This is a genomic window from Amycolatopsis sp. lyj-108 (assembly GCF_046549005.1).
Lineage (GTDB): Bacteria > Actinomycetota > Actinomycetes > Mycobacteriales > Pseudonocardiaceae > Amycolatopsis.
The window spans coordinates 56,027-168,808 of record NZ_JAJPWQ010000001.1 but is presented as its reverse complement, the minus strand read 5'-3'; the positions used below and the strand labels follow the sequence as shown (position 1 = coordinate 168,808).

At 67.9% G+C, this 112,782-nt stretch carries 109 protein-coding genes, 1 tRNA gene and 1 pseudogene (2 of these 111 only partly in view); 63 read left to right on the top strand and 48 right to left on the bottom strand.

The window, feature by feature from the left end:
- Together ACLJO0_RS00835 and ACLJO0_RS00830 are read left to right on the top strand one after the other, a co-directional pair.
- Positions 1-136, top strand: the final stretch of a protein-coding gene (locus ACLJO0_RS00835; RefSeq protein ID WP_410576146.1) for an amino acid deaminase/aldolase. Its footprint begins 1,049 nt before the window's first position; only the last 136 of its 1,185 coding nucleotides appear in the window; its start codon lies beyond the left edge, outside the window; it ends in the stop codon at positions 134-136.
- A gap of 313 nt (positions 137-449) precedes the next feature.
- A complete protein-coding gene (locus tag ACLJO0_RS00830; RefSeq protein WP_410576145.1) occupies positions 450-2,054 on the top strand; it encodes a recombinase family protein in 1,605 nt (534 codons plus the stop codon).
- 59 nt (positions 2,055-2,113) lie between these two features.
- Here the strand turns inward: ACLJO0_RS00830 and ACLJO0_RS00825 are convergent, their stop codons facing one another.
- The 5 genes from ACLJO0_RS00825 to ACLJO0_RS00805 all read right to left on the bottom strand — a co-directional run bounded on the left by ACLJO0_RS00825 (position 2,114) and on the right by ACLJO0_RS00805 (position 7,575).
- Complete coding sequence (locus ACLJO0_RS00825) at positions 2,114-2,362, bottom strand: hypothetical protein (protein ID WP_410576144.1); 249 nt, start codon at positions 2,360-2,362, stop codon at positions 2,114-2,116.
- Between the two features lie 89 nt (positions 2,363-2,451).
- A complete protein-coding gene (locus ACLJO0_RS00820) occupies positions 2,452-2,718 on the bottom strand; it encodes a hypothetical protein (protein ID WP_410576143.1) in 267 nt (88 codons plus the stop codon).
- Between the two features lie 130 nt (positions 2,719-2,848).
- A complete protein-coding gene (locus ACLJO0_RS00815) occupies positions 2,849-4,702 on the bottom strand; it encodes an AAA family ATPase (RefSeq protein WP_410576142.1) in 1,854 nt (617 codons plus the stop codon).
- A gap of 275 nt (positions 4,703-4,977) precedes the next feature.
- Positions 4,978-5,256, bottom strand: a complete 279-nt coding sequence (locus tag ACLJO0_RS00810; RefSeq protein WP_410576141.1) for a hypothetical protein — start codon at positions 5,254-5,256, stop codon at positions 4,978-4,980.
- 894 nt (positions 5,257-6,150) lie between these two features.
- Positions 6,151-7,575 carry an XRE family transcriptional regulator gene (locus ACLJO0_RS00805; RefSeq protein WP_410576140.1) on the bottom strand — a complete coding sequence of 475 codons (1,425 nt, stop codon included), beginning with the start codon at positions 7,573-7,575 and terminating at the stop codon, positions 6,151-6,153.
- 467 nt (positions 7,576-8,042) lie between these two features.
- On the opposite strand from ACLJO0_RS00805, the gene ACLJO0_RS00800 reads away from it, so the two are divergent.
- Positions 8,043-8,300, top strand: a complete 258-nt coding sequence (locus tag ACLJO0_RS00800; protein WP_410576139.1) for a hypothetical protein — start codon at positions 8,043-8,045, stop codon at positions 8,298-8,300.
- A gap of 88 nt (positions 8,301-8,388) precedes the next feature.
- On the opposite strand, the gene ACLJO0_RS00795 is transcribed toward ACLJO0_RS00800, so the two are convergent.
- The 7 genes from ACLJO0_RS00795 to ACLJO0_RS00765 all read right to left on the bottom strand — a co-directional run bounded on the left by ACLJO0_RS00795 (position 8,389) and on the right by ACLJO0_RS00765 (position 14,310).
- A complete protein-coding gene (locus ACLJO0_RS00795; protein ID WP_410576138.1) occupies positions 8,389-8,859 on the bottom strand; it encodes a DUF397 domain-containing protein in 471 nt (156 codons plus the stop codon).
- A complete protein-coding gene (locus ACLJO0_RS00790) occupies positions 8,810-9,700 on the bottom strand; it encodes a Scr1 family TA system antitoxin-like transcriptional regulator (RefSeq protein WP_410576137.1) in 891 nt (296 codons plus the stop codon). The genes ACLJO0_RS00795 and ACLJO0_RS00790 overlap by 50 nt, the downstream gene beginning before the upstream one ends.
- A gap of 790 nt (positions 9,701-10,490) precedes the next feature.
- Complete coding sequence (locus ACLJO0_RS00785) at positions 10,491-11,249, bottom strand: ESX secretion-associated protein EspG (RefSeq protein ID WP_410576136.1); 759 nt, start codon at positions 11,247-11,249, stop codon at positions 10,491-10,493.
- A gap of 100 nt (positions 11,250-11,349) precedes the next feature.
- Positions 11,350-12,642, bottom strand: a complete 1,293-nt coding sequence (locus ACLJO0_RS00780; RefSeq protein ID WP_410576135.1) for a hypothetical protein — start codon at positions 12,640-12,642, stop codon at positions 11,350-11,352.
- Positions 12,639-13,274, bottom strand: coding sequence for a DUF3558 domain-containing protein (locus ACLJO0_RS00775; RefSeq protein ID WP_410576134.1), 636 nt, complete (start codon positions 13,272-13,274; stop codon positions 12,639-12,641). The genes ACLJO0_RS00780 and ACLJO0_RS00775 overlap by 4 nt, the downstream gene beginning before the upstream one ends.
- Positions 13,271-13,780 (bottom strand): hypothetical protein, encoded by a 510-nt coding sequence (locus ACLJO0_RS00770; protein ID WP_410576133.1) that lies wholly within the window; start codon positions 13,778-13,780, stop codon positions 13,271-13,273. Before ACLJO0_RS00770 ends, ACLJO0_RS00775 begins: the two co-directional genes overlap by 4 nt.
- Before the next feature lie 260 nt (positions 13,781-14,040).
- Positions 14,041-14,310 carry a helix-turn-helix domain-containing protein gene (locus tag ACLJO0_RS00765; RefSeq protein WP_410576132.1) on the bottom strand — a complete coding sequence of 90 codons (270 nt, stop codon included), beginning with the start codon at positions 14,308-14,310 and terminating at the stop codon, positions 14,041-14,043.
- 365 nt (positions 14,311-14,675) lie between these two features.
- Here ACLJO0_RS00765 and ACLJO0_RS00760 point away from each other — a divergent pair, with 365 nt between their 5' ends.
- Both ACLJO0_RS00760 and ACLJO0_RS00755 read left to right on the top strand, forming a co-directional pair.
- Positions 14,676-15,626 (top strand): hypothetical protein, encoded by a 951-nt coding sequence (locus ACLJO0_RS00760; protein WP_410576131.1) that lies wholly within the window; start codon positions 14,676-14,678, stop codon positions 15,624-15,626.
- Positions 15,627-15,761: 135 nt separating this feature from the next.
- The gene (locus ACLJO0_RS00755; RefSeq protein WP_410576130.1) at positions 15,762-16,160 is read left to right on the top strand and encodes a hypothetical protein; all 399 of its coding nucleotides are present in this window, start codon (positions 15,762-15,764) and stop codon (positions 16,158-16,160) included.
- Between the two features lie 331 nt (positions 16,161-16,491).
- On the opposite strand, the gene ACLJO0_RS00750 is transcribed toward ACLJO0_RS00755, so the two are convergent.
- A complete protein-coding gene (locus tag ACLJO0_RS00750; RefSeq protein WP_125781677.1) occupies positions 16,492-17,136 on the bottom strand; it encodes a TetR/AcrR family transcriptional regulator in 645 nt (214 codons plus the stop codon).
- A gap of 126 nt (positions 17,137-17,262) precedes the next feature.
- Between ACLJO0_RS00750 and ACLJO0_RS00745 the strand changes: the two genes are divergently transcribed.
- Together ACLJO0_RS00745 and ACLJO0_RS00740 are read left to right on the top strand one after the other, a co-directional pair.
- Entirely contained in the window at positions 17,263-18,585 is a 1,323-nt protein-coding gene (locus ACLJO0_RS00745) for a GH1 family beta-glucosidase (protein ID WP_410576129.1), read from the top strand.
- Positions 18,578-19,834: an MFS transporter gene (locus tag ACLJO0_RS00740; RefSeq protein ID WP_410576128.1), complete on the top strand. Its 1,257-nt coding sequence runs from the start codon at positions 18,578-18,580 to the stop codon at positions 19,832-19,834. Before ACLJO0_RS00745 ends, ACLJO0_RS00740 begins: the two co-directional genes overlap by 8 nt.
- A 312-nt stretch (positions 19,835-20,146) precedes the next feature.
- Here ACLJO0_RS00740 and ACLJO0_RS00735 read toward each other — a convergent pair whose 3' ends face one another.
- On the bottom strand, positions 20,147-20,569 hold the full coding sequence (locus ACLJO0_RS00735) for a hypothetical protein (protein ID WP_410576127.1): 423 nt from the start codon (positions 20,567-20,569) through the stop codon (positions 20,147-20,149).
- Between the two features lie 13 nt (positions 20,570-20,582).
- The gene (locus tag ACLJO0_RS00730) at positions 20,583-20,957 is read right to left on the bottom strand and encodes a hypothetical protein (protein ID WP_125781694.1); all 375 of its coding nucleotides are present in this window, start codon (positions 20,955-20,957) and stop codon (positions 20,583-20,585) included.
- 440 nt (positions 20,958-21,397) lie between these two features.
- Between ACLJO0_RS00730 and ACLJO0_RS00725 the strand changes: the two genes are divergently transcribed.
- Positions 21,398-22,705, top strand: coding sequence for a helix-turn-helix domain-containing protein (locus tag ACLJO0_RS00725; protein WP_199746212.1), 1,308 nt, complete (start codon positions 21,398-21,400; stop codon positions 22,703-22,705).
- Positions 22,665-23,603, top strand: coding sequence for a phosphotransferase (locus ACLJO0_RS00720; protein WP_410576126.1), 939 nt, complete (start codon positions 22,665-22,667; stop codon positions 23,601-23,603). Before ACLJO0_RS00725 ends, ACLJO0_RS00720 begins: the two co-directional genes overlap by 41 nt.
- Before the next feature lie 213 nt (positions 23,604-23,816).
- On the opposite strand, the gene ACLJO0_RS00715 is transcribed toward ACLJO0_RS00720, so the two are convergent.
- On the bottom strand, positions 23,817-25,778 hold the full coding sequence (locus ACLJO0_RS00715; protein ID WP_410576125.1) for a tetratricopeptide repeat protein: 1,962 nt from the start codon (positions 25,776-25,778) through the stop codon (positions 23,817-23,819).
- A gap of 296 nt (positions 25,779-26,074) precedes the next feature.
- Between ACLJO0_RS00715 and ACLJO0_RS00710 the strand changes: the two genes are divergently transcribed.
- A complete protein-coding gene (locus ACLJO0_RS00710; protein WP_410576124.1) occupies positions 26,075-26,785 on the top strand; it encodes a class I SAM-dependent methyltransferase in 711 nt (236 codons plus the stop codon).
- 6 nt (positions 26,786-26,791) lie between these two features.
- Here ACLJO0_RS00710 and ACLJO0_RS00705 read toward each other — a convergent pair whose 3' ends face one another.
- The 4 genes from ACLJO0_RS00705 to ACLJO0_RS00690 all read right to left on the bottom strand — a co-directional run bounded on the left by ACLJO0_RS00705 (position 26,792) and on the right by ACLJO0_RS00690 (position 29,717).
- Positions 26,792-27,823, bottom strand: coding sequence for a copper resistance D family protein (locus ACLJO0_RS00705; protein ID WP_410576123.1), 1,032 nt, complete (start codon positions 27,821-27,823; stop codon positions 26,792-26,794).
- The gene (locus tag ACLJO0_RS00700) at positions 27,820-28,383 is read right to left on the bottom strand and encodes a copper resistance protein CopC (RefSeq protein WP_125781702.1); all 564 of its coding nucleotides are present in this window, start codon (positions 28,381-28,383) and stop codon (positions 27,820-27,822) included. Before ACLJO0_RS00700 ends, ACLJO0_RS00705 begins: the two co-directional genes overlap by 4 nt.
- Positions 28,384-29,157, bottom strand: coding sequence for a YcnI family protein (locus ACLJO0_RS00695; protein ID WP_410576122.1), 774 nt, complete (start codon positions 29,155-29,157; stop codon positions 28,384-28,386).
- A 71-nt stretch (positions 29,158-29,228) separates the two neighbouring features.
- Positions 29,229-29,717: a hypothetical protein gene (locus tag ACLJO0_RS00690; RefSeq protein ID WP_410576932.1), complete on the bottom strand. Its 489-nt coding sequence runs from the start codon at positions 29,715-29,717 to the stop codon at positions 29,229-29,231.
- Between the two features lie 302 nt (positions 29,718-30,019).
- On the opposite strand from ACLJO0_RS00690, the gene ACLJO0_RS00685 reads away from it, so the two are divergent.
- Genes ACLJO0_RS00685 through ACLJO0_RS00670 form a run of 4 tightly spaced genes read left to right on the top strand, consistent with a single transcriptional unit; the run spans position 30,020 to position 33,572 of the window.
- The gene (locus ACLJO0_RS00685) at positions 30,020-30,667 is read left to right on the top strand and encodes an ABC transporter permease (RefSeq protein WP_037308875.1); all 648 of its coding nucleotides are present in this window, start codon (positions 30,020-30,022) and stop codon (positions 30,665-30,667) included.
- On the top strand, positions 30,654-31,838 hold the full coding sequence (locus tag ACLJO0_RS00680; protein ID WP_370310633.1) for an ABC transporter ATP-binding protein: 1,185 nt from the start codon (positions 30,654-30,656) through the stop codon (positions 31,836-31,838). Before ACLJO0_RS00685 ends, ACLJO0_RS00680 begins: the two co-directional genes overlap by 14 nt.
- Positions 31,835-32,611 (top strand): ABC transporter permease, encoded by a 777-nt coding sequence (locus ACLJO0_RS00675; RefSeq protein WP_125790616.1) that lies wholly within the window; start codon positions 31,835-31,837, stop codon positions 32,609-32,611. The genes ACLJO0_RS00680 and ACLJO0_RS00675 overlap by 4 nt, the downstream gene beginning before the upstream one ends.
- Position 32,612: 1 nt before the next feature.
- Positions 32,613-33,572 (top strand): glycine betaine ABC transporter substrate-binding protein, encoded by a 960-nt coding sequence (locus ACLJO0_RS00670; RefSeq protein WP_410576121.1) that lies wholly within the window; start codon positions 32,613-32,615, stop codon positions 33,570-33,572.
- 286 nt (positions 33,573-33,858) lie between these two features.
- Here the strand turns inward: ACLJO0_RS00670 and ACLJO0_RS00665 are convergent, their stop codons facing one another.
- Complete coding sequence (locus tag ACLJO0_RS00665) at positions 33,859-34,323, bottom strand: DUF6474 family protein (protein ID WP_125781711.1); 465 nt, start codon at positions 34,321-34,323, stop codon at positions 33,859-33,861.
- A 54-nt stretch (positions 34,324-34,377) separates the two neighbouring features.
- Here ACLJO0_RS00665 and ACLJO0_RS00660 point away from each other — a divergent pair, with 54 nt between their 5' ends.
- The 3 genes and pseudogenes from ACLJO0_RS00660 to ACLJO0_RS00650 all read left to right on the top strand — a co-directional run bounded on the left by ACLJO0_RS00660 (position 34,378) and on the right by ACLJO0_RS00650 (position 37,541).
- Entirely contained in the window at positions 34,378-36,060 is a 1,683-nt protein-coding gene (locus tag ACLJO0_RS00660) for a TM0106 family RecB-like putative nuclease (RefSeq protein WP_410576931.1), read from the top strand.
- Between the two features lie 80 nt (positions 36,061-36,140).
- Positions 36,141-36,749 (top strand): PadR family transcriptional regulator, encoded by a 609-nt coding sequence (locus ACLJO0_RS00655; RefSeq protein ID WP_125781715.1) that lies wholly within the window; start codon positions 36,141-36,143, stop codon positions 36,747-36,749.
- Between the two features lie 118 nt (positions 36,750-36,867).
- Positions 36,868-37,541: pseudogene (locus ACLJO0_RS00650) on the top strand (class I SAM-dependent methyltransferase).
- A gap of 70 nt (positions 37,542-37,611) precedes the next feature.
- Here ACLJO0_RS00650 and ACLJO0_RS00645 read toward each other — a convergent pair.
- Entirely contained in the window at positions 37,612-38,370 is a 759-nt protein-coding gene (locus ACLJO0_RS00645; protein WP_410576120.1) for an SDR family NAD(P)-dependent oxidoreductase, read from the bottom strand.
- A gap of 160 nt (positions 38,371-38,530) precedes the next feature.
- On the opposite strand from ACLJO0_RS00645, the gene ACLJO0_RS00640 reads away from it, so the two are divergent.
- Positions 38,531-39,841 carry a UDP-glucose dehydrogenase family protein gene (locus tag ACLJO0_RS00640; protein ID WP_410576119.1) on the top strand — a complete coding sequence of 437 codons (1,311 nt, stop codon included), beginning with the start codon at positions 38,531-38,533 and terminating at the stop codon, positions 39,839-39,841.
- Positions 39,842-39,907: 66 nt separating this feature from the next.
- On the opposite strand, the gene ACLJO0_RS00635 is transcribed toward ACLJO0_RS00640, so the two are convergent.
- Complete coding sequence (locus ACLJO0_RS00635) at positions 39,908-40,486, bottom strand: TetR/AcrR family transcriptional regulator (RefSeq protein ID WP_410576118.1); 579 nt, start codon at positions 40,484-40,486, stop codon at positions 39,908-39,910.
- 112 nt (positions 40,487-40,598) lie between these two features.
- Here ACLJO0_RS00635 and ACLJO0_RS00630 point away from each other — a divergent pair, with 112 nt between their 5' ends.
- Together ACLJO0_RS00630 and ACLJO0_RS00625 are read left to right on the top strand one after the other, a co-directional pair.
- A complete protein-coding gene (locus ACLJO0_RS00630) occupies positions 40,599-41,792 on the top strand; it encodes an FAD-dependent monooxygenase (protein WP_410576117.1) in 1,194 nt (397 codons plus the stop codon).
- 184 nt (positions 41,793-41,976) lie between these two features.
- Positions 41,977-43,740 carry a gamma-glutamyltransferase family protein gene (locus tag ACLJO0_RS00625; protein WP_125790606.1) on the top strand — a complete coding sequence of 588 codons (1,764 nt, stop codon included), beginning with the start codon at positions 41,977-41,979 and terminating at the stop codon, positions 43,738-43,740.
- Between the two features lie 201 nt (positions 43,741-43,941).
- Here ACLJO0_RS00625 and ACLJO0_RS00620 read toward each other — a convergent pair whose 3' ends face one another.
- Genes ACLJO0_RS00620 through ACLJO0_RS00610 form a run of 3 tightly spaced genes read right to left on the bottom strand, consistent with a single transcriptional unit; the run spans position 43,942 to position 46,815 of the window.
- On the bottom strand, positions 43,942-44,820 hold the full coding sequence (locus ACLJO0_RS00620; protein ID WP_410576116.1) for a VOC family protein: 879 nt from the start codon (positions 44,818-44,820) through the stop codon (positions 43,942-43,944).
- Entirely contained in the window at positions 44,813-45,331 is a 519-nt protein-coding gene (locus tag ACLJO0_RS00615; RefSeq protein WP_396554460.1) for an RNA polymerase sigma factor, read from the bottom strand. Before ACLJO0_RS00615 ends, ACLJO0_RS00620 begins: the two co-directional genes overlap by 8 nt.
- Before the next feature lie 53 nt (positions 45,332-45,384).
- A complete protein-coding gene (locus ACLJO0_RS00610; protein ID WP_410576115.1) occupies positions 45,385-46,815 on the bottom strand; it encodes an MFS transporter in 1,431 nt (476 codons plus the stop codon).
- A 108-nt stretch (positions 46,816-46,923) separates the two neighbouring features.
- Here ACLJO0_RS00610 and ACLJO0_RS00605 point away from each other — a divergent pair, with 108 nt between their 5' ends.
- The 6 genes from ACLJO0_RS00605 (at position 46,924) to ACLJO0_RS00580 (ending at position 52,032) form a co-directional block, all read left to right on the top strand.
- The gene (locus tag ACLJO0_RS00605) at positions 46,924-47,757 is read left to right on the top strand and encodes a helix-turn-helix transcriptional regulator (protein WP_410576114.1); all 834 of its coding nucleotides are present in this window, start codon (positions 46,924-46,926) and stop codon (positions 47,755-47,757) included.
- A 63-nt stretch (positions 47,758-47,820) separates the two neighbouring features.
- Positions 47,821-48,669 carry a hypothetical protein gene (locus ACLJO0_RS00600; RefSeq protein WP_410576113.1) on the top strand — a complete coding sequence of 283 codons (849 nt, stop codon included), beginning with the start codon at positions 47,821-47,823 and terminating at the stop codon, positions 48,667-48,669.
- A 58-nt stretch (positions 48,670-48,727) separates the two neighbouring features.
- The gene (locus tag ACLJO0_RS00595) at positions 48,728-49,870 is read left to right on the top strand and encodes a sensor histidine kinase (RefSeq protein WP_410576112.1); all 1,143 of its coding nucleotides are present in this window, start codon (positions 48,728-48,730) and stop codon (positions 49,868-49,870) included.
- 19 nt (positions 49,871-49,889) lie between these two features.
- A complete protein-coding gene (locus ACLJO0_RS00590) occupies positions 49,890-50,558 on the top strand; it encodes a response regulator (RefSeq protein WP_410576111.1) in 669 nt (222 codons plus the stop codon).
- Positions 50,559-51,136: 578 nt separating this feature from the next.
- The gene (locus ACLJO0_RS00585) at positions 51,137-51,307 is read left to right on the top strand and encodes a hypothetical protein (RefSeq protein ID WP_158632582.1); all 171 of its coding nucleotides are present in this window, start codon (positions 51,137-51,139) and stop codon (positions 51,305-51,307) included.
- On the top strand, positions 51,307-52,032 hold the full coding sequence (locus ACLJO0_RS00580) for a Crp/Fnr family transcriptional regulator (protein ID WP_410576110.1): 726 nt from the start codon (positions 51,307-51,309) through the stop codon (positions 52,030-52,032). Before ACLJO0_RS00585 ends, ACLJO0_RS00580 begins: the two co-directional genes overlap by 1 nt.
- Positions 52,033-52,042: 10 nt before the next feature.
- On the opposite strand, the gene ACLJO0_RS00575 is transcribed toward ACLJO0_RS00580, so the two are convergent.
- The 7 genes from ACLJO0_RS00575 to ACLJO0_RS00545 form a co-directional block, all read right to left on the bottom strand.
- Positions 52,043-52,171, bottom strand: a complete 129-nt coding sequence (locus ACLJO0_RS00575; protein WP_410576109.1) for a hypothetical protein — start codon at positions 52,169-52,171, stop codon at positions 52,043-52,045.
- A gap of 143 nt (positions 52,172-52,314) precedes the next feature.
- Complete coding sequence (locus ACLJO0_RS00570; RefSeq protein WP_410576108.1) at positions 52,315-54,084, bottom strand: glycosyltransferase; 1,770 nt, start codon at positions 54,082-54,084, stop codon at positions 52,315-52,317.
- Positions 54,081-54,620, bottom strand: a complete 540-nt coding sequence (locus tag ACLJO0_RS00565; protein WP_410576107.1) for a hypothetical protein — start codon at positions 54,618-54,620, stop codon at positions 54,081-54,083. Before ACLJO0_RS00565 ends, ACLJO0_RS00570 begins: the two co-directional genes overlap by 4 nt.
- Positions 54,613-56,514 (bottom strand): glycosyltransferase family 4 protein, encoded by a 1,902-nt coding sequence (locus ACLJO0_RS00560; protein WP_410576106.1) that lies wholly within the window; start codon positions 56,512-56,514, stop codon positions 54,613-54,615. Before ACLJO0_RS00560 ends, ACLJO0_RS00565 begins: the two co-directional genes overlap by 8 nt.
- A complete protein-coding gene (locus ACLJO0_RS00555; RefSeq protein WP_410576105.1) occupies positions 56,511-57,854 on the bottom strand; it encodes a methyltransferase in 1,344 nt (447 codons plus the stop codon). The genes ACLJO0_RS00560 and ACLJO0_RS00555 overlap by 4 nt, the downstream gene beginning before the upstream one ends.
- Positions 57,855-57,857: 3 nt before the next feature.
- Positions 57,858-59,192 carry a flagellar basal body-associated protein FliL gene (gene fliL / locus ACLJO0_RS00550; RefSeq protein WP_410576104.1) on the bottom strand — a complete coding sequence of 445 codons (1,335 nt, stop codon included), beginning with the start codon at positions 59,190-59,192 and terminating at the stop codon, positions 57,858-57,860.
- A gap of 143 nt (positions 59,193-59,335) precedes the next feature.
- Entirely contained in the window at positions 59,336-60,484 is a 1,149-nt protein-coding gene (locus ACLJO0_RS00545) for a hypothetical protein (protein WP_410576103.1), read from the bottom strand.
- Positions 60,485-60,751: 267 nt separating this feature from the next.
- On the opposite strand from ACLJO0_RS00545, the gene ACLJO0_RS00540 reads away from it, so the two are divergent.
- The 6 genes from ACLJO0_RS00540 to ACLJO0_RS00515 all read left to right on the top strand — a co-directional run bounded on the left by ACLJO0_RS00540 (position 60,752) and on the right by ACLJO0_RS00515 (position 64,230).
- The gene (locus ACLJO0_RS00540) at positions 60,752-61,258 is read left to right on the top strand and encodes a hypothetical protein (RefSeq protein ID WP_410576102.1); all 507 of its coding nucleotides are present in this window, start codon (positions 60,752-60,754) and stop codon (positions 61,256-61,258) included.
- A gap of 75 nt (positions 61,259-61,333) precedes the next feature.
- Positions 61,334-61,942, top strand: coding sequence for a hypothetical protein (locus ACLJO0_RS00535; protein WP_410576101.1), 609 nt, complete (start codon positions 61,334-61,336; stop codon positions 61,940-61,942).
- A gap of 187 nt (positions 61,943-62,129) precedes the next feature.
- On the top strand, positions 62,130-62,669 hold the full coding sequence (locus ACLJO0_RS00530; RefSeq protein WP_410576100.1) for a DUF2716 domain-containing protein: 540 nt from the start codon (positions 62,130-62,132) through the stop codon (positions 62,667-62,669).
- Between the two features lie 38 nt (positions 62,670-62,707).
- Complete coding sequence (locus tag ACLJO0_RS00525) at positions 62,708-63,109, top strand: immunity 7 family protein (RefSeq protein WP_410576099.1); 402 nt, start codon at positions 62,708-62,710, stop codon at positions 63,107-63,109.
- 489 nt (positions 63,110-63,598) lie between these two features.
- A complete protein-coding gene (locus tag ACLJO0_RS00520; RefSeq protein WP_410576098.1) occupies positions 63,599-63,814 on the top strand; it encodes a hypothetical protein in 216 nt (71 codons plus the stop codon).
- A gap of 122 nt (positions 63,815-63,936) precedes the next feature.
- Positions 63,937-64,230, top strand: coding sequence for a YiaA/YiaB family inner membrane protein (locus ACLJO0_RS00515; protein WP_395862095.1), 294 nt, complete (start codon positions 63,937-63,939; stop codon positions 64,228-64,230).
- On the opposite strand, the gene ACLJO0_RS00510 is transcribed toward ACLJO0_RS00515, so the two are convergent.
- Complete coding sequence (locus tag ACLJO0_RS00510) at positions 64,227-65,984, bottom strand: hypothetical protein (RefSeq protein WP_410576097.1); 1,758 nt, start codon at positions 65,982-65,984, stop codon at positions 64,227-64,229. The two genes, ACLJO0_RS00515 and ACLJO0_RS00510, sit on opposite strands and share 4 nt — an antisense overlap.
- Positions 65,985-66,299: 315 nt before the next feature.
- Positions 66,300-66,372: transfer RNA gene (locus tag ACLJO0_RS00505), tRNA-Gly, on the bottom strand.
- 200 nt (positions 66,373-66,572) lie between these two features.
- On the opposite strand from ACLJO0_RS00505, the gene ACLJO0_RS00500 reads away from it, so the two are divergent.
- The 3 genes from ACLJO0_RS00500 (at position 66,573) to ACLJO0_RS00490 (ending at position 69,571) form a co-directional block, all read left to right on the top strand.
- A complete protein-coding gene (locus tag ACLJO0_RS00500; protein ID WP_410576096.1) occupies positions 66,573-68,129 on the top strand; it encodes a sigma-70 family RNA polymerase sigma factor in 1,557 nt (518 codons plus the stop codon).
- A gap of 105 nt (positions 68,130-68,234) precedes the next feature.
- Entirely contained in the window at positions 68,235-68,675 is a 441-nt protein-coding gene (locus tag ACLJO0_RS00495; protein WP_410576095.1) for a DUF983 domain-containing protein, read from the top strand.
- Between the two features lie 32 nt (positions 68,676-68,707).
- Complete coding sequence (locus ACLJO0_RS00490; protein ID WP_125790580.1) at positions 68,708-69,571, top strand: Fpg/Nei family DNA glycosylase; 864 nt, start codon at positions 68,708-68,710, stop codon at positions 69,569-69,571.
- A gap of 1 nt (position 69,572) precedes the next feature.
- Here the strand turns inward: ACLJO0_RS00490 and ACLJO0_RS00485 are convergent, their stop codons facing one another.
- Positions 69,573-70,691, bottom strand: a complete 1,119-nt coding sequence (locus tag ACLJO0_RS00485) for a serine hydrolase domain-containing protein (RefSeq protein WP_410576094.1) — start codon at positions 70,689-70,691, stop codon at positions 69,573-69,575.
- A 169-nt stretch (positions 70,692-70,860) separates the two neighbouring features.
- Between ACLJO0_RS00485 and ACLJO0_RS00480 the strand changes: the two genes are divergently transcribed.
- The 11 genes from ACLJO0_RS00480 to ACLJO0_RS00430 all read left to right on the top strand — a co-directional run bounded on the left by ACLJO0_RS00480 (position 70,861) and on the right by ACLJO0_RS00430 (position 81,894).
- Positions 70,861-72,156: a histidine kinase gene (locus ACLJO0_RS00480; RefSeq protein WP_125781783.1), complete on the top strand. Its 1,296-nt coding sequence runs from the start codon at positions 70,861-70,863 to the stop codon at positions 72,154-72,156.
- Positions 72,157-72,175: 19 nt separating this feature from the next.
- Complete coding sequence (locus ACLJO0_RS00475) at positions 72,176-73,021, top strand: S49 family peptidase (RefSeq protein ID WP_125781785.1); 846 nt, start codon at positions 72,176-72,178, stop codon at positions 73,019-73,021.
- 185 nt (positions 73,022-73,206) lie between these two features.
- Positions 73,207-74,643: a carbohydrate-binding protein gene (locus tag ACLJO0_RS00470; RefSeq protein ID WP_410576093.1), complete on the top strand. Its 1,437-nt coding sequence runs from the start codon at positions 73,207-73,209 to the stop codon at positions 74,641-74,643.
- Positions 74,644-74,787: 144 nt separating this feature from the next.
- On the top strand, positions 74,788-75,624 hold the full coding sequence (locus ACLJO0_RS00465) for a LytR/AlgR family response regulator transcription factor (RefSeq protein WP_199748753.1): 837 nt from the start codon (positions 74,788-74,790) through the stop codon (positions 75,622-75,624).
- Positions 75,621-76,139 carry a hypothetical protein gene (locus ACLJO0_RS00460; RefSeq protein ID WP_125797881.1) on the top strand — a complete coding sequence of 173 codons (519 nt, stop codon included), beginning with the start codon at positions 75,621-75,623 and terminating at the stop codon, positions 76,137-76,139. The genes ACLJO0_RS00465 and ACLJO0_RS00460 overlap by 4 nt, the downstream gene beginning before the upstream one ends.
- Before the next feature lie 31 nt (positions 76,140-76,170).
- The gene (locus ACLJO0_RS00455) at positions 76,171-77,970 is read left to right on the top strand and encodes a cation acetate symporter (protein ID WP_125790576.1); all 1,800 of its coding nucleotides are present in this window, start codon (positions 76,171-76,173) and stop codon (positions 77,968-77,970) included.
- A 140-nt stretch (positions 77,971-78,110) separates the two neighbouring features.
- Entirely contained in the window at positions 78,111-78,455 is a 345-nt protein-coding gene (locus ACLJO0_RS00450; protein WP_410576092.1) for a DUF485 domain-containing protein, read from the top strand.
- Positions 78,452-80,083, top strand: a complete 1,632-nt coding sequence (locus ACLJO0_RS00445; RefSeq protein WP_410576091.1) for a cation acetate symporter — start codon at positions 78,452-78,454, stop codon at positions 80,081-80,083. The genes ACLJO0_RS00450 and ACLJO0_RS00445 overlap by 4 nt, the downstream gene beginning before the upstream one ends.
- A gap of 47 nt (positions 80,084-80,130) precedes the next feature.
- The gene (locus ACLJO0_RS00440; RefSeq protein WP_410576090.1) at positions 80,131-80,481 is read left to right on the top strand and encodes a rhodanese-like domain-containing protein; all 351 of its coding nucleotides are present in this window, start codon (positions 80,131-80,133) and stop codon (positions 80,479-80,481) included.
- Between the two features lie 44 nt (positions 80,482-80,525).
- Positions 80,526-81,452, top strand: a complete 927-nt coding sequence (locus ACLJO0_RS00435; protein WP_410576930.1) for a DUF4328 domain-containing protein — start codon at positions 80,526-80,528, stop codon at positions 81,450-81,452.
- A 133-nt stretch (positions 81,453-81,585) separates the two neighbouring features.
- Positions 81,586-81,894 carry an antibiotic biosynthesis monooxygenase family protein gene (locus ACLJO0_RS00430; RefSeq protein WP_125790572.1) on the top strand — a complete coding sequence of 103 codons (309 nt, stop codon included), beginning with the start codon at positions 81,586-81,588 and terminating at the stop codon, positions 81,892-81,894.
- Here the strand turns inward: ACLJO0_RS00430 and ACLJO0_RS00425 are convergent.
- Positions 81,891-83,060 (bottom strand): cytochrome P450, encoded by a 1,170-nt coding sequence (locus ACLJO0_RS00425; RefSeq protein ID WP_410576089.1) that lies wholly within the window; start codon positions 83,058-83,060, stop codon positions 81,891-81,893. The two genes, ACLJO0_RS00430 and ACLJO0_RS00425, sit on opposite strands and share 4 nt — an antisense overlap.
- 49 nt (positions 83,061-83,109) lie before the next feature.
- Positions 83,110-83,337 (bottom strand): hypothetical protein, encoded by a 228-nt coding sequence (locus tag ACLJO0_RS00420; RefSeq protein ID WP_410576088.1) that lies wholly within the window; start codon positions 83,335-83,337, stop codon positions 83,110-83,112.
- Positions 83,338-83,627: 290 nt separating this feature from the next.
- On the opposite strand from ACLJO0_RS00420, the gene ACLJO0_RS00415 reads away from it, so the two are divergent.
- From ACLJO0_RS00415 to ACLJO0_RS00400, 4 genes are all read left to right on the top strand, one after another.
- On the top strand, positions 83,628-84,512 hold the full coding sequence (locus ACLJO0_RS00415) for a DUF5926 family protein (protein ID WP_410576087.1): 885 nt from the start codon (positions 83,628-83,630) through the stop codon (positions 84,510-84,512).
- Between the two features lie 88 nt (positions 84,513-84,600).
- On the top strand, positions 84,601-84,954 hold the full coding sequence (locus ACLJO0_RS00410; protein ID WP_125790568.1) for a DUF952 domain-containing protein: 354 nt from the start codon (positions 84,601-84,603) through the stop codon (positions 84,952-84,954).
- A gap of 205 nt (positions 84,955-85,159) precedes the next feature.
- Positions 85,160-85,672, top strand: coding sequence for a SigE family RNA polymerase sigma factor (locus tag ACLJO0_RS00405; RefSeq protein WP_396554791.1), 513 nt, complete (start codon positions 85,160-85,162; stop codon positions 85,670-85,672).
- Positions 85,669-86,514, top strand: a complete 846-nt coding sequence (locus tag ACLJO0_RS00400; RefSeq protein WP_410576086.1) for a hypothetical protein — start codon at positions 85,669-85,671, stop codon at positions 86,512-86,514. Before ACLJO0_RS00405 ends, ACLJO0_RS00400 begins: the two co-directional genes overlap by 4 nt.
- Before the next feature lie 81 nt (positions 86,515-86,595).
- Here ACLJO0_RS00400 and ACLJO0_RS00395 read toward each other — a convergent pair whose 3' ends face one another.
- The 3 genes from ACLJO0_RS00395 to ACLJO0_RS00385 all read right to left on the bottom strand — a co-directional run bounded on the left by ACLJO0_RS00395 (position 86,596) and on the right by ACLJO0_RS00385 (position 89,326).
- Entirely contained in the window at positions 86,596-87,147 is a 552-nt protein-coding gene (locus ACLJO0_RS00395) for a ferritin (RefSeq protein WP_076163986.1), read from the bottom strand.
- Positions 87,148-87,303: 156 nt separating this feature from the next.
- Positions 87,304-88,515, bottom strand: a complete 1,212-nt coding sequence (locus ACLJO0_RS00390) for an arginine deiminase (protein ID WP_125790566.1) — start codon at positions 88,513-88,515, stop codon at positions 87,304-87,306.
- Positions 88,516-88,528: 13 nt separating this feature from the next.
- Positions 88,529-89,326, bottom strand: a complete 798-nt coding sequence (locus ACLJO0_RS00385) for a CPBP family intramembrane glutamic endopeptidase (RefSeq protein ID WP_410576085.1) — start codon at positions 89,324-89,326, stop codon at positions 88,529-88,531.
- 200 nt (positions 89,327-89,526) lie between these two features.
- Here ACLJO0_RS00385 and ACLJO0_RS00380 point away from each other — a divergent pair, with 200 nt between their 5' ends.
- Positions 89,527-89,988, top strand: coding sequence for a PPOX class F420-dependent oxidoreductase (locus ACLJO0_RS00380; protein ID WP_410576084.1), 462 nt, complete (start codon positions 89,527-89,529; stop codon positions 89,986-89,988).
- Here ACLJO0_RS00380 and ACLJO0_RS00375 read toward each other — a convergent pair.
- The gene (locus ACLJO0_RS00375) at positions 89,985-90,776 is read right to left on the bottom strand and encodes a DUF2470 domain-containing protein (RefSeq protein WP_410576083.1); all 792 of its coding nucleotides are present in this window, start codon (positions 90,774-90,776) and stop codon (positions 89,985-89,987) included. The two genes, ACLJO0_RS00380 and ACLJO0_RS00375, sit on opposite strands and share 4 nt — an antisense overlap.
- A gap of 94 nt (positions 90,777-90,870) precedes the next feature.
- Here ACLJO0_RS00375 and ACLJO0_RS00370 point away from each other — a divergent pair, with 94 nt between their 5' ends.
- Positions 90,871-91,878 carry a hypothetical protein gene (locus tag ACLJO0_RS00370; RefSeq protein ID WP_410576082.1) on the top strand — a complete coding sequence of 336 codons (1,008 nt, stop codon included), beginning with the start codon at positions 90,871-90,873 and terminating at the stop codon, positions 91,876-91,878.
- Positions 91,879-91,908: 30 nt separating this feature from the next.
- Here ACLJO0_RS00370 and ACLJO0_RS00365 read toward each other — a convergent pair whose 3' ends face one another.
- The 3 genes from ACLJO0_RS00365 to ACLJO0_RS00355 form a co-directional block, all read right to left on the bottom strand.
- Entirely contained in the window at positions 91,909-92,649 is a 741-nt protein-coding gene (locus ACLJO0_RS00365; RefSeq protein ID WP_125790561.1) for a hypothetical protein, read from the bottom strand.
- A gap of 11 nt (positions 92,650-92,660) precedes the next feature.
- Complete coding sequence (locus ACLJO0_RS00360) at positions 92,661-94,478, bottom strand: substrate-binding and vWA domain-containing protein (RefSeq protein WP_410576929.1); 1,818 nt, start codon at positions 94,476-94,478, stop codon at positions 92,661-92,663.
- A gap of 189 nt (positions 94,479-94,667) precedes the next feature.
- The gene (locus ACLJO0_RS00355; protein WP_125790559.1) at positions 94,668-95,837 is read right to left on the bottom strand and encodes a homogentisate 1,2-dioxygenase; all 1,170 of its coding nucleotides are present in this window, start codon (positions 95,835-95,837) and stop codon (positions 94,668-94,670) included.
- Between the two features lie 85 nt (positions 95,838-95,922).
- On the opposite strand from ACLJO0_RS00355, the gene ACLJO0_RS00350 reads away from it, so the two are divergent.
- Together ACLJO0_RS00350 and ACLJO0_RS00345 are read left to right on the top strand one after the other, a co-directional pair.
- Entirely contained in the window at positions 95,923-96,777 is an 855-nt protein-coding gene (locus tag ACLJO0_RS00350; protein WP_410576928.1) for a hypothetical protein, read from the top strand.
- Positions 96,774-97,412, top strand: a complete 639-nt coding sequence (locus ACLJO0_RS00345) for an IclR family transcriptional regulator (RefSeq protein ID WP_125780461.1) — start codon at positions 96,774-96,776, stop codon at positions 97,410-97,412. The genes ACLJO0_RS00350 and ACLJO0_RS00345 overlap by 4 nt, the downstream gene beginning before the upstream one ends.
- A 4-nt stretch (positions 97,413-97,416) precedes the next feature.
- On the opposite strand, the gene ACLJO0_RS00340 is transcribed toward ACLJO0_RS00345, so the two are convergent.
- Together ACLJO0_RS00340 and ACLJO0_RS00335 are read right to left on the bottom strand one after the other, a co-directional pair.
- The gene (locus tag ACLJO0_RS00340; protein ID WP_410576081.1) at positions 97,417-98,088 is read right to left on the bottom strand and encodes a DUF998 domain-containing protein; all 672 of its coding nucleotides are present in this window, start codon (positions 98,086-98,088) and stop codon (positions 97,417-97,419) included.
- Positions 98,089-98,175: 87 nt separating this feature from the next.
- Positions 98,176-98,763, bottom strand: a complete 588-nt coding sequence (locus ACLJO0_RS00335) for a TMEM165/GDT1 family protein (protein WP_125791520.1) — start codon at positions 98,761-98,763, stop codon at positions 98,176-98,178.
- Positions 98,764-98,951: 188 nt separating this feature from the next.
- Between ACLJO0_RS00335 and ACLJO0_RS00330 the strand changes: the two genes are divergently transcribed.
- The 9 genes from ACLJO0_RS00330 (at position 98,952) to ACLJO0_RS00290 (ending at position 111,456) form a co-directional block, all read left to right on the top strand.
- Positions 98,952-99,905 (top strand): S41 family peptidase, encoded by a 954-nt coding sequence (locus ACLJO0_RS00330; protein ID WP_410576080.1) that lies wholly within the window; start codon positions 98,952-98,954, stop codon positions 99,903-99,905.
- 81 nt (positions 99,906-99,986) lie between these two features.
- Positions 99,987-101,498: a cytochrome ubiquinol oxidase subunit I gene (locus ACLJO0_RS00325; RefSeq protein ID WP_410576079.1), complete on the top strand. Its 1,512-nt coding sequence runs from the start codon at positions 99,987-99,989 to the stop codon at positions 101,496-101,498.
- A 372-nt stretch (positions 101,499-101,870) separates the two neighbouring features.
- Positions 101,871-102,878 carry a cytochrome d ubiquinol oxidase subunit II gene (gene cydB, locus ACLJO0_RS00320; protein WP_410576078.1) on the top strand — a complete coding sequence of 336 codons (1,008 nt, stop codon included), beginning with the start codon at positions 101,871-101,873 and terminating at the stop codon, positions 102,876-102,878.
- Positions 102,875-106,126, top strand: coding sequence for a thiol reductant ABC exporter subunit CydC (cydC, locus tag ACLJO0_RS00315; protein WP_410576077.1), 3,252 nt, complete (start codon positions 102,875-102,877; stop codon positions 106,124-106,126). The genes cydB and cydC overlap by 4 nt, the downstream gene beginning before the upstream one ends.
- Before the next feature lie 14 nt (positions 106,127-106,140).
- On the top strand, positions 106,141-107,286 hold the full coding sequence (locus ACLJO0_RS00310; protein ID WP_410576076.1) for a GAF domain-containing sensor histidine kinase: 1,146 nt from the start codon (positions 106,141-106,143) through the stop codon (positions 107,284-107,286).
- 133 nt (positions 107,287-107,419) lie between these two features.
- Complete coding sequence (locus ACLJO0_RS00305; protein WP_410576075.1) at positions 107,420-108,028, top strand: excalibur calcium-binding domain-containing protein; 609 nt, start codon at positions 107,420-107,422, stop codon at positions 108,026-108,028.
- Positions 108,025-108,645, top strand: a complete 621-nt coding sequence (locus ACLJO0_RS00300) for a class F sortase (RefSeq protein WP_410576074.1) — start codon at positions 108,025-108,027, stop codon at positions 108,643-108,645. Before ACLJO0_RS00305 ends, ACLJO0_RS00300 begins: the two co-directional genes overlap by 4 nt.
- A 9-nt stretch (positions 108,646-108,654) precedes the next feature.
- Complete coding sequence (locus ACLJO0_RS00295; RefSeq protein ID WP_410576073.1) at positions 108,655-109,281, top strand: histidine phosphatase family protein; 627 nt, start codon at positions 108,655-108,657, stop codon at positions 109,279-109,281.
- 33 nt (positions 109,282-109,314) lie between these two features.
- Positions 109,315-111,456, top strand: coding sequence for a hypothetical protein (locus tag ACLJO0_RS00290; RefSeq protein ID WP_410576072.1), 2,142 nt, complete (start codon positions 109,315-109,317; stop codon positions 111,454-111,456).
- Here the strand turns inward: ACLJO0_RS00290 and ACLJO0_RS00285 are convergent.
- On the bottom strand, positions 111,443-112,782 hold the 3' portion of the coding sequence (locus ACLJO0_RS00285; RefSeq protein ID WP_410576071.1) for a hypothetical protein. 193 nt of this gene lie beyond the right edge of the window; 1,340 of the gene's 1,533 nt are visible here — the last part of the coding sequence; its start codon lies beyond the right edge, outside the window; the stop codon is at positions 111,443-111,445. The genes ACLJO0_RS00290 and ACLJO0_RS00285 overlap by 14 nt on opposite strands.

Genomic DNA, 112,782 nt, shown 5'->3' with positions numbered 1-112,782 from the left:
CGGCGACCGCGTCTGGCTGCGCCACGCGAAAGCAGGCGAACTCGCCGAACGCTTCACGCACTACCACGTCGTCGTCGGCGACCGCGTCGACCGAACCGTCCCCACCTACCGAGGCGAGTCCCAAAACTTCGGCTGATCCCGCGCGACCCCACCCCCCACCCATCCCTGGGGGGCGCGCCCCGCACCAGCGTATCGGGAGGGGGTGTCGGGGAGGGCGGTTCCGCAGGGTGAGGGGCGAGGTTGTCCACAACTGTGGGTGGGTGTGGACAACTTATGTGGACAAGTCGGTAAGGCCAGGTCAGCGTGGGTGGCGACGTGGTTGTTGGGGGTCGTGTGACTAGTGGGGCATGGGATCCGGGCGTCGGTGGACACGAATGGAGCAAGGGGGATCCGCCGGTGACGCGAAGGTGCCCTTGGGGAGTCGGGTTTTCTAGACATACCGTCAGGTCATGGTTACTCTTGATGACGACATGCCCACCTCTAGCGACGGAAGGACCCCGGTTTACGACTCGTACGCGCGGCTTTCGCGAGTACCGGAGACGGGCGAGCTAGAGAAGATCGAAACCCAGCACGAGGACAACGCAACCGCTATCAAGCGGCGCGGCGGCGTGGTTGGGGAACCTCTCGATGATGGTCTTTCAGCGTGGAAGAAGGGCGCGCGCCGCCCCGGCTGGGAAAAGCTCCTAAAGCGGATTCAGGCCGGGGTGGTCGACGGGCTCTGTGTCTGGCACTTGGACAGGCTTTTCCGGCAGCCTAAGGACCTGGAAAAGCTGGTGGAGTTGGCCACGGCGGGTTTCAAGATCATGTCCGCGCACGGCACGCGTGACATCTCCAACCCCGACGATCTGTTTATTCTGCGTATCGAGGTCGCGCACGCTGCCCGCTCTTCGGATGACACCAGCCGCAGGATTAAGAGGCGGTTTAAGACGTTCCGGTCCCAGGGCCGTATCACCGGAGGTATGCGCCGGTTGGGGTTCGGCGGGTGGGATCTTCACGAGCGTGGCCCGAACGGTGAGCGCGTGCCCGTGCCGGATGCGGTGGTGGAGCATGAGCGCGCCATGCTCCGCGAAGCGGCCAAGTTGCTGCTTGCGGGCAAGTCACAAGAGGACATCGCAAAAAGGTGGAACGCGATCGGGTTCTATCAGGTGACCGGTCGGGAGTGGATCCCGAAAACGGTCTCGGCCACCATGCAACGGGAATCCCTGGGTGGGTGGATCGTGCATGACGGGGTGATCATGGGACGCATCGATGAGCCCGACCACATCCTCGACCCCAACACCTATGACCGGTTGCAAGCTCTTTTCAAGGGCCGTAAGCGGGGCCGCCAGTCGGGCACGGTGGGCCGGAAATACGTCGGCACGGGGATTCTTCGGTGTGTGTGCGGGGTGAAGATGTCCGCGCACACCCAGAGCCCGAAGACCTACCCCGACGGAACCGTTCGCGCTACCTACTATTGCGCGAAGTCGCGCCGGGGATGCGGGAAGGTGTACGCGGACATGCGCGGCACTGACGAGGCGTTGATGGTGTTCACGGTGCGCCGGTTGTCTGACCCTAAGTTCGCGTCGGCTCTCGCGTCGGCACGCGAGCAGGTGTCGGACGAACTCGCTCATGTGGAAACCGAACTGACAGTGTGCCGACAGCTCAAAGAAGCCTTGGCGGACAAGCTCGGACGTCGAAAGATGACCCTTGCGGAGTGGGAAGCGGCGAGCGAACCCCTAGCCGAACAGATCACGGACCTAGAGAGGCGGCGCGCGGAGTTGTCCAACGGGGCGAGCGAGGGCGAGCCGATCAAACCCGAAACCAAGGAAGTTCTCATGGATCGGTGGCTATCCAACGGCCCGGACGTCAAACGCGCCATGTTGGTACAAGCGTTGGAGCGGTCGCGGGTGGTGGTGTTCCCGAACGAGAAAAAGGGGAAGCGGGTGTTTGACTCCGAGCGGGTACGGATCATCCCGCCTGAGGACGCCAACCCGCTCACGCTCGTACGCGGCACCGGAGCCCCAAAGAATACGGGCGAGGTTGCCGAAGCGGTCGCACTTCCCGAAGCCGCTTAGGCAGCACCACACAGTGAGGGGCGCTCCCGATGGGGAGCGCCCCTCACTGCGTCTGCCGGTTAGTCGGTGGATCGTTGTTGGTCTAGCTCGCGGAAGATGAGCCCTAGCGCCGCGATGGCGTCCGGGCTCATCGGTGGCATCTTCGCGCACTGGCGGCCCCAATAAACCCAGGCTTGCCGGGAGATCCCCGGTGGCGGTTCGTCGTCATCCTCGACCGGTTCACGCGGTGCGGGGATACGCGGCGCGTCATCCGGCGCGCGTGTGGGCTCGCGCTCGTTCTCGTTCTCCTTCCTGTCGTTGTTGGTCATACATGGCGTCCTCCTTTCATTGTGGTGTAAGGGTTTTTAGTTATGGGTGGTGTGCCCGCGTGGTGAGCGGGCACACCACCGGAGGCGGGCTAGCTGAACACGCTGACAATCGACAGCGTCAACTGCCGCACGATCTCCACGACGGTGCCCGCGATGTTCTTGCCCATCGGGGTGGCTCCGAGCAGGCAGCCGACCACGAACCCAAGAAACGCCGTTCCGAGCCTGTGTCGCTTGTGCTTGACCAGATAGAGCACGAGCACGATCAGCCCGAGCGTGATCAACATGGTCGTGCTCGCGCCTGCCGGGGCCGCTTGGGCCAGGTGTGCCGTCTCGGCCTGAATCAGGGGATGAGGCATATTTTCACCCCCTTTCGCCCCGCGCCTCTACCGGCGCTAATCCACTGGTAGAGGGCGGTTTTTGGGGGTCTACGGGTAGTGCCTGCCGGGTCTACCGGGTAGAGCCGGGTAGAGCCCCTAGCGAGCCGGGTCATGGGCGCTCACCTGCCCGCCACGCCCGCCACGCGGCGGAGATCTCCGCGCGCACGTATCCGTTGCGGTTCACCCCGTCAACCTTGACCCCGGTGGGGGTGATCTCCAGCGGGCGTAGCACGCTCGCGAGGGTTTCCGGGGTCCACTCGCGATAGCGAGTGTCGAGCGTGGCGAGCCGCGTCAAGAGATCCACGGTGTGCAGCCGGGGCAGATTGTCGAACACACCGAGGATGTCCACGACGGCGCGCCCGTCGATCACCGGCGCGTCTTCGGGCTCGTCCTCCATCACTGCCAGGCGGGCAGCGGCTGCGATGGTGTCAGCGTCGAGCACCGGCAGGCCGTGCGCTGCGCGTTCGGCACCCACGCGCGCGGCGTGGTCGCGGTCTACGGTGCGGATTTTCGATACCAGCGGGTCACGCGAGCCCGGCGCAAAGATAAACGCCTTGCCCGCGTCCTCAGGGATAGCGAGCCGATCAGGTCGCCAGCCTTCCGCTAGACGGGTCGGCCCGAGAACCTGCGGCACGTCTACGTTGCGGGCGGCGAGCATGATCCGCACCGCAACCGACGAGGCGATAGCAGCCCCGAGCGCGTCCGTGGTTGCCTCGTGCGAGGCCAGCACGATTGAAACCCTGGCTTTACGCCCGACTCGCAACAGTCGCACCGCAAGAGCTTTGGCCCGATCCGACAGCAACGGGAATTCGTCGATGACCAGCACGAGCGCGGGCCGGTCCGGGCTTGGCTGCCACGCGTCACCCATCCCCAATTCATGGAGCAAGCTAGGGCGGGCCAGCGCGTACGCCAGCGCGTAGGTGAGCAGCCGTTCGATATCGCGGGGGCTGCGGGCTCGCCGGTCGACCGCCTCCCCAAAAATGTCGAGGCCCGCTCCGGCGGGGTCGAGATCCCACACCAGCACATCACCACAGGCGGTGAGCGCGTCCACCAGCGCGCGCAGCGCCGTGGTCTTGCCCGCGCCGGGGACACCGATCACCACCACATGCGCGCCCTCGACGGTCACCGCTAGATCGGTGCCGTCCATCCGGCGCGCGATCACCAACGGGCGGGTGATCGAGGCCGAACCGGGCGCGCGGTAGTCCACCGGGGGCAACCCAGCGAACGGGTCACGAATCGCGAGCCGTAGATCGACGCGGGCGCGGCGCGTGTGGGCGGGGGTGGCCATCACACCCCCAGCGGGCAAGTCCAAGACCGTTTCTAGGTCGGTGAGCTTGTCGAGGAGATCGGCGGGCGTGCCTTTGGCGAGGATGACCGCGACATGCCACCCCCACGGTTCACGCCGCACCGCCTCAGTCCCGCGTAGTCGCACACCTTCAGCGGTGACCGCGCGGGCGACTGCGTCGGCGGCTTCGGCGCGGGTGTGCGCGTCCGCGATCGGAAACGGCGCGCCTTTCGCCTTGTCGACTTCGGCCGTGGTGCGCTCCTCGCGTCGAGTCGCGAACCGTCCGACCACCGCGAAAACCGCCACCACTAGCGCACCCGCCAGCGGCCACACCAGCGGGCCGCGTTGGGCAGCCCAGCCGGCCAACATCAGCCAGCCAAGCACCCCGATCACGGCGGCACCGATGAGGCGGCGCGCGATGGTGCGCCGCCGCTCGCGCCGTAGTTTCGCCACCGTCAGCGCTTGCCGGTTCTCGGCGGCTTCGGCGATCACCCCGGCGTACTCGACGGACGCGGCGAGGTAGGCGGCCAGGCGCGGCCCCATCCAGCGGGCACCGGTGGCCGCGTCACGCCAGAGCGGACCCCAGCAATACCGCCAGCCGCCAGCGACCGCGCCCGCCGCAATCCTCGGTGCCGTGCGGGTGATCCACCCGAGCGCGTCGAGCGCCTGCTGTCGCATATGGACAGACCACACCCGACGCACCAACCGCCACACCCGCCGCGCAAAAATTGCGGTTTGTGTTGCGGTGCAACGGGTAGCGCGCCCAACGTGGTAAGCCGCGGTGGTGGTGGTGGCGTGGGCCGCCATACGTGCCCACGCCACCACCGCTCGCCCCGCCGCTACCGCGCAGGGGTTAGCCGCTATCGATCCCGCGACCGCGAGAAATATCCGGGATAGGAGCGCGCCGAGCACGCGCCACCAACCCGCCACAAGCCTTATGAGGTAACGAAAATTCATTCATTGTCGCCACGCTTCCCACCCCGGCGGGGGTCGCGCGGCTTCGGGATCGGACGGAAGGTATCCGGCTGCTTCGTCTCGATCAGCGGGCGTTCTGCCCGCCAGGTGTCCGGGTCCTGCGGTGCCGGGTGGTGTCGGTCGTACGCCGCTGCCGTCTCTGCCTGCTCGATGTAGGCGCGTACCACCGCCACCAGCGCGGTCAGCTCGCGGTCAAGCTCCCGGTAGAGCCATGCGCTACCGATCGGGTTGTTCATGAAATCGGGCAGAAGCTCCATGAGTCCCGCCGCGTGGACGAACCTTTCGTACAGGTCCTCCCACCTCTGCCAATCTCCTGATGTCGTCAAATTCGATAACTTCCTTTCATAGTTGGATTTTTTGTGTTGATCACCTGCTTTTCTTGCTCGCCCGCTTTCGCCTCGCGGCGTGGCGGGGTGGTTCCTCTGTTGTCACGGCGTGCGCATCGAGGATCGCTCGTTGTGTGACGCCGAGATAACAGACAGCACGCGCACAGTTACGGTTCCGTGTACCTGATCATTGGGAGATGCGGCACACACGGCTAACAAGTGGGCGTTCCACGGGTGGGTTACACCCGCCGCCTGACTTACCGCGCAGCGTGTATCAGGTGCCGCGTTGATCGACACGGTGAGCCCGTGCCTCTGCTCTGTTGAGTTGTCACGTGCTCACCTCCTCGTGTCGGGGACCGCTGCGGCGAGGTCTAAACCTCTCGCGGTCTGTTACTAGTGTGCGGCGCAGGGTGATCGCAGCGCCATCATGTTGCCCGTGACAAGCCGCACGAGTGGCGCGGGTGCCCAGTGACAGGCGTTTACCTCACCGCGCGGTGACCGATCCGGCCCTGCCAGCCCGCCGCGTTGGCCTAGCGCTACGGCATTCGTGCCGGACCTGCTCACACATCGTGCGAGTAGGGGTCTTTTCGATCATTGATCGGCACGAATGCCAAACACAATTGGGCCATCGGCGACACGCCCCCTTGACATACCGCTGCTCCGATCACCCCGTTGTGATGCCCGGCGGGCGTGTTCGCCACTTGGGCCTTCTACGGTGTAGACACGAAACACCGTTACGGTTACCGCACGCGACGAAGCCCGAAGATGAAAGCGGCCTCGACGGGGTGCCGTCGAGGCCGCCTCTTGACAAGGAACTGAGCGCGGTTAGGTGGCTTGGTGGTGGTCGCGGCGGGCGGTGGTGATGTCGGCGACCAGCTGCCGCGCGTCGGCGCTCTTGGGGTAGAGCGCGGCGGCCTGGCTGATCCAGGCGAGCCGATCAGTCAGCCGCTGCGAGTGCAGGCCCGCCACGGCAGGCAGCGCCTCGCGTGCGGCGGCAAGTCCTGCGGCGGGGTCGCCCGCGCGGAGGGTGTTCGCCGCGACCGCCACGAGATCACTGGTGCGTGAGCGGGTGTCGGACTCCGGGCGTGCCTCGCGTGAGCGGGTCGCGTACTCAAGGGCTTGTTCGGCGTGGGCGCGGTCATGGGACGCCAGAGCATTGAAGGTCATGCCAGTGATGCCGTCGATTTCAGCGGGTCCCATGAACGCCAACCACGACGGCGACTGTGCCGGGTCCTGTTCGCGGGCGAGGGTGTCCCCGGCACGGGCGAGCATTTCGGCGGCCTGCTTCGGCATGGCCAGTTCGGCATAGGCCCATCCGGCGTTGAGGGTCAGCAACGCGGCGGCGCGCGGGGAGTGCGCGTCATCAGCGGACGCTTGCCCCAGCTGAAAAATCTTGAGCGCTCCGTTGGGGTCCTGGTCGTGCAGCAGCACCCGCCCGGCCTGGAAAAGGACCTTGGCCGCCAGGTCAGGCCGCCCGGCTTCCTTGGCCAAAACTAAGCCGTTGGCGAAATGGTGCTTGGCGGTGTCGTGGTCTCCCGCGTCGAAACTCGCCCACCCCGCGACCGAGTGCAGATCCGCCAGCGCGGTCACCACCCGCGCCCGCACTTGATCGGTTGCGGTGGGCGCGTCGAGCAGGCTCACCGCCCAGTTCAGGTGTCCGGTCACCGCCGAGCGGACCGCGCCCCCGCCAAGGGCGTCATCCTGCGCCCGGTAGAACACCACCGAGTTCTCTAGTGCCACGGCGTCGGCCGCGCCGAGCTGCCCCACGGCGGCCGGGCTGGTCGAGCGGATCCGGATGCGGTCCCACTCGCTCGCCGACAGTCCTACCAGCGCCGCTTGTGCGGCCAAGGCGATAAACGCGCGTCGCTCCACCTCGGAACCTCCTTCACCCCCCACGCCACCAGTGCCCAACCAGGATGAAGCGCCGCCCCGCCCGGGCGCTAGCCATTGACCGCGCGCGGGATCAGCTCCCGGCGCGTACGCGAGCCCCATGTATCCACGCGGGATCTGAAGACCGGTCGCGATGCGCGAGAGAACCTCATATGCCATGACGACCCGGCCCCGCACGATGTCGGAGACCTCCGGTTGGGACTGCCCGGTCAAGGACGCGATACGGCGTTGACTGACCCCACATGCTTTGAGCAGCCGAAACACGGCCGCGATGTCGCGCGCGGCGAGCGCGGCGCGCATCCGCGGCCCCTCCCACACCTGCGGATCGGGCGGTCCCTGCTCGTAGATCGTCGCGCCCATCGCTTAGCCCCTCGCCCGGCTCGGTCTAGACGTAAACAGTTGGACTCACCAGCCCATAGTAAACGCGACGCGACGCGGTGTAGAGCACAACGGCGCCCGGTGATAGGCGCGGACGATATGCCCGACCTATCACCGGGCTACGCCACCCGGGTGAGCCGGCGGGATGCCGGCGATCGGCCCGACCGATCACCACCGGCCTATATCCGGGCGACACCTCGCCCCGCACCACCGCGAGCGGACAGCCTCGTGGGGCGTGGCCGTTCAGCCTCCCGGCCACACCCGGTCAGACACCCGCGAGCCGAACCCCGCCAGCACCACCGATACGGCCGGATGCCTGACCCACGACCGAAGGGGAGCGCGCTCGACCAGCCCGACCGGCATGCCCGCGCGGGGTTGTCCCGGGCGGTACCGACCGCGCCCCCTTCGGTCCTCCACCGCGAGGACGGGACGCAGAGGAAAGGGCGGGCGTGGACACGATGCGGCTATGGTTGGTCGCCCTGCTCATCCTCGCCCCACCAGCCGCCTACGCGGCCGGGATCCTGATCTACAACACGCGGCGACGAGCCAAGCGGAACACCGCGCGGCCCACCGTCGCCGACATTGTCGCTCGCATCCACGCCGAACAAGACGAAACCGAAAAAGCCGAACCCGGCAAGGAAACCGAACCGCCACCCCTACCGCCCGGTTGGCACTGGCCCACCCGCGAGCGGGACCAAGAAAACTGAGAGAGTTGGTCGCGCAGCCCGAAATTCTGCGCGACACCGACGCGGCGGGCATCAAGATTGAGATGCCCGCAAATAGTGCGAGTTTCAGTCATCCGCAACCGGCAGGCGTTAAGGCGGGCAAGAATTCATTACGTCGAATTCCATCAATAAATGCACGCCATTCGTCGACAGTAAAGACAAGTACGTTCACAGACTCACCCGCGCACCGGACTACAACATATGCAGCTTGACTGACGGAAATAAATCCGAACTCAAGTGCGCCAGCATCGGGAGGACCCGAGGAGCGACACCAATAAACATCAGACCCGGGAATCATAGTGCGGACTTTTGTCTTGTCTAAAGTTGCTTTAGTTGTCACGAGTTCTTTAGCGTCGGCAAAATCCAAGACCGACTGCATAAAGGCTAGCCATTGTCGCATCGGAACTCTGAATGATGGACCCAAGGGATCTTGAGAGTCCCTGATTCCTGCCGAGGTGACCCCTACAGATACCTCAACGCAGTCTCCGTCATTAAGGCTGCGGCTGCTCTTGTACCACTTTTCGCGATTTCTCACGTTCATGAGAATTTCTCCTGTGTTCTCCTGACCGAGCACGCAGTAGCTCGATCGAGTGAGCAAAGGGTAATGCCATTGCTGCAAGTTCGGCCCAGTCCTCCCCTGTGCGACGTACACGCTGTTCGTTCTCAATGAACAGGCCGCCCTCGCGACCGTCTATCCCGACCACTCGGAAACCATCACGGAGGTTGAAGAGCGTGAAAGGCTTACCCAAGCTTTGATGCGCGCCAGCAGCGAGCGGTAAGACTTGAATGGAGACGCTTGCCAGACGTGTGAGATCAATTAGTTGATCGATTTGGTCGGCCATAACGTCGTGTCCGCCAATAGGGCGCAAGAGAGCGGCTTCGTCGATAATTGCCCACACTTTGACGTTGTTCTTTCGAATCTGTTGTTGTCGTTCCATTCGCGCTTCAACGCGTCTGGATATCGCTTCTTCGGTGGCGAGCGGTACATCTGCCCTTATGACCGCTTCGCAGTAGTCGGCTGTTTGCAGAAGTCCTGGAATGAGGTCAATCGTAAAGGAGAAGATTCCGTCGGAATCGGCTTCAAGTTCGATATAGTCAGCACTGCCGAGGATATCTGAGTATGACCGCCACCAGTTCGACTGTTTGGCTTGCCTCGCCAGCTCCATGAGCTTGTCTTTGACTTCCTCTGGAACATCGAGTGCATGGCAGATTAGGTCAACGTCGACATCGCGGACGCCTGAATCCGCCGATTCGATTCGAGACATTTTGGCGTTGCTAAAGCCAACAATTTTCGCGACCTCAAGAAGGCCGATCCCTTTTTCTTCGCGCGCTTGTTGCAGTAGTCGCGCTAGTCGCCTTTGTCTCCATGAGGCGTTCGCCATGTGACACCCTCGCTCGCCCGATCGGGTCAATAATCAAAGAAATGAAATATTCCTACTTGAAACATTACACATTTCCGTGCTTCTATTGCGTTTAGCGTAAGGGCAACTACTAGTCGCTACCGACTCGGATAACAGGGGACACGATCACTGGAACGAATTCGGTTCGGGCTGAACGTTGCAGCGAGCGTCGAGTTACCAGCCATGTGCCCAAGGTTGCCTTTGCGCATGGCAAACCTAGACCGCCAGTTGGTCGGCATACGCAGTTGCCGTCAGATTGGTATTGAGGAAAGGCATCGCGCGACCGGGGCGCGTGCAACAGGGTTCCTCTGCGGTCCCACCTGCCGGAGGTGGAGCCGTAGGTCTTGGCTGCCGCGCTAACCCCCGATATATGCGGCAGCCAAGACCACCCACCCGCTTTTCCCTGATATCGCGCTTGGCTCGATGCGCAATAAACCCTACGGAGGCAAGAAGTCATGGCGACGACCACACTTCGCGCGCTCAAACATGACACCGGATACCTCGACAAATACCCGCGCCGCCCGGTCTGTCAAGGCTTCTGCAATGCGCAGCCGCGCGAGGTGTCTAATGTGTAAGAACGAACGGTTGCGGGTGCGGTCATGACTGCACGAGTGTGGAGATAGAAACCTATACCACACATAAAAAATGTGTCGTCGAGATCGACAAACTCGACGGCGAACTATATGAAATCACACTGCATTCAGGCGAGAACGGCAGCGTCCTCAAGCTTGGAAAAACCGTCATGTTTAACCTACGTGAGGAACTGGGGAAGCTACGCCTCTAACCCGCTTGCGGTGTCGTTGAGGGTTTTTACTACCTCGCGCGGCGTGCCCGAGGTGAGCAAAATTTCACCGTCGCCGGTGAGATACGTCAAGACCCGCCCGCCGTCGGTCAGATCAAGCGCCGTTACCGGGGTGCTGCGCCGCCGCTCCCCGGCTCCGTCGCGAGTGGCGGTATAGAGCTGATGCACCGCGTCCCGCTCACGCCCCATCGCCGCGTTGAGATAGTCGATATCGCGGGTGTCGATTGGATCGGACAGCGGCCCGGAACGGGCGCTTTCCGGGTCGTTATAGAAATCTTGGGGCACGCACACGGTGCGCACATCCGCCCCGTCCAGATCCGGCAACGCGTCCAGCAACTTACTAGCGAGCCATTTAGCGGGTACCGGCTCTATCGCTACGGTGGTGTCATCGGCGAGCACCCGCACCGCGTCATCACCGTGTGCGGCAACAAGAATGCCACCGTGGGAGCCGTCCCCAAGATACTGCGACCACCCGTAAAACTCACGACCCGGCGAGGCGAGCACCCCCAGGGTGCGTGTCCACAGTGGAGAGAGCCGGTCACCGCGGGCTAGCCGATGCTCCCGAAGCAGTTCCATCGTGCGGGTGTGCATTTGACGGCTAGCGTCGTCATCGGCCCAAAAATGAATGTCGGTCCCGAAAATCGGGTGCAACTCGCCGAGATCGAGCATCCCCCACGCGGTCAGGAAGACCCTTTTCGGCAGCGCCACGGGCGCGTCGATCACGCTCACGGTGAAACACCCTCCACGAAAAAGCAAGACAGGGCAAGGGAAACCAAACAAACCGCGACCGTAGCCCCCGAACATGACGCGGGGGCTACGGCACGGTCAGTCAGGCACCGATCGTCGGCGGGGCGACAGGCAACCCAGTCACCGGATCCACCGTTTTACCGTCCTCATCGGTAAACAGGGATCGGTCATCCAGGCCGTATTTACGTTTGTGTTCGGTGTCCTCTTCGGTCTTCCCGCGCCCAGCGGCCGGAGCCATCCCAGCGGGGCCGGTCTGGAGCCGGTTACCCGCCCGCGTGGCACCGGCGGGACCTTGCCCGCCGTGCGCACCCTCAGCGGGGCCGCGTAGACCGGTCTGCCGACCCGCGCCCGGAGCGCCCGAACCCGCACCGCCCGGCGTTTTCCCGCCCGCGCTATCAGCGCCGCCGGGATACCCGAGACCGCCCACCGCGTACGGCGACGGCGGGACGGTGGTCCCCGAGCCCGGCCCAACGGTGGGACCGAGCGGGAGGAGGGGGTTCACGCCACCGCCGGGAGGCGTGCCGGGGTTGTATCCGGCGGCGGTGGTCTCGTCATGAGCGGTGGGACTAGACACCGGCACATTCCCGGCGTGACCTGGGGTGCCACCAGGCGGAATCACGCCGCCTGAGTGGGTCGGCGAGCCTGGCCCGCCCGGTGGTGAGGCGACCGCCTGGCCGGGAGGCGGCGCGGTCGCGGTATCCGGGGCGCGATGTTTGCCCCCGCCACCGTCGTCGCCGCGAAACGGCGTCACCGGCGGCGCGGGGTCGTTGCTGCCCACCGTGATAGAGCCCGCGTTGAACCCTTCAAGCTTTCCGTAATCAGCCGACAGACTGCTGCCGCTGGACGTGCCGTGAGCCGCGTACTTATTGAACAGCTCGTTGTTATGCTTTTGCTTGGCGTTGTAATCGGCGACCATCGCCTCAGTGTCGATGGCCCACAAAATACCCATATCCTTGAGTGCCTTATCCGGCGGATTGTCCGGCACATCAATAAAGTTGCGTTGGGTGTAGTCGAAGTATTCGGCGTTGCCGCGCAGGTTGCGCGCATTGTCGTCATAGGTGCGGGACGTATTGCGGAGCGCGTACCCGAACGCATCCAGACGTGCAATAGCAGCGTCGGAGGCTTTGCCGCTCCACGCAGCCCGTAACGTGGAGCCAACCTGGAGCGTTTCGGTCGCTAGATCGTGGATTTGTTCGCTGATACTGCTACCCTTGTCCGCGCTTTCGTGCCAACCCCCAGAATTCCCGGCCCGGATCAACTTCACTTGTGGTGGGACCGGCACGTTCGCCAAAAGATTCTGATCCGCATAGGCCGCACGCGCTGCCGCACCACCGGAAGACTGTCCTGCCGACGTGCTCCAAAAACTCGACATCACGCCCCCGCCTTCTTCTTTAGCGTGGCCACGACTAACTCCGCGACCTGGGGAGCCACCTCGCATGGATCGGTTTTGCCGCCCCCTTTGTTAAGGCCAAGGTGAGTTGTAACGTCAACCGAGCGGTCATCAGCAAAACCGATGCTAACTTGGCAACTTGACGTCACCTTGTTGTGTGCAACAGCAGGAAACCCGTGCATAAGGGGAAGCTCTTTCCATGAACTGTCGCCCGATTTACTGTTTTGGTAGAGGCCACTGAGACCCACGCGCGTTTCCGTCACAAAGGTAACTGTGACTTTTCCTGTCGTGTCGCGGTTAAACCATTCGCAAGACGGGCCGATTTTGTCGATCTTGTTCGGTTCGCCCTGCACCTGCGCACCTAGCGCCTGCATGACTTGTTCTGTCGTGAGTGCGTCAGTACACGGATCTCCGGACAGTGCCGATGACGGCAGTGGCACCGCAACTTTTGGAGCGCCCGCAAACGGCAACGTAGACGTAGCCGGGGGAGTCTCTGTCGACACCGACATAGGCGAGCTTGACGGCGTAACACCAGATGTTCCATTAGTCGAACTATCCGAGCAGGCCGCAACCAGCGCCACCATGCCGATGATCCCTACAAGTGCGCGGTGGCTCATCCGACCATACCCCCAGGTTTCTGCTCTTGTGGCTGCCCCGTCTTTTCCAAGACTTCCCCGTTATGCGCGTCGGTCGACTTTGTCTTACCAAGCGCCAGGTTTAGCTTGTCGATATAAGCGGCGAGGTATTCGACAGCATCATTAAGCTGGCTGGCCCCAGCATCAAAAGCAGCACCTGCTCCAAATGGGCTATAGGTTGAAACATAACCCCCGTTAGTGAGCTTTCTATTGTAAGCCGTGCTCACCAGATCTTCCGCAGCAGGTGTCACCTGCTGAAGCGTTTGCGCAGTGGACTGCACGCGCAGCAGTTTAGTCATTAGGTCTTGGGCGCGGCCGAGAACCGCGTTAGCCATTTCCGGTTCTAGTCGGATGTTCTCGCCCGGCGTGATGCTGCTCGCTGCGAACGACGCGCCGATGTCGTCGGCCATGCTCGTCATGTTTGCACCGACTTGACGCCAGGCATCGCCCAGCTTATCGCCGATCCCCTCGCCGGGTGGCTCTGTCATCGCCCCTCGTGTCCCCTCTAGCCCCTCAACATGGACGCCCGCGTCGTGATCGGCGCGGCCTATCGCGGTGTGATCGGTTGGGCCGATCAGCCGCGCATATACCGTAGCGGATCGCTCACCCGCTGTGGGCTGTTACGAACCAGTAGGTCACTGCGGGTTCACCAAGGCCGAGCGGGGGCGTCTGTTGGAAGGGTTAGGCCGTTAGGGTGAGCCGGCCAGGCGACCGCCAAGACAGGTGAACTGCCGGAACGCGGGCAGTGCTACCAGACGGGTTTCTCCTCGATTGGCGGCACCGGCAGTCCCGCCACCAGAGCGCCCGCGTCCAGCTCCAGCCCATACGCGATCTTGAGCAAGTTGAGCACCGAGACGTTGCGCTTGCCGCGCTCCACGTGGCCGATCATCGTCCAGTGCAACCCCACGCGTAGCCCTAGCCGCTCCTGGCTGATACCTAGCTCAGCGCGGCGGGCTTTGATGCGTTTGCCCAGCTCAGCGAGCGACTCGCTGCCGGGGTCCTTGGGTGTCTTAGGCATGGCCGACTCATTCAAATCTGCCTGCGCGCCCTGGTCCAGAGCATCTATAGCTGTGCCGTATAGGCACGGCATATTGGTGACTCAGCTGTTTATGTCTAACCTGGCTGCTACCCCGCGCGGCGGGGCGCGCCAGGACGCACACGGGCGACCTGGCGGGACCGTGAGCACCACACGACAGGAGGACCCCTGATGACCTTCATGCCGGGCGGCGAAAGCGGCGGCACCCAAGGCAACACGCACACGTCGACCGACCCCGACAAGAAGTAACACCCGCTACCCGCGCGGCAACCCCCGGCGCGCGATTCGCCGGGGGTTGCCGCGTCTCATGATTCCACAATTAAAGTAATGCGTTATCGTCCGCTTTTATGGCATCCGGCGCACGCAATGACACCGAAGCTGACAGAGCCTCGTTACTGTTTCGGTTGCATCGCGCACGACTGGCCATTATCGGACTGCTGCTGATTATCGCCGGTATCGCTCTGCTTTATCTCGACGCGGGCCGGATCAGTGACGCAATCGCTGAAGCGCTACTGACAACGGGTCTTGTTGGGCTGGGTAGCGATTTCGCTGCCCGTGTACTTGCTGACGCCCGGATCATCGAGAAAGTCAAAGACGTATTCACCACCGTGATACACGGGCCGTTTCGCACGTTGTTTGACCGGATGAACCGCGCGCCCGGTAAGCGGTTTGACGTGCGGATCGATGTCACCCTGACCGAATCCGGAGACGGCCGCGAGGATATGTTTATCGCGTTGGTGCGAAACGCGTTTCGCACCAACGCTCCCCTAGGGGAGCGGGTATTTATGTGTTCTCCCAAGACTTTTAGCCGCGAGGCATTCGCAGGTCGAAACGTGGTCGACTACTGGATTGTGAACCCGACGAACGGGCAAGCCGCCGACGATCCCGACACCTACGCGGTACTGAAGTACTCCCTCAACGGCCGCCCCTGTGACCTCGTCCGCACTGTGGAAAACGGTCGGCAGATCTACACCGCCACGCCCCGCAAAACCGACATTAAACGGGACGAGATCTACTACGAGGAATACACCTATCGCGTGCTGATTCCCCGTGCGGCGGGGTGGTTACGGTTCACCGTGGATGACCCTACGCAAGGTTTCGCGCTCGATGTGGCCCAATTCAAGACCAACATCAACCGACTAGAAGTAGTGCCGTTCTTCGCAGCCGAAACAGAACCACGCATGAATGCGAGTACCGCAACGGTTCCCGCGCCCGCCTCCGTGACGGTTGACGGCTGGATAGCCCCCGGATCAGGTGCCGCTATTATCTGGAATCTCAACACCACAAGCGCCTCCTGAATCGCCGCGCGCGCCAACGCCGTCTAGCTCCCTCCCTCAAAAGAACCAACTGTCATGCAATCGCGAAACATCCCAGGCCGTGTCACCTACGCTAGGAATCACATAAACGAAAGTCGCGACCAAAAGGGGCAGACGGTGAGCCAGCTCGATTTCAACAGGAAGTTCGCAAAGATGTTTTCTGAATTATCGCGGAAATACGAGAACGAAACTGCTCACGCGAGATTCGCCAAAGGCGTGCAACGCCTCCGTGAAACCCAGCCACCCTCCACAAGTCAGCCGCTCGAACCTCACCCGATCCCCCGAAGCGACCGCGACGCGCTGCGCTACGCCGCACAACGGCTCGAATCCCTCGCAGCACTGCTGCGCACGATAGCGACCGAGCCGACCAGCGTCGCCGACGCCTACGACGAACTAGGCGAAGCCCTCATCGAAGACCTCGACCCCGTGCGCACCGCCATCGAAACCGCCTGGCTCCACCTCGGTAGCGCCCTGCCCGACACCCTCAATGATCCCTCTGACTCGTCGCACCGGTGACCTGCACAAACACCCGAAACCACCGTTTGCGCATGTCACGGGTATGTCACAATTAGGCGTGTCCCCTTTGGGACGTTGAGCGTCTCAAAGGGCACCTTCGTGACGTCCGGGCAGTGGGGCCGCGAGTCCATAGTGGACTGATGGGCCGAAGGCGTCCTTCGCCGCATCAGACGCGGGGAAAGCGTCCTTCAGCGCCAGGCGGGCCGAGCTGCGCGTTCCCAATGTCGCATCAGGGACGCTCAGCGACTCAAATGCGACATTGGGAACCTCGCCGAACGCCGGCCGGGCGAGCAGAGCCGAGCAGAGCCGAGCAGAGCCGCCGAAGAAACCCTCAGGCTTCCCCGAACTTGCTCGCCAAGTACCCCTTCACCACCGACTTCGCCTCCGCCACGATCCGCTCGTCCCCGCGCGGGTCACGGCGGAAGGCCAGCTTCAGCAACGCGTCGGCCGTCTCGTTCGCGATCGTCAAAGCGAACCGGATGTCGTCCGGCGGCGACTGGATCCGCGCGGAAAGCACGTCGGTGAGCGCGTCGACGATGACGGCGTTGTTGTCGCGGGTCTCGTCCAAGAGCTGCCGGTCGACGACGTCACCGAAGTGGACCTTCGAGAAGCCGGGGACCTCGCGGTGCATGGCGAGGTAGATGTCGAGGATCGAGTCCACGACGTCCCACCAGTGTTCGGGCGCGAGCTCGTTCAGCGTTTCCGACACCGAGGCGACGAAGCGTTCGAGGTTCCGCTGCGTCAGCGCCTGCACCACGGCCCGTTTGTCGGGGAAGAACTGGTACAGCGAACCGACGGCCACTCCGGCGCGCTTCGCGATCAGCGTGGTCGTCAGTGCGTCGTAACCGAGTTCGTCGATCAGCTGGGCGCTGGCGTCGAGCATCTGCTCCACCCGCTTGGCGCTGCGCTGCTGGACGGGCTGCCGCCGGAGCGGAGTGGTCTCCGCTGGTGGTTTCGCGGCCTGGATGTCGGACACTCGGGCTCCTCCTTCGCTGATCTGCGACTTTATCGTGCCGACAGGGTTCCCCCCGGTCGAGTGAAGGCATAGTATCTGAGAACTTTTCATGTTCGGCCGAGTCTGAAGAGGAAAGGTGTGCCGCCGGTGGAGAATCCGACCTTCCCGTCCGAATTCCTGTGGGGTGTTTCGACCTCCGCCTTCCAGATCGAGGGGGCGACCGGGGAAGGCGGCCGAGGACAGTCCATTTGGGACACTTTCACCGAAACAGCGGGAAAGATCGCGCGGGCTGAGCACGCCAAGGTAGCGGCCGATCACTTCCACCGCTACTCCGAGGACATCGCGCTGATGGCCGAACTCGGCGTCGGCGCCTACCGCATGTCCTTCGCCTGGCCCAGGATCCAGCCCGACGGTGAAGGCAAGCCCAACGCCGAAGGCCTTGCCTTTTATGACGAACTCATCGACGAGGTCTGTGCCGCCGGCATCGCGCCGACGGGGACGCTCTTCCATTGGGACCTCCCGCAGGCGCTCGAGGACAAGGGTGGCTGGCTCTCCCGTGATACCGCCGAACGCTTCGCGGAGTACGCCGCCATCCTGGGCGAGCGGTTCTCCGATCGGGTGAAAATGTGGATTCCGCTCAACGAGCCGATGGTCATGTCGATCTTCGGCTACGCGATCGGCGAATACGCGCCGGGCAAGACACTCCTGCTCGACGCCTTGCCCACCGCGCACTACCAGAATCTCGCGCACGGTCTCGCCGTCCAGGCCCTCCGCGCGGCCGGCGCTCGCAGTGTCGGCACGGCCAACAACCATTCGCCGATCTGGCCCGCCTCCGATTCGCCGGAGGACAAGGCCGCGGGCGAATGGATCGACGCTCTCATCAATCGCACTTACGCGGATCCGGTGCTGCTGGGCCGTTATCCCGAACAAGTCGTCGAACATCTCCCGGCCGGCTTCGCCGACGATCTGCCCACGATCGCGCAGCCGCTCGACTTCTACGGCGTGAACTACTACGAGCCGCAGGGCGTCGCGGCGCCGGGCGAGGGCAATCCGCTGCCCTTCGAGCTTCGCGCGATCGAGGGCTATCCCATGACCACCAACGATTCCCCGATCGTCCCGCATGGCCTGCGCGAACTGCTCGTCGGTTTCCACGAGCGCTACCGCGAGCACCTCCCGCCCGTCTACATCACCGAAAACGGGTGCAGTTTCGACGACGTCGTCACCGAAGACGGGCAGGTCCACGATCAGGAGCGCATCGACTTCCTCGACAGCCACCTGGTCGCGGTGCGCGAAGCGATGGACGCAGGAGTCGACATCCTCGGGTACTTCGTCTGGTCGCTGATGGACAACTTCGAATGGTCGAAGGGCTACCAGCCGCGGTTCGGCCTGGTGCACATCGACTACGAGACGCTGAAGCGGACACCGAAGGATTCCTTCGGCTGGTACCGAAAACTGATCCGCCATGAGTGAGGTCAGGGAGCTGCCCGAGGCGCTCGCGGAGCCGGTCGCCAGGGTCCGCGCGGGCTGGATGAGCCTGCTGTTCTTCGCGAACATCGCGCTCTGGCTCGGCGTCTACGCGCCCATCCAGGTTCTCCTGCCGAAACAGGCCGAACTGCTGGACGCGGCCAACAAGGAAGCGGTGTTCAGCCTGGTCACCGGCATCGGCGCGGTCGTCGCGCTGATCGCCAACCCGGCCGTCGGACTGCTTTCGGACCGCACCTGCTCCGCCCGTGGCCGCCGTCATCCGTGGACGGCGGCCGGGGCGGCGGTCGCCGCGGCCGGGCTGCTCGTCCTCGCGTTCGCGCCGAACGTCGCGGTCATGGTGCTCGGCTGGTGCCTGGTCCAGGCCGGACTGAACGGAATGCTCGCGATGCTGGTCTCGGCCATCGCGGACCGGGTGCCCGTGCCGCAGCGCGCGCAGGTCGGCGGGCTGGTCGGCATCGCCCAGATGCTCGGGACCGTGCTCGGCGCCGTGGTGGTCGTGGTGATGCTCGACCTCGCCGGTCTCCCGCTGGGCTACGCGGTGTGCGCGGCCATCGTGCTGGCCGGCGCGGCGGCGTTCGTCCTGCGTACGCCGGACGCGCGGCTGCCGGTCGCGTACCGGCCGTCGGCCAGGGCCAAGGACGTACTGGCGAACTTGTGGATCTCGCCCCGCAAGCATCCCGACTTCGCCTGGGCGTGGGCCTGCCACTTCATGATCAACCTCGGCAACGCCTTCGGGACGCTGTACCTGTTGTTCTTCTTGAAAGACGCGGTGCACTACGAAGATCCGGACACCGGGCTGCTGATCATGATGGGGCTCTACGGCGCCGCCCTCATCGTCGGCGCGCTCATCGCCGGGCACTTCTCCGACAAGTCGGGACGGCGCAAGCCTTACGTCTTCGCCGCGTCCGCGGTGATGGCCGTCGCCGCGCTGCTGCTGGTCGTGTGGCAGAACTGGACGGCCGCGCTCGCGGCGTCACCGTTGCTGGGCGTCGGTTTCGGCGCGTACATGGCCGTCGCGCTCGCGATGCTCACGCAGGTGCTGCCCGCCGCACAGGACCGCGCCAAGGATCTCGGCGTCATCAACATCGCGAACTCGCTGCCGCAGGTGGTGGCGCCGATGTTGACCGCGCCGATTTTGGCGTACCTGGGCGGATATCCGAGCCTCTTCGCGGCTTCGGCGCTGTCCACCGTCATCGCCGCGGTGCTGGTCACGCGGGTGAAGGGCGTCAGCTAGAGGAGTTGGAGACCGCGGACCGGTGCCGGTCGGGGGAGGGGAGTGCAACGGCACCGGCCCGCGGGGTTCGGGGGATGGCAGCGCGCTCCGGGGCAGGTATCGCGCTGCGTTTGTGATCATCAACCTAGCGACCGATTACTGCCTTCGCTAGGTGTTCTGCCGAGAATTTTCGATTAATCGCGGCGGGGACCGGAGTGATTACCGAGAGCGGCTCGTCGCGTTCGGGGGTACGCGCGAACCGCCGCCGGCGAAGGCGAGATCGTGGCGTGGTTGCCGAGGGGGCGCTCGGACCGCCGTTCACTCGCCGGCTTTCTAGATGTGCACGCCGCCGATGGCCGGACGGCGCGGGTTGACCAGCGCGTGCCTGCCGGTGGTTTCGGCAGCGCTCGCCCTGGTCTGCCCGGGAACACGGCGGCGGGCTTCGCGCCGGTGGTCCTGGGAGGCCGCGGTGTGCTGGGGGGCGAGGCCGCCGGCGACCAGGTGCTCGTGCGCGACCTGCCATACCGAGCAGGGGGCCTTGCACCGGTGCCAGCGGGTCGAGCAGGTGGGGCAGTCGCCCCGCTCGTCGGGCTCGTGCGCCTGAAGCATCGCGCGCCAGCCTTCGGTCAGGCGGGGGAGCTCCGAGCGGGCGACCGAGACGAGCGACTGCGCGTCGGCCCGGTTCGCGAGATCGGAGAGCATGTCGAGGCGTTCCCAAACCGCGTTGCGGAGGACTTGCCCTAGGACCTGATCCACGGAGAACTCACCGTTACCTTTCCGCCATTTTGGCGGCTTCGTTGAGCGCTGCCCTGAGCTGGCCGAGCTGGCCGGACGTCATGCGCGCGGTCTCTCCCGGCGGCGAGACGAGAACCACCTGGTTGTCTTCGACGAACACGGTGACGGCGCGCTCGCGGCTGATGAGATCGCCGCACTGCACCCGCCAGACCAGCTGTCCGCCTTCGTAACGGCGCACACTCGCGGTACGGGGGTCGACCGGGGCGGAAGGGGAGACCGGCCGGTTGACGCCGGGGGCGACCGCGACCGGCTGCTGACCGGCGGGGCCGGCCGCACGCAGGTGGCGCGTGGCCATACCGGGCCGTCCCGCGGTGATGGAGCCTGTTGCGATCGAGTCCACGAACTCCACTGGCTCTTCTCCGCTCTCTCGTTCCACGTCGTCTTCGTTCCGCGTGTCCGCACCCTGCGGGGGTTCGGAGACTTGGTAGCTCTCTGTGATCGCTGCCGGTGGCGGGTCGGTCACGGAGATCTGACAACTACAGTGATGTGAAACCGAGTGCGATAGAAGGTCGAACCGCCGTCATAGCGGTGACCGGACGAGGTTTCACGGTAAGCGGTCAAACGACTTCTGCCGGGCCGATCACGACGGGCAATCCGGTGTTTCGCACGGTTGAATAGGTGTGCTTACGCTGTTTCTCGACCCCAACGGAACTGTGAGGGGGCGCAATGGACGCCAGTATCGGTGGCGGCGCTGTCGCCGGCTCGGACGCAGTAGGCGCTTCAGGCGCTGCAGGTGCTTCGGGCAGGCAGAGTCACCCCGTGCCGCCGGATGCCTGGGAGCAGCCGGAGATGCGAGCCGCACTGGCCACACGGGAGATCTCCTCCGTGTACCGGCTGTTGCGCAAGCACGGTGTTTCGCAGCGTCAGATCGCCGCGATGACCGGCCAGTCGCAGTCCGAGGTGTCCGAGATCCTCAAGGGTCGCCAGGTGATGGCGTACGACGTGCTCACCCGCATCGCTGACGGCCTTGGTGTCCCCAGGGGATACATGGGTCTCGCCTATGACGAGGCGACAGCGATAAAGGTCGTCGGTGCTGCCGACGGCCAGCAGGCGGAGGAGGACGAGTCCGTGAAGCGACGGAGGTTCCTCGCGCACGCCGCCCAGGTCACGATGGGTGCGGCGGTGTTCGGTCCCGAATCGGGAACGTGGTCGGCCGGCCCGGCGAAGACGCCCGCCCCCGGGCGGATCGGCATGACCGACGTCCGCCAGGTGGAAGCCGCGACCAGAGCCCTCCGTTCCCTCGATTACCAGTACGGCGGCGGTTTCTGCCGCGACGCCGTCGTCGCCCAGCTGTCCTGGGGACAGCAGATGCTCGAATCCACCGGCACCGAGCCGGTCAAGAACCGGCTGTACGTCGCGCTCGCCGACCTGCACAGCCTGGCGGGCTGGACCTCCTTCGACACCGGCCTCATGGATTCCGCGCGCGGGCATTTCGCGAACGCGCTGGACCTGGCCAAACAGGGCGACAGTCATCCGCTGGTGGCCAACGTGCTGTACCGGATGGGCCGGGTCTACCTGCACAACGACGCCCCCAACGACGCGTTGAAACTGTTCCAGCTCGGCCAGATCGCCGCCCAGGAATCGGGCTCCGAACTGGCGGTCGCCGTGCTCTGCGCCAACGAGGCGTGGGCCTACGCGATGATGGGCAACGAGGAGCAGGCCACGAAGCTGCTCGGCCGGAGCAAGGACGAGTTCGCCCGCGCCGATCTGGCCGAGGCCGAGTCCTGGGTCAAGTTCTTCACCGAGACCGACGTCTACGCGATGATCGGCACCGTGCACACCGTGCTCGCCGAGAAGAACGCCGAGCACACCAAGTACGCGATCCCGGCACTGACGAAGGCCGTCGAGTCCTACACCGACGACATGGCCCGCAGCAAGACGTTCATGCTCAGCGCCTTGGCCACGAACCACCTGCTCGAAGGCGATCTCGACCACGGTGCGAAGGTGGGTTCGAAGGCCATCGACTGCGCCGAGGGCATCAAGTCGGAGCGGGTGAAGGACCGGATGCGACCCCTGCAGGTCGAGGCGGAACGCCGCCGGAACAACGCCGACGCCCGTGACCTCGCCGACCGCCTCAACTCGTTCTACGCCGCCTGAGCCGACCGGCCCGGGCGGCCGGTTCACGCCCGAAATCCTGCGCGACGCCCTCGGGCGGACGTGCGACCTGCTGGGCGTGGACCCCGAAGGCGCCCGGCTCCTGAGGTTCACCAACAACGCCGTCTACGAGCTGGCGAGCGCGCCGTTCGTCGTCCGGATCGTCGGCTCCACCCGGCTGCGGCACCGCGTCGGTACGGTCGTGCGGGTCGCCCGGCACTTCGAACGGCACGACGTGCCCGCCATCCGCCTGGTTTCCGGCCTCGACCAGCCGTTGCCGGTCGGCGAGCAGCTCGTGACGGTGTGGTGGAAGGTGACGGCGAGCGGCCGGAAGGCGAAGTCGGCCGACCTCGCCGCGCTGCTGCGCCGGGTCCACGATCTCGAGCCGCCGGAGGGCCTCGCCGAATGGGCGCCGTTCGCCGCGGTCCGCGCCAGGGTCTCGGACGCCGAGGAGCTGAACGAGGGCGACCGGAGGTTCCTGCTGGAACGCTGCGCCGAGGTCGAAGGCGCCCTCGCGACGCTCGACTTCCCCCTGCCCCGTGGCCTCGTCCACGGGGACGCGCACCCCGGGAATGTGATCCACGGGCCGGACGGGCCGGTGCTGTGCGATTTCGATTCGTCCTGTGTCGGGCCGCCGGAATGGGATCTGACACCGCTCGCCGTCGGCCGTGAACGGTTCGGTGATCCACCGGCGCGCTATCGCGTGTTCGCGCAGCGGTACGGATTCGACGTGACCACGTGGTCCGGGTTCTCGGTACTGCGCGCGATCCGTGAACTGAAGCTCACCACGAGTGTGCTCCCGATTCTCCGCAGTCATCCCGGCGTACGGGATGAGCTGCGGAAACGGTTGGACGATCTCCGGAACGGGCGTACCGGCGCGCGCTGGAACCGCTATCGGTGACTCACCCGGGAAAGGGATCTGCACGTGCATTCGCCGACGGCGAATGACCGTTCGCCGCTTGCCCGAATTCGCCGATCAATCGGTGACTAATTCGCCCGGGCTAATCACTTCTCCCGGCCCAATGCTCCCCCAAATGTGCAACTTGCAGCTACGCTGTGTTATTCGGCGCGGGGCGTTCACCTGCTCGCTGGGCACCGATCGGGGCCTTCGGGGTCACAGTTGTTCCAAACGCGTACGCAGAGCGTCCGCCTCCGGACGGCCGAGGCCGACGAAAATCGGCAACGCCTGGTCGTAGAGGCCTCGTGCTCGGTCCCGATCGCCGTCCGCCTCGGCGATCTCGCCGAACGCGGCCAGCGTCCTGGCCACCTCGAACCTCGATCCCCGCGCCTCCATGGTGGCGCGGGCGGGTTCGAGTTCGGCCCGTGCGGCCGCGAGATCCCCGGTGACCGTGAGGGCGCGGGCGAGTTCGATCCGGGCGCGGGCCACGTTGTAGTCGTCGCCGTCGAGGATGTCGCGAGCGCGGGTGAGGTCGGCGATCGCGGCTTCGGGCCGTCCGGCGCGGACGCGGGTCGCGCCGAGGTTGATCAGCGCCAGCCCGATGTCGTGCGGACGGTCCTGCCGCTCACCGAGCAGGAGGTCCTCGGTGAACCACTCGATCGCGTCGTCGAGCCTGCCCTGCTGCAACGCGACCAGGCCGAGTCCTTCCACCGAACGGATCTCGACGACACTGTCGTCCGCGTTCCGGGCGGCTTCGCGTCCGGCCAGATAGTTCCGGACGGCTTCGTCGTAGCGTCCGGTGGCACGGCAGGCGGCGCCGGCGCGGTTCCGCATCAACGCCTCCGCGGAGGCGTTGCCCCACGCCTTCGCGCACCGGGCGCCGATCTCGCTCACTCGCAGGTAGTCCGGATAGTGCTTGCGGAACAGGAACAGCGGCCACATCGCGGCGGCCAGCTGCCAGCCGAGTTCCGGTAGCTCCCAGTCATGCGCCGTCTCGACCGCGGCGATGAGGTTCTCGCGCTCCAGCTCCAGCCAGTCGAGTGCCTCTTGGTCACTGTCGAACGACGCCCGCGCCGACGGCCGGTACTCGTACCGGTACGGGATCGGCTCCTGATCGGGCGTGGTCAGGCCCGCCGTCGCGGAGGCGGTGAAGAGGTACCACTCCAGCATGCGGCGAACGGCGATGTCGCGGTCGTACTCGTTGCCCGCCGTCTTCTCCTTGGCGTGCAGCCGCGCGAGATCGTGGAAGGTGTACCGGTCGTCGCCGCGGTCGATCAGCAGCCCGACGTCGACGAGCTGGTCCAGCAGGTCGTCGGCCACCTCCTCGCGCACGGCGATCGACGCGGCCGCCACGCCGACGCCGAAGTCGGGGCCGGGATGCAGCCCGAGCGCCGCATACAGCGCGGCCGCGTCCGAGGGGAGTTCGTCATAGGAGAGGTTGAAGCTGGCTTCCACCGATTGCGCCTCTTTCGTCGAGAGCGTGGCCAGTCGACGATATTCCTTCCCCAGTTCGGAGGCGATCTTCTCCAGCGACATTTTCGGTCGTCCCGCGAGCTTGGCGCTGACCGTGGTGAGCGCGATCGGCAGCCCGCCGCACAGCTCGGCGATGGTCCGGGCCTGTGCGGCTTCGGCGCCGACCCGCTCCTCGCCGACCGCGCGGCCCAGCAGTTCGGCGCTGTGCGCGGAACCGAAGGGCGCCAGCTCGACCAGCTTCGCGCGATGTTCGGTCTGGAGCCTGCCCAAGCGGCGTCTGGAGGTCACGATCACGAGGCTTTCCCCGCCGGTGGGCAGCAGGGGCAGCACCTGCTCGGTCGACGCGGCGTTGTCGAGCAGCACGAGCAGTGGCCGATCGGCGGTCGTCGTGCGATAGAGGGCGGTGAGCTCCTCGACGTCCCCGGGCAGCCCTTCCGGCGGGACACCCAAGGCACGGAGGAACCGGCCGAGTGCTTCGCTCGCGGAGAGCGGGCCGTTGGTGCTGAACCCGCCGAGATCCGCCCACAGGTGCCCGTCCGGGAACCGGTCACCGAGGTGACGGCCCCACGCGGTGGCCAGCGCCGTCTTCCCGATCCCGCCCTGACCGCTGATCAGGTGCACCGCCGGTCCGGTGGTGTCGTTCTCGGTCAGCAGTCGTTCGAGCAGTGCGAGCTCGGCCGTGCGGTTGGTGAAATGGGCGGGCACGGGCGGAAGCTGCCGTGGCCCCGAACTCACCTGTCTGGTGAGCCGGACCGCCGATCGCTGGCGCGGTACCTGTGGCGTGCTGACTTCACTTTCACCCGGCAACGGGCCGCCCATCTACCTTCCCCTCTTCGGGTCTATCCCAGCGATCGCGTAGAGCATTCCGGTGAACGTCCGGAGAGGACAGTGAAACCGGCCAAATGCGGCCGGATGGAGCAAGCGCGGGAGCTGGGCCGGGCGTCAGTACATTGGGGCCGTTATGGGGTTCAAGACTTCTATCGGGTGAAAGAGGGATCTTCATGGAGACAACAGGCAAGACCCGCTGGCAAGAAGGACTGTCGAACGAGCTGGACCACTGGCGGATCTGGCTCTCGGGTGGGCCCGAAGCCTTCGCCGGCGGAGGGTTCAACGACTACGAGTGGCGGACCAGCCCGGACTCCGACCTGCGCAACCAGCCGCATCTGACCCGGAACCTCGAGCCGTTCGCGCCCGAGAGATCGACGGTCCGCATCCTCGACGTCGGCGCGGGCCCGCTGACCTGCGTCGGCAAGCAATGGCCCGGTCGCACGGTGGAGATCACCCCGGTCGACCCGCTCGCCGACCGGTACAACGCCCTCCTCGCCGAGCTGGACCTGACCCCCTTGGTGGCCACCCAGGACGCCGAGGTGGAGAAGCTGTCCGAGGTGTTCCCGGTGGACCACTTCGACCTGGTGTACTGCCAGAACGCGCTGGACCACGTGTACGACCCGGTGCTCGGCACCCGTCAGATGCTCGAGGTCGTCAAGCCGGGCCACGCCGTCGTGCTGATGCTCAACGTGAACGAGGGCGAACGCGAGAACTACTACGGCTTGCACCAGTGGAACTTCTGCCGTGAAGGCGACGCACTCGTCGTCTGGAACCACGACGGCCGGGTGAACCTCAACGAAGAGCTGTCCGGGATCGCCGAAGTCCGCTTCGAGCCTGAGTCCACCGAGACGCTGATGATCGTTTCGCTGGACAAGAAGGCCTGATCCGGCTCAGGTCGTCGGGACGACCGGGGCTCGCGTGAGGACGACGGCGAAGCCGAACGCGAGCCCCATCACCGTCAGTTCCAGCGTCGCCCACGCGGCCAGCGCCGTGCGGTTGTGCCGCACGATCTGCGGCATCAGCTTCCAGCGTGTGTAGGCGCCGAGGCCCGCGATCACGCCGGTGCACAACAGTTTCAGCAGCACCAGTTGCCCATACGGCGTGGTGAAGACGCCTTCCCAGAAGCCGAGCGACGGGTTGAGCGAGATCTCGATCAACCCGTTGAACAGTCCCGTCGCCGCGCCGAGGATCAGGCACAGCGTCGCCAGTTTGGAGAACCGCGGCAGCGCGTGCGCCAGCAGCGTCCGGTTCCCGATGAGCAGCACCGTCATCGCGCCGAGCCCGCCGGTCCAGGCGACGGCGCTCATCACGTGCAGTTCCATCGAGATCATCGTGTAGTCGTGGTAGTTCCAGTTCGACGCGTGCCCGGTGACCGGCAGCGGCAGCAGCGCGAACAGGCCGAGCCCGACGCGGACCTCCGCGGGCACCTTCTCGCCGTGTTTCAGCGCGAGGACGCCGAGTCCCGCGTGCAGCAGGGCCAGCACCGCGACGATCAGCAGCGCCTTCCCGGCGCCGACGTCGGCGATGTAGCTCCCGACGTCCGACATCGACAGGGTGCTGGAACCCGGCCGGTATTCGGCGGTCTGCAGGATCAGCGCGACGAGCGCGGTGGTCGCCCAGACCAGCGCGGCCGCGACGCTCGCGGGCCGCGCGATCCGCATGATCGGCTCGGAGAGCTTCGGCCGGTCGTAGCCGACCAGTACCGAAAGCAGCGCCAGCCCGATCGTGGCGACGGCCGAGATGTCCAGCAGCACCCGCACGATCGGGATGGAGACCGAGACCACCTCGCTGACCTGCGCGACCCCGGGCACCGGGGCCGTCGCCGTCAGCGCGACGCCGATCAGGGCGCCGACGATGCCCGCCGTCACCAGGCAGAACAGGACGGCGACGCGAGTACGCGAGGTGGTCTCGGCCTGTGTCATGAGCCGCTCTTCTCCTTGTCACCCGCGCCGGTGCGCAGTGCGACGGTCAGTCCGACGGCGAGCAGCACGACGGCGCCCGCGATCCACACCCAGATCGGCACCCCGGACGAATTCTCGCCACCCGTCGCGGGGGTCGTCTCGGCCTGGCCGGCGTTGCTGCGCGCGGCGTCGGCGCTCGCCGGGGTCCCGGTGCCCGCGGCGGTGAGGGTGAACGGCACCTCACCGGTCACGGCGTGCCCGTCCGCGGACAGGATCCGGTAGCCGATCTTGTACTCGCCCGCCGGGCCGAGCGGCCGCAGCGGCACGGTCACGACGCTGTCGCGGACCTCGACCTGGCCTTCGGCCCACTGGCCGCCGCCCGGTCCGATGACCGCGATCTGGTTGACGTTCGCGTTCTGGACGTACTGGTCGAACGTGAGCGTGACCTTCGCGGGCCCGGCGGCGAGCGAAGCGCCCTTCGCCGGGTCCGAGGAGATCAGGACGTTGTGCGCCAGCGCCGGGGTGGCGGTGGCGAGCCACGCCACCCCGGTGATCGCCAGCGCGACGATCGCTTTACGCATTTACTCGGTTCCCTCGGTGTTGCTCTTGCTCGAAACGGCGGTGGCGCGGCGGGCGCGCAGGGTGGCACCGGCGCCGACGCCGAGGCCGAGCGCGCCGACGACCAGTCCGGCGCCGCCGAGCCAGCGGGCGGTGTTGTCGGAAGACGAGGACGCGGCGTGGGATTCCTCGGAGGCTTTCGCGTCGGAGCCGTGGCCACCACCGTGCCCGTCACCGCTCTTCTCGGCGAGCTTCACGGTCGGCGCGGGGTGCTCCGGCTCCTCACCGGAGGCCGGGGTTGGCTGGTTCCACTCGACGACCTTGCCGTTCTCGTACGTCTGCGTGGCCGGGAACTCCAGCGCGTCGACGGTGGCCGGGAACTGGCCCGCGCTGATCTGGAACTCCTGGAACTCGGTCGAACCGGCGGCGATCTTGGTGCCGGGCTCGGCGGTCCACGAGACCAAGGTGGCGGCCTCGGTGATCTGCGTACCGGACGCGCTGGTCACCGGGCTGGGCAGCTTGGACTTGACGACCTCGGCCTTCCAGCCGGGGATCGGCTTGGTACGCACGGAGCTGAGCGCGTACTCGGGTTTGAGGGTGATCTCGACCTTGACGGTGCCGGCGTCCTTCTCCTCGTTGGGGACGCGGAAGAAGATCGACCCGTAGCCGCCCTTTTCGGGCTGGGGGCCGTAGACGTTGGCGGTGACGTGGGCCGAGGCGACCCCTGCCGAGAGCAGACCGGCGGCACCGATGGCGGCGGCCAGGAAACCGGCTCGCTTGAAGACGTGCTTGGACACGAAGTACTCCTGAACGTGATTCGAGACGGCGGGTTCGGGGACCTCGCCGATTACGGGGGACGATCTGGGATTCAGGAGAACAGCGGCGGGCCGCGCCTGCCGTGGACCCGGCGGAGGTCCACGCCGACGAGATGACCGGGGCCCGCCGGACGGGCGAGCACCGGGGACGCCACCGCGGCGGGCACCGGGAGCGCGTTGAGGATGAACGGGACCAGCGCGCGCAGGCAGGCGAGGACGCCGAGCAGCAGTCCGTCGGCCTTGGCCAGCAGCACCGCGGTGACCAGCGTGGCGACGACGTGCGCGACGGTCATCGCGAGCCCACTCGAAAGGGGGGCGGGTTCGCCGTGCGGTTCGTGGGTGCTCAGCGAGCTGAGCACGAGGTGCATCACGACCTGACCGGCGCCGAGATCGACGATGGTGGCCAGCGGCCCGCGGGCCTTCGCGGCGAGCGCGGCGGCGTTCCAGCCGATCAGCACGGTGAGCAACAACGTCATCGCCGTATCGGGTAGATCGCCGTCCCCGATCATGTGAGCGGTCACGGCCAGCGCCGCGGAGCTCACACCGAGCAAACCACCACGCACGGCGCGTAACGCGCTTCGGTGATGGCTGCCCTTACTCACGGGTGAAGAGTATTCGACGTACTGCCGTGTGGTCGATCTCCTCCCGGCTGTTGAGCAGTGGGAAAGACACCGCCGGGTCGGCGCGTGCGTTTGCCCATTTAGGCCGAATGGGGAAGATTTACGGGATAAATGGCGGTAAACAGGGGTTTGACCGCGCGGGTTTTGGGTAGTCAGGCTCCCGATACAGCTACTCCGAATGGGTGAGGAGTCTCACCCAGAGGCGGCGGGAGAACCAGCACGCGATGAATCTCTTCGAGTACATCTCGGATCGGTGGGACAGACTCGCCCTCCAAGGGCTCCTCCATGTCAGCGCGGTCGTGCAGTGCACGATCATCGCCGCCGTGCTCGGCGTGGTGATCGGCGTCGCCGTCTACCGCAGCCCGATCGGGTCGGCCGTGGCCACGGCGCTGGCGAGCACGATCCTCACCGTCCCCTCGTTCGCACTACTGGGGCTGCTCATCCCCGTGTTCGGCCTCGGTGTGAACACCACCGTCATCGCGCTCGTGCTCTACGCGCTGCTGCCGATCGTGCGGAACACGATCGTCGGGCTCGGCGGCGTCGATCCAGCGGTCAGCGACGCGGCACGCGGTATCGGCATGAGCCGGTTCGGCGTGCTGACCAGGGTGGAACTGCGGCTCGCCTGGCCTGCCATCCTCACCGGGATGCGGGTCGCGACGCAGATGCTCATGGGTATCGCGGTCATCGCGGCCTACGCGAAGGGCCCCGGCCTCGGCTCGGAGGTCTTCTCCGGCCTCACCAACGCGGGGAGCACGAACTCCCTCAACCAGGCACTGACCGGGACGCTCGGTGTGGTCGTCCTCGCACTGGTCCTCGACGCCGTTTACGTCCTGATCAACCGTTTGACCGTCTCTAGGGGTGTCCGTGGCTGAGTCTCCTGAAACCGTATCCGGCGTCGAAATCCAGCTGGAGAACGTCTCGAAGCGCTACCCCGGCACCCGTGAGCCCGCGGTCGACGACTTCTCGATGGTGGTGCCCGCGGGCAAGATCGTGGTCTTCGTCGGCCCGTCCGGCTGCGGCAAGACCACGACCATGCGGATGATCAACCGGCTGATCGAGCCGACGTCGGGCCGCATCACCATCGGCGGCGACGACGCGCTGAAGCTCGACGTCGACACCCTGCGCCGTCGCATCGGCTACGCGATCCAGCAGGCCGGGCTCTTCCCGCACTTCACCGTCGCGCAGAACATCGCGGTGGTGCCAGGGCTGCTCGGCTGGGACAAGAAGAAGGTCAACGACCGGGTCGAGGAGATGATGGACCTGGTCGGGCTGGACCCGGCCGATTTCCGCGACCGGTTCCCGCGTCAGCTGTCCGGTGGGCAGCAGCAGCGCGTCGGCGTCGCGCGGGCGCTCGCGGCCGACCCGCCGGTGCTGCTGATGGACGAACCGTTCGGCGCGGTCGACCCGATCACCCGCGGCAACCTGCAGGACGAACTGCTGCGGCTCCAGACCGAACTGAAGAAGACGATCGTCTTCGTCACCCACGACTTCGACGAGGCCGTGAAGCTCGGCGACAAGATCGCGGTGCTCGGCGACCAGTCGAAGATCCTCCAGTACGACACCCCGGACGCGATCCTCGCGAACCCGGCCGACGACACGGTCGCCGGTTTCGTCGGCGCCGGTGCCTCGCTGAAGCAGCTGACGCTGCTGCGGGTCCGCGACGTCGAGCTGAAGCAGGACGCGCTGACGGCGACGGTGAGCGAATCGCCGTCGGACGTCCGCGAGAAGCTGACCAAGCAGCGCAAGCATTTCGTGCTGGTGCTCGACCAGCGCCGCCGTCCCATGCGGTGGGTGCACGTCCGCGAGCTGACCGCGGCGACGTCGCTGGCCACCGCGGGCAAACCGCTGCGCGACTACGTCAGCCTCCAGTCGACGCTGCAGGACGCGCTCGAAGCCATGCTCGCCGAGGGCGGCAGCGTCCCGGTGACCGGCGCCCGCGGCGAGTACGCCGGGACGATCGAGCTCGACACCGTCATCTCGACGATCCAGCAGTTGCGCGAGGAGCACTCCGACGACAGCCCGGCGGAAGGTGTGACCGCATGACGGCCGTCGATACCGGGTTCTCCACCGAGTCCTCGTCGAGAAGCGCCGAACGGGTCCGGCTCTTCGCCCAGCCCGCCGTGGTGCTGCTGATCGTCGCCGGGGTGCTGATCTGGGTGTTCACCAGCGACCTCACCGCGACCGAGAAGGCGACGCTCAACGCCGCCGGGCTGCTGACCGCGCTGCGCGACCACCTGGCGATGACCATCGTGGTCACCGCGATCGTGGTCGCCGTGGCGGTGCCGCTCGGCGTGCTCGTGACGCGGCCCTGGGCGAAATGGGCGGCGCCGATCTTCCTGGCCGTCGCGAACATCGGCCAGGCCGCGCCCGCGCTCGGTGTGCTGGTGCTGTGGTTCATCGTCACCGGCGCGACCGGTGGCCTGTGGGTCGCGGCGCTGCCGCTGGCGTTCTACTCGCTGCTTCCGGTGCTGCGGAACACGATGGTCGGCCTGCAACAGATCGACCCCGCCCTGATCGACGCCGGCCGTGGCATCGGCATGTCGGCCACCGGCGTGCTGTGGCGGGTCGAGTTCCCGCTGGCCGTCCCGCTGGTACTGGCCGGTCTGCGGACCTCGCTGGTGCTGGCCGTCGGCACGGCGACCTTCGGCATGTTCGTGAACGCCGGCGGTTTCGGCCTGCTCATCGACACCGGCTACAAGCTCAACCTGACGAAGGTGCTGATCACCGGCTCGGTGCTCGCCGTCGCGCTGGCGCTGCTGGTCGACTGGCTCGGCGCGGTGGCGGAACAGCTCCTCGGACCGAAGGGACTGCGCTGACATGCGGCTCAAGGCGATCCTCGGCGCGGTCCTGTTGTGCGGCACGCTTTCCGCGTGCGGACTCGAGGTCAACACCGCGCTGCCGTACAAGATCGAACCCGGTTCGATCAAACCCATCGAGTCGCTCAAAGGCGTCGAGGTGACGGTGGGGTCCAAGGACTTCACCGAGAACATCATCCTGGGCTACATGGCCGAGATGGCGCTTTCCGCGGCGGGCGCGGACGTCATCGACCTGACCGACATCAAGGGCTCGAACTCGTCGCGGCAGGCGTTGCTCACCGGCCAGACCGACGTCGCGTGGGAGTACACCGGCACCGGCTGGATCAACTACCAGGGCAACGAACTCCCCGTCCCCGGCGGGGAACAGGCCCAGTACGAAGCCACGAAGGCGGCCGACGAAGCGAAGTTCGGCATCTCCTGGCTGAACTATTCGCCGCTGAACGACCAGTACGGCTTCGCGGTCACCGAGGCCTACGGGGCGGCGAACAACCTGAAGACGACGTCGGACCTGGCGGCGTTCCTCAAGCAGAAGCCCGACCAGAACGTCTTCTGCCTGGAGACCGAATTCACCAGCCGCCAGGACGGTTTCCCCGCCGCCGTGCGCGCGTACGGCTTCCAGAACCCGGTGATCAAGAACTTCGGCATCGGCACGATCTACTCGGCCGTCGCGAGCGGCACCTGCCCGATCGGCGAGATCTTCACCACCGACGGCCGGATCGCCGGACTGAACCTGCGCGTCCTCGAAGACGACAAGAAGGCGTTCCCGCAGTACAACGCCGTGGCGACGTTGAGGACCGAGTTCCTCAACAAGCACCCGGAAATCCGCGGACCGCTGGAAGCCGTCAGCGCGGCCATCGACAACGAGCAGATGATCGAACTGTGCAAACAGGTCGACGTCGACGGCCGTGACCAGGGCGAAGTCGCCTACGAATGGATGAAGAAGAAGGGCTTTATTTCTTAGTCGAGCGCTGACGCAAACGTGCCGAAGGGGCGCCCGTTCCGTCTCCACCTCACGGTGGGAGCGGAGGGCGCCCCTTCATCACGTTTCCGTGGGCCTTCGGCCCAAAGAGGGCGCTCGACGGTGAAGTCTCCGTCGGGCGCGGGGCGCCCTTGGGGAGACCTTTGGGCTGGGTTCGGCCGCCGTCACTGCCCGCTTCGGGCCCTCGCCGCGTGCCATGAAAGGTCCTTTCCTTGCAAAATTTGCGAGGAAAGGACCTTTCCTAGCGTTCGAGAGCTGCGAAGGGCGGCTAGATCCCCAGCCGGTGCAGCAGCTTTCCCTCCAGCTGGTCCAGCTCCCCGGCCACGGCCCGGTGCGCCGCCTTCCGCCGCGCGGCGGGCATCCGCTCCGAAGCGCGAACGGTCGCCGAGAGTTGCTCCAACGTCCCCTGAGTGTCCTTCGCGAAGGCCGCGTCGGCGTCTGTCGCCTTCGCGGACCTCTTCAGCTCCGCGAGGCCCTGCGTCAGCCCCGCGATCCGCGCGTGCAGCGCGGCACCGCGCCCGCTGTACTCGCCGAGCTGGTCGATGGCGACGCCGAGCTTCTTCGCTTGATAACGGTCGTACAGCTCCCGTGCGGCACCCGCCGCTCGAACGGCGTACGGCGCGATCACCGGCAGTACGGCCGGACCGAGCACTTTGGCCACCGCGACGGCGTTTTTCGCCTTCTTCGGGGTGAACCTGCCTTCGCCCTCGATGGCTTTGGCCTTGCGCGCCATGGCACCTCCCACGCTGTGTCACTGACGAACTTACTGGTCCCCGAAGTGGCGGGCATGTCGGCTTGCCGGTCGCCTTCTAGAGTGTTGTCCGTGAGTAACGAGGTGCTACTGGACGCGGGAGCGGTGAGCCGCTGCCGGCGTCGCGTGCACCTCGAACACGATCCGGCGATGCGCGAGGTCCCGCTCGCCCCGCCCGACCCGGCCGCGCAGCAGCGGATCGCCGACGCGTCGGCGCATCGCGAGGCGATCGTGCGGCAGCTCATGGACGCGACGGGACCCGGCGCGACCTGGGTGAAGATCCCTCGCGACCTCCCGGCCGCCGAGCGCGTTCAGCTCACTGAAGAGGCCTTCGCCGCCGAAGCGAGCTACATCTGGGGCGCGCTGCTCCCGGTCGATCGCGCCGGTCACCGGCGTGGTGGCTCCGAGCTCCTCGTGCACACCGGCGCCGGCTACGTGCCGGTGCTGGTCGTGCGCCACCGCATCACCGATCGCGGCTCGGGCGCGCCGACCACGGTGATGACCGACCTCGACCCGGCGAACCGGTTGCCCGACCCGGCGCGAAAGGTCCGCTCGCAGCCGCGGGACCAGATGCGGCTCGCGCACCTCTATCGGATGCTCGAAGCGATCGGGAAGCACGAAGGACACCGTGCCATCGGCGGCGTCATCGGGCTCGACGCGGACGTCGTCGTCTGGCACGACCTGGCCGCGGGCACCTGGCCGGGCGGCCGGAGCGCGCTGACGGAGTATCAGAGCCGCTTCGCCGACAGGCTCGCCATCGCGAGCGCGGCCGCCGAAGGCGAAGAACCGCTCGCCGAACCGTCCCGCGTCCTCGAATGCCGGCGCTGCCCCTGGTGGCCGACCTGTGAGGTCGTGCTCACCGAAACCCGCGACGTCAGCCTCGTCGTCCGCGGCGAGGACGCGATGGAACTCCGCCGCGCCGGGGTGTCCACAGTGGACAAACTGGCCGCGCTCGATCCGGCCGACGAACCCCCGCCGATGAACTGGACCGGCGGCACCTTCGCCGACGCGATCATCCTCGCGCGCGCCTGGCTCGCCGACCTCACGATGGTGCGCAAGGTCGACCGCATCGAGGTCTCGCGCGGCGACGTCGAGGTCGACGTCGACATGGAGAGCTTCGGCGATTCCGGTGCGTACCTGTGGGGTTCGCTGCTGACCGGCGCCGACATCGGGATGGAGCAGGGCTACCGGGCGTTCGCGACGTGGGAGCCGCTGCCGACCGCGGACGAGGCCCGTTCGTTCGCGGAGTTCTGGGCCTGGTTCACCGAAGTCCGCGAGCGCACGCTCGCCGCGGGGCTGACGTTCCGCGCCTACTGCTACAACGCACTCGCCGAGAACCGCTGGCTCTTCGGATCCGCCGACCGGTTCGGCGAGTACCCCGGCGTGCCCAAGAAGGCCGAGATAGCGTCCTTTGTGGACTCCGAGGAGTGGATCGACCTCTTCCGCAGCGTCACCGACCAGTTCCTTTGCTCGCAGGGCAAGGGGCTCAAGGTGATCGCGCCGGTCGCCGGATTCGCCTGGCGCGATCCGGAAGCGGGCGGCGAGGCGTCGATGAGGTGGTACCGCGACGCCGTCGGCATGGACGGCGGAATCCCGGACGCCGTCCAGCGGGAGCGTCTGCTGCGCTACAACGAGGACGACGTCCTGGCGACGCACGCGCTGCGGAACTGGATGACCGACCACGCGCAGACGTCCGTGCCGTACATGAACGACCTCTGATCTCCCGGTCGTGAGCGACTTGCGATCAAGCGCGCTTCTGCGGATACTCGTGAACGAGTACTCGTGGACGAGGAGGCATCGTGAAGCGGCGGAAGGTCGGGAACCTGCTGGCGTTGGCGATCCTGTCGACGCTGAACGAGCGCCCGATGCATCCGTACGAAATGGCCTCGATCCTGAAGAGCCGCGGCAAGGACCGCGACATGGGGATCAAATGGGGCTCGTTCTACACGGTCGTCGGCAACCTGCGGAAACACGGCTTCATCGAGGCCGTCGAGAGTGGCCGCGAGGGCGCCCGTCCCGAACGCACGGTGTACCGGATCACCGACGCCGGCCGTGACGAAATGCTCGACTGGCTGCGCGAACTGCTCGGCGAACTCGCGCCGGAGGAGCCGAAGTTCGTCGCCGGGCTGTCGGTGCTGGGGTGGCTCGGGCCGGACGAGGTCATCGCCCTCTTCCGCACCCGGCTGGCGGCGCTGGACGAAGACATCGCCTCGACCCGGGCCGAACTGGCGCGGCTCATCGAGGAGATCCCGCGGCTGGTGCTGCTCGAGCTCGAGTACCACCTGGCGATCCGAGCGGCGGAAGCCGAGTGGGTCCGCTCGATCCTCGGGGAACTGACTTCCGGCTCCATGCCCGGTCTCGCCGAATGGCGGGCCCTGTTGGCCGAAAGGGGGAGCACCGGCCGTTGAAAGAACCCCGGCGAGGTGTTGCAGCACCCCGCCGGGGTGACGATCCCGCAACCGGAACCCGGCCACGAGACGGCACTTCGAGAATAGCCGGGCTCCGGGAAACCACCCTGGAGTGACCATGACGAACATCAAGGACAGGAAGCGGTTCAAGCTCATCCCGGAGATGGGCGGCGCGCTGGCGCGGAACTACGCCCGGCAGCGCGGCACCGAACCGCAGATCGAACTCTGGCGGAAGCAGGCCCGCGAACTCACCGCCGGCCTGGCGGAAGGCGCGAAGATCCTAGAGGTCGCCTTCGGCCCCGGCTACTTCGCCGTCGAACTGGCGCGGCTGGGATTCTCCGTGACCGGACTGGACGTCGCGCCGACCTTCGTCGAGATCGCGAGCGAGTACGCACGGGCCGAAGACGTCGACGTCTCCTTTTCCGAGGGCGACGTCGCGGGGATGCCGTTCGACGACGAGTCGTTCGACTTCGTCGTCTGCCAGGCCGCGTTCAAGAACTTCGTGTGGCCGGTGAAGTCGCTCGACGAGATGTATCCGTGCTGCGTCCGGGTGGCACGGCCGTGGTGCAGGACATGAACCGGGACGCGACCGACGGCGACATCATGCGTGAGGTCGCGAGCATGAAGCTCCGCAAACTGGCCGCTCTCGGTGTGCGGCAGGCGCTCACCGGGCTGCGGCGGCGCGCTTACACGCCTGTCGACTTCAGTGGGCTGGTCGCGGAAACCGCGTTCCGGACCTGCGAGGTCACCACGGCCGGGATCGGCCTGGACGTCCACCTCGCCCGTCCCTGACGTGCTATGAAAGGTCCTTTCCTTGCAAATTTTGCAAGGAAAGGACCTTTCATAGCACGCGCGGGGAGGCTCAGCGAGGGGCCATGCGCAGCGAGCCGTCCATCCGGATGACCTCGCCGTTCAGGTAGTCGTGGTCGATCAGCGACAGCGCGAGCTGCGCGTACTCGTCCGGCCGCGCGAGCCGCTTCGGGAACGGGATGCCTTCGGCCAGCGAAGCGCGGAACTCCTCGCTCACCGTCGCCAGCATCGGGGTGTCGACGATGCCCGGCGCGATGGTCAGCACCCGGATCCCGTGCGACGCGAGGTCGCGCGCGGCGGGCAGGGTCATCCCGACGATGCCGCCCTTGGACGACGAGTACGCGACCTGCCCGATCTGGCCGTCGAAGGCGGCGACCGACGCGGTGTTGATGATGACGCCGCGCGCGTTGTCGGCCAGCGGCTCGGTCTTGGCGATGGCCTCGGCGGCCAGCGTCAGCACGTTGAAGGAGCCGATCAGGTTGATCTGGACGACCTTCGCGTACAGGGCGAGGTCGTGCGGGCCCTTCTTCGAAAGGATCCGCGCGGACGGCCCGATCCCGGCGCAGTTCACCACGGTCCGCAGCGGCACCCCGGACTCGGCGGCGGTCGCGACGGCCGTCCGCACCTGCTCCGGGTCGGTGACATCGGCCTCGACGTAGGTGATGTTCTCGACCTGCTCGGCGTTCGCGATGGCACCGGCGAGGTCCAGCGCGAAGACCCGCGCGCCCTTCGCGGCGAGCGCCTTCGCGGTCGCGCCGCCGAGCCCGGACGCGCCACCCGTGACCAGCGCCGCGGTATCGGTGATCTGCATGTTCTCCCTTTCGTCGACAACCGGGTCCAGGTTAACGCTCGTTCGCATATCGGGGGCGCGTGTGTTGGCTCACGTCGAGGCGAAGCATGTCTTGAGGAGTATTCGGGCCTGAAGCGTTCCGTTCGCTTACAGGTCAACTCCGGCTGTCACCTTCAGCAGCATGAGCACTGCTCGGATCGTGGTGGTGGGGACCGGTTACGTCGGATTGACCACGGGAGCCTGCCTGGCGGGCCTGGGACATCGAGTCACTTGCGTCGATGTCGACCGGGCCAAGGTCGCAAGGCTCTCCGCCGGACGGGTGGACATCCTGGAGCCGGGATTGTCCGAGCTGGTGTCGAGGGGGCTGACGAGCGGAAGACTCGAGTTCGTGGTCGGCGCGCGCGATGCCGTTCGCGACGCGGAGGCCGTTTTCCTTTGTGTGCCGACGCCGATGGGCGCGGGCGGCTCGGCGGATCTGCGGGCCGTCGAGGCCGTGACCACCGAGATCGGCGACGTCATCCCTTCGGGTTGTGCGCTGGTCACCAAATCGACCGTCCCGGTGGGAACGTCGAAGCGCATCCAGGCGATGCTCGGCCGCACGGACGTGCCGGTCGTGTCGAATCCGGAATTCCTGCGCGAGGGCACCGCGGTGGAGGACTTCCTCGGTCCCGACCGGATCGTCGTCGGCTCGGACGACGTCGCGGCCGCCCGCTGGGTCGGCGATCTCTACGCCGACCTCGCCGCCCCGGTCGTCGTCGCCGACGCGGCCAGCGCGGAACTGGTGAAGTACGCGGCGAACTGCTTCCTCGCGATGAAACTGTCCTATGTGAACTCGATCGCCGAACTGTGCGAACGCCTCGGCGCGGACATCGACCTGGTCACCGAAGGCATGGGCTACGACCGGCGCATCGGCCGCTCGTTCCTCAAACCCGGCCCCGGCTGGGGCGGCTCGTGCCTGCCGAAGGACACCAGCGCGCTGGTCCGGGTCGCCGAGTCGGTGCAGTACGACTTCACCCTGCTCACCTCGGCGATCGAGGAGAACATCGCGCAGCGGGACCGGATCGTCGCGAAGATCGCCGGCGCCGTCGGCGGCACACTGGCCGGTTCGCGGATCGGAATCCTCGGGCTGGCGTTCAAGGCCGGGACGAACGACCTGCGCGACTCGCCCGCCCTCGCGGTCGCTTCCGTGCTGGGCGCGCTCGGCGCGGACCTGACCGCCTACGACCCCGCCGTCGGCGGCCACATCGACGGCATGACCGTGGTCGACGACCCGTACCAGGTCGCGAAGGCGGCCGACGCCGTCGTCGTGCTGACGGAATGGGACGAGTTCAAGCGGCTCGACTGGACGTACATGGCCGAGCAGATGGACGGCGACGCGGTCGTCGACACGCGCAATCTCCTGGACCCGCAACGGATCCTGGACGCCGGGCTGTCGTGGCAGGGCGTCGGGCGGCCGCGGGCGGCGCTGCGGCGGAAGGTCGCCGTCTCCTGACCCACCTGCCTCCCGCGGGTGTCATGAAAGGGTCGTTCAGGACATTTTTCGTCCTGAACGACCCTTTCATGACACCAGGGAGACGAGCTTCATCAACCCGTCCACGACCTCCTCGGCCGACGGTGCGTTCTCCGGGGCGAGCATGTGCTGGAGCATGACGCCCGAGTTCAGCGCCGTGGCCACCGCGCCGATCCGCCGCTCGTCAGCCTCGGTGAGGGTGTCCTCGTCGATCCCGAGGATGCCCGCCGCCATGCCCCGGCGGCCTTCGCGTTGAGCGGCAGCGAGTTGTTTTCGGAGCTCAGGGTGATGCTCGGACTGCACGAACGCCTCGACCGAGGCGATCCACAGCTGCCGGTTGCGCCCGTAGGAGTCGATCATCGCGCGCCAGGATGCCCGGTACTGCTCGTCCGCTGAGGCGTGGGGATCGACGGCGCTCATCATCTCCCGCTGGACTTCCCGGCCCCACTCGTCCATCGCCTGCGAGAACGCCGTCAGCAGCAGGGCTTCGCGCGATCCGAAGTGGTAGCCGATCGCCGCGTGGCTGACCCCGGCCGCCGCCGCGATGTCCCGCACCGTGGTGCGTGACCAGCCCTTTTCCTTCAAGCACTGGATGGCACCGGCCATCAGGTCCTCGCGATTACCCATGCCGAGATCCTAGACCACACGGTTTATCCACTTGGTTTAACCAACTGGATTGACCAATCGTGCAAATCTGCCGTACGGTCGGTCCCATCACCACGAACCCCAGGGAGCAGCCATGAAGACCACCGTTCTGATCTCCGGCGCCGGCATCGCGGGCCCGGCTCTCGCCTTCTGGCTCCGCAAGCGCGGTTTCGCGCCGACCGTCGTCGAGCGCGCCCCGGCCCTGCGCGAAGGCGGCAGCGCGGTCGATTTCCGCGGCGAGCAGATGACCTTGCTCAAGCGCATGGGAATCCTCGAGGACATCCGCGCGAAGGAGACCGCGATGGGCGCGCAGGTCATCGTCGACACAAGAGGCAAGAAGGTCGCCCAGATGCCGTCGGTGTTCTTCAGTGGCGAAGTCGAGATCGAGCGCGGAGACCTGACGCGCATCCTTTACGACCACACGAAAGACGACGTCGAGTACGTCTTCGGCGACTGGATCACCGGCCTGGACGAGCTGTCGGACGGTGTCGATGTCACCTTCGCCCACAGTGAAGCGCGCAGATTCGACCTCGTCGTCGGCGCGGACGGCCTGCACTCCGGAGTGCGGCGGCTGGCCTTCGGCGAGGAGGAGCGGTTCCGCACCGACCTCGGCTTCCACACCGCGGGCTTCACCGCGCCCAACCACCTCGACCTCGACCACCTCGGCCAGATCTGCAGCGTCCCCGGCCGGACGGTGATGGTCGCCAGTGGCCGTGACCGCTCGGCACTCAACGTCAGCTTCGTCTTCGCGTCCGGGCCGCTGGATGTCGACCGACGCGATGTCGAAGCACAGAAGAAGGCCCTCGCCGAGCGCTACGCCGACTTCGGCTGGGAAGTCCCGGCACTGCTGAAAAGCCTCGGCGACGCCGACGCGCTGTACTTCGATTCGCTCAGCCAGATCCACCTCGACAAGTGGTCGCGGGGCCGGGTCGTGCTGCTCGGCGACGCCGCCTGGTGCGCGGGTCCGGGCGGTTCGGGCACCGGACTCGCGATGATGGGCGCGTACGTCCTGGCGGGTGAACTCGCCGCTGCTCACGGTGACCACGAAGCCGCTTTCGCGCGCTACGAAGAGAAAATGCGTGGTCCCATCAAGGTTTCGCAGAAGCAGGCGGCCGGGATCGGCACGTTCCTCGCGCCGAAGACGCGGTTCATGGTCGGCTACCGGAACTTCCTGTACCGAGTGCTGGGGTCGAAGCCGATGACGGGGGTGTTCACGTGGCTGACTTCGCGCGCGGCCAACGCGGCGACGCTGGAAAACTATGACGCTCCGGCCGCTGTTCGAAGCTAGTTTCGTGCCGGTGGCCAGGCGCAGAACTTCGAGCAAGGGCGCAGCGCCTATCGCGATCGCACGGTCGCGGTGTTGTGGACGCGCGCCTGGTACGCGGGGACCTCCCGCCGGAGGTTCAGCAGCTCACTCACCTCTTCAGCTTCTGGGACTGAAAAAGTAGTTAGCAAAGCGTAGTATCAGCCAAGTGTTCACGACCAGGCCGGAACTGGCCGGCACCCACGGCATGGTGGCATCGACGCACTGGCTGGCTTCGGCCACCGGCATGGCGGTGCTCGAAAACGGCGGCAACGCCTTCGACGCGGCGGTAGCGGCCGGGTTCGTCCTGCAGGTCGCCGAGCCGCATCTGTGCGGTCCGGCGGGGCAGGTCCCCGGCATCTTCGTCACCGCCGCAGATCGAACGCCGCGTGTCCTCGCAGGTCAGGGGGTGTCGCCCGCGGCGGCGACGCCCGAGTACTTCGCGGATCTCGGGCTCGACCTGATCCCCGGCAGCGGTCTGCTCCCCGCGACCGTGCCGGGGGCGTGGGACGGCTGGCTGCTGCTCCTGCGGGATCACGGCACGAAATCGCTGCGCGAGGTCCTCGGTTACGCGATTTCCTATGCGCGCAACGGGATTCCGCTGGTCAGCCGGGTCGGTGACACGATCCGCGCGGTGCAGGACCTCTTCACCGAGCACTGGCCGACGTCGGCGGCGCTCTGGTTGCCGGACGGCAAACCCGCCGAGGGGCTGCATCGCAATCCGGCGCTCGCGGACACGTGGGAGCGGCTGGTCGCCGAGGCCGAGTCGGTCAGCGGACGCGAGGCGCAGATCGACGCCGGACGCCGTGCCTGGTCGCAGGGTTTCGTCGCCGAGGCCATCGATTCTTTCAGCCGCAAGGCGTTCCGCGACGACTCCGGTCGCGATCACGCCGGTCTGCTCACCGGTGAGGACATCGCGGGCTGGGAAGCGACGTACGAGGACGCGTTGCAGGTCGACTTCGGTGACTGGGGCCTGGTGAAGATGGGCGCCTGGACGCAAGGTCCGGCGTTGCTGCAGCAGGCGCGGCTGCTGGACGGCCTGCGCGACGAACTGTCCTATGTGGACGGAATTCCGACGGAACGCACCGTGCACTTGGCCGTCGAGGCGACGAAGCTGGCCTTCGCCGACCGCGAGGCTTGGTACGGGGATTCCCCCGACGTGCCGATCGAGTTGCTGATCTCCCGTGAATACGCGGAAACCCGCCGGGCCTTGATCACCGAAGAAGCGTCCGCAGAACTCCGGCCCGGTGGACCCTCGCCGAGGCTGCCCGCGATTCTCGAGAAGCTGCGCGGACTGGAATCCGGTTCCGGAGCGACGGGGGAGCCGACGGTCGGGCCGCTGGGTGAGACCCGGGGCGACACCGTGCACATCGACGTCGTCGACGCGGCCGGGAACATGATCTCGGTGACGCCGTCGGGTGGCTGGCTGCAATCGAGCCCGACGATCCCGGAACTCGGTTTCTGCCTTGACTCTCGTGGGCAGATGTTCTGGCTGGAACAAGGCCTGCCGAACTCGCTGGCGCCGCGGAAGCGGCCGCGGATCACGCTTTCGCCGTCGATGGGCCTGCGCGACGGCGAGCCGGTGCTGGCGTTCGGGACCCCGGGCGGCGACCAGCAGGACCAATGGCAGCTGTGTTTCTGGCTGGCGCACACGCTCGGCGGGCTGAACCTGCAGGAGTCGATCGACTCGCCCGCATGGCATACGACCGCGTTCCCGAGTTCGTTCTATCCGCGCTCGTGGACGCCGCGGGAACTCGTGGTCGAGTCACGGCTCGGTCAGTCCACAATGGACGCGCTAGCCGCGCGCGGACACGCCGTCGTCGATGCCGGACCTTGGGCGCTCGGACGGCTTTCCGCCGTTTCGCGTTCCGGTGGTCTCTTGCGTGCCGCCGCGAACGCGCGCGGAATGCAGGGCTACGCCGCCGGTCGCTGACGCTCACCATGCCGTGAAGGCCTCCTTCCCTACCCTCAAAGTAGGGAAGGAGGCCCTCACTACGTGGACCCAGGCCCTAGATTGTCCACAATGCCTCCCAGCTGTGGACAACTCGGCTCACGTCCGTTTCCCCGCCCCCATCGGCGATAGACTGGCTTCGGGGTCGCCCCCCTGGGACGGGCGGGGGGTTTGGGTAGTGACTCAAGAGCGCGGCTGTTCCCAGAGCCAGAACTCGATGCCCTGGTCGTCCACGCAGTCGGCGCTCAGGCCGTAGGGCTGCTGTTCGGTTTCGCCGGCCTGGCCGCCTTGGGCCCGGACACGGTCGAGCGCGGCGTCGAGGTCGTCGACGGCGTACATGACCTTCCAGCCCACTTGGCGTCCCGGGCCGCCCCAAAGTCCGCCTTGCAGGCCGGAACCTTCGACGCCCCAGCCGCCTTCGACGCGTCCGGGCGAGAACTGCCAGCCGAGAACGGCGCCGTAGAACGCCTTCGCGCGTTCGTCGTCCGGGACCTGGAAGGTGAAGTAGCCGGCTTCGCCGTGCCGGATCGGTTTCACGTCGGACGAGGGACGCGGAGCGGCTTGCGACACCAGCCACCGCTGGCCGTACGGGTCCTTGAGCGTCCCGCTCAGCCCGTGGCCTTCGTCAGCGACGGGCCGCTCCAGCACACCGCCCAGTTCCGCGGCCCGCCGCGCGGACGCGTGGGCATCCGGGACTTCGATCCGGATCAACGTGCCGCCCTCGGGCGCCACCACATTGCCCAGTTCGGGGAATTCATCCGCGAACATCAGCACGCTGTTCCCGATGGCCAGTTCCGCGTGCCCGACCCGGCCGTCCTCCATCACGATCGGATCGGACCGCCGCCGCGCCCCGAACACCTCGACATAGAAGTCGAGCGCGGCCCGCGCGTCGGTGACCACGAGATAGGGCGTCAGCGAACGTACTTCAGCTGTCTCCGTCTGAGTCATATCGGCTCCGTTCAGGACGGCGCGACGCAGGTTGTCGCGCAATTCGGCGGCGAAGAGCGGGTCAGGATCGAGAGGACGCGAAGGTGCGCGAAGCGCGTCGAACGGATCAGTCATCGCGACCCTCCTTCTCCTGATAAGCACGCCGGAACGCGGCACGGGCCCGCACGAGCAACGCCTCCGTGGCGTGCACCGTGCGCTCCAGATGGTCGGCGACCTCCGGTACCGGGAGGCCGTCGACGTAGCGAAGCGTCAACGCGGCTTGGTGATGCGCCCCGAGCGACGCGAGTACATCGCGCGCCAGAAGCGCGTCCAGCCGCTCGTCCCACGGATCGGTGTACTCCTCCTCGTGGACGAGTCGCAGCCCGCGTTCCTCGCGTTCCTTGCGCCGCCAGTGATCGGCGAGCTTGTGCCGGGCGACGCCGATCAGCCACCCGGTGCTCACTGCAGGCGCGTATTCCTTGCGACAGGACCTCACCGCGCCGAGGAACGTCTCGGACGTCAACTCCTCGGCGAGGGTGCGATCACCGCACCGGGACAGCAGGTACCCGTAGACCTCCGGCAACGCCGTCTCGTACAGCGACAGCAGCGCGAAGGCCGGGTCCCGGTGCACCCGTGGTTCCGTCACATCCCCATCGTCGCTCGGGGAGCCGGAACTCCGACGGGTGAAATCGAACTTTCTCAGTTCCGCGGATCCGGCAGCCGCCGCGCCACCGTGATCACACCGACCGTCAGCACCGCCTGAATCCCGATGACCAGCACGAACGCGCCCTTCATGCCGAGCGGACCCGCGCCGGCGGAAGCGAACAAAGTCCCCAGCGTCGCCACCCCCAGCGCCATCGCGGCCTGCTGCGACGTCGTCAGCATCCCGCTGCCGACCCCGGCGATCTCCGGCGGCACCTTCGACAACACGATCCGGAACACCGTCGTCATCGCGAGCCCCTGACCGAGACCGCACAGCAGCATCCCCGGCACGAAATCGAGCACCCCCAGCTCCGGCCACCCCAGCAGCACGGTGCCGATCAGTGTCAGCAGCCCGAGCAACTGCACCGAAAGCCCGACGGTCACCACCCGCTGTCCGAACCGTGTCACCAGGCGGCTGCTGACCAGGCACATCGCGAAGAACGCGAGCGAAAGCGGCGCCGTCACCAGGCCGGCCCCCAGCGGGCCGAGGTGCAGACCGTCCTGCAGCGTCACCGCGAACACGAACATGAACGCGCTGAACCCGATGAAGAACGGCACCCCGACCAGCAACCCTTGCCGCACACTCGGCATCCGCATCACCGACGGCGGCAGCAGCGGCACACCGCCCTGGCGTTCCATCCGCCGTTCGACGTGGACGAACGCGGCCGCGGCGAACGGGAAGACGACGAGCAGCGCGACCGTCCACAGTGGCCAGCCCAGCACGGGCCCTTCCGCCAACGGCAGCAGCAAGGACACCAGGGCGATCGCCAGGAAGACCGTGCCGGGACGGTCGATGCCGAGCGGATTCCGCGAGCGGCTCTCCGGGATCAGCCGCCGCGCGATCACCAGGCCCGCGATCCCGACGGGCACGTTGACCAGGAAGATCGGCCGCCAGCCCGTGCCCCACAGATCGGCGGCCACCAGCGCCCCGCCGAGGAACTGGCCGAGCACCATCGAAAGTCCCGCTGTCGCGCCGTAGAGACCGAGTGCCTTGGACCGGCGCTCGCCGGTCGTCGTCGCCTGGATGATCGACAGCACCTGCGGCAGCATCAGCGCGGCCGCCGCCCCTTGCGCGGCCCGCGCCGACACCAGCGTCAACGCCGTCGGCGCGATCCCGCAGAGCAGGGAAGTGACGGTGAACGCGGCCAGCCCGATCAGGAACAGCTTGCGGCGGCCGAAGGCGTCGCCGAGCCTGCCGCCGACGACGAGCAGGACGGCGTAGGCGATCCCGTAGGCCGCGACCACCAGTTCCAAGGTGGCCGACGAGGTGCGGAGATCCGACCCGATCGCGGGCAGGGCGATGTTGACGATGAAGAAGTCGATGAGGGGAAGTGCCGCCCCCAGCAGCACAGTGACCAGGCCCGCCGAAGTCAGGGCCGGTCCGGCGGCGACGCGGGCAGGCGTCGCCGGAACTTGCGTCGAGGTCATGACTACCACGATCAGCCGATCGCGAACCTGGTACCAGGAGTGTGTTTATCCTGGTACCACTACTACCTGGTAACCGGCTTCGAGCTTTGCGAACCTGATGAGGTGACCATGACCGTCGATTCGCGAGTGGCCGAGGTGCGGCGGCACGAACTGGCCGCGTTCCTGCGCAGCCGCCGCGAGCGCATCACCCCCGACCAGGTCGGCCTGCCGATCAGCGGCAGGCGCCGCACACCGGGGCTGCGCCGCGAAGAGGTCGCGCAGCTGGCCGGTGTCGGGGTCACCTGGTACACGTGGCTCGAACAAGGACGCGACATCAACGCGTCCGACCAGGTGCTGGACGCGATCTCCCGCACGCTGCGGCTCGACCCGCACGAGCACAAACACCTGTTCACCCTCGCCGGCGCGCCGGAACCGTCGCTGGAAAAGGACTGCAAGCTCCTCAGCCAGAACATTTACCGGATGATGGACAAACTGGAGCCGTTCCCGGTCTGCGTGCGCAACGCGCGGTGCGACATCCTCGCCTACAACCGGGCCTACGACTGGCTGATGGGCGGCATCGACGCGATCCCGTTCGAGGAGCGCAACACCCTGATCCAGTGCCTGACCAACCCCGAGTGGCGCCGCAGGCTCCCGGACTGGGAGCTCAACCTGCCCCGCGCGATCGCCGGTTTCCGCGCGGCGATGGCCGGGCACCTCGCCGAACCGGCGTGGAAGAACCTGGTCAAGCGGCTGCGGCAGGAGTCGGAGCTCTTCGAGCGGATGTGGAAGGAACACGACGTCTCCAGCGAGCGGATCGTCCTCAAGCGGTACCTGCACCCGGACGTCGGCCTGCTGCGATTCGAGTTCTCGTACCTCTACCTCGGGCGGCGTTCCGAGATCTCGCTGGCGACGCTCACCCCGGCCGACGAGGAAACCGCGGCGAAACTGCCCAGCTCCTTCTGAAGGGGGAGGCGGACCAGGCTCGCGAGGGAGTCTTTCCCCGGCGGGAACGCCGACGCTGAGAGCATGACCGCAGCAGTCTCCGCCCCCAAGATCTCCAGTTCCCGCTTGATCGTCTGCTACGCCGCGATCCTGGGCACCCTGCCGTACCTGACCCTCAAGGCATCCTGGGTCACCGGCGGCAGCCTCGGCCTCCGCGATCCGTCCTTTGTGGACTCCCAGCTGATGCTCTTCGCGAATCTGCTCACCGGCGGGATGGACGTCGTCGCGGTGATCCTCGCGCTGGCGTTCACCTACTCCTGGGGCCGCCGGATCCCCGCGCCGCTCGTGCTCTTCCCGATCTGGATCGGCACCGGGCTGCTCGCCCCGATCGTGCTGAACCTGCCGGTGATCGTCGCCGACCTGATGAAACCGCAACTGGCCGAACTGCCACTGGAGAACTGGGTCTGGGCCGTGGTCTACGGCGGCTTCGCCTGGCAGGGCATCCTGCTGCTGACCGCGTTCGTGCTCTACGCCCGCGACCGCTGGTGGTTCGTCGTCACCGGCACCGTGCGGCCGGGGACGATCGGCGTGGCGGGCCTGCTCGGCATCACCGCCGCACTCGTCTCCGCGATCGGCCACTCGATCTGGGCGTTCGGCTCCGGCGGCATGTCGGCCCGCGGCCAGGACGTGGTGATCGCGGTGCTCAGCGTCCTCGCCGCGATCGCGCTGGCGACCGTGGCACGAGGCCGGTTCTGGCCGCGGCTGGTGCTGGTGTGGACCGGCGCCGGGGCGATGGCCGGCTCGGGAGCGTGGGGGCTGTTCGGCGCGTTCACCATGGGATCCGGCGGTCAGGTGCCGGTGCTGGCCGTCCAGGCGATCGGCGGGGTGCTGCTGATGACGTCGGTCCTGCGGCGGCTACCGCACGCGGCGTAGCCGAGAAGCCGCTTTTCAACGGACGCGACTCGCCCCCACCACGGGTAGCTTTCGTGCTGTGCTGCTGAAAGAACGGTTTCCGTGGAGCCCATGGGTGGGCCGCGTGCTGCGCGTGGTGCTGCCGCTGGGTTTCGTCCTCGGTGCCACGAGCAGCGCTTCCCGCTGGCAGCCGGACGCGCCGCCGCTGACCACGTCCGGCGTGTTGTGGCTGATCGCCACCGCGGTGCCGCTGCTGATCGTGCACCGATTCCCGATGACGGTCTTCCTGCTCACCTCCGCGCTGACGCTCGGTTACTACGCGTCGGACAACCCCGGCGGGCCGGTGATCGTGCTGCCGACGATCGCGTTGTTCGTGCTCACGAAGATCCGCGGGCCGATCGTCGCCGGGATCACCGGCGGATCGCTCCTCCTGGCGACCGGGGTCGCGTTGTTCGTCCGGCACGGGTTCGACGGCTTCGATCTGCGAGCCGGGCTGGGCCTGGTCTGGGTGGTCGCGGTCGTCGGGGTCGGGACGGCGGTGCGCAACGGGATGGCCGCCGCGCGGGCCCGCCGCGAGCAGGCCGACGAGCACCGACACCGGATGGCCGAGCAGGAGCGGCTCACCATCGCCCGCGAGGTGCACGACGTCGTCGCGCACAGCCTCGCGATGATCAACGTGCAGGCCGGGGTCGCCGCGCACGTCGCCGACAGGCGTCCTGAGCAGGCGAAAGAAGCGTTGCTGAACATCAAGGAGGCGAGCGCTTCGGCGCTGAAGGACCTCCGCGCGACGCTGGCCGTGCTGCGTTCGGGTGAGGACAAGGCGCCCGCGCCGAGCCTTACCCAGGCCGAAGAGCTTTTCGAGCACGCGCGGGCCGCCGGGCTGGAGGTCCGCGTCGACGGCGAGCCGGGTGAGCTGCCCGCGCCCGTCGACGGCGCCGCGTACCGGATCCTCCAGGAATCGCTGACCAACGTGGTCCGCCACGCGAACCAGGCGAGCGGTGTCGACGTCAGGTTCGAGCGGAAAACCGGTGCGCTGACGTTGCTCGTCCGCGACGATGGCCGTGACGCCGTCGAACCCGCGCCCGGCCACGGGCTGCGCGGGATGTCCGAACGGGCGGCCGCGCTGGGCGGCGCGCTCACGACTTCCGTGGTGGACGGTGGTTTCCAAGTGCGCGTGGACTTACCCATACCAGGAGAGAATCGCGGCATCCAGGAGAGCTGATGAGAACAGTGGGGGAACGATGACGATCCGGGTGGTCCTCGCCGACGACCAGGTGCTGGTGCGCGCCGGTTTCCGGGTGTTGCTGGAGACCGAAGACGGATTCGAGGTCTGTGCCGAGGCGGGCGACGGTGAGCAGGCCGTCGCGGCCGCCGTCGAACACCGGCCGGACATCGTCGTGATGGACGTCCGGATGCCCGGCGTCGACGGCCTCGAAGCGACGCGGCGGATCACCGCGCATCCGGAGCTGGCCGGGGTGAAGGTCCTGGTGCTCACCACTTTCGACGTCGACGAGTACGTCTACGAGGCGTTGCGTGCCGGCGCGAGCGGGTTCCTGTTGAAGGACACCGATCCGGTGGAGTTGCTGCGGGCGCTGAAGGTGGTCGCCGCGGGCGAGGCGCTGCTCGCGCCGACCGTGACCCGGCGGCTGATCGCGGAGTTCGTCGACCGGCCGGAGAACCGCCGCATCGACGTGAGCGCCGTCCGCGAGGTCACCGACCGCGAACGCGAGGTGCTCGGCCTGGTCGCCGGTGGCATGTCGAACGACGAGATCGCCGCGCATCTGGTGATTTCGACGGCCACCGCGCGGACGCACGTCAGCCGCATCATGACCAAGATCGGCGCCCGCGACCGAGCGCAGCTGGTGGTGCTCGCCTATGAATCCGGTCTGGTCAGCCCTCGCCGGGGCTGAGTGAGATTCCCCCAAAAAGCTGAGATTGCCGAAGTTCGTCACAGGTCACGGGTCGTGATCGAGCGCGCTGGATTGCTGACCCTCCGTTAAAACGCCCTCGATCCAACCCCGCTGCGGGCAGCTCCGGCAGGGTCGTGCATCTGCACGTGCATCGTCACGGTCGCTAGACCTTCGCTTCGACCAGGGGAAATGTCGGGTTCGGCGAAGTGGCGGCCGATTTCCGTGCGGGGCGTCCAACCGATATGCCCGTACGGCCAATCCGGATTTCCCGGTGTTCTCACCGGTGATCCGCGAAAACTGGCGGCCTTTTCGGACACGGTCCGTGACTTTCTTCTTCGGTGAGCGTCGAAGCAATTGTCACTTTCCGTCGTGAAATGGCCGAATAGGGGCACCCTGTACGAGTGCCGTGAGCATCGGGTTGCTTCCTCGCAATGCCGCTGAGCAGTACTCTTCGGAAGAACGGCCGCAGGGCACGTCACCTACAGGACGTGATTCTCACCCGGCCGGGCAGGGGCTTGATCGCTTTCACTTCTCACTGGGAGTCACCATTGACGGCAAATACTCCTGATCCCCTTCTGGTGATCACCGCGGGCGTCGTCGTTCTCGCCTACATCGTTTTCGCCGCGATCCTCACCCGGCTCTTGCTCGCCGGAAAGGTCGCTCAGCCGGCGAAGGTCATCGGGTCGGTCGCGGCTCTCGTAGCCGGGCTCCCGGCGATCCTCTACGCGTTCGCGGCGGTGATCGGCTGATGGGCGCGGACTTCCTGGCGGCGGCCACCGAACGCCAACGACAGCGGCTGCTCGAACTCGGCAGACACGTCGACCACCCGGCAGGCGCCACCCTGATCAACCAGGGAGAGCCGTCGCCACCAGTGCTGATCCTGCGCTCCGGTTTCGTGAAAGCGTCGCGGACGGCCCAGGGTGACACGGTGCCGATGATCGTGGACCTGCTCAGCGCGGGTGAGGTCCTCGGCGTCGAAGCCTGCCTGGCTCGCCGCTCGAGTCACCTTTCGTTCGTGGCCACGAAGCCGGTTCGCGTGCTGGAGATCCCACAGGACGCCTTCCACGGCTTTCTCGGCGAAGACAAGCAGGCGATGGCGTGGATCGCCGCCGACTCGGCCCGCCGGCTGCGGCGGCGGGACACCGCGCTGGGTTTCGCGACGGCCAAGGTGCGGAGCAGGCTGACCGCGTTCCTGGCCCGGTTGCAGGCGCTTTACGGAATTCCGCACGCGGAGGGGATCGTCATCGATGTGGGACTGAATCACGCCGACATCGCGTCCGCGATCGGCGCTTCCCCCGCGTCGGTGAACGCCGAAATAACGAAACTGAAGAAAGAGGGCTATCTGACCACGGGATACAAGACGATCCACGTGAAAAAGCGCCTGCGAGAGGACGGCCCGCCGCTTTTCCCGCTTCCTGCCCGGCCGCAGCGGATCCCGCAGATGCGGCTGGGCAGGCGGGTGGCGATGGGGTGAGCGGACGAGGTCAGCCGCGCTTCAGCTGAAGCGCGAGCCGTATGACGAATACGACGGCCAGCGCGGCGACCAGGGCGATTTCCCAGGCCATGGCGGCTCCTCCTCGTCCGGCATCCGAACGCTCCGATGCTCTGCTCATAAGGCGCATCACCGGGGGAGGACGTTCACCGACACGGCCTAACTCACACTTTCGGACTAATGCCACGCCCACCACAAGTGCAATGAAAGGTCCTTTCATTGCAAAATTTGCAATGAAAGGACCTTTCATTGCGAGCGCGGGAGCTACAGAGCGCTGCCGACCGCGGCCCACACCCGATGCGGGTCGAGGTCCATCGGCCGCGAGTCCGGATCCGGCCGCAGCCGCCGCAGCAGCACCTGCTGCACCAGCGTCGTCGGCCGGGCCGCCGCGGCCACCCGCCGCCAGAACAGGTGATCCTCCAGGCCCTCGAACAGCACTTCGGTGTTCCATCCGCCGAATTCGTCGATCAGCGAGCGCCGCACCAGGTAGCCGCTGCCCAGATACGGCAGCGTCCGCAGGCGCCGTTCCTCCGGCGGCAGCGCGCCGACCAGGCCGTCGACCGGGTCCGCGACCGGGCAGTGCACGACGTCCGCCCCTTCCGAAGCGGCCAGCAGGCGCTCCAGCAGGAACTCCGAAGCACGCATCCCGCCGTCGAGAACCAGCAGCCACGACGCCGTCGAACGCTCCAGCAGCGAGTTCCGCGTGAGTCCGCGGCCGAGCGGGGTGTCGTGCAGCAGGACGTCGTACGGGCGCGGACGCGGCCACGGGTGCACGCCGTCCTCGCCGACGAGCACCTTCCGCGGCACCACACTGCCGGTCAGCAGGTCGTTCGCGAGTTCGTCCGGATCGACTTCACCGGTCCGGCGCACGATCAGCACGTCGACGTCGGCGGTGCCCGCCGGCGAAGCCGCCGCGGGCTCCCAGCGTCGCGTGGCGACCCGTCGCGCACCTGCCGCGCGCTGCGCGATCCGCGCCGACAACGCCGTCCCGCGTGCCGAAGCCGGTCCGGCGGCGGACCGGTCGCCCGCGAACCGCGCGTCGAAAGACGGGGTGTCGACGGCCAGGGCGTCCTCCGGATTCCGCAGGCTCGTCGCCAGCGCACGCGCCGGCGCGATGTCCGCGGCCGTCGCCGAACCCAGCGAAGCCGCCAGGTCGATCAGCCGCCGCGCGGACGCCGTCATGTCCAGCGACTTCACGAAACCGTAGGCGGCCGAACGCAGGTGCCGTTCCCGTTCGGGCTCGTCGGCGAGCGCGGCGGCGACCGAGCCCAGCGCCTCCGGCCGCGCGAGGACCAGATGCTCGCCGGGGACCAGCGGTTCGACGTCGGCCGAGGTCTCGCTGACCACCACGCAGCCGTTGGTCATGGCTTCGAGCGTGCGCACCCATTCCAGGGTCTGCTTCTGCTCGCGGTGCAGGTTCAGCAGGAACCGCGACCGCGCGAGGTGCTCGAACTTCGCCTTGCCCGGCAGGAAGTCGACGCGGGCGGCGGTCATCGGCTCGTGCGGCGGGGTCAGCAGCCGCGTCCGAAGCCCGGCGAGGTCCCGCGCGTACGAGCCGAGCAGCACCGAACGCCGCCGCTCGGCCGTGCCGAGGTAGGTGACGTCGAGGTCGCGCGGGCTGTCGAGGTCTCCGCCCCACAGATCCCACAGCGGGCTGTAGCCGAGCTGGAAATGCTCGACGGCGATCCCGCGACGCCGCAGCTCGGCGGTCGAGTCGGTGTTGATGTCGACGGCGCCGCCCAGGATCGACAGCAGTTCGGCGTTGCGCTCGAAGGTCGCCGTGCCGGGGTGCTCCACGCAGAATCCGATGGTGCGGCGGCACTGCGCGGCGGTGGGGAAGTCGGCGTCCGGCACGGTCACGAAATATTCGTGGGGGACGACGACGTACACCGTGTCGTTCCCGGCATCGGGGTACCTGCCGATCGCGGTCGTGGCCGTGCCGCCCGCGGTGCGCACGGCGTCGGCGACCACCTCCAGCAGTTCTTCCATGAAGGCGGAACCGCCCTCGGCGGAGACGAAGCAGAGTTCGGTCACGACCGGTCCATCTTCTTCCGCACGATCCGCAGCGGCGCGGTGACCCGCCAGCTGACGGTGCGGCGCGTGGCGTCGAGTTCCCTGGCCATCTCGGCCGCGAGACGTTCGGCGTTGAGCAGCCGCTGCCGGTCGGCCGACGGCTCGCCACCGGGCAGGACGTCCGCGTCGACGACGCCCGCCGACACCACGAGTTCGGCGTCGAGCAGCGCGAGCCGCAGCTTGTCCCGCTCCTCACGGCAGGTCTTCAGCTCCGCGCGCAGCGAGTCACGCTGCTGGTGGGCGAGCAGGACCTCGGCCTCCAGCGCCTGCGAACGCGCCTTCGCGACATCGAGTTCTTCCTGCTGTGTGGCCAGCCTCTGGTTCACCTCGGCGGACTCGCCTTCGTCCGGCGAGGCGGCGATGGCCTCGCGCAACTCGTGTTCGGTGTCGGCCAGCTTCGCCTTCAGCCGGTCCTGCTCGGCGGTGAACACCTGCCGCTCGGCACGGAGCCGGGTCAGCTCGGCCTGGACACGGCCGGGAATGTCGGTGTCAGACATGAACGCCCCCACTCAGTTCGGTCAGGATTTCGGAGTACTCGCGCGCGTAGCCCGCCGGGTCGAGCCACGGCAGCAGTTTCTCGTGCGCGGCCTTCGCCATCTCGCGGCGGCGCGTGGCCGACGTGCCGAGCGCGCGCAACAGCGCCGCCGTCAGCGCGTCGACGTCGTTGGTCTCGAACAGCCAGCCGGTCTCGCCGTCGACGATCATCTCCCGCGCGCCGAACACGTCGGTCGCCGCGACCGGGACACCACAGCAGACGGCTTCGAGGATCGACCGCGGCAGTGACTCGATGTCGGAGCTGTTCACGAAGATGTCCGCGGCCTGCAGCCAGCGCAGCGGATCCGGCTGGATCGGCACGAGGCTGACCGACTTCTCCAGCCCGGCGCGCTCGACCGACTCCTCCATCGCCAGCCCATACGGCGAGGGGTGCAGGCCGACGATCGACAGCTTCGCCTCGGGATGGACCTTGTGGATCCGCTCCATCGCCGAGATCAGCGGCGCCTGCCCCTTGCGGGCTTCCGCGATGCCGATGTTGACCAGCACGATGTCGTCGGGGGAGTAGCCGAGCATGTTGCGCGCCTGGCGGCGCGTTTCCGACCGCGTCCGGCCGCCGAACTTGTGCATCGGCGTGCCGTAGCGGACCGTCCGGCACCGCTCCGGCTTGCTGTACGGGAGGAACATCTCGCGCGTCGCGTCCGCGACGAACAGCAGCCTGTCGACCTCGGCGAGGGTGCTTTCCCAGCGCCGCCACACGGCGGCGGGCGGCTTCACCGGGCCCCAGTTCTGGTAGGCGAACGCGGGCAGCGAGAAGCTTTCGTGGATGACCCATGCCGTCGGCATCCCGGCGCGCTTCGCCGCGTCCGCACCGACGAAGCCGCCGAGAGTGTTGACGAGCGCGACGCCCGCTCCGGAGCACTTCGCGAAACGCGCCAGCTCGGCGACGTGGCCTTCGTAGGCGGGCACCGTCTGGTTCCGATAGTGCGTCGTGACGTGCACGGGGATGCCGAGTTCGTGGCAGTCCGCGCGCAGCGGGCCGTCGGTCTCACTGACCAGGCTGACCTGCCAGCCGTGATCGGTCACCATCCGGCTCAGCAGTTCCTGCAGCCACAGCTGCCCGCCGCCGACGCCGAGGCTGTGCGTGAACACCAGCACATGCTTCGGGTCGGTCGGGATGTTCACGCGCGCCATCGCGCGGGCGGTGTCCCCGGCCAGCTCGTCGGCGAGTTCGGCGTCGTCCAAGTCCGCGACGGGGTTGCGAAGGGTGAAAGTGCGCTTCGCCGACACGACCTCGCCGACGCCTTCCGTGCGGTACCGGACGCGAAGCGACAGCGTCCGCTCTTCACCGTACGGAAGGTCGACAGGCACCCAGGCCTCGAAGCCGCTCACCGCGGCGTCGTCGAATCCGGGGAACTCCTCGGGAACGTCCTTGCGCGGCAGGCGGGTGCGCGCGCTGACCGTGCCGCCGCCCTCGACCATGACCTCGATCAGGCTCGGCGCGCGGCCCTGTAGCAACGCCCACCCCGTCACGTAGACGACGTGTCCTTCGCTGACCTTGCCCTGCTTCGGCGCTTCGAGTTCGCCCAGCCACAGCGGTTCTTCGCCCGGCAACGTTCCGACGTGAACGGTCGCCTGGTTCAGCACGCGCTCGTCCGGGCCGGTGACGACGATGTCCTGCGTGCCCGCGGGGACCCAGGACCCCGGGACAGCGCGCCAGCCGAAGGTGCCTTCGGGCGCGCCCGGGCACGGCTCGGGGAACAGGTTCGCCTCGACGTCCGCGATGGTCACGGACATCTCGCCGATCCGGCTGATCCCGGTCGTCCAGCCCCGGAGCTCGAACATGTGCCCGACCGGCCGGGCCGGGGTCAGGATGCCGGCGGTATGCAGGCTCGTCATCGCTTCGCTACCTCGTCTTCGTTCGCCGCCACACCGGCGCCGACCTTGGGTGAACGGTACTCGTGGACGGTTCTCGCCAGGCGCGTTCGCCAGATTTCGGCGATCGCCACCCGCACCTCGTCCGTGCCGTGCGCGATGCCGCACGAGGCGATCGTCGAGAAGGTGACCTCACGCGCCACCGCACTGTCCACAAAGGAGGGATGGAGTCCGATCAGCACACCGAGCCAGCCCGCCAGGTCGCGCATCGACCCGCCCTCCGCGGCCCCGGACCAGCCCGCGTCGGCGAGTTTGTCGGCCAGCACGAGCACTCCGCGTTCGATCACCTCGGGCACGCCTGCGCCTTCGTTGCGCCACTCGAGGTCGATCGGGCGCAGCGTCTCGCCGTCGACAAGCACGTTGTGCGGCACCAGATCCCACAACGCCTCGACCCCGCGCGCGGCCTCCGCGCGGACGAGATCCCGCCAGCCGGTGAGCAGCTCCGCGACCCGTCCCGGCTCGTCGAGCAGGACTTCGACCATCGTCGGGGCGTCGTACACCTTGTCCGCGCACGATCCGACCGAAATACCGGCCACCGGCGACGACGGGACCAGCGGCGTACGACGGACCTCGGCGCCCTCCCCGGTTCGCACGACGTCGGCGCGCGTGCAGGCGAAAGCGGCGCGCTCGGCTGTGTTGAAGTAGGTCGCGAGCCGGTACGGGGGCCAAAGCGCGGCGGCGCCCGGACCGCAGAGCAGGGCGAGCCCGTTGGCGGGACCGCCGGCGATCGCCGCGGACAACCGGGGCAGTTCGGTGTCGATCTGCGTGCCGCGCACCGCGCGGGCGACCTCGTGACCGGGGGAACAGAGCAGCTCACGCTGGACTTCGAGGCCTGCCGCCGCCAGCGTCTTGACGACACCGCGCGAAGCCGTCAGCACCACGACGGCGCCCGTCGGCGACAGCCGTTCGCGAACCGAGTCCAGGAGGCTTCGCGTCGCATACGGCTGCTGGACGACGACGAGGTCGTAGCCGTCGGCGGGCGGCCGGTCGTGCACCGTCACGGTGGTGAGGTCACGGGTGCGGAACCGCACCGCGGCGGCGCGGACCGGGTCGGCCTCGACGGCGTGCACCGTCTCCGAGAGCTCGCCCAGATACCGCGTCAGACCACCGAAACCGGCACCGACCTCCAGCACCTGCGCCGCCTTCGGCACCACGAGCGCCCGGAGGACGTTCGCGGCACCGTGGTCGAGCGGAACACGCTCGGCGGCGTCCCGGCCGGCGAAGTGCAGCTCGTCGGACAGCGAACCGGTGTCCTCGGCCAGGGAAAGCAGGGTGGTGAGCAGCCGTGCCGTCTCGGCGGTCATTTCTCAGCTGGTGACGGCGTAGTTTTCCAGCGTCTTCTTCACCGCACGCTGGTACGTGCCGCTCAACGCCTTCTCGCCCTCTTCCCCGCCGAGCGGGTTCTGCAGGATGTCGACGCGGACGATGTTGTTGCCGCTGATCCAGGTGCCGCGGTAGGAGCCCTTGTCGCCGTCGATCTTCTTCTGGAAGTTCAGCTTCGGCGGCATCCCCGGCAGCGGCTCGGTGATCTGCACGAACCCGTTGGTCGTCTGGTACTGGCGCAACTGCTTGACCAGGTCACCGGCGGCACCGGGGCTGGTCAGCGGGATGACCGTGACCGAGATCTTCGCCGGCTGCGGGCCGGTCTCGTCCGGCTGCTTCTGCGAGCCCCGGTACGCGACCTGCTTGACCCCGGCGGCGATCACCAGATCCGCCTCGGCCTTCTCCAAGCCGGCGAGCTCGGCGAGCTGGGCCACGGGGATCGCGCCGCTCTTCGGGTCCTCTTCACCGGACTGCTCCGGGATCTTCTCGAACAGCAGCTCTTCGGGCGTCTTCGGCTTGGTCGACGACGGCGGGGCGGGCTGCGGCTGGGACGACTGCGGCGCGGCCGTCGGATCCGGCGGGGTGTCACCGCCACCGGAGAAGGCGAAGTAGCCGCCGACACCCAGACCAGCGAGAACCAGGACGGCGACGATCGCGATGATCGCGATCTTGCCGCCCTTGCCCTTGGGCTTGTCTTCGAACAGCTCCGGGCCCTGCTTGACCCACTCCGTGCTGCCGACCGGCGAGATCGGCGGGAAGTCCGAACCACCCCACGGCGGGCTGGCGTCGTTGTCGGTCCAGCCCTGCTGCTGCGGCTGCTGGTAGCCGTGCTGCGGCTGTTGTTGTTGCTGCGGGAAACCGCCCGCGGGCGAGGCATGACCCTGCTGGGGGAAGCCGCCTGCCGGGGACGCCTGCTGGCCCTGCTGCGGGAAACCGCCCGGCGGTGATGCCACCGGCGGCACGACCTGGGTGCGGTTCGGATCGGACTGCTGTTGCTGCCAGTTCGGGACGACCTGGGTGCGCTCGCCCTCGCCGCCGTTCTGCTGCGGCTGGTTCACCGGCGCGATGATCTGCGTCGAGTCGGCGCTGGGCTGACCGGTCTGCTGCGGCGCCTGCTGCTGAGGCGGCGCGGGCGGCTGCTGCTGGAACGGCTGCTGCGGCTGTTGGCCGGGCTGCTGGACCTGCTGCTGCGCGGGGTCGCCGTACGCGACCGCCGAGGACAGCACCTGGTCACGGCGGAGCCGGTAATCATCGGCGGAGAGCCGTCCAGATGCGAGCTCTTCGTCCAGATTGCGCAGCTCTTCCTGCCAGGACACCACCGGCCCCCTTATCCGATTCCCGCCGGGAGGAACGCTCCCGGCCGTCGCGATACCACCACTGCGGTGACCTCGCACATTCTGCACTGCCCGGACTGGCCGCGCCCCCGCGGGTCGAATCGTGATCTCCCCGCGACCTGCGTTTCTCAGCCCGCCGGGAGAACGGTGTCCAACGAGGTCAGCGTCTGCTCCAGACGGGTGTCGAGCGCCTGCGGGTCGCCGCCGAGCGGCTGCGAGACCCACGTCGTGACGGCCATCGTCCCGGAGACGTAACCGATGCCGCTGAGCTGCCCGTTCTGGTTCGCGCCGACGAGGGCGAGCCGATCGCCGACGCGCTGCTCCCGCAGTCCGGCGTCGATCGAGTTCTCCCGGAAGTACTTCACGATCGAAGCCGCGTCCTTCGCGTCGTTCGCCGGGATCACCAGGACGAGGTAACTGTTCGTACCCTCGTTCGAACCCTTGTAGGTGACGGAAGCGACGTTCTTCGAAGCGAGGTAGTCACCCGCGGCCTTCGAGTAGAGGCTGAGCTCGACACCCTTCGCGACCGACATCGTCGAGTTGTCCTTCGACGGTGTCCCCGGCAGCGCGGGGAGCCGATCCTCCAACGGCGTCTGGGCACTGTCGGGCTGACCCGACGGCGCGAGACCGTTCGGCGGCTGGGCCACGCTCTGCGCCGGCGGCTGCTCGGCGACGTTCGAGGACCGGGAAGTGCCCAGCCACAGCGTTCCGCCGATTATCAACGCCAGCACCACCAGCACCCCGGCGCCGATGAACAGCCACGTCGGCTTGCGTTTGCCGACCACCGCGTAGTCCTCGGCCGGCGCCTTGTGGCGCGGGCCGGGCTCGGGCGCCAGCGGCGGAAGCGGCCGGTTCAGCTCGCGAGTCGACGGCTGGTTCCTGGCCGGCGGCGGGGTGGCACGCAGGTAGACCGTCGGATTGATGTCGGCGGGCGACGGCGCGGTGGTCTTGTGGTCCGCGATCCGCGGGATGCCCGCCTTCTTCTCCGGCTGCTCGACGGGCGTGTACACCGGCTGGACCTGTTGATACGGCTGGGTCTGCTGGAACGGTTGGTGCTGCTGGACGGTGGCGGCGGGTGGCTCGACCGGCCGCGCGGCGGGATTGGTGCTGTGCCATGCCCCGCCCGGACGTCGCAGCGGCGAGGGGACCGGGGACGGCATCGTCCCGCCGGAGGCCTCTGCCAGGAGCTCGTCACGCTTACGGCGGTGTTCGGCGTGCCCGACGCGACCCGCGGCCAGCTCGACGTCCAGCTGTCGAAGCTCGTCTTGCCAGCTCATTTAGCCCCCTGCCGCCGGGTGTGGGCAGCCAGTGTTGCATGCACCCTTATGGGTGGTTGATGTGGTCTTTCCCCATTCTTGCGTCCACTCACGACCTGGTCCAGCACTGATCTTGCGCGCCGTGAAGGGGCCTTTCCCCGCATGGCACGAGGCGAAAGCGCCCTTCGCCGCGAGAGATGAGGGGAAAGGCCCCTTCATCCCTCTTTCGGCTGGTCAGGCGCGGATGGCCGGTCTCGCCGGTACGGTGGCTGATGTGGGAAGTGCCGGATGACGGAAATCGACGAGTGTCGCGGCGCGCTGCGCGAGCTGGCCATCGGCAGGCTCGCCGGCCGTGACGTCCGCACATCCCACCTGGTCGAGGCCGGTCTGGACGCGATCGTCGCCGGACTCGACACCCCGTCCCTCGCCTTGCTCGCCGGGATGGAGTCCTCCGCCGAAGCCGCCGTCGACAAGGCATTCGGCCAGGTCGTCGACGAACTTGGCCTCGAACTGCCCGCCGATCCGACGGCCGCCCGCTGGTCGCTGATCCACGGCTGGCTCACCGCGATGGTCGACGGCCGCCTCTCGCCCGCGGCCGGTGGCGCGCTGATCAGTGAGGTCGGCGAGCTGCTCGGCTCCCCGCCGTCGCTGCGGGGCATCACGCGCTGGTCGGCGATGCTCGAGAACTGGATCCCGACCGACCTCACCCCGAGGGACGTCTGCGAGGTGCCGATCCTCGAGGAATCGGCCGAGCTGCTCGAAGGTCCTTGGCCTCCTTCCCCGCGTCACCCGTAAAGCCCCGGTTTCTGTCGTACATGTGTTCTAAAATGGGTGTTGTACAGCAGGAACAGCGGCGAAAGGCAGACACGGATGGCCTACATCACCCTGCCCACGTTCGTGGGGTACAGCACGAGCTCGGGTCCTTCGCGTTCCTCGTTCGTCCGGCGCTGGCGCCGTCAGTACGAGGACCCGGCCAGGGGCGGGTTCAACTTCTACCTCCGCGCCGCGAACGCGATCCGTGCCGGGCGGATCTCCGGGCGGGATCGCGAGGTACTGCGGGCGCTGGTCGAGAACGCGGACGAGCGCACTCGGCCGCACTACACCGACATCGCCAACGGCTGGCTGCGTTACGTCGGGCGGCGTGACCTGCGGCTGGCCGAGGTCGGCCGGTCACGATGGCGGCTCGGGTCGCTCGAGGTGGGCATCAACCCGCATCTCGGCCTGCGCAAGGGCGACGGCCCCGTCTACGTCACCTGGCTCTACTTCAAGGAGGAGCCGTTGAGCCGGGACGCCGCGCAGATGGTGCTGTGGCTGCTCGAACAGACCATGGACGACCTGCGCCCTGGCGGGCAGCCGCTCGTGGTCGACGTCCGGCGTTCGAAGGAGTTCGCGCTGTCGCCGCGCGATCGCGACAAGGTGCGGCCGTGGGTACGGAGTGAGGCTTCGGCCTTCATGAGCCTTTGGGAGGCGGCCGCGTGAGCGAACGACGGCGGGCCCGCCTTCCGCGGGTCCGCCGTTCACGCACCGTCATTCTCACGGTTCCGGCGGCGGCGCAAGACACCTGATCAGGTGACAGTTTCGCGGAGTATGCCCACGAGCTGGACAACTTGGGCCCTGAACACGAAGCTTTCCCAGTCTTAATCGGCCGAACCACCGAGGGTCGCTCGTGAACAACGCTTGGGAAGCCATCTCCAGGGTCGCAGATGAGCCCGCCTGGTACTGGGTCTACGACAAGCTCGCGTTCTGGCCGAGCACCTACGCGCACGCCTGGCCCGGTTTCCGTGAACCCGCCCCGTCCGTCGCGTGGGATCTCGCGCCAGGGGGACTCGACCGTTCGTCGGCCGAGTTCCGGCTGGGCCCGTACGCCGTCGAGCAGAACGACGTCGCCCGTGTCGCCCTCTCGGCGCTGAAGGACTGCGTCGCCGAGGACGAGTGGGTATGGGTGCTGCACTGGCAGCACCAGTCGTACCGCTTCTACCCGCATCGGCACGCCGCGCTCGACCCGTGGCCGGTCCCGGTGTTCCCGCGCACCGACTACCACCTCTTCCTGGCGAACGACTTCCGCTTCGGCACGCTCGGGCATCCGTGGGAACGGACGTTGTGCGTCTACGGCGAGAAGCTGGTGCCCGCCTTCGAGAAGCACGGTGAACAGGTCTTCAAGAACGAGCTCCGGCGCAACGGGACACCGGCCGCGATGGCGGGCTGACCACCGTCCGGCGGGCGGACCTGCCTAAACTCAGGCGGGTGTTCGAATACCACGGGTGGGTGACCATCCAAGCGAGCCCTTCCGGTGATGACGACGCGGCGCTGCTCGAACGGATCGTCGAGCGGGTGCACCGCGCCGTCCGCGACTTCGGCGACGCCGATCTGCTCGACCTGCGCTGGGCCGCCGGGGTGCCGGTGCTGCACCTGGGCGGGATGGACAAGCACGGCACGGCGATCGCGCCCGAGCTGGTGGACCTGTTCACCCGCGTCGGCGACCTCGCCCCCGGCTCCTACGGCCTCCTGCACGTCTGGGACGACCAGGATCCCGAGTGCGACAACGAATTCAAGGTATACCGGATGGCCCGCGGCCTGGTCACCGAACGCGGTGACGAGCACCTGTCCCCGGTCGCGCCGACCGTGCTGGACGGCTACGAGATCTGAGCCGTCCGCCTGCGCTTTTCGTGGATGATCGAATTACGTTGTTCACGATCGACGAGATTCACGCTTTCTACATCGGCGGTAGCGGCACTTCGCTGCTGGTTCACAACTGCGGTCTCCGTATCTACGAGCAGAATCCGAAGCACGGTTCGACCTCCAAGGGAAGCTCAAATGGTGTGGTCAGTACGGAGCCGTCAAATGGCCAGGCAGCGCTCGACAGGCACGGCAGTCATGTTCCGTGCGACTGTGGTGGTGGGGGGACGAATGAGTACTTCCATGGTCACGTTCGCACGGATGTCGGCAGGGATCCGGCGATGGCGAAAGCGGCTGTGGCTTTGGGTAAGTCGATCAAGCGAGGCTTGATCGACCCCCGTAGGTGATTGGTGGTCTGATTTGTCGCAGTGGCGGGAATTGAAAGTTGCCGATGTCCGCGCAGGAAGGGGCTTGGAAAGTGCGAGAGCCTTGCTTGATCTGACTCTCAACGAGTCGGACGTGGTCTGGTTACAGGCCTTCCTTTTGGAATGCCTGAATTCGAGCAAGGATATTCAGATACGTGCACTCGCGGTCACCTGTGTCGGGCATGTTGCACGCCTGCACGGAGAAGTGTCGAATGAACTAGTTTCGAAATTGCGTGAGCTGTTGAAGGATCCCGTTCTCGGCGGGCAAGTTGAAGATGCTTTTGACGACATTGCGTCGTTCGTAAAATAGAATCTCGAACTGTGTGGCGGAATTCTCCGATCGACAAGAGGCGGCTGTTTTACTGAATCGCAATCCTTCTTGAGTAGCCGTACTCAAGACACCGGGGGGCCGTCGGCGCGACCTTGGTACGCATGACGAAAACCTCCGCAGCGCCCCCCACCACCGTCGCGTTCTTCGTCCAGGCCGCCCTCTCCTTCGGCCTGGCGCTGCTCGCGGTCGTCATCGGCATCTGGTACCTGCCGGTCGACGGCTGGGTCCGCGGCTTCCTCGCCCTCGGCATGCTCTTCCTGACCACTTCGGCGTTCACGCTCGCCAAGTGCATCCGTGACCGGCAGGACGAGAACACCGTCGTCAGCAGAGTCGACCAGGCCCGCGTCGACAAACTCCTCGCCGAGCACGACCCCTTCAAAACGCCCGCACTCTAGCCCTTCCCGGCGTCCTTCATCGTGGTGATGCGGTGGTAGACGCCGTCGCGATAGGCGAGGACGACCGCGTCCTTGACCTCGGGGGCCGCGACGGCCTGCCAGCCGGAGCGGCCGGTGCCCTTCAGGAACTGCGTGATGTCGTCGCGGGGGAGGCCGACCGTGCCGCCGCCGACGACCTTGCCCGCGCCGTCCGTGACGAGGATGCACTGGGCCTGCTGTCCACCGATCAGCGCCCAGCCGTCGATCTGCTTGTCGCCTGTCACGGTTACGGCGTCGATGGCGCCGGCGGTGTCCTTAGGGCCGTAGCCGGGGCCCTTGAGTTCGACCGCCTTCGCGAGGTCGACGGTCGTTCCGAGTTCCGGCCCGCCCGCGCCGCAGCCCAGCGTGAAGTCAGGCGTGAACGGGTAGATGCCCATCGCCCGTTGCTGATCGAGGAGGTCGGGGTAGGCGTACATCTTGCTCATCACCGTTTTGGCGTCGACCTGCATCGCCACCGCGAGGACGGGCTGATACGCGTACCGCCAGCGGGTCGCGCCGGCGGCGGTGTTCCCGATCGCGTAGACGCACAGCGCCATCACCAGCGCCAGCGGGATCGCCTTGAGGCGCACCGCGCGCGGGCCTCGGGTCACCAGCAGCACGAGTACCGCGCAGACGCCGAGGAGCCCGATGCCGACGTAGCGGGACGACATGCCTTCGGTGGCGTTGTAGCCGCCTCGGCTGACGCCGATCATCGCGCCGTTGAGCGTCACCTGGGCGGCGAGCCCGAACCAGCCCGCGACGGCGGCGACCGGCACCGGGCCGTCGAGGGGTCCGGTGAAGTTTTCGGTCTTGGTCGTGAGCCGCTGCTTCACGGCTGTTGCGATCAGGACGCCGAAGAGGCCGACGGTCAGCGCGCCCGTCAGGAACGCGAGGTCCGGTGATTTGGTGGACCAGGACTGGCCGATGGTGCTGGTCATCGCGCCGAGATAGGTGTCGGCGCCGACGACGTTCGGCTTCTGGTAGGTCGGCGGCCACGGCGCGACGCGCCAGAGGATGAAGACGACGAGGCCGAGGCCGAGTGGCAGCGCGGTCCTGATCCGGCTTTCGCCGCGGAGCCAGAGGACGAGCGCCAGGACGATCCAGACCGGGAACGCCACACCGTGTCCGAGGCTGCCCATGAAGGCGAAGAGGAAGGCCGGGATCAGCTTGCCGTGGTGCGCGAAGGCGATCGCGATGACGGCGGGCGCGAGGCCGAGGAGCCACTGGACGCCCATCATGCCGTCGCCGAAGTACTCGACCGTGCCCGCGGAGAACACCAGGCCGGAGAGTCCGGCGACGACGCCGGCGCGGCGCAGGCCGGTGAGGGTGCGGGGCAGCATGCTCCACAGCGCGGCGAACATGCCTGCGGCGAGGATGACGCTGAGGAAGCCGAGCGGCGGCTGGGTCCCGGCGAACAGTTTCGCGTCGAGCCAGAAGACGAGGCCGACCAGCACGATCGGGTGTTCGTGGTAGAGGTGGAACAGCTGGGGGACGTCGAGGTCGCCGTTCTTGTCGGCGATCAGGCCGAGGACGACCCAGTAGTCCGCGTGGTTGATCTTGGGGGCGCGGACGACCTCGGCGATGGACAACACGATGGGCACCGCGGTCAGCGCCCAGAGGGCCCAGTAGGGGAGCCTCTCGAGCAGGCCTCGCTTCGCGGGTTTGCCGGACTCAGGCGTCTCCCGCTCGGCTTCCATGGTCGCGACGGGGACGCCGTCGCGCGCGTTCTCGCTCATCCGTGTTCCCCGCCCTTGAAGATCCGGTCCACAAAGTACCGAACTCGCAGGTGACGGCCGTCGCCAGCAGGCCCACGTATGCGCAAATCCGAATTACTACGGTCGTGTGACTCCGCTCACCGAACCTGTAGCACTTAGTAACCACCAAGATCACCCGGCAAGGGCCGAAGAACGATCGAATAGGATCGACGTGCCCCATACCCACCCGAGAAGGTGAGGTGAACGAACCGTGGGGGTCCGGGGGCTCGGCCCCCGGGAATTATGGTGAGCAGGTCCTGGTCCAGGTGTTCCCTGGACACGCCGCGCCCACTTGCGAGCGGATGACGGGATTCGAACCCGCGACCCTCACCTTGGCAAGGTGATGCGCTACCAGCTGCGCTACATCCGCATGTCACTTCATCGCTTCAACACTCGTTTGAAGCAGTGTGGACACACCATACACCGACCGTCAGTAGCCGTTTCGACCCACCCCTGGAGGTGCTTCGGTGTCACACCTGGCGTACAAGGGGTGACGACGGCTGCATACCTCCGTATGGTGTCCCCATTCGACCGAATGGTGAGTCCTTCGGGGAGGAGGTGCCTGGCCGGATGACCGAGCAGGGCACGGTGCCGCTTCAGGCGGCCTCGGAATCCGACGAGCAGGCATTGCTCCAGCGTCTCCGTGATGGGGAGGACGCCGCCTTCGGGGAGCTTTTCGAACGTCATGCCGCCGCGGTGCGGCGGCTGGCGCGCAGTCTTGCCTCCGATCGGTCGGAGGCTGAGGACATCACGGCCGAGACCTTCTTCCGAGTGCTTCAGGCGTTGCGCCGGGGTGCCGGGCCGCGGGATTACGTGCGGGCCTACCTGCTGACGGTGGCTCGCCGGGTGTCGTGGGAATGGCATGGCGCGCGTCGTGACGTGCCGGTGAGCGACGACGAGCTGAGTTTCCGGGCCGGGGCGGGGGCGGACACGAACGCCCGTACGGCCGAGCATTCGCTGATCACGACGGCTTTCACGAGTTTGCCCGAGCGGTGGCGTTCGGTGCTGTGGCAGACCGAGGTCGAGGGCGAGCAGCCTGCCATGGTCGCGCCGCATTTCGGCTTGAGCGCGAACGCGACGGCGGCGTTGGCCAGGCGGGCGCGGCAGGGATTGCGGGCCGCGTACCTGCAGGCGCATCTGTCGGTGAGCCGCGGGCCGGATTCGTGCCGGTCGGTGGTGGAGAAGCTGGGCGGGTTCACCGCGGGCAGCGTCACCGGGGCCGAGGCCCGCCGGATCAAGACCCACCTGATCGGGTGCCAGTCCTGCCGGGCGACACACGACGAGCTGCGTGACGTCTGTTCGTCGCTGCGGGCGCACGCCGGTGTGGTGGCCCTGCTGGTGCCGGCGGCCGCAGGAGCCCACGCGAGTGGGGCGTTGTCCGGGCTCGCCGCGTCGATCAAGGGGCTACTGCTCGGGTCGAAGGTGAAGGTCGGCCTGGCGGTGGCGTCTACGGCCGCCGCGGGCGCGGTCGGGATCGTCGCAGGTCCGGCCGTGTTCGGCACGGACGTGACGCACACCGTCGGCCTGTCCGGAGGCGGCTTGCCCGAGCTGGCGCTGCTGCCAGCACAGGTCGCGCCGCCCGCGCAGGGGCAGCCGGTGGAGCTCCCGCCGCAGCGGATCGCCCAGGACCAGATGCACGGCAAGGGCGCCCAGCCGGTCAAGACCGGGTTGGGCCCGAACGGCCGGAACGCCGAACTCGGCGTGGCCGACATGCCGAGCCTGCCCGGCGTGGGCACGTCGCGGAAGGAGTTCGGCGGCGGTGACGTCGTACCGCCTCCGGCCGGGCAGACTCCGTCGCAGGAGGAGACCACGCCGCTGAACGAGGGCCCGGGAACCGGCTCGAACCAGACCACTTCGAAGCGGGACGACATCCCGCCGGGTGAATCGAATCCGACCGAGGAGTCGCTGAGCCCGACCACGACGACGTCGCGGGACTCGACGACTGAGCCGTCACAGCCTTCGGAGTCGAACACGCCGGAGTCGACGACCGACCCGGAAGGGTCCTCTTCGCCGACGACAGGCACCCCCGAGAGCGCGACCGAGACGCCGTCGGAAGACGAGCAGAGCCCGGTGAAACCCACTTCCCACTATCCGGAACCGGGCGTCGACTACCCGACCTGCCCATAACGCCCGAGCGGGGATATCGCCTTCGAACTCTCGCGAATCCGGCCGCCGTCACGGTACGGTGGAGCTCGCTCACGACGAGCGAGCGGCCGCGCGGGAGGCGACTGAATGAACCGGCTGGTGCACGGCGAGGACGGCCGTGACTGGGTGGTCCGAGCCCAGATGGAATGGCGTGCTCCCGCGACAGCGGACGATTTCGAGCACGATGTGGCGGGCAGCTACGGCCCGGGTATCGCGATGGTCGTCGTGACTGGGCTGCTCGCGATCGTGCTCATCATGTGGACACCCGCCGACGTGAGAATCCCGTCCTGGGTTCCGCTGGCACTCCTGCTGGTCGCGTTGTTCTTCCCGCTGCGGTGGATCCTGCGCCGCCCGTGGACCGTGGTCGCCGAGACCGAGGGCGACCTCGCGGGTGACCGGCCGTCCGAGCGCTGGGTGGGCACCATCCGCGGCATGTTCACCGTGCGTGGCGAGGTTTCGAAGATCAGCAAGACGATCCAGAAGCATTCGCTGCCGGATTTCGACGGCCCGCTGCACCCGGTGGAGTAGTCGCGGCGGCCTGAACGCGCGAGACTGGGGCCATGCCCGAGTTACCCGAGGTCGAAGCGCTCGCTCACCACCTGCGTGAACACGCGGTGGGCAAGACGGTCTTCCGCGTCGACGTGTCGTCCCTCAGTGTGCTGAAGACGGCGACACCGCCGTGGACGGAGCTGCACGGCCGGGAGGTCACCGGGGCCGGCCGCTTCGGCAAGCATCTGGATCTCGTCGCCGGGGATCTCCATCTGGTCGTCCATCTGGCGAGGGCGGGCTGGCTGCGCTGGTCCGACGCGTTGTCGCCGACGCCGCTCAAACCCGGCAAGGGGCCGATCTCGCTGCGCGTCCACCTCGACGCGGCCGCCGGGCCGGGGTTCGACCTCACCGAGGCCGGGACGAAGAAGGGACTGGCGGTCTGGATCGTGCGCGACCCGGAGAAGGAGGTCGCCAGCATCGCGCGGCTCGGGCCGGACGCGCTTTCGCTGGACCGCACCGGGCTCGAGAAGCTGTTCGCCGGGCGCACCGAACGGCTGAAGACGGCGCTGACCGATCAGTCGCTGATCGCCGGGATCGGCAACGCCTACTCCGACGAGATCATGCACATGGCGAAGCTTTCGCCTTACGCCACAACCGGAAAGCTGTCCGAAGGAGCGCTCGACGGGCTCTCGGAGGCGATCCGCGAAGTGCTGACCAGCGCGGTGACGCGTTCGGTCGGCCAGTCCGCGGCCCGGCTCAAGGGAGAGAAGCGGTCCGGGCTGCGGGTGCACGCGCGGACCGGGCTGCCGTGCCCGGTCTGCGGCGACACGATCCGCGAGATCTCGTTCGCGGACAAGTCGTTCCAGTACTGCCCCACCTGCCAGACCGGCGGGAAACCCCTCGCGGACCGGCGGATGTCGCGCCTGCTCAAGTGACTCAGCAGAGGGCGGCCTTGACCGCGTCCGCCGGGGGCTTCGGCACCCGCTGCCCGCCGTTCAGTTCGGCGGCGAGGTCGTACACGTTCAGCGCGAGCACGAGCTGTTTCGAGCCGTCGGCGTTGCTCATCGAGACGCTGAAGAACCCCGGCCCGGCGCCGGTGTTCCCCCAGAACGTCTTCTTCTCGCCGTCGGGACATTTCACGTCGAGTGTCTCGACGCCCGCCCCGTACGCGCCGCCTTCGTCGTTCGGCACGAGCCGCTTGAGTTCGGCCTGTTGCGCGGGTTCCAGAAGCCGTCCTGCCAGCAATGCGCGGTGGAACGTCGCGAGGTCGTCGACGGTCGAGACCATCGCGCCCGCGGTCCAGTCGTACGAAGGGCTGAACACGGTCATGTCCTCACCGCTCATGTCGTACCCGTGCAGATGCGGACCGCGCAGGAACGGCGACCACAGCGGGAAGTACGTGTGGCCGAGGCCGAGCGGATCGAGGATCCGCCGCTGGATCTCCTCGCGGACGTCGTTGCGGGTGACCGCCTCGATCACCTTGCCCAGCAACAGATAGGCGGTGTTCGAGTACTTCACGTCCGTGCCCGGCGCGAACGAGGGCCGATCGACGAGGGAGCGCCGGATGACCTCCGACGGCGTGATGATGTGCGCCCGGTTCCCCTGGACGAGGTACGGGTCGAAGAAGTGCGGATCGAGCGGGTCGTGCACGCCGCTCGTGTGGTTCAGCAGCATGCGCAGCGTGATCTTTCCGGGCTCGTAGCCCGGTCCGCGTACGACACCGGGCAGTCGTCGCTCCACCGGATCGTCGAGCGAAAGCGCGCCTTCGCCCGCCAGCCGCAGCACCACCGTGGCGACGAACGACTTGGTGTTGCTGGCGATCCGGAACCGGTGGTGCGGCCCCGCGGCTTCGCGCGTGGCCGGGTTCGCGTAGCCGTCGCCGAAGCGCGAGACCGCCTCACCGTTCCGGACCTGGACAATCGCGCCCGGGAAACCCCCTTCGCCGACCAGATCGCCGACGGCCGCACGCACCGGATCCCCGGCGGCGGCCGCCGTCCCGCTCGCCAGCAGGACCCCTGCCAGCACCCCCGCCGCGAGCTTCCCCGATCCGCGCATTGTGTTCCTCCCCCGGAAGCGATTGCCTGCGGACAGTCTTTCCCGTGCGACGGGGAGTGACCATGGGGACGGCGCCCGGGTCTTGGGTAGGGTCGGCCCCACCCTCGGTTGTCACAACTCAACGGAAAGTGGGGAGCAGGCCTTGCACCCGGTTGGTCGAGCGCAGAGCATGGACGCCGTGTCCGGGCTCGAAATCGCGCAGATCATCCCCTGGGGGGTGGCACTGCTGCTCGGGATCCTCGTCGTCGTCCTGCTGATCAAGCTGCGGCGTCCCGCGAGCATCGTGGAGAACGCCGTCCTGCAGGCCGTCCACCGGATGTCGAAGGCGACACCGGACCTTCGCGAGGGGCTCGACGAGCAGGTCGCCGACAAGATCACCAGCCAGCTGCTGGAGATGCTCGACTGCGTCGCCGTCGGCATCACCGACAGCGAAGGCACGCTGCTGTCCTGGGACGGCGAGGCCAACGACCACTACGTCGACCTCGTCGACGCCATCGGCAACGCGATCCGCAAGCATCGCCGCGAGGTCGTCGCGCACGACAAGATGCCGTGCAACCACCGCGGCACCTGCCGGATGCGGACCGCGGTGATCGTGCCGCTGATCGTCGAGGGCGAGACCGAGGCCGCGTTGCTGGTCGTCGGGCGCACCCGCGGGCGGCTGGTGCAGATGGCCGACGCGGTCGCGCAGTTCGTCTGCACCCAGTTCGAGCTGGCCCGCCTCGACGAATCGAAGAACCAGCTCCAGCAGGCGGAGATCAAGGCGTTGCGCGCGCAGATCTCGCCGCACTTCGTCTACAACGCGCTCAACACCATCTCGTCGCTGATCCGGACGGACCCGGAGGAAGCGCGAGAGCTGCTTCAGGACTTCGCGGACTTCACGCGCTACTCGTTCCGGACGTCGGGCATGTTCACTTCGCTCGCCGAGGAACTGCGGAACATCGACCGGTACCTGACCATCGAGAACGCCCGTTTCGGCGGACGGCTCGAAGTGCGGATGAAGATCGCGCCCGAGGTGCTTTCGGTGGTCGTCCCGTTCCTGATCATCCAGCCGCTGGTGGAAAACGCCGTCAAACACGGTCTCGCGTCGAAGCCGTCCGGCGGCTGCGTCACGGTGATCGCCGAGGACTACGGCGCCGAGGCACTGATCAGTGTCGAGGACGACGGCATCGGCATGGAGCCCGCGAAGCTCGCGGATCTCCGCAGCCAGCACCGCACGGGTGCGCACGTCGGCCTCGGCAACATCAACCAGCGGATGCAGCAGGTGTTCGGCCGCGACTACGCGCTCATGGTCGAGACGGCGCCCGGCGCCGGCATGAAGGTGACCCTGCGGGTGCCGAAGTTCATGCCCGGGGTGCGGCCGAATCTGCCGGACTTCTCCGCCGACAGCGCCACCGTCCCGCCCCAGGGCGGCCCGAACGAGTCCAGCGGGGTGAGCGGTTCGCGCAGCGGCGTGCTGCCGTCGTGAACGTCGGTAACCTGGCCGTATGAGCGTTGCGGACAAGCTGACCTCCCGTCTCCCCATGATCGGCGATCGGGGTGAACGCAAGGACATCGTCGCCGTGGTGAAGCTGCACGGGGTGATCACGCCGACCCCGTCGCCGCTGGCCAGGGGTGCGATCAACCTCGCCGCCATCGAATCGGCGCTGACGCGCGCGTTCGGGCACGAGCGGTTGAAGGCCGTCGCGCTGCAGATCAACTCGCCGGGTGGCGCGCCGACGCAGTCAGGCCTGGTCGCCGAGCGGATCCGTCAGCTCGCCGACGAGAAGAACGTGCCGGTGCTGGCCTTCGCCGAGGACGTCGCCGCGTCCGGCGGGTACTGGCTGGCCTGCGCGGCCGACGAGATCTACGCGCACCGGACGTCGATGGTCGGCTCCATCGGCGTGATCAGCGGCGGGTTCGGGTTCACCGGCCTGCTGGAACGGTTCGGCATCGAGCGGCGGCTGCACACCGCGGGCGCGAACAAGTCCCGGCTCGACCCGTTCAGCCCGGAGAAGCCGGAAGACGTCGAGTGGCTGAAGAAGATGCACGGCCAGCTCCACGAACTGTTCGTCGATTGGGTCACCGAACGCCGTGGCGACCGGCTGTCCGGCTCCGAGGACCTGTTCACCGGTGATGTCTGGCTGGGCGCCCGCGCGGTCGAACTCGGTCTCATCGACGGCGTCGGCAGCCTTCGCCAGGTGATCACCGAGCGGTACCCGGACGCCGAGATCGCGATCGCCGAACCGAAGAAGCCGCTGCTGGCGCGGCTCGGCATCGGCGCTCCCGCCGCGGCGAGCGCGCTGCTGGACGCAGTGCAGTCCAAGGCCGCCTGGAGCCGCTTCGGCCTCTGACCACGTGCAATGAAAGGTCCTTTCCTTGCGAAATTCGCAAGGAAAGGACCTTTCATTGCATTGGGGGGCGGCGTGGATTCACCCGAACGGTGGTAGGCGTAAGTGGTTCAGACCAGGTCTCATATCGGACATACCGCTTTGTTGTGAACGGCAACAAACCTCGACAGCGTTGACGAGGAGGTCCGATGTCCGTTACTTCTCCCCACCGAAGCCGCACGAGCCGCCGGAGCCGAACGAGCCGCTGGAAGATCGCGCTCGCCGCGACAGCCGGCGCGGCTTTGATCACGGTCCCCCTGACCCTGCCGGCTTCCGCCGCCGTCCCGCCCCCGCCGTCCGGCTGGACCACCGTGTTCACCGACGACTTCACCGGCGCCGCGGGTTCACTCCCGTCGAGCGCGAACTGGATCATCGACACCGGCCACGGCTATCCCGGCGGCCCCGGCAACTGGGGCACCGGCGAGATCCAGAACTACACCGCGAACCCCGCGAACCTCGCCCAAGACGGCTCCGGGAACCTGCGGATCACGCCGCAGCGTGACGGCGCGGGCAACTGGACCTCGGCGCGGATCGAGACACAGCGCACGAACTTCAAACCGCCCGCGGGTGGCGCGTTGCGGATCGAAGGCCGCCTCCAGATGCCGAACGTCACCGGCGCCGCCGCGCTCGGTTACTGGCCCGCGTTCTGGGCGCTGGGCTCGCCGTATCGCGGCAACTACTGGAACTGGCCCGCCGTCGGCGAGTTCGACATCATGGAGAACGTCAACGGGATCAACACGGTCTGGGGTGTGCTGCACTGCGGCGTCAACCCCGGCGGCCCGTGCAACGAGACGACCGGCCTCGTCGGCAGCCGCGCTTGCCCCGGCGCGAGCTGCCAGAGCGCGTTCCACACCTACACCTTCGAATGGGACACCAGCGTCAGCCCCAACGTGTTCCGCTGGCTGGTGGACGGCCAGCAGTTCCACTCCGTCAACCAGAACCAGGTCGACGCCACGACGTGGGCCAACATGACGAACCACGCGGGCTACTTCGTGCTGCTGAACGTCGCCATCGGCGGCGCGTTCCCGAACAACAACTCCGGCACCACGACGCCGGGGCCGGGGATCGTGCCGGGGCATCCGATGCTCGTCGACTACGTCACCGTCCTGACCCGCGGTGGTGGCACGACACCCACGACCACCACGCCGACGACCACCACGGGAAGTCCCGGCGGTGGCAGCGCGTACAGCACGATCCAGGCGGAGTCCTACGGCCAGGCGGCCGGGATCGCCAAACAGGCCACGTCCGATTCCGGCGGTGGCCAGAACATCGGCCCCGCGGGCAACGGGGACTGGGCCCTGTACCCGGGCATCGACTTCGGGACGCAGACCGGCAGACAGTTCCAGGCGCGCGTCGCGTCCGGGGCGGCGGGCGGCGTGAGCGGCCTCGTCGAAGTCCGGCTCGGCAGCCGGTCCAACCCGCCTGTCGGCAGCTTCGCCGTCGCGAACACCGGCGGCTGGCAGAGCTGGCGGACCGTTCCCGCGAACATCAGCGGCATTACCGGGAAGCACGACGTCTATCTGACCTTCACCAGCGGCCAGCCAGCCGATTTCGTGAGCGTCAACTGGTTCACCTTCACCCCGTGAAGGGATAGGTGTGGCACGGCGAGGCGGTTCGTGTCACCGGAGAAGATGACGGCACCGGCCACCCCGGGCGCGGGGGTGCCGGTGCCGTCCTTTTCGTTCGACTTTCGGGCAGCGGGCTGGACAAGGAACGCGGCAATGGGCAGGATGCGTCTCACTGTGAGTGCTCACGATGACACCCGGAAGCTCATTGTCCTGGCGGTGGACGATGAGCCCAAAGGGCTAGACGAACTCGTCCACTGTCTCCGGAACAGCCCGCACGTCGCCCTGGTCTATCCGGCGATCGACGCTTCGGAGGCGCTGCGCCTGCTGTCCGCGGACGATCCGAGGCTGGCCGACCGCAAGTCCCGGGGCCTGCCGATCGTGGACGCGGTGTTCGCCGACATCGACATGCCCGGCCTGTCCGGGATGGAGATGTCCCGCGTGTTCGCCGCGCTGCGCCCGTCGCCCGCGCTGGTGTTCGTGACAGGGCACGCCGAAGAGGCGGTCAACGCCTTCGACCTCGGCGCGCTCGACTACGTGCTCAAGCCGTACCAGCAGGATCGTCTCGACCGCGCGATCACCCGCGTGATCGACAAACTCGCCGCCAACGCCGCGCCGAAGTTCGGCGCCGAGGGCGGGCCGGGGCAGGTCAAGAACGACGACGAGGTCATCCCCGTCGAGCTCGCGGGCACCACGAAGCTGATCCCGCGGTCTTCGGTCCGCTGGGTCGAGGCGCAGGGTGACTACGCCCGGTTGTTCACCAACGACGGCAGCCACCTGGTCCGCATCCCGCTCGCGCAGCTCGAAGAACGCTGGGAGAAGGCGGGTTTCGTCCGGATCCACCGGTCGTTCCTGGTCTCGCTGCCGCTGATCACCGAACTGCGCATGGGCCAGGGCGGCTACCAGGTCGTGATCGGTAACGAGGAGAAGGTGCTGCCGGTGAGCCGCCGTCACACGCGCGCGCTCAAGGACAGGCTGGTCGGCGCCAACCGGTCGACGTGACCGACGACTTCTACCGCCGCGTCAACGGCGTCCGCGAGCCGGACCCGACGCTGGGGAAGAGCAGGAAACCGGCGGTGCCCGAGGGCGCCGCCGTCGAGCCCGTGCCGGGTGCGCCCTCCGGCCCGAAGCACGAGCAGGCCAAACCCGAACACCACGCGAAACCCAAGCGGCAGCGGGTGATCCTCGCCGATCCGCGACAGGCCACCAGTACCCTGCGGGCCAGGGTCGAACTCGAAGAGCAGACCAGCTGGGGCAAGCTCCTGATCAAGGATCTGGTGAAGATCCAGCTGCGGACGGCCTCCCTGCTGGCGCTGCTGGTGATGGTCACCCTGTGTTCACTTCCGGTGCTGTTCTATCTGATCCCGTCCTTCGGGCGAGTGGTCGTCGTGGGCATTCCGTTGCCCTGGCTGATCCTCGGGGTGGCGCCGTTCCCGTTCCTGTTCGGCATCGGCCTCTGGTACAACCGGCTCGCCGAACGACACGAACGCGACTTCGTCGACATGATCGAGAACTGACCGCGGAGCTGCACATGCGAGGATCCACACCGTGCAGCTGAATCCGTGGGCCATGGCCGGCATCGTGCTGGTCGCGGTCCTGACCTTCTACCTGGGGCATCGCTCCTCGAGGTCGGCCGTCAGCACGCACGACTTCCTCGTCGCGCGGCGCACCGTCCGGTCCCGGCGCAACGCCGCCGCGATCTCCGGCGAGTACCTGTCCGCCGCGTCGTTCATGGGTGTCGCCGGCATCGTGCTCAAGGACGGCGCCGACGCGCTGTGGTTCCCGATCGGGTTCACCGCGGGCTATCTCGCGCTGATGCTGTTCGTCGCCGCGCCGCTGCGGCGGTCCGGCGCCTACACGCTGCCGGACTTCGTCGAGATGCGGCTGGGTTCGACGATGCTGCGCCGGGTCTCGACGGCGTTCGTGGTGTTCATCGGGATCCTTTACATGGTCCCGCAGCTGCAGGGCGCCGGCCTGACGTTGACGACCATCCTGCCGGTGCCGGTGTGGGCCGGAGCGCTACTGGTCACCTTCGTGGTCGGCTTCAACGTGATCGCGGGCGGGATGCGCGCCATCACCGTCGTCCAGGCCTTCCAGTACTGGCTGAAACTGTTCGCCATCGCGGTGCCGACGTTCATCCTGTGCATCGTGTTCCTCGGCGCAGGCGCGCCGGGCAGCGCGCGTCCGCTGGGGCAGCCCGCCCCACCGACGTTCCTCGAGAACACCACGGTCTCGGTGCAGGCCGACGTCACGCTGAAGGTCACCTCGGTGACCGTGCTCGAGGCGTACGGGGAGGTGGAAGGCGCGCGCGCCAACGGTTTCGCGGTGTGGACGCCGGAGGCCGGGCACAAGGTCGCGAAGGGTACGACGCTGAAGTTCACCGCGGGCACGCCGGTCCCGGTGGTCAGCGACGCGCCCGCGTCGAACGGCGACTGGCTACGGCCGGGTTCGGGCAGTCTCACCGATCTGCTGCAGGTCTATTCGCTGATCCTCGCGACCTTCCTCGGCACCATGGGCCTGCCGCACGTCCTGGTCCGCTTCTACACCAACCCCGACGGGAAGGCCGCGCGCCGCACGACGGTGCACGTTCTGCTGCTGCTCGGGCTGTTCTACCTGTTCCCGACGCTGCTGGGCGCGCTGTCCCGGATGTACGTCCCGGAACTGCTGGTGACCGGGAAGACCGACGCCGCCGTCCTGCTGCTGCCGTCCGCGGTCCTCCCCGGACTCTGGGGGCAGATCCTGGGCGCGGTGACCGCGGCCGGCGCGTTCGCGGCGTTCCTGTCGAGTTCGTCCGGGTTGCTGGTGAGCGTGGCCGGGGTCGTGTCCACCGACGTCCTGCCCGGCCGCGTCCGCGATTTCCGGGTGGCCACGGCGATCGTCGCGCTGATCCCGTTCGCGCTGGCCGTGCTGCTGCCGTCGGAGGACCTGTCGCTTTCGGTCGGGATGTCGTTCGCCCTGGCCGCGTCGACGTTCAGTCCGTTGCTGCTGCTCGGGGTCTGGTGGCGGAAACTCAGCTGGCCCGGCGCGCTGGCCGGGATGCTCGTCGGCGGCGGGCTGGTGCTGACCGCGCTGGTGGTCAACATCGTCAGCAAGTACACCGGCGGCTGGGCGCCGTGGTTCTCGAACCAGCCTGCGCTGATCACCGTGCCCGCGGCGTTCCTGACCACCTATGTGGTGAGCCGCGCGACCGGATACGGGCGGCCGGACGACGTCCACGGCGTGATGCTGCGGCTGCACGCGCCCGATCCGCTCGGCTTCATGCGCGATCGCGCGGTCGCGCGGTTCGGCCAGGCCGGGGAGGACACAGCGAAGACACAGAAGACCGGTAAAGGTCGCCACCGGAAGTAGCGTCACTCTTTCGAGTCGCGAACCTCTACACAGAGTCGTACCGTTCACTCAAATGGATTGCCCCTCTCGGGCCCCATGAGGGGCATGATCTTTCGTGACAACGAAATCACCGAATGGTTGCGGCAGGTGGGAGGTCCGACGTGAGCGATACCGATCAAGGCTTCGGGTCCGATCCGGAATCCGACTGGGAAAAGGTGCAGGCGAGCCCGGAATTCACCGAGCTGCGACGACGGCTCCGGGTATTCGTTTTCCCGGTCTCGGCCCTGTTCCTTCTCTGGTATCTGCTCTACGTGCTCCTCGCCGACTACGCGACCGGGTTCATGAGCACCAAGCTCTTCGGCAACATCAACGTCGGCCTGGTCTTCGGCCTGCTGCAGTTCGTGTCCACCTTCGTGATCACCGGCCTCTACGTCCGCTACGCGAACCGCAAACTCGATCCGCTCGCCGACAAGATCCGGCATGAGGTCGAAGGGATCGAACGGTGAATACGCTGGCAGCGGGCGTACAGGGCAGCAATCCGGTGCTCAACATCACCATTTTCGCGATCTTCGTCGCGATCACACTCGTGATCGTTTTCCGGGCGAGCCGGAATACGAAGACCGCGTCCGACTACTACGCCGCTGGACGCGCGTTCACCGGACCGCAGAACGGGATCGCGATCTCGGGCGACTATCTTTCCGCGGCGTCGTTCCTGGGTATCGCCGGTGCGATCGCGATCAACGGCTACGACGGATTCCTCTACTCGATCGGTTTCCTCGTCGCCTGGCTGGTGGCGTTGCTGCTGGTCGCGGAACTGCTCCGCAACACCGGTAAGTTCACCATGGGCGACGTGCTGGCGTTCCGGATGAAACAGCGCCCGGTCCGCGCCGCGGCCGCGATCTCCACGCTCGCCGTCTCGTTCTTCTACCTGCTCGCGCAGATGGCGGGGGCGGGTGGCCTGGTGAACCTGCTGCTCGGCATCGAGGGGAACCTCGGCCAGGACCTGGTGATCGCCGTCGTCGGCGTGATCATGATCCTGTACGTGCTGATCGGCGGGATGAAGGGCACCACCTGGGTCCAGATCATCAAGGCCGTCCTGCTCATCGCGGGCACGTTCGCGATGACGTTGTGGGTGCTCGGGAAGTACGGCTTCAACCTGTCCAGCCTGTTCCAGGCCGCCGTCGACAAGGGTGGCCAGACCGGGGAAGCGCTGCTCGGGCCGGGCAAGCAGTACGGGAAGACCGGCACGACGAAGCTCGACTTCCTGTCGCTGGGCATCGCGCTCGTCCTCGGCACCGCGGGCCTGCCGCACGTGCTCATGCGCTTCTACACGGTGCCGACGGCGAAGGACGCGCGCCGTTCGGTGGTCTGGGCGATCGCGCTGATCGGCATCTTCTACCTGTTCACGCTGGTGCTCGGCTACGGCGCGGGTGCGCTCGTCGGCCCGGACGTGATCGCGAAGGCGCCGGGTACGACCAACTCGGCGGCCCCGCTGCTGGCACTCGAACTGGGCGGCCCGGTGCTGCTCGGGTTCATCGCCGCGGTGGCCTTCGCGACGATCCTGGCGGTGGTCGCGGGCCTGACGATCACGGCCTCGGCGTCGTTCGCGCACGACGTCTACGCCAACGTGATCAAGAAGGGCAAAACCGCTCCGGACAGCGAAGTCCGCGTCGCGCGGATCACCGCGCTGGTGATCGGAGCGGTCGCGATCGTCGGGGGGATCCTCGCGAAGAACCAGAACGTGGCGTTCCTGGTGGCGCTCGCGTTCGCGGTGGCGGCGTCGGCGAACCTGCCGACGATCCTGTACTCGCTGTTCTGGAAGCGGTTCAACACCCAGGGCGCGCTGTGGAGCATCTACGGCGGGCTGAGCGTCTGCGTCATCCTGATCGTCTTCTCACCCGCGGTCTCGGGTAAGCCTGTCGACGCGAAAACCGGGAAGAGCGCTTCGATGATCCAGGGCGTCGACTTCCACTGGTTCCCGCTCGACAACCCCGGCATCGTGTCCATTCCGGTCGCGTTCTTCCTCGGCTGGCTCGGCACCGTGCTGTCGAAGGAACACAACCAGAAGAAGTACGCCGAGATGGAGGTCCGCTCGCTCACCGGCGTCGGCGCCGAAAAGGCCGTGCGGCACTGAGTGCCTCTTCACGCGCGCGCAACGGGACGGGATGCGAGGATGGCAGCGTGGTGAGCCCTGCTGACATCCCGACCGTCGCCGTCCGTGACCTGCCGAAGGACGGCGTCGCGCTGCTCGACGTCCGCGAGGACGACGAGTGGGCCGCCGGACACGCCCCGGGCACCAAGCACATCCCGATGGGTGAACTGCCCGCGCGCGTCGGCGAACTCGACGAGCTGCCCGACGACCAGCCGGTCTACGTGATCTGCCGCAGCGGCGGCCGGTCCGCCCGCGCCGCCGCGTGGCTCAACGCGAGCGGCTGGGACGCGGTGAACGTCGCCGGCGGGATGGGGTCCTGGAGGCAGGAGGGGCGCCCGATGGTCGGCGAGCATCCCGGCGTCGAACCCGAAGTGCTGTAACCGTGCAGCCTGGCCACTACCCGCCGAGAACCCCGGTGCCGCCACTGCCGCCGGTGCGTCCGGCGCCGATGCGGCAGCCGGCGCACCATCGCGTCCGCTGGGTCGCTTCGCCGCCGCCCGGCGCCTGGCCGCAGCGGCGCAAACCCGTGGCCGAGCGCTACTCCGGCCCGCCGTCGTACCCGGTCCCGCCGCGGTGGGGCTTCCCGAACCTGGTCTGGCGCCGCCCGACCGCCGTCCCGGGGACGGCGTCCGGTGAAGTCACCGCGGGGGAGCGGCTGCGGGTGATCACACGCAGCCTCCTGCCGGTGCTGTGGACCTTCGCCGCCCTCGCCGTCGCCGCCGCGGCGTCGGAGACCTGGCGCTACGTCCTGCTCGTGCAGAGCCGCGACTCCGCGTTGTCGACGTCCGTCGTCTCGGTCTCCGACAGCTTCGTGATCACCACCGGCCTGCTCACGACGATCCTTTCGCTGCTGCCTTCGGGGCTGACCGTGTGGTGGCTGCTCGTGGCGAGGCACGCCGCCGCGGACGCCTCCGGCGAGGTGCCGCCGAGGCGGCAGTGGCAGGTGCTGGTGTTCACGCTGGTGCCGGTGGTGAACCTGATCATGGTGCTGCCGATCGTCGCCGAACTCGAACACGCCGTCCTGCGCCGGACCCGGGAAACGCGGCCGAAGCCGTCGCGGCTCGTGCTGATCTGGTGGGGCGTCTGGATGCTCAACTGGCTGCTGCTCGGGCTCGTCATCGTCTGGCGGTTCCGTGACGGCGTCCAGGCGCTGGCCGACGGCGTTGTGCTGGTCGCGCTGACCGATCTGGCCGCGGCCGGGCTGGCGGTGGTGACGGCGCTGCTCGTGAAGCGCATGTCCGGCCTGCTCGCGCCTGTGGCGGAGAAGCGGCTTCGGCTGCTTCGCGTGCTGAAGGTGGACGGGTCTCCGGACCCGGACCGGCGCGAACGTCCGGCCTCTTCACTGCGCTGACACTTGCCCAGCTCAGTACCAGTGTTCTTGCCCGTCCTTTATGTACTGGGAAGGGGGCCTTCACGGACACGGGCCCGAGGTGAGCCAGGTCACTGTTGACCTCCAGTTCGCTGGAGGTTCCACACTGACGATCATGACCGACGACGGCGTCACCTTCATCAATGTCTTCGAGATCCCCGCCGACCAGGTGGACGAGTTCGTCGAAACGTGGCGAGAGCGCGCGAAGCTGATGCGGGACGCGCCCGGCTTCCGTGACGCCAAGCTCCACCGGGCGCTGCTGCCGGATTCGCGTTTCCAGCTCGTCAACGTCACGCACTACGACAGCAAGGAAGCCTGGGAAGCGGCAGGTAAGAACCAGGTGTTCAAGGCGTCGACCGAACGCGCCGCGGAGGTCGCGACCCCCAACGCCGCGCTCTACGAGGTCGTCGTCGAGTACCCCTAGCCCGTGGTGACCGGCAGCGAGCGCAACCCCCGGATCACGAACTCGGGCCGCCGTTCCGGGGTCTCGGCGAGTTTCAAGCCCGGCAGTTTCGAGGCGAGGGCGGCCAGCGCGGCCGCGATCTCCACCCGTGCGAGCGGGGCGCCGACGCAGTAGTGGATGCCCATGCCGAAGCCGAGGTGCGCGTTCGGGGTGCGGCCGATGTCGAGGGTGTCGGGCCGGTCGAACACCTTCGGGTCGCGTGCGGCGGCGCCGAGGAGCGCTCCGATCTTCTCGCCCTCGGCCACCTGGAAGCCGGCGATCTCGACGTCGGCGGTCGCCGTGCGCTCGAAGAGCTGGAGCGGCGCGTCGAAGCGGATCAGCTCCTCGACGCACGGGTCCAGCAGATCCGGCGAGGCCACCAGCCGCTCCCACTGGTCGCGGTGGGTCAGCAGCGCGTTGACGCCGTTCCCGATGACGTTCACCGTCGCCTCGTGCCCGGCCATCAGCAGCAGGACCGCGGTCGCGACCAGTTCGTCTTCGGTGAGTTCGCCGCGCAGGAGATCGCTGACGATGTCGTCGCCGGGGGAGGCCGCGCGCTGCTTCGCGACGTCACGCAGGTAGTCGACGAACTCCGCGGCAGCGGCTTCGGCGGCGTCGCGCTTCTCCTCGGCGAGGCCGTACTCGTACATCTTCACGATGTGGTTCGACCACATCACCATGCGCGGCCCGTCCTCGACCGGGACGCCCAGGAGTTCCGCGATGACCGCGACCGGCAGCGGCTGCGCGAGATGCGCCAGCAGGTCGGCCGAACCGGTCTCGGCGATTTCGGCGGCGAGCCCGTCGACCATGCCGTCCGCGAGTTCGGTGACCATCGGCCGCAGGCGCTGGACGTGCCCGCGTCCGAACGCGCCCGCGATCACCCGGCGCAGCCGCGTGTGGGCGGGCGGCTCGTTCTCCAGCAGCGAGTTGCGGTGCAGCAGGTTGAACGACGCGAACCGCTCCACCGGCAGCGCGTCCTGCCAGATCCGGCCGAGCGCGCGATGCCGCAGGACGGCGGCCGACGCCGCGTGCGACACCGCCACGGCGATGCCGAGACCTTCGTGCCGGTGGACTTCGCCGTGCTCGCGGAGGTCGGCGAAATACGGGTACGGATTCGCGAGGAAGGCCGGGTCGGCGACGTCGAACACTCGCCGACTGTAACCCGCGCCGGGGCGGTCGCCCCGGCGCGGCCGGGAGCTACAGATGCAGCCAAAGCCCCAGGTGCAGGTGCAGGCCGTGGTGGTGATGACCGTGGTGGTGGTGGTGGTGGTGGTGGCCCACGCACAGCAGCAGGCAATGGCGGGCGTGGTCGGCTCTGTCCGGCTGCGGCGCGGCCGAAGCCGTGCCCACCGCGGGCCCGGCCAGCATCAGCCCGAGTGCCACGGGCAACGCGGCCAAGGCGGCCCGGCGCTTCGAGGTGCTCATCTGTGATCCCTTCTCCGCACTTCGGCGCCGGGATGGCGCCGTGATCGATTCTTCGTTGCGGTGAGGGGAAAACGGCAGGCTGATCACCCGCGGTTAGATCGTCCGGATGATGACAACCGTTTTCAGTCACGTCTGCGTGATACCCGAACGGCCGCTGAAGCCAGCCGATCCGGTCGATCCGGCGGGCTGCCGGGTGTCGTCCGCGCTGTCTTCGTCACCAACCCCGGGGGCCTTACCGGGCGGGAGCCTTCCCGCGATAGCGTTCCGAACCGAGCTTTGAGGAGGCTGACGTGGGCAAGGGTTCGCGCAAGAAGGGTCCCAAGACGACCTCGGATCGCAAGCCGAAGGTGCGCGACGTCTTCGTCGGCCAGCCCTTCGAGGGGCTCGCGGCGGAAACCGAGCTGATCGCGCTGCGCGAGTTCGTCCCGTCGGCGACGGCGACGCTCACGCTGGCGGGTTCCGGCGAGAAGGTCACCCTCGGCACGGTGCTGCCGATGGCGGCGGCCGCGTTCGTCCGGTCCGACGGCGAGCGCTACATCGGCATGCAGGTGCAGACCCGGTCCTCGGACATCAGCCGCGACCTCGGCCGCGCGCTGCAGTGGGTGCTGGACGCCAAGGAGGGTGACGTGCTGTCCGTGCCGGACACCACGACGCCGCCCACCGCCGACGAGAAGGCCCGGCTCCAGGACCTGCTCGACGTGAACGCCGAACTCGACGTCACGCTCTACAACGACTTCGCCTGGTGGCTCCCCGAGGACGCCGACGCGAGCGGCGACGTCGCGCTGTCGCTCGAGCGCGCGAACGCGGCGATCATGCCGACCGAACGTCTCGGCGCGGGCGCGTACTGGGTGCTCGCCGGCGAGAAGGCGCACCTGCGCTGGGTCCGCCCCGAACCGGAGAACCTGCTGCTGCAAGCGCTTGCGCGGCTGTCCGCGGCCGGTGAACTGGGCCTCGGCGAAGGCTCGCGCTACGCCGGTTCGTTCCGCGCGCACGGGCTGCTCGTCCCGGTGTGGGATCTCGACACCGAGGCCCACGCCCGCGAGTGGGCCGACGCGAAGGACCAGCTCGGCGTCCGGCTCGAGGCCGCGCTGAAGTCCCTCGACACCGAGCCGCTCAACGCCGCCGAGCGCCGCTCGCGCGACGGCCTGATCGGCCGCCAGCTCACCATCCGCTGACCAGCCCCCGTCGCAATTCGGCACCTGCTTGCGGTGGTTGCGCGCGCAACCACCGCAACCAGGTGCCGAATTGCGCGAGGATGGGCGCGTGATCCTCCACATTTGCGGACGAGCCGAGTGGGCGGCGGTGCCCGAAGGCGGCGTCTACACCGCCGCGTCGCTCGATTCCGACGGCTTCATCCACTGCTCGGACCCCGGAACGGCGCATATCCCGGCCAACGCCGTGTTCCCCGGCCGCACCGATCTGGTGCTGCTGGAGATCGACCCGGCGCTCGTCGGCGCGCCCGTCGTCTGGGAGGACGGCGACCCGCCGCATCCGGCCGGTATCCACTTTCCGCACGTCTACGGCCCGATACCGCGTAACGCTGTGGTGGCCGTACACGAATTCCCTGTTCAGAAGGATGGTTCGTTCAGAATTCCCGAGTCCCTGTCGAGACGTTGAGGCAGACAACTCCTCGGGAGCACGGGCGTCTCTCGAAGTGGTTCGTGGCGGAAGACAACCTGTGGGGGCGGTCATGCGTTTCGGGAGAGGTGAGCCAGGCGAATCTGGCCAGGTGACCCCGGGAGGAGGCGATACGGTGACCGTAGCCGCGACGGTCATGCCGGAGACGGACGTCCAGTGGGCCGGCGAGAGCCGGGAGAGTGCTGTGCCGGGTGAGCTCACCGACTTCGGCGACTTCGTGCGGGCCGGCCTGCCGGGTCTGCTGAGGTACGGGCACGCCCTCACCGGGAATCCGCACGACGCCGCCGACCTCGTCCAGACCGTGCTGGAGAAGATCGGTTCCCGCTGGTCGTACGTCCAGCACAAGACCGGCGACCCGATGGCGTACATCCGCCGTTCGATGGCCAACGCGCATATCAGCCGCTGGCGCCGGACCAAACGCGAGAGCCTGGTCGCCGACCTGCCGGAGACCCAGCCGTACAGTCCGGCCGACCCGTTCGAACACGAGCCGCTGTGGCAGGCGTTACGGGCGCTGCCGCCGAGGCAACGCGCGGTGATGGTCCTGCGTTACTACGAGGGGCTGTCCGAAGCGGAGATCGCGGATTCGCTCGGGGTCAGCCAGGGCACCGTCAAAAGCCAGGCGAGCAAGGCGATCGCTTCGTTGCGCACGAAGCTCGCTTTGATCGAGCCCAAGGACGAAGGGAGGGAAGCGGGATGAACATGTCCGAAGAGGACGTGCAGCAGAAGCTGCGTGACCTGTTCTCGGATGACCGGTTGGGCGTGGGCTCCACGCTGAATCCCGAGACGATCGTCGCGGGCGCCCGTCGTCGCCGTCGGCGCCGCCAGCTGATGCAGACGACGAGCGGGATGGCCGCCGCGGTGGTCATGCTGGGCGGCGGGCTCGCGATCTTCACGATCCACGACAAGGACAACGGCGCGGCCTTCCCCGGCGGCGACCAGCTCACCATGGGGACGGCGGCCTCGTCGAGTTCGGCGCAGCCCGGGCCGGCGAGTCCGCAGCCGCCGGTGTCCTCGCCGGCGGCACCGTCGAGCCAGGCGTCCGCGCCTGCGACGTCGACGGCCTCCGACGGGCCTGCCAAGCCGCCGAAGAGCACTGCCGCCACGAAGCCGCCGACGCAGGGCAAGGTGACTTCCGGCGCGCTCCTGACCGCCGTCGGCTTCGGCAAGCTCCGGCTCGGGATGAGCGAGTCCGAGGCGGAGGCCACCGCCGGTCCGCTGCGGGCGAGGGAAGTCCGGGGCGCCTGCACCTACGGCTACGCGGAGGGCGCGGCCGTTCCGGGGCCGACGTCGGTGTCGCTGACCGAGGGCGACGGGATCACCGTCATCAACCCGGCGGGCACGGTGCACACCCCGGAGGGGATCGGCGTCGGTTCGACCGAGGCGGACATCCTCGCCGCGTATCCCGGCACCACCAAGGACGGCAGCGCCTACGTGGCACCGGCCAGCGCGGTCAGCGCGTACCGGATCTTCGTGTCCAACGACGGGGCGGCCGTCAGTATCCTGCTGACCAGCATCAACCAGGAGTGCCAGTTCAGCTGAGGCATCCGCGAAACGGGAAAACCCGGGCTGCTCCAAGGGGGAGAGCCCGGGTTTTCCCTGTGGTGGGAGAGCGTCAGTGCGTCAGAGCGCGCCGCCGGCGACCGGGGGCATCCCCGAGTCGGCGCCGCCGTCCCCGATGGATTCGCGGTGCAGGTGGTTCTCCACCTCGAACAGGTTGCCGTTCGCGCGTTTGACGATGTTGAGCAGCGTGGACATCTGGGAGATCTCTTCGACCTGCTCCTTGAGGAACCACTGCGTGAACTGCTCGCCGATGTAGTCCTCTTCGGCGCGGGCGGCCTTGGCCAGCTGCTGGATGTCGGTCGCGACGTCCTTCTCCTGCTGCAGTGCGAGCTCGATGAGCTCGGTGACGTCAGAGAAGGTGTTGCGCACGTCGCCGGTGCCGGGGATCTCCACGTGGTGGTCGGTGTCCAGCATGTACTGGATCAGCGCCATCGCGTGGTTCCGCTCCTCGACGGACTGCTTGTAGAAGTGCTTCGCGAGCTGCGGCAGGTCCTCGGCGTCGAACCAGACCGCCAGCGCGATGTACTGCTGGGAGGCGTTGAACTCGTTGTGGATCTGCGCCTGCAGCAGTTCATAGAACTTCGAGCGCGGTTGCTTCTTGATGAGGGCCATGCGTACAAAGATACGTCATCGCCTATTCGTTTTCCACTTATGTCTGGTGATGTACCCCCTATTAGGTTACCATTACCGACAATAGGTCCGCCTCAATTAAGTAAGCCTTCCCTAATTAATCGAAATCAATTAGGGAAGGCTTACTTTATTTCTGTTTCAGATGCTTTCGCGCCGGATCGGGCACGACATGCAGCGTGGTCCGCCGCGGCCGGAGCCCAGCTCGGAGCCGGTGATCGCGAGTACCTCGATCCCCGCTTCCTCCAGGCGTGCGTTGGTTTCCACATTACGTTCGTACCCGACGACGACACCGGGAGCGAGGGCGAGGGTGTTGTTCCCGTCGTCCCATTGCTCGCGTTCCGCGGTGACCGGATCGAGCCCGGTGTCGATGACGCGAAGCCGTTCGATTTCCATTGCTTCGGCGGCCGCCGTGAGGAATGGTGCCGGGCCTTCGACCTTCACGGAACCATCGTCGGTCGGCCGCATGGTGAACGCGGTCAGCGAATCACGGGAAAGCGGATACATGACGACGGCGTCGGCCGCGACCATCGTGCAGACGGTGTCCAGGTGCATCGTCGCGCGGGTCTGCTGGATCGGGACGGCGAGCACGGTGTGCGCGATCCCGTCGGCGAACACCGACCGCGCCAGCGACTCCGCGCCCGCCGCCGTCGTCCGCTCGCCGACGCCGATGGCCAGGACACCCGGCGAGAGCAGCATGACGTCGCCGCCTTCGATCGGCGCCGAATGCGCGCCGTACGCGCGGGACGCGTGACGGAACCACGGGTGGTAGGCGTAGATCAGGTCCAGCACCGCGGTCTCGCGGACACGGGCGGGCATGGTGAGCGAGGAGACCGCGACCCGGTCGCCGATCCACGCCGACGAGTCACGGGTGAACAGCAGGTTCGGCAGCGGATCGACGGCGAAGTCGTTCGGATGGTTCATCAGCCGGACCAGTGAGGCGCCCTCGGCGGCGGGCAGTTCCTCGAAGGTCATCCCCGCCATCAGGGCCTCGGCCAGCACCGCCGGGGAGACGCTCGACAGATGGGACCGGAGCGAATCGGCCAGATCGGGCCCGAGCCGCCGCTCGTCGACCGCCGCGTGCACCCCGGCCGCGTGGGCGCGGGTGTCGGCGAGCGCCGTGCGCAGCGCGTCGGCCAGCAGTAGCACCTCGACACCGCGGCCGCGCAGCACCTCGGCGAACGCGTCGTGCTCCTCCTGCGCGCGGTCCACCCAGGGGATGGAATCGAACAGGAGCTGGTCGTTGTTGCGAGGCGTGAGCCTTTTGAGCTCGTTGCCGGGCCTGTGCAGGAGCACCGCACGCAGGGGGCCGACTTCGCTGTCAACTCGGGGTGGAGTCGTCTCGTCAATCACTGGTTCACCCTAACTAGGGAAGCCAGGAAACTCGCCCTTTGAGCAGCGCGTATCCGACGAAGGAAACGAAATCCAGCACGGTGTGCGCGGCGATCAGCGGCCACAGCCGGTTCGTCTTCTGCCACAGCCTGCCGAACACCAGGCCCATCACGACGTTGCCGACGAAACCGCCGAAACCCTGATACAGGTGATACGACCCGCGAAGCACCGAAGACGCGACCAGCGAGGTGTTCTCACGCCATCCGAGCTGGCGCAGCCTGGTCAGCAAGTACGCGACGACGAGGACCTCTTCGGCGAACGCGTTGCCGAAGGCCGACAACGTCAGCGTGATCGGACGCCACCACGTTTCGCCCAAAGTGGACGGTTGCACCGACAGGCTGAACCCGAGGCCGTAGGAGAGGAAGTACAGCCCCAGCCCCGGAATCCCGATCACCGCGGCGAGCAGCAGCCCGTGCACGGCGTCGCGGCCGGGGCGTTTTCTGTCGAGCCCGATCTCCGCGAGCTTCATCCCGCCACGCCACAACAGGTACAACCCGAGCGCGCCCCAGCCGACCAGCTGACCGGCGCTCAGGAGCTGCTTGAGCAGGTCGACAAGGCTCAGCGTCGCCTGGGGGACGTTCAGCTGGGCCTGCTGCTGTGCCAGCGGCACCGGCTGCAGCAGCGAGTCCACAAGGGACAGCAGGCTGCGCAGCCCGGACAGGCCGAGGGTGATGCCGAAGACGACGACCAGTTCGATGACGATCGCGCGGCGGCGCGCCGGATCTTCCACGAATTCCGGCAGCGCCGGGCGTTCGGGACGCAGCCAGCTCATCGACCGCACGCTACCGTGTTGATCGCCGCGCGCTGACGGAAACGCCCCGCAGGGCGCGGTGAGGAGGGCAACTCACCACCGCGGTAATGGGCGCCCTGCAAACCGTTTCCGTGGGCCTCCGGCCCAAAAGAGGCGCGCTGCCGCGCTCTCGGGCACGCGTGGGCGCCCCGCCGTGTCGGTCGGCGAGCTACCGTCGGGTCATGCCAAGGAGCATCGCGACCAACGAAACCGTCGACCGCGCCGCGCTCGTCGACTTCCTGTCCACCCGCCACCGCGCCATCCTCATGACCACGAAGGCCGACGGCGGCCCCCAGCTTTCCCCGGTGACCTGCGGTGTCGACGCCGGAGGCCGTCTGGTCATCTCCACGTACCCGAAGCGCGCGAAAGTCGTGAACGTGCGACGCGAGCCGAAGGTGTCCGCCTGCGTCCTTTCCGACGAGTGGAACGACCAGTGGGTCCAGCTGAACGGCACCGCCGAGGTGCTCGACCTCCCCGGCTCGGTCGAGCCGCTGGTCGACTACTACCGCGCGATCTCGGGCGAACACCCTGACTGGGACGAATACCGCGAAGCGATGGTGAAGCAGGGCAAGAGCATCATTCGCGTCACCATCGAATCGTGGGGGCCGGTCGCGAAGGGCGGATTCCCGGCGGAACTCGCTTAACCCTGCGGAAAGTAGGGGCAGCCGACAAGACGGCGGATCTCGCCGCTCAACTGCTGCGGCCCTTCGACCGGACGCGAGAACGCGAGCCGGACGTCGTGGTCGCCGGAGTCGGCCTCGACGCGCAGCCGCAGGCCGTAACGGTCCAGCCCGAGCGGCCGGATCCAGCCGCCGCGCAGTTCGGCGGGCACGTGTTTGGCGAGCTGCTGGACGACGTCGGCGTGGTCGGTCTCGAGATGCCGCAGCCACGCGGCCTCGTAGTCGTGGAACGGGTCCGGCGGCGCGGCGCTGAACATATGCGGCCGGAGCGAATGCGTGCCCTCGGCGTCGGCGAGCACCAGCGACGCCGGGGTCAGGCGCAGCAGCGTCAGGCCGTGCCCGACGTCCAGCAGCCGCTCGTCCGGCCGGGTTTCGGCGATGGAGACGGCGCGGGCGCGGGCCGAGACCTCGGAGAGCGGGCGGAGCCAGCCCGTGATCCACAACAGCCCGCGGATGGGTTCGCGCAGGTCGACCGGTGCCTGATCGGTCAGTTCGACCATCACCGCGAGCTCGCTACGCTGGGCTTCGTGCGCGCGTTCGACCAGGGGATGCTCGTCCGGCAGCAGGATGCTGACGCTGCCGCTCGTGTGCACGTGGTGCAGCTCGGGGATCACGCGGCCGTACGGTCCTGGCCGGTCACGCTGTTCGGCGGTCGGCATCAGCGTCGCCGGGCCGTTGCGGGTGGCGATCGTCTTCGCGCGTTCCGCGGGGTTCGGCGCCGGCGGGCGGCGAATGGACGTCGGTGTGGTCACGGCTCACCTCCTAGTTAGGCGAGCCTAACCTGACCTGGATGCTGAGTGGAAGTAGCCTGGATCACTTCTCACCGCATCCGTATACGTTGACCAGGTGGAAGACCACAGAATCCGGGTGCTCGAACCACCCGAAGGGATTCCGGCGTCGAACATGCCGGTCCTGCGACCCCTTCTCGACCGCCTCATCACGACCCTCGGCACGACGTCGGTCGCCGGCGGGGTGCTCGTGGTGCTGGGCGTCCTCCAGGCGGTGTCGGGGCGGTACGGGATCGCCGCGCCCACGTTCCTGCTCTGCTTCATGACACCGGTTTCGCTCTACTTCGGCTACGTCGTCTTCGCCGGATCCTTGCCGATGCGGAGGCTCAGCGCGAAGCCGTTCCGCCTGGTGAGCGGGCTGGACGACGCTGTCGTCGCCGGTTCTCGCGTAAGCGTCCCGCTCGACGGCCGGTGGCTGGTCGTCCGGCTGCCCGCCCCGCTCCGCGCGCAACTCGCGGCGCAGCGGCGGCTGTGGGTGCTCGGCCCGTTCGTCCTGCTGCCGGGTGTCATCGGCCCCCGGCGCGGCGTGTTCCGGGACGCCCCGGTGAAGGGTTCGGCGCCGCTGGTGGCCGAGCCGGTCACGCCGGGACGGATGCTCACCCTGCAACGACGGCTGCTGGCTTCGTACTACCTGCTCGGCGCCGGGATCACCGTGGTGGCGGGCGCTTTCGCGCTCTGGGTCTCGTTCGACTTCCCGGACCGCGACAGCCTCATCGTGCCGAACACGCGGGTTCTCGCCGTCCTCTGTGGTCTCGCGACGATCGGGCTCGGCATCACGGCACTCGTGGTCGCCCGGCCGTCACCCGAACCGCGGTGGACCGAACTAGCCGTCATTTCCGGACCGGCGTCGGTCAACCTCTTCGGCATGGTGACGCTGAAGGGCCGGACGGTCCTGCCCGGCGGTCGCGAGGTCACCGTCCAGGCCGCCGGCTCGGATCCGTCCCTGGCCGCGAACATCGCCGCGACCGGACGGCTGTGGGTGCTCGGCGTGCCGGTGGCCGGGAAGATGGCGAAGGCCGGAGTGCCCGGTCACGCGGTTTTCGGTCAGGTCAAGTTCGGGTCGTGAGTGGCGATTCGGTCCAGCCGTCCTCAACCCTCAACTGAGCGAGCGTCGCGTCGCCTCTTCGGTCTCCACGACGCCCCGCCGGATCCCTTCCAGCTGCTCGCTCAACTCGCCGATGGTGGTGGTGTCGAGCAGCGAATCGCCGGTGGCGGCCGAAAGTTCGGCCGCCCTGGCGACAAGGCCGTCGAGTCCGAGCGCACCGGATCGCAGTTGTGCCAGCAGTTTCCGTTGCGCGCTCGAAAGCCGCGCGTGCACGTCTTCCTGTGCCTGCACGGCCTCGAGCGACTGGGTCAGGTCGCCGCGGATGTCGTCGTCGGCGGTCTTCAATTCCTTGCGCAGCCGGGCTTTCTCGGCCGATACCGCGCCGAGATCCACGCGTGCCAATGCTTTCCCGGTGGCGGATGTGCGGCCGGCCAGCCGCCGGAGGGTGTCGACGGTTTCCCGCACCACCGGTTCCATGTCGGCCACCCGGTCGGCGAGCGGGCCGGTGTCGAGCGAGCCGGAGATCGACCGGAATCCTTCGGCCGCGGCTTCCGCGCGCCGCAACCAGCCCGCCTCCGGTGAGCCCGGCTCGACGTCGGGCAGAGCCCGCTCTTCGGGTTCGGGCTCCGGTTTCGGCCGCGTGACGGCGGCGACCCCGGCGCGGGCGGCGAGCACGGTCACGCCGACGCCGAGCGCGGCGAGCACCGGCAGTTGCACCGCCCAGGCCGCACCGGCCGACGTCGCCGCGAGGAGCAGTCCCCACGGCTCACCCAACTCACGGACGAAGCGCATATCCGAGGATCTCAGAAATTCGAGATGACGGCGGTGAAGACCTGGTCGATCGAGTCCGGTTTGGACGAGTCGTACCCGACGCCCTGCGTGGTCTCGGCGATCTCCTTGAGCACGTCCAAGTCGGCGTCGGCGCCGTAGGCGATGGTGAACATCCGCACCGCTTCGCCACCGCCCTCGGCTCGCAGTTGCCCGACGAGGTTCGGCAGATCGATGCCGCCCGGATCCTCGTTCCGGCCGTCGGTGAGCACGACGACGGCGTTGATCGCGTTCGGATCCAGCCGCTGCTTCATGAATTCGTAGGCCGCGAGCGACGAATCGTAGAGCCCGGTCCCGTTCTGCGGGGTCAGCCCGTTCAGCCGCGACGCGAGCTCCCGCCTGCCCGGCTCACCGCCGATCGGCGACACCGGCCGGAGTTCGACGTAGTCCTTGTCGCCGCTCAGTTTCGTCGAGAACATCCACAGCCCGACCTTGTCCGCGTCGCTGAACTGCGGCAACGACGCCACGGCCGCCTGTTTCGCGAGATCCATCTTGTTCTTCCCCGTGCCGCCGACGCTGTCGCCCATCGAGCCGGAGACGTCGACGACCAGCAGCACGTTCGCCTTCTTCCGCAGGTCCTTCCACGATTTCAGCACCTCGGTCAGCACCGGCGGGCTCGGCGGGCGGATCAGGTTGAGCTTCGTGTCCGGCTGGGCGCCGTTCTCCGTGGTGGTCTGCGAGCCGGGCTTCCCGTCGAACGTGCGGAAGCCGATGTCGCTGAACTTCTGCTGCGCCTCGGCGCCGCGCAGATGTGCGAGGAAGTCCGCCGCGACCTGCTTGTGGAGATCGTCGGCCCAGTTCAGCACGGTGAACGGGTGATCGGAGTTGAGCGTGCCGTCGCTCGGGTAGATGCCGACGAGGGGCACCTTCGGCGGCGCGTGCTGCCCGCGCTTCTCCGGGTCGTTGGTGGGATTGCCCTGGTTGTAGCCGACGAGCGAGTTCTCCTCGACCGTCACCGCCGAGATGTACGACATCGCGGCGCCGCGGTCGTCGGCCTTCTGCAGGTTCGTCAGGAACGTCAGCGTGTTGTCGCCGTAGTGGACGATGGCCTGCTCGACGTTCTGCACGAACGTCCGCGCCTCCGGCTTCGCGAGCGCGTTCGCGGTGAGGTCCGAAGACGTGCCCGTCGCCGCGTAGTAGGCGCCGATGGTGGCGTTGAGGCCGGAGGTGGAGATGTTCGGATTCGTCTTCCCCAGCCGGAACTTCCCCCATTCCGGGTGGCCGTACTTCGCCCAGCCCTGCGGATCCGTGGCGAGCGCGGCGAGATCCTTCCAGCCGATGCCCTTGCCAGGCCAGCCGAGCGCTTCGGCCATCGGTTTCGGCATGGCGACGACCAGCGGCGCGTTCGCGACCGATTCCGGATCGCCCTCGGGCACCAGAGCGGGATGATCGGTGCCGGTGAGGTTCTGGCGAAGCAGGTTCACCCAGCCGGACGCCGCGGGTGTCCAGACGTCCGGCCGCGGGCCGTCCACCGCCTCGTTCCAGCCGCGGGACAACGCCTGCATCGCGGTTCCGGACGACTTCGACTGCACCAGTACGTCGACGCACCGTCCGGCCACCGTGCGGCCGCTGTAGCCCTTGGCGATCTCGGTGACGACGCCTGCCTTCTCCGGCGACGACGACACCTGCAGCTTGACCGCGTCACCCGTCGTGCACTTCGCTTCCGCGGCCTCCTCGCCGGAATCGCTCGTGAGCGCGCGCAAGCCGATGATCAGGCCGATGGCGACCACCGCCGCGGCCACGAACGCCAGGACCTTCCGGCCGCCTCGGGATTGCCCGGGTTTCACGACCATGAAGACCTCCAGCGGTGGGGACACCGATTATCCGGAGGTTTCACCCCGCCTGGGGTCGTGTTGCCGAACCGTTGCGGCCGTGGCGGTACTTATCCCGCCACGTTTCGGCGCAATTCGTCACCTACTTGCGCGGGCACTGGCCGGTGCACGTCTTCGAACGCCGCAAGTAGGTGACGAATTGCGGGGTCGTCACGCGCCGGGGCCGCGTCCGGACCAGGTCCACGCGTAGCCGGGATCCTCCGACGCGTCGGCCGCTTCGCCGAGTTCCAACGGCGCGAAGGTGTCCACCATGACCGCGGTCTCGTCGAAGAACTGGGCGCCGATCGACGCCTCGGCCGCGCCGGGCTGCGGCCCGTGCGTGAAGCCCGACGGGTGCAGCGAAAGCGAGCCGACTTCGATCCCGGAGCCCTTGCGCGCCTCGTAGTTCCCGCGGACGTAGAACATCAGTTCGTCGGAGTCGACGTTCGCGTGGTTGTACGGCACCGGGATCGACTCCGGGTGGTAGTCGACCTTGCGCGGGCAGAACGAGCAGACCACGAAGTTCGGCCCCTCGAACGTCTGGTGCACGGGCGGCGGCTGGTGCACGCGGCCGGTGATCGGCTCGAAGTCGTCGATGTTGAAGACCCACGGGTACAGACAGCCGTCCCAGCCGACGACGTCGAACGGGTGGGTCGCGTAGGTGTAGCGGGTCAGCCCGGCGCGGTGCCGAACGAGGACTTCGACGTCGGTGCCGTCGACGACCAGCGGCTCGGACGGGCCGCGGATGTCGCGTTCGCAGTACGGCGAGTGCTCCAGGAACTGGCCCTTCGCCGACAGGTACCGCTTCGGCGGGCCGATGTGGCCGCGCGCCTCGATGGTCAGCAGCTTGACCTCTTCGTGCGGAAGTACGCGATAGGTGCACGACGTCGGGATGACGAGGTAGTCGCCGTCGCCGACCTCCAGCGAGCCGTAGATCGTCTCGACGGTCGCGCTGCCACCCTGGACGTAGAAGAGCTCGTCGCCTGCCGCGTTGCGGTACAGCGGCGAAGGGCGCGTCGCGTGCACGAAGCCGATGGTGACGTCGGCGTTGCCGAACAGCCGTCGCCGGTCGGTGACCGCGTCCGCGTCGCCGAACTTGAGGTCGTGGGTCTTGAAGGCGCGGGGCTTGAGCGGGTGGTTCGGGGCGATCGGGCCGCGTTCGTCCTCGATCGCGACGGCGTCGACGATCGCGGTGGGCAGCCCGCGGTGATAGAGCAGCGCCGAGTCCGCCGAGAAGCCCTCGACACCCATCAGTTCCTCCGCGTACAGGCCCCCGTCGGGCTTGCGGAACGCGGTGTGACGCTTGTGCGGGATCTCGCCTACCTGCCGGTAGTAAGGCATCGGAATCTCCCCGGAACGTGTCCGTTGTGCGAACGATTTTGTCCTGATGTCGTACGCTACTAGCGTGTCAGTCGTGTCAAGCGCTGTGGAACTCACGCCACCCGGCCCCCGAGGAATCCCTCCCCTGTTCGCGCGGCTCGTCGACGACTCGGCGTTGTTCCCGCCCGGCGAGGCGTCCATGCCCGAAGCGCTGCGTGCGCACTTCGCGTCGAGGGCCGGTGAACACTCCGGCATCCTCGGTGTGTTCCTGTGCCAGGCGTCGAGGCTGCCCGAGCTCATCACCGAACTCATCAAGATCAAACCCAAGGAACCGCTGCCGCTGTCGCTGATCATCGACACCGGTCTCGGCGGGGTCCCGAAGGCGATCTCCATCGTCGAATCGCGCAGCGAGATCCTCGCGCTGCGGATGGTGGAGATGCCGGCGCCGTCGGACGTCGACGAGGTCTGGCTGGAGCGCGTCTCCGAGTTCGTGCCCGAGGACGTCATCCGCGTGGTCGAGCCGCGCCGCGGCGTCGGCTGGCTGGACGGCGTGCGGAAGGTGATCGAGCACGGCAGCTGGCCGAAGATCCGCTGCGGCGGCAAGGCGGGCGAGAACTTCCCCAGCGTCGACGAGGTCGCCGACTTCCTCGCGGTGGTCAGCGGCTCGGCAGGGGCGTCGTTCAAGGCGACGAACAGCCTGCACCGCGCCGTCCGGCACACCGAGGAGTCGAGCGGCTTCACCCATCACGGGTTCCTGAACCTGATCGTCGCGTCCGCGCGCTGCCTTTCGGGCGGTGACGTGCGCGCCGCCCTCGAATCGACCGACGGAGCCGCACTGGCCGCCGAGGCCAAGGGATTGTCGGAACCGGCCGCGAAGGCCGTTCGCGGGTTCTTCGCGTCCTACGCGGCGGCCTCGTTCGACGAGCCCGTCGCCGACCTCGGAGAACTCGGGTTGCTGTGACTCGCGAAGGGTCGCTGACCCTGGACAGAGGGCTCGCGTTGCTGCAGGCGGTGGCGGACGCGGGTGGCGAGGCGGCGACGATCTCCGAACTCGCCGTCGCCATCGGCGCGAGCCGGGCCGCCGTCTACCGGCTGCTCGTCCCGCTGTCCGAACGCGGTCTGGTGTGGCGTGACGGTAACAAGGTGCGGCTGGGTGTCGGCCTGCTCCGGCTCGCCGGACAGGTCCTCCCGCAGCTGCGCGAGGCGGCCAGGCCGGTCCTGCGCGAACTGGCGGAGAAGGTCGGCGCGACCGCGCATCTGTCGGTCGCGCAGGGGGACCAGGCGCAGGCCGTCGCGGTCGTCGAGCCGTCGTGGACGAGCTTCCACGTGGCCTACCGCGTCGGCACCCGCCATCCACTGTCCGCCGGCGCCGCGGGCAAGGCGATCACGCTGCGCCCCGGCGGCGAAGGCTGGGTCACCTCGTCCGGTGAACTGGAGGCCGGCGCGTCCGGGGTCGCCGCGCCCGTGCGCGGGGTGCCGGGCTTGAAGGCCAGCCTCGGCGTCGTGTCGCTGGAGCCGCTGGACGCCTCCGTGGTGGGCCCGGCGGTCGTCGCGGCCGCCGTCCGGCTGGCCGAAGTGCTGAAGCAGCCCGAGTAGCGCGTCAGCGGTGGCTGAGCAGCGGGCGCACCATGGTCGCCAGCAGGGCGAGGTCCACCGCGAACAGCAGCCGCTCGAACAGGCCGAGCGTCACCTCCTGCTGTGACGGCCCGGTGAGCATCGTCCAGACGAAGCCGCCGAGCACGATCATCACCGCGGCGAAGCTGGCCACCGAAAGCCGCCGGATCGTCGTGCGGCGCGGCTCCCAGGGGCAGCGCGCCCGGCCGGGACGGGTCAGCAGCCAGGCGGCGGCGGGAAGTGCGAGGAAGGCCGCCAGCGCGGCGTAGTTGTGGATCTGCCCGGCCAGCGAACGGGCCTGTCCCTCGGGGTCGACGGGGACGAGCGCGAGGACGAACAGCCCGGCACACCACACGCCGAGCAGGACGAGAACGGACGCGTAGCCGCTGCGGTGGGCCTTCGCGATGCCGCCGAGGAGCGCGAGCGATCCCAACCCCAGCGCCAGGCACATCGCGCCGAACAGCGGCGCCGCCGTCGAACCGGGCGAGAGATAGCCGTACACGTACTCGGACAGCGTCTGCCAGATCGGGCTGACCTGGCCGGACAGCCGTAGATGCAGGTCGATCGAGATGGCGACGGCGACGGCCATGCCGAAGATCGCGAGCCTGCCGTGCACGGGGGAGACGGCACGGGCCGCGAGGATCTTCGGGGAGGTCACGACCGGTTTCTCCAGGCACGTCGGGCGGGTGTTCACCTTTTCGTTTCCGAAAGGTTACCCGGCGAACCTGTGAAAACCCCGTGCGCCTCAGAACGCGAGCTGGGCCAGCGCGAACAGGGAGAACCCGGCGAAGACGAAGCCCGCGACGCGCTGGATGAGCTTCGGGCGGATGCGGCTCCGCACCTTCGCGCCGATGAAGACGGCGAGCCCGGCGACGGCGACCAACGCGACGAAGGAGCCGAGCGCGACAGCGAACGGGTTGCCGAAGCGGGCGGTCAGGCTGGCCGTCGCGAGCTGGGAGGCGTCGCCCCATTCGGCGGCGAACAGCACACCGAACGACGTCAGCGCGGAGCGGAAGAAGGTCGCGGGGCTCGGCCCGGAACGCGACGCGTCCTCTCCGCCGTCCTTGCCCGGCTTGAACCCTTCACGAAGGAGCATGAAAGCGCCGATACCGAACATCGCGGCGACGATCACGGCCACCAGCGTCTCCGGCAGCAAAGTGAGCACACTGCCGAAGGTGGCGGCGATCGCGCATTGCACGGCGAATGCGGCGGTGACCCCGGCGAATACCGGCCACGCGCGGAAACGGGTGGTGAGAACCAGGGTGGCGACGAGGGTCTTGTCCGGCAGTTCCACCGCGAGTACCAGGCCGAACGCGCTGATCAGCGCCAGCATCGAGCTAGACATGATGGTTCTTCACCCCTTTCACTGCAACGATAAAGGGGCGATTCAGAGAAAGGCAAGCTGATGGCTTTTCCGAATCGGACGGCATGTGCGGGCGAATTGTGTTTCATGGCGGGGCGGAATTGAGTTTTCGGTGAACCGAATTCTTTTTTCAGGCTCCGCTGGTAGCGTCCGGGAGCATGGACGACAGAGCGCGGATCGAGGACGTGTGCAAGCGGCTGAAGGACCACTACGTGTTCCCCGACGTCGCCGAAAAGCTGACGGTGCTCCTGCGGGCGAGGCTGGGTGACGGCGCGTACGCGGGGCTCGACGATCAGGCGTTCGCCGTCGCGGTCACCCAGGACCTGCAGTCGGTCAACGGGGACAAACACCTGCGGCTACGGCATCACGTCGACCCGCTGCCCGACGTGAACGGGGAGTCGTTCGATCCCGAGCAGTTCCGGCGCGAGGCGGAACTGAACGGCCACGGCATCGCGTCGGCGCGACGGCTGGCCGGGAACGTCGGCTACCTGGAGACCAAGCTGTTCTACGGGCCGGACATCGCCGGTGAGGCGCTGGCCGCCGCGATGACGCTGCTCGCGACCACCGACGCGCTGATCATCGACGTCCGGGAGAACCGGGGCGGGGATCCGATGGCGGTCGCGCTGCTGATCAGCTACCTGGTCGACGAGCCGACGCACTTCAACAGTATTTACCTGCGCGACGGCGACGTGACCAACCAGTTCTGGACGCTGCCGTACGTACCGGGCCGCAAGTTCGGCGCGGACAAGCCGGTGTGGGTGCTGACCGGGCCGACCACGTTCTCCGGTGCCGAGGATCTGAGCTACTCGTTGCAGCAACTGGGGCGCGCGAAAACGGTCGGCGCGGTCACCGGCGGCGGGGCGAACCCGCGGCGACAGTACAAAGTGGACGCCCATCTGGATGTCACCGTCCCGGGTGGACGGGCCGTGAACCCGGTCACGGGAACCAACTGGGAAGGCGTCGGCGTCCGGCCCGACATCGCCGTCGGCGTCGAGGCCGCTTTCGACACCGCGTACGCGTTGGCGCTGGCCCACGTGCTGACACTGGGGGATTCGGGCGTGCGGCGGCAGATCGCCGACGAGGCACGACTCACACTCGCCGGACTCGGCTGACCAGGGCGCGGGACCTACGTCCCGGCGAGAACGGGACCACTTGAACTGGCGGGCGCACCCCGGGGTGAGCAGGCTTGAGGCGTGGAGGTTCTCGATCTCGCTAGGTGGCAGTTCGGCATAACCACCGTCTATCACTTCCTGATGGTCCCGCTGACCATCGGGCTTTCCGTCCTGGTCGCCGGGATGCAGACGGCGTGGGTACGGACAGGTGACCGGCGCTATCTGAAGATGACCAAGTTCTGGGGGAAACTCCTGCTGGTCAACTTCGCGATGGGCGTGGTCACCGGCATCGTGCAGGAGTTCCAGTTCGGGATGAACTGGAGCGCGTACTCGCGGTTCGTCGGCGACGTCTTCGGTGCGCCGCTGGCGATGGAAGGGCTCGTCGCGTTCTTCGTCGAGTCGACCTTCCTGGGGCTGTGGATCTTCGGCTGGGACAAGCTGCCGAAGAAGGTCCACCTGGCGTGCGCGTGGGCGTACTCGCTGGCGACCGTGGCTTCCGCGTACTTCATCCTGGCGGCGAACTCGTGGATGCAGCATCCGGTCGGGGTCGAGTTCGTCGACGGGAAGCCGACGATGAACTCGATCTGGGCGGTGCTGACCAACAACACCGCGCTGGCCGCGATCCCGCACACGCTGGCGGGCGCCTTCTCGGTGGCGGCGGCGTTCCTGGTCGGCGTGGCGGGCTGGCAGCTGTGGCGCAAGCGTTCGGAGGACGACGAGCACCGCTCCGTGTGGCGTTCGTCGTTGCGTCTCGGCGGCTGGACCGGCGTGGTGGCGTTCGCGGTGCTCGCGATCACCGGTGACATGCAGGGCAAGCTGATGTTCGAGCAGCAGCCGATGAAGATGGCTTCGGCGGAAGCGTTGTGTCACACGGAGAAACCGGCGAGCTTCTCGATCATCGCGATCGGGGACGTCCGGAACGCGAACTGTGAGGACGTCAAGACGTTCAACGTGCCCGCCCTGCTCTCGTTCTTGGCGCACAACGACTTCTCGACCGAGGTCAAGGGCGTGGAGAACCTGATCACCGAATACCAGGCGAAATACGGTACGAACTACCCGGACGACCCGCAGCTCGGTTCGCTCGCGGGCAAGCCGATCGACTACGTGCCCAACCTGCCGGTGACCTACTGGGGCTTCCGCGCGATGATCGGGTTCGGTGCGATGTCGGCCGGGATCGGGCTGCTCGCGCTGTGGCTGACCCGGCGCGGGCGGATCCCCGGGCAGCGATGGTTCCCGTGGCTCGTGCTCGGCGGCATCGCGACCCCGTTCATCGGCAACAGCGCCGGCTGGATCTTCACCGAGATGGGCCGTCAGCCGTTCGTGGTGGTGCCGAATCCGACCGGTGTCGACGGCGTGTGGATGTTCACCGCGCAAGCGGTCTCGAAGTTGTCCACAGGCGAGGTGTGGACGTCGCTGATCGCTCTGACGACCGTCTACGCGGCGCTCGGCGTCGTCGAAGTGTTCCTGATGCGCAAGTACGTCCGCGGCGGCGTCGACGCCGTCATGCCACCCGAGAAACCGGCCTCGACCAGCAAGAACGGCGACCCCGAAGGCGGTGACAGCGATGACGACGCGCTGGCCTTCGCCTACTGATCTCCTCTTGAGCTCACCTACCCAGCCCCCCGCCCTTCCCGGGGGACGGCCCCGCACCCAGCGTATCGGGGGTATCGCTCGGGTGGGTTACCCACAGCCGATCTGTGGACAACTCGACCGGTTGTGGATAACTCAGGGCGACTGGGGTGCGTGGGGGGTCTCGCGCGGAACGGGGAGGGTCGCGAAAGCCACTTTCGCGACGCTGAGCGTCCCGAAAGTGGCTTTCGCGACGCGCCGCACGCCGCCGGCGGGACACGCGGCCGGGCAGCGGGCCGAAGGGGCCCTTCGCCGCATCGCACGCACCGAAGGCTCCCTTCGCCGCGTCGCACGCGGCGAAAGTCCCCTTCAGTCCCCAGCAGCAGGGAGCACCCGATGACCCTCGAAACGATCTGGTTCTGCGTCATCGCCCTGTTCTGGCTCGGCTACCTCTTCCTCGAAGGCTTCGACTTCGGCGTCGGCATGCTCATGCCGGTCCTCGCGAAGGACAACACCGAGCGCCGCGTCATGGTCAACACGATCGGCCCGGTCTGGGACGGCAACGAGGTCTGGCTGATCGTCGCCGGCGGCGCGATGTTCGCCGCGTTCCCCGGCTGGTACGCGTCGCTGTTCTCGGCCGCGTATCTCCCGCTCCTGGTGGTCCTGCTCGCCCTCATCGGCCGCGGCGTCGCGTTCGAATACCGCGGCAAGGTCGACTCCGATCGCTGGCGCCGCAACTGGGACCGCGTCATCGGGATCGGCTCGTGGATCCCGCCGTTCGGCGTCGGCCTGCTGCTAGCGACCACCGTCCTCGGCCTCCCGCTCGACGCCGACGGTGACCGGGTCGGGGGCGCGTTCGCCGCCGTCCGCGTCGAAACCCTGCTCGGCGCGCTCGCGGTCGTCGGGTTCTCGCTGGTCCACGGTGCCGCGTTCCTCGCGCTCAAGACCGAAGGCGACCTCCGTCACCGGGCGCGGAACCTGGCCACCCGCCTGCTCCCGATCGCGTTGCTGCCGTTGCTCGCGTTTCTCATCGTCGTCCAGCTGCGCACGGGTGACCTGTGGACGCTGCTCCTCATCGGCATCGCCGTCGTCGCCGCGGTCGTCGCGTGGTTCCGGATCCGCGCGGGCCGCGAAGGGCAGGCGTTCGCCGCGCTCGGCGGGGTCATCGCTGCTTCGGCCGTCGCGATCTTCGTGGCGCTGTACCCGAGCGTCCTTCCGTCCACTGTGGACCCAGCGAACACGTTGACGATCGCGGGCGAGGCGTCGAGCCCGTACACGTTGACCGTGATGACCTGGGTCGCGCTGTTCGGCGCGCCCGCCGTCCTGATCTACCAGGGCTGGACGTACTGGGTGTTCCGCAAGCGCATCGGCACCCGGCACATCCCACCGGTGCACGCACCATGACCGAACTTCCCGGCCGCGACACCCTTTCCGCCACGGAGTCCACAATGGACCCAGCGCGACCGGGGAAGGGTCCGCTCGGCGCGCTGGCTCCACTTTCGAGTGCGGCGCGCCGGGCGTTGATCCTCAGTGGAATCCTCTCCTTCGTCAACGCGATCTTGCTGGTGGGCCAGGCTTTCCTGCTGGCCGACGTCCTCTCCGCGGTCGTCCGCGGAACACCGGGGGACCGCACCGCCGGACTGGCCGTGCTGCTCGCGCTCGTCGCCGGGCGCGCGTTGACCGGCTGGGCGGTGCGGATCGTTTCCGTTCGCGCGGCCGCCCGCGCGAAGGAGGAATTGCGCGCGAAGGCGCTCGATCACGCCTTGAAGCTCGGCCCGGAGTGGATCGCGCGCCGCGGTCACGGCGAGCTGACGTCGTTGACCACCAAGGGACTCGACGCGCTCGACGCCTACTTCACCCAGTACCTCCCGGCACTGGTCACCGCCGCGATCGTGCCGCTCGCCGCCGGTGCCGCGATCCTGTTCGCCGACTGGCCGTCGGCCTTGCTCGTCGTGATCACGGTGCCGCTGGTTCCGCTGTTCGCGATCCTGATCGGCAAGCACACCGCCGAGCGGGTCGCCGAAGCCGCGGACGCCGAACAACGGCTGTCGGGGCATCTGCTGGAACTCGTCCGCGCGCTGCCGATCCTCAGCGCGTTCCGCCGCGCCGAAGCGCAGGCCGAGACGGTGCGGAAGATCTCCGAACGGCATCGCCGCACGACGCTCAAAACGTTGAAGGTCGCGTTCGCGTCGGCGTTCGCGCTGGAACTGATCGCGACGCTTTCGGTCGCGCTGGTCGCGGTCGTCATCGGCGTCCGGCTGGTCTCCGGCGAACTGCCGCTTGCCATCGGGCTCGGCGTGCTGATCCTCGTGCCGGAGTGCTACCAGCCGCTGCGCGCGGTCGGTGCCGCGTTCCACGCCAGTGAAGACGGCGTCGAGGCCGTGCGACGGGTCGCGGACGTGCTCGCGGAACCCTTGCCGCCCAACGGTTCCGCGACACCGGCCAAGGGTGAGGTCCACGTTGGTGGGCTACGCGTCGCGAGGCGCGGCGGATTCGCGCCCGACGGCGAAACGTTCAGCGTCCGGCCCGGTGAGATCACCTGGCTGCGCGCGCCGAGCGGCGGCGGCAAATCGACGACGCTCGCCACGCTGCTCGGCTTCGTGCAGGCCCAGGACGGGACGATCACCGTCGGCGGTACCGACCTCGCCGACGCCGATCTGGAGAAGTGGCGCGAGAACGTCGCATGGGTGCCTCAGTCGCCGGTGTTCGGCGGGGGCACGGTTCGTGAGGAGGTCGGCGCCGACGACATCCTCGGCGAACTCGGGCTGACCGGACTGGCCGGAAGACCGGTTTCGAAGCTGTCGCAGGGACAACGGCAGCGCGTCGCGGTGGCGCGGGCCTTGGTGCGGATCCGGTCGGGCGCATGGCTGCTCCTGCTCGACGAACCCACCGCCCACCTCGACGAGGTCAACGCCGGGCTGGTCATGACCGCGGTCCGCGAAGCCGTCGACGACGGTGCAGCCGCGATCATCGCCGCACATGAACGCACGTCCGGTGTCGACATGTCGACCGGCGTGCAGGCGGAAGCCGGAGTCGCGGAAGAGGCGCGGGCGACCAAGCCGCTGCCCTGGCGCGACCTGCTGCACCCCAGGTTTTTCGGCGGGGCGCTGCTCGGTGCCGCAGCCTTGCTCGCCGGGGTCGCGCTGACCGCGCTTTCGGGCTGGCTGATCGCCAAGGCGTCGCAGCAGCCGCCGATCCTGACCCTGACGGTGATGATCGTCGGCGTGCGGACGTTCGGCCTCGGCCGCGCGGGGCTGCGCTACCTCGAACGGCTGGTCACGCACGACGCCGCGTTCCGGATCGCCGGCAGCCTGCGTGTCCGGCTGTGGGAGTCGCTGGTGCGGCTCGGGCCGGCACGCGCGCTTCGGGCCGGTGAGGAGCAGCGGCGGCTGGTCGGCGACACCGACACCGTGCGCGACCTGCTCCCGCGCGTGATCACGCCGCTGGTCGTGGTCGCGCTGGTGGCCGTGGGCGCTGTCGCGGTCCAGGCCGCCGTGCTCCCCGAAGCCGGACTCGCGCTGGCCGCGGCCGTGCTGGTCAGCGCGCTCGCGCCGCTGCTCGCGCTCCGGGTGGAACGCCGCGCGACCAGTGCGCTGGCCGCCGGACGGCGTTCGGTGTCGGCGCAGGTGCTGAGCCTGTTCGAAGCCGCCGCCGAGCTGATCGCGTACGGGGCCGACAAAGAGCGACGTCGCCGAATCGCCACCACCGACGCGGCACTGACCGCCGAAGCGCGGCGACAGGCTTTCGGTGCCGGCGCGGCCGACGCCCTGATCATCCTGGCGACGGGGGCCGCCACCGTCGTGAGCACCGGGTTCGCCGTGAGCGCCGTCGCCGCCGGCGCGCTGAACCCGGTTCTCGCGCCGGTGGTCGCCCTGGTGCCGCTCGCGCTGGCGGAGGTCCTCTCCCTTCTTCCGCCAGCCGCGCAGCACTGGGACACCCTTCGCCAGGCCCGTCTGCGCCTCGCCGCGTGCAATGAACGGTCCGTTCCTTGCAAGATTCGCAATGAACGGACCGTTCCTGGCACCGGCGGGGTACGGATCCGGAACGCCGACCTCGGCTGGCCCGGCACCGAGCGCCCGGTCCTCACCGGAGTCGACCTCGACATCGCGCCCGGGACGCACGTCGCCGTCATCGGCCCGAGCGGCGCCGGGAAGTCGACGCTCATCGCGGCCCTGCTCGGTTTTCTCAAGCCGAGCAAAGGCGAGGTGGCCACTCCCGAGAACGTCGCCTGGGCGCCGCAGGAACCGATGCTCGTCTCGACCACGGTCGCCGAGAACCTGCGGCTCGCCAAACCGACGGCGTCCGAGGCGGATCTCCGGAAAGCCTTGTACCAGGCCGTTCTCGAGGACGTCGAGCTCACCACGATGCTCGACAGCGCGGGCGCCGGACTGTCGGGCGGGCAGGCGCAGCGGGTCGCGCTGGCGCGTGCCGTCCTCGGTGCCGCGCGGGCCGATCTCGTCCTGCTCGACGAGCCGACCGCCCATCTCGACGAACCGACCGCGCGCACGGTCCGCGAACGGCTCGGCGAGGCGCTCGCCGGGAAGACCGTCGTCCACGTCACGCACAACGCCGCCGAAGCCGGCGACGCGGACGTGATCCTGGAGGTGCGGGAGGGCCGGGTCACAGCGCGAACAAGAGCCGGAGCGGTCTAATGTCGATAGCGCTCATGGATCCCACGCTTGCCGCGCGCGCACTGTCCGCCGCCACCGAGATCACCGGCACCGCCCTGTCCGGCGAAGACCCGGGCGACGTGCTGGAGACCGTGGTCGCCCGCGCCGTCGAACTGGCCGAGGCCGACCTCGGTCTCGTCATGGTGCGCGCGGACGACGGCCAGGTGGTCGCCGAGGCCGCGCACGGGGACACCACTCAAGGTCTCCGAGGGCTGGCCTTCTCCGCCGATTCCGCCGCGGGCCAGGTCGCCCGCGGCGGGAAGCCGGTGGTCAGCGAGGACTTCACCGTCGATCCCCGCACGGCGCCGTTCGTGCCGCCGGAGCTCCAGGGCTTCGGGCCTTTCGCGGCGTCGGCGTTCGGCGCGGGCGGGCGCGTCCTCGGCGCGCTCACCGTGTACCGCCGTCACGGCGGGGAGCCGTTCTCCGCCAGCACGGTCGAGGTCCTGACGGCCTTCGCGGCCCAGGCAGGCGTGGTGCTCGCGCTGGCCGAAGGCGCCAACGCCCGGCACCGCGTGACCCTGTACCAAGAGCGCGAACGCATCGCGCGCGAGCTGCACGACGTCATCGTGCAGCGGCTCTACGGTGCCGGGATGCAGCTCGACCGCGTCCGCAAGAACATGCGGAAGCGGTTCGCGCAGGCCGACGGCGCGCGGCTGTCCGAGGCGATCGACCAGCTCGACCAGACCATCGAAGAGATCCGCGGCACCGTGCGCGCCCTGCGCAGCCCGGAACCCGCGAACGAGACGGTCATCGCCACCGACCTCGCCGAATCCGCGCGGGGCGAGGTGCGCATCGCGGGCGAGCTGCTCGGCTACCCGCCGACCCTCGAACTTTCGGGAGAACTCGCCGACATCCCGGCCGAACAGGCGGACCACATCCGCGCCGCCCTGCGCGAAGCACTGTCCAATGTGGTCAGACACTCCGGGGCGAGCGAAACCCGCGTGACACTGAGCCGTGACGCGGAAGGCGTCAAACTTCGCGTGCGGGACAACGGATCCGGTGTCCCGCAGGGGGTCGCCAAACGCGGTCTCCGTCATCTCGCCGAACGCGCGACGACGTCCGGCGGGCGCTTTTCGATCAATTCTTCGCCGAGCCTGGGGACTTTGGTCGCTTTCGACGTTCCGCTCGACCAAACCGTGTGAAATTAACGGTCTTTGTCGCTCGTTAGAGTGACTGTCAGCGTTTTCGGATTAATCCGTAACGGCTGGGGCCGGTGCGCGATTCTAAGTGCATCGAACGCGCTCGCAGCGCGGATTCCCAGCGAAAGGACTCCCCATGTCCTCGGTTCGTCGCGCCTTCGGCACGGCCGTCATCCTCACCGGATTCTCCTTGTTCGGCCCCGCTTCCGTGGCGTTCGCGCTGGCGGAAGCACCCGCTGTCGCCGATCTGAACTGCGGTGACTTCCAGTATCAGGAAGACGCTCAGGCCGAACTCGAGAAAGATCGGACCGATCCGCACGGGCTTGATCGAAATAAAGATGGTGTCGCCTGCGAAGACCTGCCCAAACGGGGAACGGCGCCGACCAAAACGATCACTCCCACCGTTCCGCCGATCGTCACGGAAACCAAACCGGCGCAATCCGCCGACAAGGATTGCGCCGATTTCCCCTCGCAGGCCGCCGCACAGGCCGAGCTCAAGAAGAACCCGCGAGACCCGCACAAGCTCGACGGTGACCGCGACGGGTACGCCTGCGAATCCCGGTTCGGCGAACCCGCGAAATCCGGCCAGGTGAAGGTCAAACCCGTCGGCGGGGTCGCGACCGGCGGCGGAGATGGCAACGGTGGTCCCCTGGAGGTCGGCGTGGTCGCGATGGCAGGCGCGGCGCTGTTGACCGTGACGGCCGCGGGCGCGTCCCTGGTGCTCAGGCGGCGTGCCGAACGATGACACTGGCTTCCTGGCGTCGTTGGCCTTTTCCGCTGGTCATCGGCACGCTCCTCGGGGTGGTGCTCGCGGCCGCGTTGACCGCGTGCGCCGTCCCGCCACCGGGCAAGGTCGCGTCGCCGGCGTCGCCCTCTTCGGTGTCTTCGGTCGCGGAAGTGCCGCCGCTCGCGCCCGCGAAACCGGCGAGGCTCGAGATCCCGGCGATCGGGGTCCGCACCGGCGAGATCGTCGACCTCGGCCTGGCCGGTGACGGCACCCTGCAGGTGCCGCAGGACGCGATCACCACCGGCTGGTTCACCGGCGGCCCGGCACCCGGCGAGACCGGGCCCGCCATCCTCGCCGGGCACGTCGACTACAAGAAGGTCCCCGGTGTCTTCGTCCGGCTCAAGGAACTGAAGACCGGCGACGAAGCCCTCGTCCACCGCGTGGACGGGAGCACCGCGGTGTTCACCGTGTACGCGGTCGAACGGCACTCGAAGGCGTCCTTCCCCACGGAGAAGGTCTACGGCGACACGACCGGGCCCGAACTGCGCCTGATCACCTGCGGCGGCGATTTCGACTCCTCGACCGGCAACTACCTCGACAACGTCATCGCCTACGCGAAACTCACCCGCGCTTAGATTCGAGGCATGCGCACCGTCTACGTCGTCACGCATCCGGAGGCCACCCATCACGTCGATCGCCTCGTGGGCGGATGGTTCGACTCCGAACTCACACCCGCGGGTGAACGCGCGGCCGCCGCCGTCGCCGAGTCGCTGCGCGCGAGGGTGCCGGAAGAGGTGGAGCTCTACTCCTCGGACCTGCGCCGCACCGCCCGGACGGCGGAAGTGATCGGCGAACGGCTCGGCGTGACACCGATCCTGGACCGGCGGCTGCGCGAGAAATCGTACGGAGAAGCCGGTGGCCGTCCGCAGGAGTGGCTGGACAGCCGGTTCGTCCCGCCTCCCGCCGTCGGCGACCGGCTCGGGCATGACGAAGGAATCCCCGGCGCCGAAACGAAACGCGCGATGGCCGCGAGGGTGTACGCGGCCATGGAGTCGATCCTGGAGAGCCGCTGCGAGCACCAGATCGTCGTCACCCACGGCGGCGCGCTCACCTTCGTGATCGCCGCGTGGATCCGGATGCCGCTCGAATCGGCCGGGTACGTCGACTTCCGCGGTTCACCCGGCAGCGTCACGGTGCTGCGTGAGGACGACTACTTCCACAACCGGCAGGTCGTGACGCTCGCCGGGACGGCCCGGCCCTCCGGTTGGTAGCCTCGGCACCAGCCGTGACGAGGGGAACACGTCGTGTGGGAAGTCATTGCGGGTGAGGTGGCGAAGACCTTGGCGGCCGGCGCGGCCGGGGGCCTGAAGGATCTGGTCACGAAGCGGCTCGCCCGGCGCCGTGCGGCCCATGACGTCGAGTCGCTGCTCGCGGATACCGACCGCGCGGAGATCGCGGTCCGGGAACTACTCGAATCCGACCCCGCCTTCGCGGAGCGGCTTCAGGAGATTCTCGCCCAAGGCGCGGTCGGCGAGCGTGACGTGCCAGGGGCACCTGCGCATTTCGTCGACAGGGACGTCGAACGGCGGAGTGCCGCGGCGTCGGGCGTCCGACTGATCACCGGGCCGCGGGGAGCGGGGAAAAGCGCGCTGGTCTGCAAGCTCGCGGAAGATCTCCGCGACCGCTATCCGGACGGTCAGCTGTATGTCGATCTGGGGGATTACCGCGACGGCAGCGTGGTACGCCGGTCCGATGTCGCGGCCCGGATCCTGCGCGGCCTCGGGGTCGAGGCGAATCTGGTGTCCACCGGCACGGCCGATCTGTGGGCGCAGTATCGCTCGGTGACCGCGAGGCGGCGGTTTCTCTTGGCACTCGACAACGCCGAGGTGGCCGCGGACCTCCGTGATCTGGTGCCCCCTTCGCCGTCGAGCCTGGTGCTGGTGACCGCGATCCGCCCTGGCGACGATCTGCTGGCCGAGTACCCGGCCCCGCCGATCGAGATCGGCGGCCTCGAACGCGACTTCTCCCTCGAACTTCTCGGCAGGTTCTCCGATCCGGCCGCGATCGAAGCCGAACGTGCCGCCGCCGTCGAACTGGCGGGTCTGTGCGATCACATGCCGTTCGCCTTGGTGCTGGCGGGAATCCGCGTCGGCAAGCGGTTGCGGCGCGGGCCGGGCGCGGTCGCGTCGGTGCTGGCCGGTTTCCGGGAAACCGGGGCACTGGGCGGGATCGACGTCATCGCGATGGCGTTCGAGCAGTCGTTCGCCGAACTGTCGCCCGACGCGGCCGAACTTTGCTCGCTGCTGGCGTCCCACCCCGGCCCCGGCTTCACGACGGCTTCGGCGACGGCCGTTTTCGGGAAACCGGCAAGCGACGCGCTGGACGAACTTGCGGACGCGGGATTCCTCGCTCCCACGGGGACACCCCGGCAGCAACTGTTCAACCTGATCCGCGAAGGGGCGCTACGCCGCGGCACAAAGGACGTCGCGGTCACCAGGGCTCTGGAGTTCTACCGGGACCAGGCCGTCGCCGCGGATCACCGCACCAGTCCGGACCGGTTGCGCTGCTACGCGCCGATTTCCGTGCCTGCCCCGGATTTCGAAGGCAAGCACCCGCTCGACTGGGTCGATGACGCCCGGGAGACCTACGGTGCGCTGGCGCAGCAGGCGTTCGAACGGAAACGGGATGTCGAACTCGGGCAGATCTGCGGCGCGCTCGAAGTGCTCATGCTCAATCGCGGGCACCATCGGCTCTTCGCCCACATCAACCACTGGGGCCTGCTCGCGGCGAAACGGCTCGGCGATCCGGCTCTCACCACGAGAATCCTCAGTCAGCAAGGCCGGACTTTCTTCCTGCTGCACGAATTCGACCGCGCCCAGCCACTGCTGGAAGACGCTCTCGAAACGGTCCGGACGCTGGACAACCCGGCACTGGAATCGTCCGTGCAGGAGTTCTGCGGCCGGTTCCACGAGGAGAAAGGGCTCCTCCCGGCCGCCGCGGACTTCCTCTGGCGAGCCGTGACGCTGGACCGGGCGATGGCCGACGCAGGACGCCGGTCGCTCGGTATCCACAGTCGCATGCTGGCGAACGTACTGCTGAAAGCCGGTGCGTACGACCAGGTCTGGGCGTTGCTCGCCGAATCCGCGCAAGCGTTCCCCCACACGGATTCGCGGAACCTCGGCCGGGTGTCCATGGTGCGCGCCAAGTACCTCCGGACAGTCGGCCGCCACGACGACGCCGAACGCGAACTGCTCGAGGCGTGGCGGCTGGTGTCCGGTGCGACGCAGTACACGGCCGAGTTCGAGGAGGAGTTCGGCAGGCTCTGCGCGGCCCGCGGTGACCACGCCCGGGCGCATACGCATTTCCAGCGCGCCTGGCAGACGTACTTCGACGCGGGACATCCACGGGAGGCGGAGTTCCGCGCGGTGCTGGCTAACGCCGGGTGACGGTGACCGGCTGCCCGTTGATCTCGTGAGTCCCCGCGCGATCCGTGAGCACGGCGAGTTTCGTGTAGAGATGACTCGCCAGGAGTGTCGGATCGATTTCCGCGGACAGCAGGAAGTCCCCGTCACCCCGGACGTGGGCGAGACAGCCGCCGGAGGTGGGAGCGGCGACAAGGCGAGCGAGCGGCCAGTGTGCGAGAAGCTCGTCGAAGCGGGCCGGATGCTCCGCGAACACGATGTCCGCGCCGTCCAGCTCGCGAAGGGTCGCTTGATCCGCGTGCGCGAGAACATGCCGGTGGCTCAGGCCTTCCGGTCGTGTCGACGCGGGGAAGCGGACGAGTTTCCCGGATTCGTCGATTCCGGCGGCGAGCGCGGTCACGGGATGGCTCACCGGAGACGGATCCGGCACCGGCGGGAAGTCGGGAGGAGGCTCGGGCCGCTTCAGGTCCAAGAGGTCGTAGAGCACATCGCCCAGCCGCGGGCCGCTCGTGGTGTCCTCGACGGCCTGGTCGATGATCGACCGGTAGCGGCCCGGCATGTGGCCCTCGATGGCCGCGTCGATCTGGGCGCGCAGTCCGTTGTCCGTCAGTTCGGCCACGGTCCGGGTCAGGACGGCCAGTGGTGAGTCGTCCACCGTGGTGGTGGCGCCGGACGAGGTGAGGAGCACCGGTTTGTCGGCCGCGGCGGCGTACAGCGCGGCGGACCCCTGGTCGGAGAGCACACAATCCGCGGCCAGCAGGGCCGCCTGCCAGCCGTGATCCGGGGGAATGAGCGTGACCCCGCCGCTGAGTTCGGGGTGCAGCCAGGACTCCAGCTGCCAAGGACTGTGCGCCGCCCACACGCCGGGATGCAGGGTGAGGACGATCTGGTAGTCGTCCAGCGGCAACTCGTTGAGCAGTTCGCGAAGCAGCCGCGGATGCCGCGCGTACAGCGAATTCGTGCCCCAGGTCGACGCGATCGCGACGAGTTTCCGGTCCCCGGTGCCGAGCGCGGCGCGGTAGGCGGCCACCCGGTGCCTGCTCGCCATCATCCGGTCGTGACAGGGGTCGCCGACGACGACCGCCCTGTCCAGCGCCTCGGGGCAAGCCGACCTCAGTTGCTCCCGTTGCACCGAGTGCGAGAGCGCGATCGCCGCCGGAACCACCCGGTCGTGGATCACGAGCCTGCTCGGGTCCATCCCCGACGTGACCCGTCCTCCCGGGTAGTACTTCTGGTAGCCGATGCCGTGCGGCACCAGCAGAACAGGCCCGTTCAATTCGTGCAGGGCGTCGTTCTCACTCGCCGCGAGGATGAGGTCGAAGGTGTTCTTCGCGGCCTGTTCCCAGGGGA

What these genes read in the sequence shown, in the direction of transcription:
- ACLJO0_RS00830 (WP_410576145.1), top strand. Translation starts at nt 450, where the DNA reads ATGGTTACTCTTGATGACGACATGCCCACCTCTAGCGACGGAAGGACC.
- ACLJO0_RS00825 (WP_410576144.1), bottom strand. Translation starts at nt 2,362, where the DNA reads ATGACCAACAACGACAGGAAGGAGAACGAGAACGAGCGCGAGCCCACA.
- ACLJO0_RS00820 (WP_410576143.1), bottom strand. Translation starts at nt 2,718, where the DNA reads ATGCCTCATCCCCTGATTCAGGCCGAGACGGCACACCTGGCCCAAGCG.
- ACLJO0_RS00815 (WP_410576142.1), bottom strand. Translation starts at nt 4,702, where the DNA reads ATGCGACAGCAGGCGCTCGACGCGCTCGGGTGGATCACCCGCACGGCA.
- ACLJO0_RS00810 (WP_410576141.1), bottom strand. Translation starts at nt 5,256, where the DNA reads ATGGAGCTTCTGCCCGATTTCATGAACAACCCGATCGGTAGCGCATGG.
- ACLJO0_RS00805 (WP_410576140.1), bottom strand. Translation starts at nt 7,575, where the DNA reads ATGGGCGCGACGATCTACGAGCAGGGACCGCCCGATCCGCAGGTGTGG.
- ACLJO0_RS00795 (WP_410576138.1), bottom strand. Translation starts at nt 8,859, where the DNA reads ATGAACGTGAGAAATCGCGAAAAGTGGTACAAGAGCAGCCGCAGCCTT.
- ACLJO0_RS00790 (WP_410576137.1), bottom strand. Translation starts at nt 9,700, where the DNA reads ATGGCGAACGCCTCATGGAGACAAAGGCGACTAGCGCGACTACTGCAA.
- ACLJO0_RS00775 (WP_410576134.1), bottom strand. Translation starts at nt 13,274, where the DNA reads ATGAGCCACCGCGCACTTGTAGGGATCATCGGCATGGTGGCGCTGGTT.
- ACLJO0_RS00770 (WP_410576133.1), bottom strand. Translation starts at nt 13,780, where the DNA reads ATGACAGAGCCACCCGGCGAGGGGATCGGCGATAAGCTGGGCGATGCC.
- ACLJO0_RS00765 (WP_410576132.1), bottom strand. Translation starts at nt 14,310, where the DNA reads ATGCCTAAGACACCCAAGGACCCCGGCAGCGAGTCGCTCGCTGAGCTG.
- ACLJO0_RS00760 (WP_410576131.1), top strand. Translation starts at nt 14,676, where the DNA reads ATGGCATCCGGCGCACGCAATGACACCGAAGCTGACAGAGCCTCGTTA.
- ACLJO0_RS00740 (WP_410576128.1), top strand. Translation starts at nt 18,578, where the DNA reads ATGAGTGAGGTCAGGGAGCTGCCCGAGGCGCTCGCGGAGCCGGTCGCC.
- ACLJO0_RS00725 (WP_199746212.1), top strand. Translation starts at nt 21,398, where the DNA reads ATGCGAGCCGCACTGGCCACACGGGAGATCTCCTCCGTGTACCGGCTG.
- ACLJO0_RS00710 (WP_410576124.1), top strand. Translation starts at nt 26,075, where the DNA reads ATGGAGACAACAGGCAAGACCCGCTGGCAAGAAGGACTGTCGAACGAG.
- ACLJO0_RS00705 (WP_410576123.1), bottom strand. Translation starts at nt 27,823, where the DNA reads ATGACACAGGCCGAGACCACCTCGCGTACTCGCGTCGCCGTCCTGTTC.
- ACLJO0_RS00700 (WP_125781702.1), bottom strand. Translation starts at nt 28,383, where the DNA reads ATGCGTAAAGCGATCGTCGCGCTGGCGATCACCGGGGTGGCGTGGCTC.
- ACLJO0_RS00685 (WP_037308875.1), top strand. Translation starts at nt 30,020, where the DNA reads ATGAATCTCTTCGAGTACATCTCGGATCGGTGGGACAGACTCGCCCTC.
- ACLJO0_RS00675 (WP_125790616.1), top strand. Translation starts at nt 31,835, where the DNA reads ATGACGGCCGTCGATACCGGGTTCTCCACCGAGTCCTCGTCGAGAAGC.
- ACLJO0_RS00670 (WP_410576121.1), top strand. Translation starts at nt 32,613, where the DNA reads ATGCGGCTCAAGGCGATCCTCGGCGCGGTCCTGTTGTGCGGCACGCTT.
- ACLJO0_RS00665 (WP_125781711.1), bottom strand. Translation starts at nt 34,323, where the DNA reads ATGGCGCGCAAGGCCAAAGCCATCGAGGGCGAAGGCAGGTTCACCCCG.
- ACLJO0_RS00660 (WP_410576931.1), top strand. Translation starts at nt 34,378, where the DNA reads ATGTCGGCTTGCCGGTCGCCTTCTAGAGTGTTGTCCGTGAGTAACGAG.
- ACLJO0_RS00645 (WP_410576120.1), bottom strand. Translation starts at nt 38,370, where the DNA reads ATGCAGATCACCGATACCGCGGCGCTGGTCACGGGTGGCGCGTCCGGG.
- ACLJO0_RS00640 (WP_410576119.1), top strand. Translation starts at nt 38,531, where the DNA reads ATGAGCACTGCTCGGATCGTGGTGGTGGGGACCGGTTACGTCGGATTG.
- ACLJO0_RS00635 (WP_410576118.1), bottom strand. Translation starts at nt 40,486, where the DNA reads ATGGGTAATCGCGAGGACCTGATGGCCGGTGCCATCCAGTGCTTGAAG.
- ACLJO0_RS00630 (WP_410576117.1), top strand. Translation starts at nt 40,599, where the DNA reads ATGAAGACCACCGTTCTGATCTCCGGCGCCGGCATCGCGGGCCCGGCT.
- ACLJO0_RS00620 (WP_410576116.1), bottom strand. Translation starts at nt 44,820, where the DNA reads ATGACTGATCCGTTCGACGCGCTTCGCGCACCTTCGCGTCCTCTCGAT.
- ACLJO0_RS00610 (WP_410576115.1), bottom strand. Translation starts at nt 46,815, where the DNA reads ATGACCTCGACGCAAGTTCCGGCGACGCCTGCCCGCGTCGCCGCCGGA.
- ACLJO0_RS00605 (WP_410576114.1), top strand. Translation starts at nt 46,924, where the DNA reads ATGACCGTCGATTCGCGAGTGGCCGAGGTGCGGCGGCACGAACTGGCC.
- ACLJO0_RS00600 (WP_410576113.1), top strand. Translation starts at nt 47,821, where the DNA reads ATGACCGCAGCAGTCTCCGCCCCCAAGATCTCCAGTTCCCGCTTGATC.
- ACLJO0_RS00590 (WP_410576111.1), top strand. Translation starts at nt 49,890, where the DNA reads ATGACGATCCGGGTGGTCCTCGCCGACGACCAGGTGCTGGTGCGCGCC.
- ACLJO0_RS00580 (WP_410576110.1), top strand. Translation starts at nt 51,307, where the DNA reads ATGGGCGCGGACTTCCTGGCGGCGGCCACCGAACGCCAACGACAGCGG.
- ACLJO0_RS00575 (WP_410576109.1), bottom strand. Translation starts at nt 52,171, where the DNA reads ATGAGCAGAGCATCGGAGCGTTCGGATGCCGGACGAGGAGGAGCCGCC.
- ACLJO0_RS00565 (WP_410576107.1), bottom strand. Translation starts at nt 54,620, where the DNA reads ATGTCTGACACCGACATTCCCGGCCGTGTCCAGGCCGAGCTGACCCGG.
- ACLJO0_RS00560 (WP_410576106.1), bottom strand. Translation starts at nt 56,514, where the DNA reads ATGACGAGCCTGCATACCGCCGGCATCCTGACCCCGGCCCGGCCGGTC.
- ACLJO0_RS00555 (WP_410576105.1), bottom strand. Translation starts at nt 57,854, where the DNA reads ATGACCGCCGAGACGGCACGGCTGCTCACCACCCTGCTTTCCCTGGCC.
- ACLJO0_RS00545 (WP_410576103.1), bottom strand. Translation starts at nt 60,484, where the DNA reads ATGAGCTGGCAAGACGAGCTTCGACAGCTGGACGTCGAGCTGGCCGCG.
- ACLJO0_RS00540 (WP_410576102.1), top strand. Translation starts at nt 60,752, where the DNA reads ATGACGGAAATCGACGAGTGTCGCGGCGCGCTGCGCGAGCTGGCCATC.
- ACLJO0_RS00535 (WP_410576101.1), top strand. Translation starts at nt 61,334, where the DNA reads ATGGCCTACATCACCCTGCCCACGTTCGTGGGGTACAGCACGAGCTCG.
- ACLJO0_RS00515 (WP_395862095.1), top strand. Translation starts at nt 63,937, where the DNA reads ATGACGAAAACCTCCGCAGCGCCCCCCACCACCGTCGCGTTCTTCGTC.
- ACLJO0_RS00510 (WP_410576097.1), bottom strand. Translation starts at nt 65,984, where the DNA reads ATGAGCGAGAACGCGCGCGACGGCGTCCCCGTCGCGACCATGGAAGCC.
- ACLJO0_RS00500 (WP_410576096.1), top strand. Translation starts at nt 66,573, where the DNA reads ATGACCGAGCAGGGCACGGTGCCGCTTCAGGCGGCCTCGGAATCCGAC.
- ACLJO0_RS00495 (WP_410576095.1), top strand. Translation starts at nt 68,235, where the DNA reads ATGAACCGGCTGGTGCACGGCGAGGACGGCCGTGACTGGGTGGTCCGA.
- ACLJO0_RS00490 (WP_125790580.1), top strand. Translation starts at nt 68,708, where the DNA reads ATGCCCGAGTTACCCGAGGTCGAAGCGCTCGCTCACCACCTGCGTGAA.
- ACLJO0_RS00485 (WP_410576094.1), bottom strand. Translation starts at nt 70,691, where the DNA reads ATGCGCGGATCGGGGAAGCTCGCGGCGGGGGTGCTGGCAGGGGTCCTG.
- ACLJO0_RS00480 (WP_125781783.1), top strand. Translation starts at nt 70,861, where the DNA reads ATGGACGCCGTGTCCGGGCTCGAAATCGCGCAGATCATCCCCTGGGGG.
- ACLJO0_RS00475 (WP_125781785.1), top strand. Translation starts at nt 72,176, where the DNA reads ATGAGCGTTGCGGACAAGCTGACCTCCCGTCTCCCCATGATCGGCGAT.
- ACLJO0_RS00470 (WP_410576093.1), top strand. Translation starts at nt 73,207, where the DNA reads ATGTCCGTTACTTCTCCCCACCGAAGCCGCACGAGCCGCCGGAGCCGA.
- ACLJO0_RS00465 (WP_199748753.1), top strand. Translation starts at nt 74,788, where the DNA reads ATGCGTCTCACTGTGAGTGCTCACGATGACACCCGGAAGCTCATTGTC.
- ACLJO0_RS00430 (WP_125790572.1), top strand. Translation starts at nt 81,586, where the DNA reads ATGACCGACGACGGCGTCACCTTCATCAATGTCTTCGAGATCCCCGCC.
- ACLJO0_RS00420 (WP_410576088.1), bottom strand. Translation starts at nt 83,337, where the DNA reads ATGAGCACCTCGAAGCGCCGGGCCGCCTTGGCCGCGTTGCCCGTGGCA.
- ACLJO0_RS00400 (WP_410576086.1), top strand. Translation starts at nt 85,669, where the DNA reads ATGAACATGTCCGAAGAGGACGTGCAGCAGAAGCTGCGTGACCTGTTC.
- ACLJO0_RS00395 (WP_076163986.1), bottom strand. Translation starts at nt 87,147, where the DNA reads ATGGCCCTCATCAAGAAGCAACCGCGCTCGAAGTTCTATGAACTGCTG.
- ACLJO0_RS00385 (WP_410576085.1), bottom strand. Translation starts at nt 89,326, where the DNA reads ATGAGCTGGCTGCGTCCCGAACGCCCGGCGCTGCCGGAATTCGTGGAA.
- ACLJO0_RS00380 (WP_410576084.1), top strand. Translation starts at nt 89,527, where the DNA reads ATGCCAAGGAGCATCGCGACCAACGAAACCGTCGACCGCGCCGCGCTC.
- ACLJO0_RS00365 (WP_125790561.1), bottom strand. Translation starts at nt 92,649, where the DNA reads ATGCGCTTCGTCCGTGAGTTGGGTGAGCCGTGGGGACTGCTCCTCGCG.
- ACLJO0_RS00360 (WP_410576929.1), bottom strand. Translation starts at nt 94,478, where the DNA reads ATGGTCGTGAAACCCGGGCAATCCCGAGGCGGCCGGAAGGTCCTGGCG.
- ACLJO0_RS00355 (WP_125790559.1), bottom strand. Translation starts at nt 95,837, where the DNA reads ATGCCTTACTACCGGCAGGTAGGCGAGATCCCGCACAAGCGTCACACC.
- ACLJO0_RS00335 (WP_125791520.1), bottom strand. Translation starts at nt 98,763, where the DNA reads ATGCTGGCGCTGATCAGCGCGTTCGGCCTGGTACTCGCGGTGGAACTG.
- ACLJO0_RS00330 (WP_410576080.1), top strand. Translation starts at nt 98,952, where the DNA reads ATGGACGACAGAGCGCGGATCGAGGACGTGTGCAAGCGGCTGAAGGAC.
- cydB (WP_410576078.1), top strand. Translation starts at nt 101,871, where the DNA reads ATGACCCTCGAAACGATCTGGTTCTGCGTCATCGCCCTGTTCTGGCTC.
- cydC (WP_410576077.1), top strand. Translation starts at nt 102,875, where the DNA reads ATGACCGAACTTCCCGGCCGCGACACCCTTTCCGCCACGGAGTCCACA.
- ACLJO0_RS00310 (WP_410576076.1), top strand. Translation starts at nt 106,141, where the DNA reads ATGGATCCCACGCTTGCCGCGCGCGCACTGTCCGCCGCCACCGAGATC.
- ACLJO0_RS00305 (WP_410576075.1), top strand. Translation starts at nt 107,420, where the DNA reads ATGTCCTCGGTTCGTCGCGCCTTCGGCACGGCCGTCATCCTCACCGGA.
- ACLJO0_RS00300 (WP_410576074.1), top strand. Translation starts at nt 108,025, where the DNA reads ATGACACTGGCTTCCTGGCGTCGTTGGCCTTTTCCGCTGGTCATCGGC.
- ACLJO0_RS00295 (WP_410576073.1), top strand. Translation starts at nt 108,655, where the DNA reads ATGCGCACCGTCTACGTCGTCACGCATCCGGAGGCCACCCATCACGTC.